Below are 89,467 nucleotides of genomic sequence, written 5' to 3' on the forward strand. Positions count from 1 at the left end.
TCCGGGTCGAGCCCGGCGAGCACCTCCTCGCGCAGGTAACCGGCCACGTCCGGCTGGTCGCCGCCGAACTGCTCGGCCCAGCGGGCCGGGTCCGGCTGCCCGCGCAGCGCCAGCGCGGCGAAGCGGAGCGCCGCCGGCCAGCCGCCGGTGCGTTCCCGCAGCCGGCGCACCCCGGCCGCCGGCAGCGCCACCCCGTGCGCGGTCAGCAGGTCGGCGACCTCGTCGCCGCTGAAGGCCAGTTCGTCGGGACCGACCTCGGTCAGCTCGCCGGCCAGCCGCAGCCGGTGCACGGCCAGCGGCATCCCGGCGCGGGCGCCGACCACCAGCCGCAGCCGCTGCTCGGCGTGGCGGAGCAGGAACTCCAGTCCGGCCAGCGCCTCCGGGTCGGTGATCCGGTGCAGGTCGTCCAGGACCAGCAGCACCGGCCGTTCCCGGGCGGCGAGGGCCGCGGCCAGCACCTCCAACTGGTCGGGGCGGGGCGGCCGGTCGGGCACGGGCGGGGACGCGACGTCGTCGCCGGGGTCCGTGGCCGCGCGCAGCGCCGCCGCGAGGTAGGACCAGAGCCGGTCCCCGTCGTCGCCGGCCTCCACGGAGACCCAGGCCGCCCGGGGCCGGTCGGGTTCCGCCGGTACGCCCGCCGCCGCGCCGAAGTCGCCGGGCGCGGCGCCGGCCGGCCCGTCGTCCCGGGGCCCCCCGGCGGCGGCGGTCACCGGCCCCTCCCCCACCCTGCCCCGGTGCGCGCCGGCCTCCCCGGCGGCCCGGAACCAGGAGGCGAGCAGCGTCGTCTTGCCCCACCCCGCCGGGGCGCGGACCAGGGTGACCGGCCCGGCGGTCCCCTCGTCCAGCGCCCGCAGCAGCCGGGGCCGCAGCACCAGCGGCTCCGGCGGCGGGGCGGGGCACAGCCGCGACGCCAGCAGCGGCGTGCCGGCCCGCCCGGGCGCGACCGCGACGACTCCCGTGTCCCGTACGTCCTCCGGCATCCGGCCCCTGCCCTCCACCGATGCGTCCACTCCCCCGGGTCCCGCGGGCGGCGGTTACCCGGCGCGGGCCCGTTCACCCCTTCGGGGGGACCCGGCTTCACCCCGCCCCGGGCGACCCTGGTCGTACGCGGGCGACCGGCCGCGCGCGCCGGTGCGCGTCCGGCGTGGGAGGGGAACGGGAGGCGGGGCCGAGGTGAAGCGGAGAGGGCTGGCGGGCGCGACCGGGGCGGCGCTCGCCGTCGCGGCGGCGGGCCGGGCGCTGGGCGTACGGCGGCGCGGGCCGGCCTGGCCCCGCGCGGCCGGCGCCGATCCGCAGCCCGGGCGCTGGCAGGTGGTGACCGTCGACCGCGCGCCCGGCGAGGTGCTGCCCGGCGGCCGCTGGCCGGAGCCGCTGCGCCGGCTCGGCGGCGCGGTGCAGGTGGAGCTGCGTCCGGCCCCCGGCTGCCGGGGCACGGAGCTGGCGGCCCGGCCGGTGCCCGGCGCGGCGGCCCCGGCGGGGCTCGCCGCCCACCTGGTCGGCGACGATCCCGGCCTGCTGGTCCGCCGGGCGCTGCGGGAGGCCAAGCAGCTCGCCGAGACCGGCGAGGTGCTCCGCGCGGACCGCCGGCCGGCCGACCGTCCGGCGGGACCGCCGCGATGAGGGCGCTGTGCTGGGTGGGCGCGGGCGAGCTGGCGGTACGGCAGGTGCCCGACCCGGAGCTGCGCAACGGCCACGACGTCGTCGCCCGGGTCCGGCAGAGCGCCACCTGCGGCGGGGACCTGCCGCTGCTGGCCGGGCGGGTGCCGTTCCTCTCCGTCGGCGACGTGCTCGGGCACGAGTTCCTCGGCGAGGTGGTCGAGGTCGGCCCCGAGGTACGCCGGCACCGGGTCGGCGACCGGGTGGTGGTCTGCTCGTCGGTGGCCTGCGGCAGCTGCTGGTACTGCCGGCGCGACCTGCCCTCCTGCTGCGACAACGGCAGCGCCGACCCGGCCGTCACCGAGGCGGCCTGGGGTCACCCCACCGGCGGCGCGTTCGGCCAGCCCCGGGCGATGGGCGGCTTCGCCGGCAGCCACGCCGAGTACGTCCGGGTGCCGTACGCGGACGTGGGCGCGTTCACCGTGCCGGAGCCGGTCAGCGACGACCGCGCGCTGTTCGCCTCCGACGCCGCGCCGGCCGGCTGGATGGGCGCGGACCTCGGCCAGGTGCGCCCCGGCGACGTGGTGGCGGTCTGGGGCGCGGGCGCGGTCGGGCAGCTCGCGGCCCGGGCGGCGTGGCTGCTCGGCGCGGAGCGGGTCATCGTCGTCGACGCCGAGGACGAGCGGCTGCGGATGGCCGAACGGCACGCCGGCGCGGAGACGATCGACCACCGGCTCGCCGACGTCACCGCCGAGCTGCGCGAGCGCACCGGCGGGCGGGGCCCGGACGTGTGCGTCGAGGCGGTCGGGGCGGCCTGGAACGGGCACGGCCCCCGGTCGCTGGCCGAGCGGTTCACCGGCGGCGCCGAGCGACCGGCCGCCGTCCGGGAGGCCGTGCACGCCTGCCGCAAGGGCGGTTCGGTCTTCCTGCTCGGCGAGTTCACCGGCTTCGTCGACACCTTCCCGCTCGGGGCGGTCACCAACAAGGGACTGACGGTGCGGGGCGCGCGGCAGCACGGGCAGCGCTACATCCCGATGCTGCTGGAGCGGATGGCCCGCGACGAGCTGCGTACCGAGCACCTGGCGACCCACCGGCTGCCGCTGGAGCGGGGCGCGGAGGGGTACGCGCTGTTCCGGGACCGGGCCGACGGCTGCGTCCGCGCCGTACTCAGCCCCGATCCTCCGGCCGCCGCCGGCTGAGGCGGAACGCTGCGGCCCGCCGGGCAGGGTGGCAGACTCGGCGGATGCGTGAGCAGCGGACGTACGACGTCGTCCTCTTCGGGGCCACCGGCTTCACCGGAGGGCTGACCGCCGAGTACCTGGCCCGCAACGCCCCGCCCGGGCTGCGCTGGGCGCTCGCGGGGCGCAACCCCGGCAAGCTGGCCGCCGTACGGGACCGGCTGGCCGCGATCGACCCGGCGCTGGCCGGGCTGCCGCTGCTCACCGCCGACGTCACCGACGCGGAGTCGCTGCGGGCGGTCGCCGGGAGCGCCCGGGTGGTGGCCACCACTGTCGGCCCGTACGTGCACCACGGGGAGCCGCTGGTCGCCGCCTGCGCCCGCGCCGGCACCGACTACCTCGACATCACCGGCGAGCCCGAGTTCGTCGACCTCATGTACGTGCGCCACCACGCCGAGGCGGAGCGCACCGGGGCGCGGCTCGTGCACGCCTGCGGGTTCGACTCGGTCCCCCACGACCTGGGCGTCTGGTTCACGCTCAAGCACCTCCCGGACGACGCGCCGATCACCGTCGACGGGTTCGTCCGGGCCGGCGGGCGGTTCTCCGCCGGCACGTACCACTCGGCGCTCACCGCCTTCTCCCGCACGGCGCAGGCGTCCCGGGCGGCCCGCGAGCGGCGGCAGGTCGAGCCGCGACCGACCGGGCGGCGGGTACGCGCGGTGCCCGGCCGGGTCGCCCGCTCGAAGGAGCTGGGCATGTGGATCGTGCCGCTGCCGACCATCGACCCGCAGGTGGTCCGCCGCTCGGCCGCCGCCCGCCCGGAGTACGGGCCGGACTTCCGCTACCGGCACTTCGCGGCCGTGAAGCGGCTGCCCACGGTGCTGGCCGGCGGGGTCGGGCTGGGCGGGCTCGTGGCCCTGGTGAAGCTGCCGCCGACCCGGCGCTGGCTGCTCGGCCGGCTCGCCTCCGGGCAGGGGCCGACGCCGCAGCAGCGGGCGAAGTCCTGGTTCCGGGTCCGGTTCGCCGGCACGGGCGGCGGGCGGCGGGTGCTGACCGAGGTGGCCGGCGGCGACCCCGGCTACGACGAGACGGCGAAGATGCTCGCCGAGTCGGCGCTCTGCCTGGCCGGCGACGACCTGCCGGCCACGGCGGGCCAGGTCACGCCGGTGACGGCGATGGGCGACGCGCTGCTGGACCGGCTGGTGCGGGCGGGGATGACCTTCCGGGTGCTGGACACGCCCCGCTGACCGGGTGCCCCGACCGTCGTGCCGCCCGGCCCGGCGCGGGTTGACCCTCGACCAGGTTGAGACGACAGGATCAGCGCCGTGGAGAGCGACCTGCGCAGCATCGGCGAGCTGGCCCGGGCCAGCGGGTTGACCGTGAGCGCCCTGCGGTTCTACGACTCGGCCGGGGTGCTGACCCCGGCCCTGGTCGACCCGGTGACCGGCTACCGCTGGTACACGGGCGAGCAGGTGGCGCCCGCCCGGCTGGTGGCCGGGCTGCGCCGGGTCGGCATGCCGGTCGCCGAGATCGCCGCCGCGCTGCGCGCCGAGCCGGCACAGGTCCACCGCCTGCTCGACGCGCACCTGCGCCGGTTGGAGGACGGTCTCGCCGACGCCCGCCGGGAGCTCACCCGGATCCGTACGCTGATCGGTCCCGGGGAGCCCGCCGCGACCACCCGTCTCGTCCTGTCCCGCGTCGACCTGGCCGCCGCCGTGGACGCGGTCCGCTTCGCCGTCGGCGCCGATCCCGCCCTGCCGGTGCTGGCCGGCGTGCTGTTCGAGTCCGACGCCGACGGCGTACGGCTGGTGGCGACCGACCGGCACCGGCTGGCCGTCGCGCGGGCGGACGCCCGGGTCGACGGGCCGGCGGTGCGGGTGCTCGCCCCGGTCGCCTTCGTCGACGAGGTGCGGGCCCTGCTCGACACCGGCGCGGGCGCCACCCCCGAGGCCCGGCTGACGGTCGACGCCGGCACGATCTCCGTCTGCGTCGCCGGCCGCACGGTCGACGCCGACGCCCTGCCGTACGACTTCCCGGACCACCGCAGGCTGCTCCGCCCGACGCCCGACGACGGGCCGGCGCACCGGCTGACGGTCGACGCCGACGCCCTGCGGGCGGCCCTGACCAGCGCCGACGCCCCCGTCGTCATCCGGCGGCACGACGGCGTCCCGCTCGCGGTGACCGTGCTCGGCCCGGACGGCCGGGGCGGGGTGCGGCTGCTCGGGGCGGACGAGCTGACCGAAGAGGTTGACGCGTTCCGCGTCGGGGTGAACGGCGGCTACCTGCTCGAGGCCCTCGACGCGGCCGGCCGGGGCCAGTTGCTGCTGGAGCTGGACGGGCCGATCACCCCGCTGGCCGTGCGCCGGCCGGACGACGTCGACGCGTTCTCCGTCCTGATGCCCATCCGGCTCTGACCGCCGCACCGGGCCGTCGAGACCGGGCCGGGGCGCGACCGGGCCGCGACGGTAGCATCGGTGGGTCCACCCGACGTCCGGACGGAGCGTACGGAGCAGCATGCTCGACATGGAGTTGATCCGGAAGGATCGCGAGGCGGTGGCGACCGCGCTGGCGAAGCGACTGGATCCCGCCGAGGTCAACCGGGCCCTGGACGAGATCCAGCGGCTCGACCAGGAACGCCGCGCCCTGATCAGTGGCATCGACGGCGAGCGGCAGCGCCGCAAGGCCGAGGCACGCGCCTACGCGGCGGCGAAGCGCGCCGGCACCGAGCCGGAGGTCTCCGCGCCGGAGGCGGGGCGCAAGCAGCTCGCCGAGCTGGAGTCCGAGCTGGACGAGGTGCAGGCGCGGCTGCGCACCGCGATGAGCGAGCTGCCCAACCTGCCCGCCGACGACGTGGTGCCGGGCGGCAAGGAGGCCAACCGGGTCGTCCGCGCCTTCGGCGAGCCGCCGGCCATCGAGAAGGTCCGCGACCACGTCGAGCTGAGCCGGATGCTGGGCCTGGTCGACCACGAGCGCGGGGTCAAGCTCGGCGGCTCCGGCTTCTGGATGTACACGGGCATGGGCGCCCGGCTGGAGTGGGCGCTGCTCAACTTCTTCGTCGACGAGCACATCGGCGCCGGCTACGAGTTCCTGCTCCCGCCGCACCTGCTGCTGGACACCGCCGGGTTCGCCGCCGGGCAGTTCCCGAAGTTCTACGACGACGTCTACCACCTGGACCGGGAGTCCGCCCCGCGCGGGCAGTTCCTGCTGCCCACCTCGGAGACGGCGATCCTCGGGGCGTACCAGGACGAGATCCTGGAGACGGCGAAGCTGCCGCTGAAGGCGTTCGCGTACACCCCCTGCTACCGCCGGGAGGCGGCCGGTTCGCACTCGGACGAGCGCGGCACCGTCCGGGGCCACCAGTTCAACAAGGTGGAGATCTTCCAGTTCTGCCTACCGGAGCAGGCCGACGCCGCGCTGGAGGAGATGCTCCTGCACGCGGAGAGCCTGGTCGAGAAGCTGGGCCTGCACTACCAGCGCACCCTGCTGTCGGCGGGCGACGCCAGCGCGTCGATGAAGAAGACCCTCGACATCGAGGTGTGGATGCCGAGCACCGGCAAGTACAAGGAGGTGTCGTCGGTCTCCTGGGCCGGCGACTACCAGGCGCGCCGGGCGGCCATCCGCTACCGCGAGCCGGGCGGCAAGCAGACCCGCTTCGTGCACACCCTCAACGGGTCGGCCCTGGCCACCAGCCGGCTCTTCCCGGCCATCCTGGAGCAGTTCCAGCAGCCCGACGGCTCGGTGCTGGTTCCCGAGGTCCTCCAGGCCCGCCTGGGCACCGACCGCCTGACCCCCCGCTGACCGCCGGCCTCACCCCCGCCTCCTCAGGGGGCGGGGGTGAGGCGCAGCGCGAGTTCGGGGCAGACCTTGACCGCCTTGCGCGCGCCCTCGCGCAGCCAGGTCGGCACGGGGGTGGGCGGGAAGGCGGGGTAGCCGTTCCCGTCGAGCCGGATGAAGTCCGGCACCACGTGCGCGCACAGCCCGTGCCCGTCGCAGCGGGACCAGTCCAGCGTGAGCCGCTGCGGGTTCGGGTCGGGGGCGCCCGGCAGGCCCAGCACCGCCCTGACCCGGCGGCCACAGCCCTCGCCGGTGGTGTGCAGCCGCAGGTCCTCGGCGAACACCTCCATCGCGGAGAGCGCGAAGCGGGCCGTACCGTCGGGGTGGCTGCACGCCCCGCGGCCCTTCACGTCGCCGGCGGCGGCGCGGACCACCTCCACCGGGGCGCTGCCGGAAACCGCCAGGTCGACGGCGCGGGCCAGGTCGGGCAGGCCCATCCGGCACGGACCGCACTGCCCCGCGGACTCGCCGGCCAGGTAGCGCACCACCTGGGCGGCCTCGCCGAGCGGGCAGGTGTCCGCGCCGAGCGGGACGAGGATGCCCGCGCCGAGGGTGCCGCCCACGGCGGCCAGCCCCTTGCGGGAGATCTCCGCCCGGTCGGCGGACTCCCGGGTGATCCACCTGCCGTGGTACCCGCCCGTCAGGATGCCCGGCCCGTCCGGCACCTCGCACAGGTCGAGGATCTCGCGCAGCGGAGTGCCGGCCGCGCACTCCACCACCGCCGGGCGTCCGGCCGCGCCGGTGACGGTGAGCAGCACGGTGCCCGGCTCGTCGTCGGTGCCGAGCGCCGCGTACTCGTACGGGCCGAGCCGGGCGGCGACCGCGAGCTGGGCGTACGTCTCGGCGTTGGAGAGCAGGGTGGGCAGGCCGCCGACGCCTGCGTCGCTGGAGCGCCGCTTGGTGCCCGGCGGGATGTGCGGCAGGCCGTTGATGCCGTTGACCAGGGCCCCGCCCTCGCCGGAGATGAACCGGTGCGGCACGGTGACGACGCTGGTCGGCGCCGGCATCCGGCGTTCCTCCAGCGCGTCGGTCAGGGAGTCGCGGCCCACCCCGTCGTCGGCCACCCCGACGACGATCTCGTCGGCGTCCAGCGCGTACGCGGCCAGCGCGGCGCCGTCGAGGACCAGGTGCGGGGCCCGGGTGAGCAGCACCTTGTCCTTCCAGCTCGCCGGCTCCCCCTCGGTGGCGTTGACCACCACCACCGCCGGGAGGTCCCGCCGCTCGCAGGACTCCAGCACCGCGCAGAGCTTCTTGGCGAACAGGAAGCCCGCCCCGCCCCTGCCCTTGAGTTGGACGCCCTCGGCGAGCCGGAGCAGGGTGGCCGGTTCCATCGGCCCGACCGGCCCGTGCACCTCCTCGTGGGCGAGCAGGTCGAGCCGGCCGTACTCGGCGAAGCCGGCGGTGAGCCGGGGCTCGCCGACGCAGGCCACCGGCGGCACGGTCGTCCGCGTCACTTCGCCTCACCCCGCAGCCCGGCCCAGTACGCCCCGTCGACGGCGTCGGCGTTGACCCGGCGGCGGCGGGCCGACCGGCTCTCACCGGCGGCCCGGCGCGCCCGCCGGGACGCGAGGTCGACCAGGGTCGGGGTGTCGTCGGCCGGCAGCGGTACCTCCTCGGGGACGTACCGGACCGGGGGCCGCCAGTAGTCCGGTTCGAGGTCCCGGTCGTCCTCGACGCTGTGCCGACCGCCGCCGCTGCGCGGCGCCGCGGTGACCGGGTCGACGGAGACCGGCCCGACCGGGACAGGGTCCGCCGAGACCGGGTCGCTGGGCTGCCAGCGGCGGGGGCTGTCCCAGGGTTCCTCGGGCTCCTCCCGGCGGAGGCGCGGCGCGGCGTAGCGCCGCTCCGCGTCCCGCTCGGCACGGTCGCGGCGGGCGGGTTCCTCGGCGTACCGGCGACCGGCCGGCGCGGGAGCCTCCTCGCGGCGCCGGGCGGCCGGAGCGAGTTCCTCTTCGCGCCGGCGGCGGGGGCGTGCCGGGTCGCGGAGCGTGCCGGGCTCGGGCACTACCGGCACGGTGAACCGCTCCGGGTCGCGACGCCGCGCGGCGGGGGCGGGCCAGGTGCCGGTGAGCGTGGTGCCGGCGACCGTCGTGGCCGCCCAGGTCCCCGCGTGCCCCGCCGGCTTCGGCTCCCGGTTGGCGCGTCGGGTCAGGCCCCGCAGCAGCGACCGGCGTGGGGCGTCCTCGGCCGGCCGCCCGGCCAGGGCCTGGTTCATCGCGGCGGCTTGGTGCTGCTCCCGACGGCGCCGGCCGAGGCTGACGGAGAGGCGGACCAGCAGCGCCAGCACGACCAGCAGGACGCAGGCGAGGTAACCGAGCATCACCCAGGGCTTCGCGGGCCGCCCGGCGTTGAGCCCGTGCACGATGGCGAACGGCCAGGAGAGGTACGCGGCCGAGTGCAGCGTGCGCCAGAGCCACCTCGGACCGACCCCGGCGAAGCGGGCGCGGACGACGCCGGTCCAGAGCACGCTCACCATCAGCAGGGCGGCCACCGTGCCGAGGCCGACGTAGAGGCCACGCCCACCGACGAAGGGGACCACCGCGTCGGTGCTCGCCGCCCGGCCGGTGGCGATCTTCGTGAGCACGTGGAAGACCAGCCCGGCGACGCCGAGGATGCCGGTGGCCCGGTGCGCGGACTGGAGCAGCACCCGGTGCCGGATCAGCAGCACCAGCCGGTCGGTGGCGAGCAGCCCCATCATCACGGTGAGGCTCAACGCCACGAGGGCGACGACCCCGGCGAAGAACTCGGTGAAGAAGAAGCCGTACGCGTACGCGGCCGAGCCGACGCCGGTCAGCATGGTGGCGGCCCACAGCGCGGCGAGCGCCGAGAGGGTCAGCAGGGCCACCGCGGACCGGGACCGGGTGCGGGCCCCCCGGCTGGTGCTGGTGGTCCGGACGGTGGGCGGCTTCTGGTTCCGTTGTGCCCGGGCCATCTGCTCCTCGATCGTCTCGCGGCGGCGCACCACCGGCCGGCCCTGTTCCCCATCGAGTACGGACCGACGCGGCGGGCGGATCACCGGCGCGCGGAAATTCCCCGCACGGTCGTCGAACCGCCCGGCCCTCCGGCGCGTGGGCGGCCCGATCGCCCGACGCGGAACACCCCGGAAGGCATCCACGCATGCACATGCATTGACAGTGCTTGCAATGCGCTTGTAACCTTTCGGAAATTTTCAAGCCGTACTGCAAGATCCCGGCACCACCGGGGCCTCCCGGCCTCGCCACCACCCCGTCCCCACACCCCGTCAGGAGTCCTCCCATGCAGAGACGTCGACGGTTGTCGGCGATCGTCGCCCTCGGCGTGATCGCCGGCCTGATCGTCCCCACCGCCGCGACCGCGCCCCCGGCCGGCGCGGCCCCGGCGGGCGGCAAGAAGGTCATCGCCAACCTCTTCGAGTGGAACTGGTCCTCGGTGGCCACCGAGTGCCGCACCACCCTCGGCCCGAAGGGCTACGGCTGGGTGCAGGTCTCGCCGCCGCAGGAGCACGTCCGGGGCTCGCAGTGGTGGCTGGCGTACCAGCCGGTCAGCTACCGGATCGAGTCCCGCAAGGGCACCCGCGCCCAGTTCAAGTCAATGGTCGACACCTGCCACGCCGCCGGCGTCAAGGTGGTCGTCGACGCGGTCGTCAACCACATGTCCGGGCAGGACAACGGCGGCACCGGCTGGGCCGGCTCGCCGTACGGGCACTACGACTACCCGGGGATCTACCAGACGCAGGACTTCCACCACTGCGGTCGCAACGGCGGCGACGACATCGCCAACTACAACGACCGCTGGGAGGTGCAGAACTGCGAGCTGGTCAACCTCGCCGACCTGAAGACCGAGTCGGACTACGTCCGGACGAGGATCGCGGGCTACCTCAACGACCTGCTCTCGCTGGGCGTCGACGGCTTCCGGATGGACGCCAGCAAGCACATGCCGGCCGCCGACATCGCCGCCATCAAGGGCAAGCTGTCCCGCTCGGCGTACCTCGTGCAGGAGGTGATCCACGGCGCCGGCGAGCCGATCCAGCCGGGCGAGTACACCGGCAACGGCGACGTGCACGAGTTCCGCTACGGCAAGGACCTCGCCCGGGTCTTCCGCTCCGAGAAGCTCGCCTACCTGCGCAACTTCGGCGAGGGGTGGGGGCACCTGCCCAGCGGCTCGGCCGGCGTCTTCGTGGACAACCACGACACCCAGCGCGACGTCGGCGGGGTGCTGACCTACCGCGACCGGGGCATCTACGCGCTGGCCAACGCGTTCATGCTCGCCTGGCCGTACGGCTCCCCGACGGTGATGTCGAGCTACACGTTCAGCCAGCGCGACCAGGGCCCACCCTCGGACAGCTCCGGCAGGACGCTCAACGCCACCTGCTACTCCGGCTGGGAGTGCGAGCACCGCTGGCCGGTCATCGCCAACATGGTCGGTTTCCGCAACGCCACCGAGGGCGCCGGCGTCGTCAACTGGTACGACAACGGCAACAACCACATCGCCTTCGGCCGCTCCGGCAAGGGCTACGTCACGATCAACGACGAGGACTCCGCGGTCACCGGCCGGTCGTACCAGACCGGGCTGCCGGGAGGCCGCTACTGCGACGTCATCCACGGCACCTTCACCAACGGCACGTGCAGCGGACCGGTGATCACCGTGGACGGCGGCGGCTGGTTCGCCGCGAACGTGCCGGCCCACGACGCGATCGCCATCCACGTGGGCGCGCGGCTGAGCTGAGGCCCCCGCCGCTGCGGACCCCGTCCCGACCGACATTCGGCCGGGGCGGGGTTTCGCCGTCCTTCACCCGTTATAGTCGGTTTGTGCGTTTTGACCGAATGAACCGCCGACGTGTCCGCACCCTGACCGCCGCCGTCGGCGTACCCCTGCTCCTGCTGGCCGGCGGGGCCACCGGCTGGATCCTGACCCCCGCGGCCGCGCCCACCGCGCCGCCGGTCGTCGCCGGGCCGCCCGCGCCGACCAGCGCGGCCCCGACCAGCGCGGCCCCGGAGCGGGTGCCCGTCGCCGCGCCCGCCCCGGACGACCTGCCGGTGGTCGACTACGGCCCGGCGCCCACCGGCTTCCCGGCCGACCCGGACACCCTGGACACCACGCCGCTGGCCGAGGGCCTGCACCCGACCCGCCGGATCGCCGCCTACACCGCCCCCGGCGGCCGGCCGCTGGCCTTCCTCGACCCCACCCTCAGCGGCGTCGAGCTGACCATGCCCATCGCCCGGCGACAGGCCGGCTGGACGGCGGTGCTGCTCCCGTCGGCCAACCGCACGCTCGCCTGGCTGCCGCCCGGCGGCCACACCACCGTGGCGCTGCCCGACCAGATCGTGGTGGAGCGCAAGCACCACCGGCTGACCTGGTACCGCGCCGGCCGGGCCGTCCGCAGCTGGGAGGTCAGCCTCGGTCAGCGCGGCCAGGAGACCCCGCTGGGCCGGACCTTCATCCTCGGCCGCACCCCGCCGCCGGAGAGCGTGTACGGCGGCGTCGACATCTACGCCCTCGGCTCGGTGCCCGACGACCCCGACTCGGTGCCGCCGGGCCTGCGCGGCGCGCACATCGGCATCCACAGCTGGTACCACGACGGCGAGTTGGGCGAGAACACCACCAACGGCTGCATCCGGCTGACGAAGAGCGGGCAGCGGGAACTGCTCGCCGAGGTCCGCCCCGGCACCGAGGTGGTCGTGGTCGACAAGCTGCCCGCCCCGCCCCCGACCGCCTGATCAGAACTGCTCGACCCAGTACGGGGAGAGGTCCAGCCGGCCGTTGGCGGCGCGCCGTGCCTCCGGCCGCTGCTGGCGGTGCTCACGGTGTACCAGGCGTCCACGAAGTCCGGCTCGTCGGTGTACCGTGCGCCGCGCCGGCATGGGCGCGGCCATCGTGGGTAGTACCCGGAACATGAGGGCGAGTTTCCGGCTCGGCCGGATAGCGGGCGTACCGGTCGGGGTCAACTGGAGCGTCCTGGTCATCTTCGCGCTGATCGCCTGGGGGCTGTCGGCCAACCAGTTCCCCCGGGCCTACCCGGACCGGCCCGTCGCCGCGTACGTCCTGGCGGGGCTCGCGGCGGCGGTGGTCTTCTTCCTCGGCCTGCTCGCCCACGAGATCTCGCACGCGATCGTCGCGAAGCGCAACGGGCTGGAGGTCGGCGGGATCACCCTCTGGCTCTTCGGCGGGGTGGCCGAGCTGCGCGGCGAGGCGCGCGACCCGGGCGCGGAGCTGCGCATCGCCGGCGTCGGCCCGCTGGTGAGCCTGCTGATCGGGCTCTTCTTCGGCGCGATCGCGGTGGTGCTCACCGTGGCCGGGGTGGAAGGGCTGCTGCTCGGCTCGCTGGCCTGGCTGGCCGGCATCAACGTGCTGCTGGCGGTCTTCAACGCCCTGCCGGCCGCTCCGCTGGACGGCGGGCGGCTGCTGCGCGCGGCGGTCTGGAAGGCGACCGGCGACCGGACGAAGGCGTCGGTCGTCGCCGCCCGGGCCGGCTGGGTGCTCGGCGCGGTGCTGATCGGCCTCGGGCTGTGGCAGTTCCTGGCGGGCGTCGGCTTCGGCGGGCTGTGGCTGGCCCTGATCGGCTGGTTCCTGATCGGCGCCGCCGGCATGGAGGAGCGGCAGGCCCGGATGGGCAGCGCGCTGGAGGGCGTCCGGGTGGCCGACGTGATGACGCCGCAGCCGCAGACCGCGTCGGGGCAGATGACGGTGGGCGACTTCGTGGACCACTACCTCTTCGCGTACCGGCACACCGCGCTGCCGCTGACCGAGGACGACCGGCCCGTCGGCCTGGTCACCCTCGACCGGGTGCGCGGCATCCCGGCGGACCGCCGGGCCGGCACCACGCTGGCCGAGGTGGCCTGCCGCGCCGACGAGCTGGTGCTCGCCCGGCCGGACGAGCCGCTCAACGAGCTGCTCCCCCGGCTCAGCGAGTGCGCCGACGGGCGGGCGCTGGTGGTGACCGACGGCCGGCTGGTCGGGATCGTCTCGCCGAGCGACATCAGCCGGGCGGTGCAGCGCGGCAGCCTCCGCGAACAGATGGCCGGCGACCGGCGCTGACACCGGCCGCCTGCCTCACCGCGATCCGGTCAGCAGCCCGCGCAGCCACGCGCGGGTCCAGGCGGCGATCGTGAACGAGTCGGTGATCGTCCCGTCGCGGATCAGCTCGCCGACCCGCTCCGGCGGATGGGCCCGGGGCGCCCGGATGCCCTCCGCCGCACCGACCGGCCCCAGCTCGGCGATCTCGGCGAGATAGAGGCGGACCGCGTCGGTCGCGGTGCCGGTGTCCGGGTGCACCTCGCCGAGATCGACCAGGCGGGTCGGTGCCACACCGAGCTCCTCGCGCAGCTCCCGGACGGCCTGCTCGTCGGCGGCCACCCCGGCCTCGCCGAACCCCCGGGGCGCCTCCAGATGCCAACGCCTGGTGGCGTGCCGGAAGTGCTCGACCAGCACGACGGCGCCGTCGAGCACCGGCAGCAGCACGACCCCGTCGGCGCCGCCCGTGGGGAGCTTCCGGACGTACGTCCCGACGGTCCCGCCCGGGAGGCGGACCGGGTCGCGCACCAGCGTCACGTACTCGTCCCGGTAGACCACCCCCGTCCGGCTCCACTCGGCCGGCAGGCCACGCGCCCGCAACGCCGCCGCCTTGGCGCGTTCCGCCGCCGCCACCTGTTCGGCCCCGTCGAGGATCTCGACCGCCGCGTCCGGCGGGTTGGTGAAGTACTCGGGCCGCCGCCTGCGCAGCTCGGCGTACTCGCCCCGCTCGTCAGTCACCGTCGTCCCCCTCCGGCCGGTCGATGTTGGCCTCGTTGCCCTCCTCGTCGCCGTCGGACACCGGGAAGCCCATCTCCCGCAGCCGGCCCACGAGTTCCCGCCAATCCTCCCCGGCCCGCTGGAGGCGTACCCGCATGACGTCGATACCGGTGCCCAGCTCGCGCCCCGCCCGCCGCTGGTCGCGCCCCACCACGGCGAACCGGACGACGGCCGTCGCCCCGCGCGCGGCCACCTCGGTGGCCACCTCCCCGACCAGTTCCACCCGCGGGTCGCCGTCGAACACGATCGAGACGGTGCTCCCCATCACCTCGACGGTCACCCGGATCACCGGCTCCCAGCCGTTGACCCGGTCCAGCCGTCGCTCGCCCACGATGTCCGTGAGCCGCCGCGCCAGGGCGACGTAGCGGTCGTACACCTGCTGGGAGCGGGTGACGAAATCGAGCGGCTCGTCCAGCAGGGCCCGCAGGCTCTCCACGTACCCCCGCCACTCGTCGGTCCCCCGGGCCTGGTGCACGTGGTGCAGTTCGAGCCCGGTCAGGTCGATCCGCAGCGGGAGCTGCACCAGGTCGAAGGCGTACGGCCGCAGCGTCCGCAGCAGGCCGAGCAGGTCGTCCATGTCGCGCTCCGGGGGCCGCTCCCGCCGGTACTCCTGCATCGCCGTGCGGCGCAGCGAGTCCGCCGGGATGAGCGCGAAGCCGTCGACGGCGTCCGGCAGGGCCGTGTTGTAGCGCAGGTCGACGAGCTGCTTGAGCTCGGCGACCAGGGGCGCGGCGCGGAACATCCCGTCGGCCGGGTTGGTGTCGGGCTCCATCAGGAACTCCCGGTAGAAGCCCTCCCGGTCGGCCTGCTCCGCGTTGAGCGCCCACATCGCGACCTCCTGCAACCGGCGCTTGAGCAGCGGCAGGCTGTCGTCGTCCAGCCGGAGGTCCCGCTGGAGCTCCGCCAGGTTGAACGCCGGCAGCTGGAGCAGGAAGCGGCGGAACTCGGCGATGATGCAGCGCTCGGTGAGCAGCCGGTTCTGCGCGTCGTCCCAGGACAGGCGCAGGCACCGCACGGTGTCGACCTCGTCGAGCACGCGTACCCACCCCGACCAGCCCGCCGAGTCGACGCCGAACCGCGGCTCCGCCACCGGGGTGCGCTCGGACAGCAGGAACGGCACGAGCACGCTCTCGTCGAGCAACGCGCGGAAGGCGTCCCGCTGCGGACCCTGGGTGGTGAAGTCCTGGTGGACGACCGGGTTGTTGAAGAGGTACGCCCGGTTCACCACGACCTGCTCCGCGTTGAGGATCGAGCGGAGGTACTCGGCGCGGGCGTCCCGCCGGCGCGAACGCTCGACGTCCCGGTACGACAACCGCCGGCTCAGCATCCGTTCGAGCAGGTCCTGGGTGACCCACTGGTTGTCCAGGCACTGGGCCACGACGGTGATGGGGGCGAGGTCGCGGTTGTCGATCGGCGTCAACCGGTCGCCGGCGCCGGCCAGATCCGGGGACATGTCTCTCCTCTGTGGACGCAGATGGGTCGTCCGAGGCAACCACGGGAACCCGGTTGTCGGAAAGCCGTCGGAGGCGTCGAGGCAAACATCCGACACTTGACCCGGCCGCTCCCCCGGCGTCCGCCCGTCAGGACCGCGGGAGGTAGCGGTCGAGCAGGTCGGTGCGGAACGTGCCGGCCGGGTCGAGCCGGCACGCCAGGTCGACGAAGTCGGCGTACCGGGGCAGGGCCGCGGCGACCGCCGCCGGGGCGAGACCGAACACCTTCCCCCAGTGCGGGCGCGGCGCGAACGGCGCGAGCCGCTCCTCCACCGCCGCCACCACCGGCAGCACCGCCGCCGCGTCGGCGGTCCAGGTGAAGTGGATGGCGAGGCTGTCCCGCCCGTGGTTCGGGCTGAGCCACAGCCCGTCGGCGGCCACCGCCCGCAGCTCGCAGACCTGGAGCACCGGCGCGATCAGGTGTGCCACCGGGTCCAGCGCGGCCAGCGCCGCCGACGCCGAGGCGCGCGGCACGTGGTACTCGGACTGCAACTCCGCCCCGCTGCTGGGGGTGAACCCCAGCCGGAAGTGCGGCAGCCGTTCGTGCCACGGGCCCGGTTCGCCGAGCTGTGGGGTGCAGTTCTGGGCGGGCATGCCCGGCACCGGGTGCCGTGGCGTGTCGGCCGCCGTCGTGCCGAGCCAGTCCGCCGGGAGCGGCCCCGTGTCCGCGCGCTGCTTGACCCACACCTCCCGCAGCAGCGGCGACCGCCAGTCGGTGAAGACGCTGACGCTGTACGCCGAGGCGAACGCGTCGTCCAGCGCCGCGCGGGACAGGCCGAGGCGGACGTGCTGGCGGATCTCGAAGGTCGGCACCACGTCCAGGGTGACCCGGGTGACGACGCCCAGCGCGCCCAGCGAGACGACCATCCCGGCGAAGGTGTCCCCGTCGGCCGCCCGGTCGACGGTCAGCAGGTCGCCGCCGGCGGTGACCAGTTCCAGCCCGGCGACCGCGCTGGCCAGGTTGCCGATCGTCTCCCCCGAGCCGTGGGTGCCGGTGGCGACCGCCCCGGCGACCGAGATGTGCGGCAGCGAGGCGAGGTTGGCCAGGGCGTACCCGCGCGCGTGCAGCCAGGCCGCGAGGTCCCCGTACCGCGTGGCGGCCGGCACCGTGACGGCCCGGCGCTCCGGGTCGAGCGCGACGGCCGCGGGCAGCCCGGCCAGCGAGACCAGGTCGCCGGTGGTGTCGCCGAGGCGGTTGAACGAGTGCCCGGTGCCCACCACCCGCAGGCGGTCGCTGCCTGCCACCAGCCGGCGCAGCTCGTCGAGGGAGGAGGGGCGGTGGTGGCGGCGGGCGGCGTAGCGGACGTTGCCCGCCCAGTTGCGCCGCGGCCCGGCCTCGGCGGTGGTCACGGCGTGCGGTGGTGGTCGGCGGAGCGGTCGGCGGCCGGGGCCCCGCCGAGCGCGTCGACGAAACGGTCCCCGGCGTGCCGGGTCAGCGCCGCCGCCACCTCGGCGGGCCTCTCCCGGACCCGCGCCAGGTCCAGCAGCTCCACCGCGGCCCGGCCGTCGACCGGGTGGCGCGCGTCGGCCGGCAGGTCGGCCAGCGCGCCCGGGGCGGGGACCAGCAGCAGTCGCGGCGTCGACGGCAGCCCCTCCCGGGCGGGCGGCCGGGCCAGCGCCAGCGCCGCGACCTCCGCCCACGCGATCGTGCGGCGCAGCCCGGGGCGGCGGACGCTCAGGCCGTCGGCGCCGATGACGAACCGGAACGGGCGCAGCAGGCCGACCAGCACGCCCCCGCCCAGCAGCACTGCGCCGACGGCGACCAGCCGGCGCAGCAGCGCGTGCTCCCCCGGCAGCCCCAGCAGCACCCCGCCACCGATCACGCAGGCCAGGGGCAGCACCAACGCCCCCCGGTTGCGGTGCAGTTCCATGTCGTACCCCCGTTCGACACCGTGGTCGTCGGGACGCATCATCCGACGGCCACCGGCGGGACGGAAACCGGTCGATCGGGCACGGTTACCGTGCCGTCGTCGGGGAACCCTACGCCGATGAGCAGCTACCGCGATCCCGCCCCGCGGGGCGACGTGTTCCCCTCCGAGGAGGAGATCGACCCGACCGGCACCGGTCCGGTGCCGTCGGGCGTGCCGCCGGTCGGGGCGTATCCGGCGGGCACCACGCCCGGCCCCAAGCCCGCGCCGCCGCCCACGCCCCCGCCGCGCCCGGTGCCCCATCCGGGGCCGGCGCCCCGGGCGGTCGCCGCCGGCGGCCGCGCCTGACCTCCGGTGCGACGGGTCCGCCGCCCCGCCGGGCGGCGGACATCCCGCCGGCTCAGAGCTGGGGCTTCACCTCGGCGGCGACCAGCTCCAGGTGGTCGAGGTCGGCCAGGTCGAGCACCTGGAGGTAGAGCCGCTCGCTGCCGATCTCGGCGTACCGGCCGATCTTGTCGACCACCTCGGCGGGCGTGCCCGCGAGGCCGTTCTCGCGCAGTTCGTCCGGTTCCCGGCCGATCGCGGCGGCCCGCCGGGCCACCTCGGCGTCGTCCCGCCCGCAGCAGAGCACCAGGGCGTTCGACAAGCGCAGCTCGCCCGGGTCCCGGCCGGTCTCGGCACAGGCGGCCCGGACCCGGTCGAACTGGGCGACGGAGTCCTCGACCGAGGCGAACGGCAGGTTGAACTCGTCGGCGTAGCGGGCGGCCAGGCGGGGCGTGCGCTTCGGGCCCATGCCGCCGAGCAGGATCGGCGGGCGCGGGTCCTGCACCGGCTTCGGCAGCGCCGGCGAGTCGCTGACCGGGTAGTACGTCCCGGCGAAGTCGAAGGTTCCGCCGGGCGGCGTCGCCCAGAGGCCCGTGACGACGGCGAGCTGCTCCTCCAGCCGGTCGAAGCGCTCCCCCAGCGACGGGAAGGGGATGCCGTACGCGGTGTGCTCCTCGGCGTACCAGCCGGTGCCGATGCCCAGCTCGATCCGGCCGCCGCTCATCTGGTCGACCTGCGCGACGGTGATGGCCAGCGGGCCGGGCAGCCGGAAGGTGGCGGCGGTCATCAGCGTGCCCAGCCGGATCCGGCGGGTGTCCCGGGCCAGGCCGGCGAGGGTCGTCCACGCGTCCGTCGGTCCGGGGTCGCCGCTCACCGCGCCCATCTTCAGGTAGTGGTCGGAACGGAAGAAGGCGCCGTAGCCGGCCTCCTCCGCGCAGCGGGCCACGGCGAGCAGGTCGTCGTACGTCGCGCCCTGCTGGGGTTCGGTGAAGATCCGCAGTTCCATGCTCCGAGCATAGGGAGCGGGCCGGGCCGGCGCGCCGATCCGGCCCTTCCCCGGGCGGCGACGCCGGGCGGGTGCCCGCCGGGCGAAGTGGCGGGCATCCGATAGCGGCGTCCCTGGCCCCCGGGTCGCCCGCCGGTCCAGAGTGGAGCCGAGCGACGAGGCGAGGAGGAACCCATGGAGGACCAGCACCGGGACGGGCTGACGGGGGCGGTGGACGCGCTGCTCCCGGAGGTGTCCCGCCGGGGCGAGGAGATCGAGGCGGCCCGGGCGCTGCCCGCCGATCTGCTCGACTCGCTGCGGGCGGCCGGCTGCTTCCGGATGTTCGTCCCCCGCAGCCACGGCGGGTACGAGGCGGACCTGCGCACCGGCTTGCGGGTGCTGGAGGCGCTGGCCCGGGCCGACGGCTCCACCGGGTGGACCGTGATGATCGGCGCCGAGACGCCGCACCTGGTGGCGATGCTCTCCCGCGACCGGTTCGACAAGGTCTACGCCGACGGGCCGGACGTGGTCGTCGGGGGTGGGTTCGCCCCGCAGGGGCGCGCCGAGCCGGTCGACGGCGGCTTCCGGGTCACCGGCCGGTGGGCGTTCGCGAGCGGCGCCCGGCACGCCGACTGGATCTTCGGCAACTGCCTGCTGACCGGGGACGGCGAGCCGCTGCCCGGGCCGGCGGGGGCGCCGCCGGCGGTGCGCTCCATGCTCTTCCCGGCCTCCCGGGTCACCGTGCACGACACCTGGCACGTGCTCGGCCTGCGCGGCACCGGCAGCCACGACATCGAGGTGGCGGACGCCTTCTGCCCCACCGAGGAGAGCTTCGACCTGTTCACCGGCGTGCCCTGCGTACCGGGTCCGGGCTTCGTGGCCCCGCTGGTCCACTTCGTCCTGCACCTCGGCGCGGTGGCGGTCGGCATCGCGCAGGGCGCGCTGGACGACATGGTCGCGCTGCTCGAGGGCGGCCGGCAGCGGCTCTACGCCCGGCAGTCGCTCGCCGACTCGCCGGCCTTCCGCCTCCAGCTCGGCCGCGCCGATCTGGACGTACGGGCGGCCCGCGCGCTGCTGCGGGACCTGGCCGACGAACTCTGGGCGGCCTGCGCCACCGACCCGGCGGCGATCCCCGCGCTGCACCCACGGATCTCCGCCGCGCTGCCCTGGGTGACGGAGCGGGCCGCCGCCGCGGTCGACACCTGCTACCGGGCGGCCGGCGGCGGGGCGGCCCGGGACTCGTCGCCGCTCCAGCGACGGTTCCGCGACATCCACACGTTCAGTCAGCACGCGGCGGCGGCCGAGGGCTGGCTCGCCAACAACGGCGCGCGGGTGCTCGGCCGGCCGGTGGAGCTGGCCTACTGACGGCGGGGAGAGGCAACGCGCGGACGCCGGACGGGTGTCCCGGAGCCGGGGCACCCGTCCGCCGCCGATCGACGGGTCAGCAGCGCTGCCGCTGCCCCGTGTGGTGCACGCCGACCTTGCCCACCACGGTCAGGTCGGTCAGGGCGGTGTTCGCACCGCGGTGCACGTAGCACGAGTAGCGGTGCTGGTTGATCACTTCGAGGTGGATGTGCGCCCCGCTGTCACCGTTGACCTGGTAGCAGCTGGACCAGCGGAAACGCCCCGTCTCGCCGAGCTTGGTCCACGGACCGACCGAGGCGCCGACGACGATGCCGCCGGGCTTGTTGTTCACGTGCATCACGTCCGCCCGGCCGAGGATCTGCCCGGTCGTGGTGTCCCGGGCTTCGAGCCCGATGCGGTAGCCGCCGTCGGCGAGATTGCGGGTCGCGCAGCCCGCCTGGACGGTGACCACCTTGACGGCGACCGGGTGCCCGGAGGCGGTCTTGGTGCCGAACGGCGAGACGATCGTCGCGCCCGGGCTGCGGTAGATGTCGACGGCCCAGTCGTTGGGGTATCCCCAGTGGCCGAAGACGATGTGGTGTGCGGTCGGCCCGGACAGACCGAACCGGTCCCAGGTGGACGAGCCCTGGATCGGCGGATAGACGTTGACCGTGTCCGCTGCCGGATGCGCCTGTGCGGCGCCGGCCGGGGCGACCACGGCGCCGACCACGAGCGCGAGAGCGGCCACCGCAGGGGCGAGACGACTGAACTTCACATGATCTCCATGGCTGTCCTGGCGCAGCGTGACTCGGCGGACATCGCACCGGGTGGCGCACGAGCGGGCCTGCGCGCGATCCGGCGGATCCTATACCACCATCGATGGATATCATGATCGAAGTCTGTCCGTCCACCGCCCGGCCCCCGCGGTCTCCCTGGATCTCCGGGCGACCACTCAGACGTACGGGCGGGTGGCGTACGCCGCCCTCAGCGCGGCCAGCCCCGTCGACTTCGGCGACAGGGTGCCCCAGCCCGAGTTGAAGTAGTTGGTCCGCGCGATCCGGGGTCCCCGCTCGGCGTTGAGCTGGGCGATGGCGGCCGGCACGGTGGCGATCCAGGCCGCCTGGTCCGGCACCTCCGCCACCCGTACGCCCCACTCGGCGATGATCACCGGGCGGGAGAGGGCGACGGGGCCGAGATCGGCCACCGCCCAGTCCTTCGCCCGGCGGAACCGGGCCAGCGCCGTGTGGGTGGGGCTGGTGGCGTAGGCGTTCCACTGGAGGAAGTCGAGCTTGTCCATCAGCGCCTCCGGGTGGGTGCGCTGGAAGCAGGCCCGGTCGAAGCCGCCCACCCCCACCGAGAACGTCGTGCCGGCGGGCAGTTGGCGGGCCTTGAACCAGTTCACGATGTACGTCATCGCCTGCACCGCGCGGGCGTCCGACTGCGCCCACGGGTAGGTGACGCCGGACTCGGTGGTGCCGAACTCGTGATCGGTGTCCAGCTCGGAGGCGAGCTGGATGTTCACCCCGAAGCCCAGGGCCCGGTACTGGGACAGGGCGCGGGCGAACAGCCCGTCGCAGTGCCCGGCCAGTACCTGGCTGTAGCCGTACGCCCGGGGCCAGGTCGTCCCCGGGCGTTGCTGGATGGTCATCGCGGGCGCCGGGACGGTGTAGGTCACGCCGTCCACGGTGAAGGTCTGCGGCCCGGCGTTGGGGGCGCCGTAGTGCTTCAGCTCCAGCACCATGTTCATCTGCACCCCGGCCCGGCCGAGCGTGACGAGCCACGGCCGTTGGTAGCCGGGGAAGGTGTAGCCGTCGGCGAAGCTGCGGTACTGGGTCAGCGAGCGGAAGTTCCCGCCGGCCATGTCGGCCGTCGGGTCGGCGCCGCCGGAGAGGTAGTAGCCACCCAGCACGGGCGGCGCGATCGTGTAGTCGGCGGTGGCGGTGGCGGTGCGCCCGCCGTTGTCGCGCACCGTGACGGTGACCCGGGGCATCACGCCACCGCCCGGTAGACGGCGACGGACCCGTTGTCCGACGCCCTGGTCCAGGTGCGGCCGGAGTCGTCGGTGACGGTGAGGGTGAGCGGGTCGATGACGGCGGTGACCTTGACCGGCGCACTGCTGTTGCCCTGCGCGTCGGTCACCACGATCGTGACGGTCACCGGTTTGGTGTCGGCGTCGCCGTAGGTGACCGTAAGGACCATCTGGTCGCCGGGTGAGTAGGTGGAGGCGTTCAGGGAGGCGGTGGCGGTGGGAGCGGCCATTGCCGGCTCCTCTCGTACTCGGTGACCGGACCGACCGGCCTGTGGCCACGGTCGGTTCCGGCTGGGAACGGTGGATCGGGGCACGACCGGGTCGCCGGGCACGCGACGACGTGGGCCCGGGACGGGACGTGGGTACGGCTCGCCGGCCGCGCTCGTCTCGGGGTTGCCGCGCGGCTCCGGTGGCTGCCGGGGTGGGGACGTCGGTGGCGGTGGGGGCGGCTTCCGCCCGGGCACCCGGGACGGTGGCTGCCGGAGCGCGACCTCGTGGTGCGTGGGCGGCCGGCGCTGCGCTACGCCGGGGCCGTCGCGGGGTCGGGCTCGGTGACGGCGGTGTCGGCGGGGACGGTGCTGTCCCCGCCGGGCCCTAGGAATGGGTTGTGGCCCGCCATCCGCACGCCTCTGACCTGCTACAACAGTGCGCCGCGAAGGCGTCTGGCGTCCTGTCCGTTATCGGACGGCCCATCCTCGCCCGCATTACTTGCGGAATCTCGGGCGGCATGCCGTATGAGTGTCATTCACTCCCGTTCGCCCGCCTCGGTGCCGGCCGGTACACGGGGCGGCGGAAATGCCGGAGTCGGCCGTACAGTGTGCCGACCGTTCTAACGAGGAGGGGTTCCGTGACCCAGCCACCACCGGTGCCGGGCTCCCCGGGTTCCGGCGAGGCGCCCGGAAGCACCGACGGTGACGATCCCGGGAGCGCGACGCCCTACCTGCTCGTCATGCCGTCCACCGAGGGCGCGCCGCCGCCGATGGTGTGGCCCGGGGCGGAGGGCGCCCCCGCCTGGGCGATCCCCGTCAGCATTCCGGCCGGGACGCGCGGGTACGCGGTGTTCATCCCGCTGGTGCCGGCCGCCCCCACGGCGGCTCCGGTCGCCGCCGACCCGCCGGCCCCGGCACCGGCCGTTCCCGCCGCCGGGCCGGCCGAGGCAAGCGCCACGAGCATCCCGACGGTCGTCGTCGAGTCGGCGAAGAGCATCCCGACGCAGACCGCCAGGGTGGCGGCGGCGGACGCCGCGGCACCGGCTGCCGCGCCGCCACCTGACGCCGTCAGCCCGCCGCCGGAGGGCACCGACGCCGCACCGACCGCCCCCGCTCCCGCCGCGTCCACCACGAACGGGCCCACCAGCGAGGCGACGCCCGCCACCGGGACGCCCGCGACCGCCACGCCCGCCGCCGCGGGAGCCCCGGCCGCCACGGCGGCCCCCGTGGGAGCCCCGGCCGCCACGGCGGCGGGCACCGGCGCATCCGCCGCCGGGCGGCCGGGGACCGCCGTCCAGCAGCCCGCCGACGCGCCGCTGCCGGCGCCGTACCGGATCGGGGTGCCGTCCGGCGCGCCGACGCCGTACCGCGGCTACCAGCCGATCCCGCGCCCGCCGTCGTTCCTCGACACGCGCTGGCCGGGGCCGGCGCCCGCCCGGGACCGGGCCGTACCGGCCGCGATCCTCGCCGGAGCGTTGGGACTGGCGTTCTTCGTACCGCTCACCCGCACCGGCATCGGCTGGTTCCTCGGCTGGCTCGCCGTGACCGTCGCGGTGGTCCTCGCGGTCCGCCGGACGGGCGCGGAACTGTCGCGCGCCGACCGGCGGATCCGCGCCGGCTGGGCGGTGGCGGCCCTGGCGCTGCTGTCGGTCCTGGCCTTCCGCAACGCCTGGTGGCTGGTGACGTTCTGCGTGCTCGGCGCGCTCGCCTGCGCGACCCTCGCGATCGTGGGCGGCCGGCTCGTCCGCTCGATCCTGTTCAGCCTGGTGGCGGCGCCGTTCGCGGCGTTGCGCGGCCTGCCGTGGGTGCGTGGGCACCTGCACGCCCCGGCGAACCCGGGCCTGGTCCGTCGCGTCGTCGGGTCGGCCGCGGCCACCCTGGCCGCGCTGATCGTCTTCGGCGCGCTGCTGTCCTCGGCCGACGGCGCCTTCTCCGTGGTGCTCGGCGAGATGATTCCCGAGGTCAACGTCGGCACGGTGTTCCGCTGGGTCTTCCTCGCCGCCGTGGGCGGGCTCTGCGCCGTCGCCGCCGTCTACACGTTGGCCGCGCCGCCCGACCTGTCGACGGTGGACCGGCCCGGTACGCGCCGCTTCGGCCTCGTGGAGTGGGCTCCCGTGATCAGCGCCCTGACCCTGCTGTTCGGCGGCTTCGTGGCGGTGCAGTTCACCGTCCTGTTCGGCGGGCAGCGACACGTGCTGCGCACCGCCGGCCTCAGCTACGCCGAGTACGCGCGCAGCGGGTTCTGGCAGCTCGTCGTCGTCACCCTGCTGACGCTGGCGGTGCTCGGCGGCGTGGCCCGCTGGGCGCGACGGGACCGCGCTGTCGAGCGTCACCTGCTGCGGGTCCTGCTGGGCCTGCTCAGCGTGCTCAGCTTCGTCATCGTGGTGTCGGCGCTGTCGCGGATGTACACGTACCAGAAGGCCTACAGCTTCACCGGCGAGCGGCTCTTCGTGATGGCTTTCGAACTGCTGCTCGGCACCGTGTTCCTGATGATCCTGGTGGCCGGGCTCCGCTGGCGCGGGGCCTGGATCCCCGGCACGACGGTGGCGCTCGCCGTGGTGATGCTGCTGGGCCTGGCCGTGCTCAACCCGGAGGACTACGCCGCCCGCCGCAACATCGCCCGGTACGAGCAGACGGGGAAGATCGACGCCTGGTACCTGCGGGCGCTCTCGGCCGACGCGACGCCCGCCCTGGCCGGCCTGCCCGACCCGGTGCGCCGCTGCACGCTGAGCTGGATCGCCGACGACCTCGACGAGCCGGACCCCTGGTACGCCTGGAACCTCGGCCGGGTCCGGGCGCGCGCGGCGCTCGACCGCGCCGGGCCGGGTGCCGTCGGAGGCCCGCGTGACTGCAGGGCCGCCGACCAGTTCGACCTGCCCAAGCGCCGCCGCTGACGGGCCCGCCGTCCCCGGGTCGACCGGGGACGGCGGGGTCGGTCAGTCGAGGTGGTCGGCCGGCGTGGCCCGGAGCAGCCAGGCCAGCGGCATCCTGGCCCGCTCCTCGTACGCGCCCCGCCCGCCCAACCGGTGCAGGGTGACAATCTGCCCGATGCTCACGCCGGCGCCGTGCCCCGGACGGCCCAGGCCCGGGCGGTGAGCCGGACCGACCCGTCCGGCGCCACGGGCAGCCGGGCCGACAGCAGGTCGCGCAGGCGGGCGCGGTCCGGCGCCGTGAGGGAGGCGACGTACGTCGGGGCGGGGCCCTGGCCGCCGAGGAACGGGTTCCAGTAGTCGTCGACGTCCGCGAACACCGTGGGCACGTCGACGGGCCGGACCGCCACCGCCGTCAGCCCCGCGTCGGTCCACATCCCGCGCAGGGAGTCCGGGTCGCACACCGCGAACCGGCGGCCCTCGTCCCGTTCGGCCACGGCCGGGTCGAGCAGGGCGGCGGCGTCCCAGAAGTGACGCAGTAGCGCCATGCCCCCGGCGTAGTCCCAGACGTAGGCGGCGGCCACCCCGCCCGGCCGGGTGACCCGGGCGAACTCGGCGACGGCGCGCGCCGGCTCGGGCACGAAGTTGACCGCCAGGCCGCTGACGACGACGTCGACGCAGCGGTCGGGCAGCGGCAGCGCCCGGGCGTCGCCGACCTGGAATCCCGCCCGCGCGTCGCGGACCGCCGCGCGGGCGTACGCCACGAAGCCCGGCGAGCTGTCGACGGCCGCGACGTGCGTCGGGTCGGCCAGCGCCAGCACGGTCGACGTGAGCGCGCCCGTGCCGCAGCCCACGTCCAGCCAGCGCCGGCCCGGCGGCACGGCCAGCCAGCGCAGGAACTCCCTCGCCACGGGGCGGCTCCACCGGCCCACGTACGCCTCGTAGGCCTTGCCGTCCGCCCAGACCGGGTGCGCCATGCGGAAACGATACGACGCACGCGGCGTGACCGGCCGGCGGCAGACCAGGGCCGGTACGCAGCGGTTCGACTCGATCAGCCAGACTCGGTCGTACCCCTGCCGGCCCCGACAGCTCCCGAGCGCACCCCCGTACCCCTCGTCCGATGGTTGGAGCGCATGTCCCACACCCTCCTCGTCTGGTTGGTCGGCGGCGTCCTGCTGGTGGGCGCGGGCTTCGCGACGACCCTGCTACCCCGGTGGCGGGCGCGGGGGCGCGAGCAGCGGACCGCCTGGTCCACCGCCCGCGCGGCCATCGACAGCGCGGCCGTCAGCCGGGACGCGGCGCCGACCCGGGTGCCGGAGGCCGAGCGGTTGCTGGCCCGCGCCGAGGCGATCGCCGCCGGGGGCGGCGGGGCGTCCGCCGCCCGGGCGGCGGCGGAACACGCGCGGGAGGCCGACCGGTTGTGGCGGACGCACCAGTGACACCCCGTCGACACCATGGCCGCGAGCTGCTGCGCTGGGCGCTCCTCGGCGTCGCCGTCGTCATCCTGGTGGTCTTCCTGCTCGCCCAGCGGCAGAGTGTCGACGTCAGCTACGGCCGGTCGCCGGCCGCCACGGCGAAGATCGACGAGGGCTCGGCGGGTGAGCTGAGCGACGCGGGCGTGCCCTCGGTTGACGAGATGACCGCGCTGGTGGCCGCCGAGCCGGTGGTGCGGCTGCCCGGCTCGACCGCGCGCTGGAACGAGCAGCGGATCCGCGAGGCCGCCGGCGACCAACCGGTCCGCATCCTGGTCGCGCCGCCGGGGCTCGACGAGGACGAACGCAAACGGGTGCGGGACGTGAAGAACGCGACCGTCCGGGTGATCGGCACCGAGGTCAGCGGCGGCATCTACCAGGCCGTGCCCGACACCCTGCCCGGTTGGCGCGCCCAGTTCGCCACCGCCGACGTGACAGGCCTGCTGGTGGGGCTGATCGCCGCGCTGCGGGACGCGCCCGACCCGCCCGAGCACGACGAGCTGCGGTGGCGTGACCCGACCGAGCGGGAGCTGGCCGCCGTCGCCGCCGACCTGCGGGCCACCGGCCTGCACCTCGGCGCCGGCGCCACGCTGACCGGCGTCCCCGGCGACGCCGCACGCGACGCCTTCCCGGACGGCGCCCGGTACGTGGCGCTGCCCGCGCAGCCGTTCGGCGAGCCGGTGCCCCGGTACGGGCCGGCGCTGGCCGAGCTGTTCCCGGGCACGCCGATCGTCGTGATGTACGGGCTCTGGGTCGAGTACCACGGGCCGGCGGCCGACGACTTCGCGGAGCTGGCCGGGGCGAGTTTCTACGGCCAGTTCGGCGGCCGGCTGAGCCGCTACGACTATCCCCAGGGCAACGTGCTGACGGCATACCTGAACCGGGTCACCGACCTGCGCTACTCGGGGCTGTTCGACCGTCCGCTGCCGTACCGGCCGATCGACCCGCTGCGGGTGGCGCTGCCCGCCCTGCCGTGGCTCTTCGCGGGCTGCGTGGCGACGTTCCTGGTCCTCTCGGTCCGGTCGCTGCGCCGGCCCGACGGCCTGCGAATCCGGCGGGGCGACCCCGGGCAGGGTGGCACGCCCGCCCGGTTGGCCGGTCTCACCGCGCTCGCCGTGGAGATGTCCCTGCTCACCGACGCCCGCAGCGATCCGGCGCTGACCCGGGGCATCGTCAAGCTCCAGGCCGCCCGCGCCGCGCTGGACGAGGAACTGCCGGACCACCACGCGCGTACGTTGCTCGGCGAGGCGTCCGAGGAGCTGGACGACGCCGCCCGGACGCTGGGGATCGCCAGCTACCGCCCGGCCCTCTACCTCCGGGGCAGGCTGTCGTGAACCCGTCCGTACGACGTCGGCTCGGTGACCTGTTCGGCACGCCCTTCGGCATCGCCGTGCTGGCCTGCCTGGCGCTGGCCGGCTGGGCGTTGTGGACCGGCGGGGCGCTGGACGGTCCGGTCGCCCGGCAGGTGCGCGCCTCGTCCGTGTACGTCGCACCGGGCGTCGAACTGGACCGGGCGGCGGCCGAACGGGTCATCGGCAACCGCCGGCTGGTCGTGCTGATGCTGGAGCCGGGCGCCGACCTCAGGCAGGGCTGCCGCCAGGTCGAGCGCGCCGCCGACGGGACCGTCGTGCTGGTGATGAGCCGCGACGGCGACGAGTACGACACCTACGGCTGCGCGCTGCTGCCCGGGCGCGACGACGGGAACTTCGGCCGGGCCTTCGTGGCGGAGATGACCATCAGCCGGGGCGTCGACACCTTCGCCGACCGCCCCCTGGAGGCGCTGAAAGTCGTCACCGTCAACTACGACCTGCTGGTGAAGGCCGGCACCGTCCCCGACGGCGCGCGGACGATCAGCCCGTCGCTGCCCCGCTTCCTGCTCGCCGGTGCCGCGATCGTGGCCGTCGTCGCCGGGGCGACGGTGCTCTACGTCGGTGGCCGCCGCGCGGGCCGGCTCGCGGACGCCCGTCGCCGCCGCCGCGACGAGAACGCCGACGCCCGCGGCGCGCTCGGCGCCGCCGCGGCCGTGCTGGCCCAGCAGATCATCGACCTCGACCAGCGGTACGCCCGCGCGCAGCGCCAGGCCCACGTCAGCGGCGCCGAGGAGTCGTTCGGCAGGAGGTACCTGGCGCTGACGTCGGACTACGCCGCGCTGCTCGAGCGCGTCGCGGCCGTGGACGCGGACGACGAGGACGCCGTACGCCGACTCGTCGAGCGCGTCGACGCGTTGGGCGGGCGCGCGTCGGCGCTCACCGGGTCGGTGGCCGGGAACGGGCCACCTCCGAAGGCCGCCCGCAGCGGCAGCGCACCGCCGTCCGGCGACTGACCGACGGGTCGGCACCGGGACACGGCAGGGGCGCGGGGTTCCGTGCCCCTGCCGTCGCGCGCCGGATCCTGCTGAAAGCCGACACCCGACCGGACTTCCTGTCAGAGTGACAGTAAGTCTATGGTGGGATCCATGTCGGACGATCGCTGGGTTCCGCCCACCGTCCTCCTCGCGGTGGACCTCGTCATCCTCACCCTGCGCGAGTCCCGGCTCCAGGTGCTGCTCGTGGAGCGCGGCGTGGAGCCGTACCAGGGCGACCTGGCCCTTCCCGGCGGCTTCCTGAACCACGTGGAGGAGGACCTGCCGGCAGCGGCCCACCGGGAGCTGGCCGAGGAGGCCGGCCTGTCGGCGGACCAGTTGCACCTCGAACAGTTGGGCGTCTACGGCACGCCGGGGCGCGACCCCCGGGGCCGCGTCGTCTCCGTGGCCTACCTGGCCATCGCGCCCCGGCTACCCGAGCCGACCGCCGGCACCGACGCCTCCGACGCGTACTGGACCTCCACCGACCGGGCCCTGTCGGCCGGAGCCCGACTCGCCTTCGACCACCGCCGGATCGTCGCGGACGGCGTCGAGCGCGCCCGCACCAAGCTGGAGCACTCGGCGCTGGCGACCGCGTTCTGCGGTCCGACGTTCACCATCTCCGAGTTGCAGGACGTCTACGAGGCGGTCTGGGGCGTCAGCCTCGATCCCCGGAACTTCTACCGCAAGGTCCAAAGCGTCGACGGCTTCATCGTGCCCGCCGGCACGACGAGGAGGACGGACACCGGACGCCCCGCACGGCTGTTCCGGCCAGGCCCGCGCGAGGCGCTGCATCCCCCCATGACCCGACCGACGGGTCCGGCAGACAAGGAGACGGCGAAGGCATGAACAGCAGTCTCGTCGTGATTCTCACGGCCCTGAACCTGGAGTACGACGCGGTCCGGAGCAGGCTGACCGACCCGCGGGTGCACCGGCATCCCGCCGGCACCCGCTTCGAGGTCGGCCGGCTCGGTGGCAACGGCTGCCGGGTGGCGCTGGGCCTGGTGGGCAAGGGCAACCACCCCGCGGCGGTGCTGGCCGAGCGCGCCATGGCCGAGTTCTCCCCCGCCGCGGTGATCTTCGTCGGCGTCGCCGGTGCCCTCTGGCCGAGCATCCGGCTGGGCGACGTGGTGGTGGCCTCCCAGGTCTACGCCTACCACGGCGGCACGAGTGAGGACGACGGCCTCAAGGCCCGGCCGAAGGCGTGGGAGATTCCGCACGGCGCGGGCCAGATCGCGCAACACCTGGCACGCGGCGGCGAGTGGTTCCGGGGCCGGCCCGGAGACGCCGTGCCCCGGGTCCACTTCGCTCCGATCGCGGCGGGCGAGATCGTGCAGGACTCGGCGGTCTCCGACCAGGCCCGCTGGGTGCGGCAGCACTACAACGACGCCGTGGCCATCGAGATGGAGGCCGCCGGCGTCGCACAGGCGGGTCACCTCAACCGTGCGCTACCCGTGGTCGTGGTGCGGGGCATCAGCGACCGGGCCGACGGCACCAAGACGGCCACGGACGGGGAGAACTGGCAGCCACGGGCGGTGGCCCACGCGGCCGCGTTCGCGACGGCACTGGCGCAGGAACTGGTCGCCGACGGGGCGGCCAGCCAACGGGAGACGGCGCAGAGGGACAGGCAGACGCAGATGGGCATGACCAACAGGAACGTCGCCAGCGGCAACGCCCGGGTGGGCGTCCAGGCCGGGCAGATCCACGGCAACGTGACCGTGGGCCGGGAGCCGGAGCCGCCGGCCGACCTCGCGACGGCCATCGGCGACCTTCGCGGCCTGCTCCGACAGGCCCACCGGGACGGCCAGCTGGACGAGGCCACCTACGCGGCGGCGGAGACGGAGCTGGACACGGCCGGTGACTGCCTCAAGGACGAGACACCGCAGGGCCGCAGCGCCCTGGTGGTGTCGCTGCGGAGGATGCGCGGCCTGGTGGCCGACGTGACCGAGCTGGCCGCCAGGGTGGCCGCGATCATAGCCGTGGCGAAGGGGTTGTCGTGACGACGCCGGCCACGACCAACGTCGCGCAGGGCGACGCCCACGTCGGGGTCCAGGCCCAGGCGATCCACGGCGACGTCTACTACCAACTGCCCCCGGACGCCTCGCCGAAGGAGAGGTTCCGTATCGGCGTGAAGTACCTCGACGCCCGGATGCCGGGCAGGGCCCGCGAGCTCATCGAGGAGGCCGTCGCGCGCGGGTACGAGACCGACGAGGTGCGCTTCCACTGGCTGCTCGCCCTACTGAGCGGACGCACCCTGCGACAACTGGGCAACGAGGACCTCACCACGCTCTCCGCCATCTGCGGCCGCATCACCCGGGTGCACGGCCGGGGCGAGTGGACGGCCGGCCTGCGGTCGGTCCTGCGGCTGCTCAACTCGCTGAACACCGCCGACACCGAGTTGATCGTGAAGGAGCTCGACGAGCTCGGGCCGCGCCAACGCGACAAGATCCTCGACCACCTCGGGGTGCTGCTCGAAGGCCCGGTCGAGGACCAGCTGTGGCACCGCTCGGTCGAGCGGGCCAGGGCCGGGCAGAAGGCCGGCGACAGGAAGAACCGGGTCCGGCTGTTCTTCCACCCCTCCCCCGCGCCGCCGAGGGTCCGTCCCGTCCAGCCGGCCGTGACACCGGTGGGCGAATGGCTGCGTGCCCTAGCCGCCACGGCGGCCTTCGCCCTCGCCGCGGGCAACATCGCACGGCTGCTGCTGCAACGCGGCGAGCTGCCGCCGGTGCTCGCCTGTCTCGTGTCCGCGGCGGGGGTCGCCGCCTTCGTGGTCGGTGGGGCGGACCGGCACTTCCGGCGGGAGCGGCTGCGACTGAAGGAGGCGGAGTTCACCCCGCCGACACAGCGGCGGGCGAAGCCGCCGGCCGGCGGCTTCGCCCGCAAGGTGGACCGGCTCTTCGACACCTACTTCGGGCGCTACGTGCCCAGGGACACGGGCCGCTCCCACTGGCTGGCCCAGACCGCGGGGATCCGCAGACACCTGCGGGACGAACTCGTCGAGATCTACCGCGAACAGCGGGTCGACGCGGGCGAGATCGCCTGGCTGGTCCGTCATCTGGTCGGCGACGTACGACAGCGGTGGAAGAACGACACCCTGACGGCCTACCGGAGCGGGCTTCGCACCCCGTGGCAGAGCACGGCCCTGTACGTGGTCGGGCTGGCCGCCGTCGTCGCCGGGGCCCTCTGGGTGGCGCCCGCCGCCGCGCTGACAGCGCCGCTGGCCGGCACGGCGTCGGTGCTGCTCGCCGTGGTGTCCGCCGTGATCGGGGCGCGGGCGTGGTTCCGCATCGTCGCCGAACGGCGACGCGTACCGGCCGACGAGGCGGAGCGGGCGCGGCAGTTGGCGGAGCGCGAGGCCGCGTACGAACGCTGGCAGAAGAAGCTGTCCCGCAAACCGTCGGACGCGGAAATGGCCTCCTGGCTGGAGTGCGACCGCAAGATCCTCGTCGACGAGGCGATGCGGCACTACCGGCTCCGGCCCAGTCAGGTGATCGCGCACGCCTTCATCGAGGCGCCCGCCGGGTCGTACAAGCGGGCCCGGGTGCCCCGGGGGCCGTGGCGCTACTCGAGGTACCGGCTGCTGCTCTTCCTGTTGACCGCCGACGGGGTGCGCCAGGTGAACATCGACCTCGACTTCGAGGAGGGGGTGTCGCGCGGGACGCAACGGCTCAACTACCGCTTCGACACCGTCGCCGCCGTACGCATCGACGGCGTGGCGACCCAACAGCAGACGTTCGAGCTGACCCTCGTCAACGGCGACCCGATCCGCGTCCGGGTGACCGAGTCGAGCACCGACGGAATCCAGCCGGGCGAGGATCCGGGGGCGCTGTCCCGGGTCGCGCTGGACGCGTCGGGCCTGCTACACACCCTCAACGTTCTGGAGGGGATCGCGGCCGAGGGGAAGCAGTGGATCAGGCACCAGCGTCGACGGGCCGACGAACGACTCTCGGAGGTCACGGCGACCGTCACCGGCCTGATCGGCTGAGACAGTGCCGTTCACTGTGTCACCGACCGTACGGCGGCACCGGGTTTCTCCTGGCCGTGGAAGCGACGGCGGTGCTCGGCCGGGGTGACGCCGGCGACCCGCAGGAAGGCGCGGCGCATCGTCTCGGCCGAGCCGAAGCCGCAGGCGCGGGCGATGGACGCGACGCCGGCGTTTCCCGTCTCGAGCAGCGCGCGTGCCGCGTGCACCCGCATCCGTTCGACGTACCGGGCCGGAGTGGTGCCGATGTCGCGACGGAACAGCCGGGTCAGGTGGCGCTCGCTGACCGAGGCGCGGGCCGCCATCGCGGCGAGGCTGTGATCGGCCGACGGTTCCGCCACGACCGCGTCGAGCACCCGGCGCAGGACCGGTTCACGCGGCGCGGGCCCCGCCCCCGGGGCGTCGAACCAGGTCTGGCCACCGGGCCGCTGGAGGAACACGACCAGCTGCTTGGCGACGGTCCGCGCCCGGTCGACGCCGAGGTCCTCAGCGACGAGGGCGAGCGCGAGGTCGATGCCTGCGGTCACCCCGGCCGAGGTGGCGACCGGGCCGTCCCGGACACAGATGGCGTCGGGTCGCACCGCCACGCGTGGAAACCGTGCCGCCAGCTCGGCGCAGGCCGCCCAGTGGGTGGTGGCCCGCCGTCCCTCCAGCAGGCCCGCCTCGGCCAGCACCAGCGCCCCGGTGCAGACCGAGGCGACCCGCCGGGCCGCCAGGCCGATCCGCCGCACCTGCTCGACGACGGCGACGGGTGGGCGGTGGCCGGCCTTCGTGCCGTAGCCCGCGACCATCAGCGTGTCGACGGGGGTACGGACCTCCGGCAGCGCCAGGTCGGCCCCCAACGGCACGCCGACGTCGGTGTGCACCGGTCTCCCGTCGGGCGACGCGAGCCGTGTCCGGTAGCCGCCGGAGCCGTTCAGGACCTGGACCGGTCCCGCCACGTCCAGGAGGACCGCGCCGTCCCACACCACGAGGACGATCTCGCGCCCGTTCGCTGCTGTCACACTCTGTAGGTCCGTCGTAACGGCCTGCTGGTTCCCACGGGCGTCCCCTTCGGCACGTACGGAGCGGGATGCGGCACCCGGGCCCGCCGATACGGACCGGGGTCCCTCGCATCCGGACCTGCCTCGCTGCCTGCGGAACCCTGACGGCGAGGTGACCGACCACCGGGACATGCGGAAGCTCAGCTCGACCGACAGGAGGCGATCGATGTTCAGCATGGACGTGGACCGGCGGACGGTGTTGCGGGCGGCGGTGGCCGGCGGGGCCGGCGTCGGCCTGGCCGCCACCGGCCTGGGCGACCCGGCCCGGGCGGGGCAGCCCACCGACCCGGACGGCCCCGCCCGGGGACCCCGCATCGCGATCCTGCTCTTCGACGGGATCGCCCCGATCGACGCGATCGGCCCGTACGAGGTGCTGTCCCGGATTCCGGGTGCCTCCGTGGTGACCGTCGGCAAGCGGACCGGCCCGGTCCGGACGGACAACGGCGTGCTCACCCTCGGGGTGGACCGCACGCTCAGCCAGGTACGTCGGGCCGACGTGCTGCTGGTGCCCGGAGGCAACATCCGCGGCGTCCAGACCGATCCCGACACGATCCGCTGGATCCAACGCATCCACCGGCACACGACGTGGACCGTCTCGGTCTGCACCGGCGCCCTGATCCTGGGCACGGCCGGCCTGCTGCGCGGACTGCCGGCGACGACGTACTGGAGCCTGAGGGACCATCTCGCCCAGTACGGCGCGACGTTCGTCCCGGGCCGCTACGTCGAGGCGGGCCGGATCATGACCGCCGCCGGCATGTCCGCCGGGATCGACATGTCCCTGCACCTCGCCGCGAGGATCGCCGGCGAACGGATCGCGCAGGCGCTCCAACTGGTCGTCGAATACGACCCCGACCCGCCGTTCGACACGGGCAGCCCCGAGAAGGCCGGCCCGGAACTGGTGCGCCTGGCGCTGGAACTGCTGGGGCAGCCCGCTCCCCGCTGACGGCAGCGCGAGCGCGACCCGTACCCGTCGACCCAGGGCGTTGATGAGCGAACCCCTCGGATCCGGCTCCGTGGACGGCCGAAAACCTCGCGCCCCGCCAGCGTGAGATCAGGAAACGCGGGCGCTCGCGTCCGGCGGCCCGGTGTCGCCGCCCCGGCAGGATCGACGGCGCGGTGCCGACGGTGACGTCCCGGTTGGTGCCGACCGACGTGTAGCGGCCCCGGCTCTCCTTCGGAGTGCGGGGGCCGTTTCGTGCTGTAGTTGATGCACGTCAATTGTTCTGGCAAGCTCGGCATCCGGATCAAACAGAGTGGAGCCCGCATGTTCGCACTTCGTCGGATCGTCGCAGCCACAGCGTTGGTCGGGGCGGTGTCCGCGTCCGTCCTGCTCTCCGGGCCTGCGGTCGCCGCCGAAACCAAGACCTTTTACGGCAACGGAATGAGTAACAACTACTTCACAGCGCTGTACAACGCCAACAACGCTGCGCGCTCCCTTGCCAGCGCCGACGGCTTCGACCCGGACACGCAATGCAGCCACGGTGGAAGCTTCACGACGCAGCCGTGGCCGGGCCTCTACTCGGTGCTGGCGCAGATCAACTGCACCCGCTGACGAGACGGCCACGACCGTGACCTGAAAGGTGGACCGCCGTCGCACCCGGCGGCGGGCTCGCGGCGTCCTTCATGCGGACGGTCGGGTGGCTCCCATCCTGCGAGCCCACTGACCCGGCGGCCCCGTTCACCCTCGGGTGGGCGGGGCCGCTTCGTCGTCTCCGGGGGCTACCAGGAGCCGACCCTCTGCCGCGGCACGTACGGTGGCTGTCTCACGACCTCCGGACAGGATCTCAACCTGCTGCTGACTGACCGGCACGGCCCGGCTCGTCCGCCCGCATCTACTACGAACGCGCGCACGCCGACTACTGGGGTAGGCCCCCGAACCGTCGATGGCACCGACCGCGCCGGCCGTCTTCCTGCAGGACGACATCATTCCCCTACGACACATCGCGAGAAATTCCGGCCCGTCGGTGAGTGGAAAGCGGCCCGCGATGCGGCTTGCTTCGTCACTGAGCAGGCCGGACATGCGGCCCGCAGATTACCGCCCGGTTCGGCCGGTTCAGATCCCTCATGCGGTACGTCCGGGCCGGCGGCCGCATGGCTAGGGTGTTCTGGTGGTGGGGCGGGCGGGACTCGAACCCGCGACCGAGGGATTATGAGTCCCCTGCTCTAACCGGCTGAGCTACCGCCCCAATACCGCGCCGGATCCTATCCCGCCCGGTGGATCACCGGCCAGCACGAAACGGCGCCGTCGCTCATCGGCGTCGCCGGCGTAGCAGCACGATGGGCAACGCGAGGATAACAGTGAGCAGCCACCCCACCGCGATGACGCCCCACAGCCAGCCCTCGTCGCTCTCGGCGGTCTCGGTGATGAACATGCCGAGGGTCAGCAGGAAGGTTCCCCCGCCGATCGTCAGCGCGGCGAGGCCGCTGACGACCATCAGCGGGATCTCCCACCAGGAGCGCTTCACCGGCTCCCGCCGTGCGGAACCGGAACCGGAGCCGGAGCCGGCTGCCGCTCCCTGCGGCTGCGGGATGCGTGCCGGGTCGCGGGCCGGCATGACCACCTGCCGGTCGGCCGGCACCTGGGAGTCGATCACCCGGATCGCGCCGGGGTGCAGGTCGAACATGGTGGGTTCGATCCGCATCGAGATGGCGTCCTCGCCGATGAGCTGCCGGGCGCCGTCGGGCCAGGCGAGCAGGAGGGCGCATTCGGCGTACCTCACGGTGAGCGGGCCGCCGTGGCCGAGCCAGCTCACGCCGTCCACGCCGACGTGCAGCTCGCCGTCGCCGTCCTTCTCCTGGTAGGGGGTGCCGGCGACCGTGTCGGCCGAGCGGGTGGGCGCCGCGGCGAAGCCGGCCCAGTCGGCCCGGTGCCCCTCGGGCACCATCAGCAGCGCCCCGTCCAGCGCCTCGCGGGCCACCTCGTGCACGTCGTCGGTGCTGACGGCCTTCAGCTCGGCCCGGTGCTCGTCGACCGTGAGGTTGCGCTCCCCGGTGAGCACGTTGAAGGCGTACGACGGCAGCCGCGCCGCGTCCACCTCGGCGGTGCCGAGGAAGTCCTCCCGCTTCGCCACGACGGCGTCGACGTCGGCCTGTTCGATCCGGCCGACCCGGAGCTTGGCGAGTGTGTCGACGAAGCCGCCGAGCACGGCGTCCTGCTTCTCCGGCAGCGCGTCGGCCAGCGCCCGCAGCGTCGCGTGGCCGTCGCCGCGCGGCTCGTAGCCCGCCGTCGTCTGGTAGGAGAGCCCGCCGTCCTGGCGCAGCGCCCGGTACAGCTCGCGCTCCAGCACCCCGGCGAAGACGCTCGCGGCGGTCCGGCGCCGCACGACGGCGTCGAGCACCACCGCCCGCGACCCACCGACGAAGTACGCGGGGGTCTGCGGCAGCGCCGACGACGCCGCCGGCACCGGCTGCCGTACGCCCGAAGGCAGCGTCAGGCGCAGCCCGGCGGGGACGGCCTTCCCGGCGATCCAGAGCACCGCGTTCTCGCGGGTGAACCAGCGGGCGGCCCACTGCCGCAGGTCGTCGGCGGTGAGCGCGGAGAGCCCCCACTCCGGGTAGCTGGTGATGCCGAAGTCGCGGGCGCCGTGCCGCCACAGCGGGATGTCGTCGACGGCGGCCGCGCCCCGGCTGCTGTGCTCGGTGCGCAGGATCTCCTTCTCCACGTCCAGCCGGCCGGTCGGCAGCTCGGTCAGGTTGGCGCAGACCGAGGTGAGGAAGGTGGCGATGTCCTGTGCGGAGCCCTGCATGTGGAAGGTGGTGAACACCGGCGCGGTGGCGCCGTTGACGTGGTAGTCGGCCAGCCCGAGGGGGGCCAGCGCGAGGTGTTCCAGCAGGTGGGTGATGCCGCTGCGGGCGAGCGTCTCGTCGGCGGTGCCGACCCGGAAGGTCAGCCCGGCGCGCATCGGCCCGCCGGTGGGGGCGAGCAGCGTGGGCACCCCGTCCACGTCCAGTTCCTGGATCATGACTGCCCGCCCTTCGCGTACGCCTTGTCGCGGAACCGCTGGAACTGCTTGGTCGCGTCGCCGTCGATGTAGCCGAACATCGCCTCGTCGCCGAGCGGCCCCATGGCCGCGAACTGCTGGGCCGCCGCCGGGTATTCGTCCATCAGGCAGAAGGCCATCGCGAAGACGCTGCGCACCCAGACCCAGCCCCAGCCGTGGCGGAACTCGGGGTGCCAGACCGACCGCTGCGCCGCCTGGTGGATCTCGCGCTGCACGTGCCCGCCGCGCAGGTGGGCGCTCGCCTCGCGGAGGTCGTCGTGGTCGAGCGCCTCCTCCAGGTGGGCCTCGACCACCAGCACCGCGTTCGGGGCGCCGGGCGGGGCGGCGTCGGCGCACTCCCGGGCGAAGCCGTGTGCCCGCTCCCAGGTGCCGCTCCACTTGGGACAGAACTGTTGCAGCAGCGAGGCCTGGGCCGGCAGGTGGTGCGGGTGGTGCTTGGCGAGCTGGTCGTAGCGGCGGCGGGCCTCCGCCTGGCCGAGTTCCAGTCCGCGCGCGTTGGTGATCCGCTGCGTCCACGCCGCCGCGTCGTCCGGGTGCCGGGCGGTGACGTCGATGAGCACCTGCTCGGCGCGCCGCAGATGAGCGTGGAACTCGGCGAACTGCTGCCGGCTGACGTGCTGGGCGCGGTAGGACGAACGGATCCGCCAGCCGGCCCGGATCAGGTGGGACTCGAGCAGGGCACCGGCGAGCGCGTCGTCGGGCCGCTGGGCCAGCACGCCCCGGAGGAACTCCTCGATGTCTGCGGTCTCGCCGGCGTCGCCGACGAGGAAGGTCCGGCCGTGCGGGTCCTGCCCGTCGACGAGCGCGCGCAGGGCCGGCCAGTCGCGCGCCGCGAGGGCCGCGCGCACCTGACCGACCTGGGGGTACGCCGCCGCGGCGTCGAGGTTGGGCGGCGGAAGGGGTGCGGGCATGGCGAGGAGCATAAGTGATCATCAACGGGGCGTGACCCTCCGTTCAGCCGGTACGCAGCTCCGACAGGACGGCCCCGGCGGCCCGCCAGCCGCTGGCGAGGGCGCCCTGGATGGAAGGGCTGTCCCGGTGGTCCCCGGCCACGAACAGGCCCTCCCCGAGCGCCACCGGCTTGCGCAACCGCCCCTGCGGCGGGGGCGCGGCGGGCAGCGCGTCGGGAACGGACACCGTCGTCAGGTGGGTCCAGTCCGCCGTGGACCGGCCGTAGAGGCGGGTGAGTTCCGCCCGCACCGTCGGTTCGGGCGGGGCCGACGGGCCGACCACGGAGGTGGCGATCAGGTGCCGACCGTCCGGCGCGTACGTGGGCGCGGCCCCGCTGACCACCACCGTGTTGGCGACGATCTCCCGCCGGTCCCCGTCGACGAGCAGGATCGGCTCATCCAGCGGCGGCTCCTGCGTGCTGTGGTAGTAGGTCGTGTAGCTGTGGGTGCGTACCGCCGGCAGGCCCGGCAGCAGCATGGCCGCCGCCGGTGGGTCCACGGCGACCACGACGGCGCGGCAGCGCAGGTCGCCGGCCTGGGTGCGGACCCGGCCGGGCGCGACCTCGGCGACCGGGGTGTCCAGGTCGATCAGCTCCGCCGGGAGCGGGTCGGCGACGGCACGGGGCAGCGCGGCCATCCCCTCGGCGGGCAGGCCGATCCGGCCCCGGGCGAAGGAGCGCAGCACCATCGACAGCACGTGGCTGGAGGTCTCCAGCTCCCGGTCGATGAGGACCCCGGACAGGAACGGCCGCAGCAGTTCCTCGATGATCGCGTCGGAGAGCCCGGCGCGGCGCAGCGCGGCCTCGGTGGTGGTCTCCGGGGCGGCGAGCAGCCGTTGCTTCGGCAGGGTGGCGCAGCCCGTGGCGAGCGCGGCGAACCGCAGCCGGTCGAGCAGGGAGCCCACGCCGGCCAGCGCGGTGCCGGGCGCGCCGGTGGGTTCGCGCAGCGGGTTCACCAGGCGGGCCAGCCGGTCGCCCCTGCGCACCAGCACCCCGGACGTGAAGTGTCCGAGGCGCAGCCGGTCGACGTCGAGCAGGGCACCGAGCCGGGGGTACGCGGTGTTGAGCACCTGGAAGCCCCGGTCCAGCAGGTAGCCGTCGACCGCGTCGGTGGCCACCCGGCCGCCGAGCCGGTCGCCGGCCTCCAGCAGCCGCCACGGCACGCCCGCGCGGTGCAGCCGCCGGGCCGCGGCGAGCCCGGCCAGGCCGCCGCCGACCACGATGACGTCGGTCTCCGCGAGCATCTCGCACCTCCCGCTCTCTGTCGGCCGGGACAGCGGGCCCGGCCACCCACCCCCATGAATCGACGCACCAATCGACGCAGCGGGAGTCTAGGTCGACATCGACCATCCTGCCGGGCGAGCGGCCCGGGGGTGGGCGAAACAGGTCGTCCCGCACCCGCCGGGCACGACCACCGCCACGACGGACACGGGCGACCGGCGGGCGAGCGGCGGACACGACGGCACGGAAGCAGCAGCGACGCCCACCGGCGGCGATGACGACGATGGCCAGGGCGGTGGTGGCGGCGGGAACGGCGAACGCCCGCCGGAGTGGCCGACGGGCGTTCGGTGTGTGAAGCTCCCCCGTTTGGACTCGAACCAAAAACCTGCCGGTTAACAGCCGGCTGCTCTGCCAATTGAGCTACGGGGGACCGTTGCGTCGTCCGGCGCCGATCTCGCTGCGCCGTGCGACGGGGACAAGAGTACAGGATTCCGGGGGGTGTTGGTCCAGGGGGTTGCCCCATGGATCGGCACCCGGACGAGACAACAATAAACCCGGACAAATCGTCATCCCGGCACAAGGAGGTATGAGCGGAGAGCAGGATGGGTAGTTAGCTGCAGACAGAGAAGGCAGGCGCGATTTGGTCGCCTCCGGCGGGGTAACCGTCGGTCGACGGCGCGTCAGGTACGGAAGGAGCCGCCATGCGCGGAAAGATGATGTTCCTTGGCGGGCTGGCTGCGGGATTCGTCCTGGGCGCCCGTGCCGGTCGGGAGAAGTACGAGGAGCTGGTGATCCGGGGCCGCAAGGTGCTCGACCACCCGACCGTCCAGGAGGCGGCCGGTGTCGCGCAGGCCCAGGCGACCCGCCTCTACAGCGAGGGCAAGGACAAGCTCGGCCAGTCGAAGCTGGGCGAGAAGCTGAGCACCAACGGCCACAAGCAGGAGCTGACCGCCGCCGACGACGCGTTCGCCGGCACGCCGGCCACGGCCGGCGCGAAGAGCTCCACCGGGTCGTCGAGCACGACCTCGGCCCCCGGGTCGACGTCGACCACCGCCACGCCCCGTAGCAAGCCGTCCAGCTCGGGCACCAACGGCAGCACCCTCTGATCGCACCTTCGAACGGGCCGGTCGCCTTCGGGCGACCGGCCCGTTCGTGTGCGGACTCCCGACGCCGGCCCGCTGGGATGCGACCCGGGCCGGTCAGTCCTTGCTGGTGAACGCGGCGTCGAAGGCCGCCGCCGGGGCGTCGAAGGCGAGCCGGCGGACGAACTGCAACGCCTCCGGGGCGCCGACGAGGCGGTCCATCCCGGCGTCCTCCCACTCGATCGAGATCGGGCCGGCGTAGCCGATCGCGTTCAGCGCCCGGAAGCAGTCCTCCCAGGGCACGTCGCCGTGGCCGGTGGAGACGAAGTCCCAGCCGCGCCGCATGTCCGCCCACGGCAGGTGCGAGGCGAGCCGGCCCCGCCGCCCGTCCCCGGTACGCACCTTCGCGTCCTTGCAGTCGACGTGGTAGATCCGGTCGGCGAAGTCGAAGATGAAGTTCACCGGGTCCAGCTCCTGCCAGACGAAGTGCGACGGGTCCCAGTTCAGCCCGAACGCGGGCCGGTGCCCGACCGCCTCCAGCGTCCGCTTCGTCGTCCAGTAGTCGTACGCGATCTCGCTCGGGTGCACCTCGTGGGCGAACCGCACCCCGACCTCGTCGAAGACGTCCAGGATCGGGTTCCACCGGTCGGCGAAGTCCTGGTAGCCCCGCTCGATCATCGACGGCGGCACCGGCGGGAACATCGCCAGGGTGTGCCAGATCGACGAACCGGTGAAGCCGACGACCGTGTCCACCCCCAGCTTCGCCGCCGCCCGGGCGGTGTCCTTGATCTCCTCGGCGGCCCGACGGCGTACCCCCTCGGGCTCGCCGTCGCCCCAGATCCGGGCGGGCAGGATGCCCTGGTGCCGCTCGTCGATCGGGTGGTCGCAGACGGCCTGGCCGACCAGGTGGTTGGAGATCGCGAAGACCTTCAGGTTGTGCTTCGCCAGCGTCTCGCGCTTCCGCTCGACGTACGACTCGTCCGCGAGCGCCTTGTCGACCTCGAAGTGGTCGCCCCAGCAGGCGATCTCCAGCCCGTCGTAGCCCCACTCGGAGGCGAGGCGGCAGACCTCGTCGAACGGAAGATCGGCCCACTGGCCGGTGAAGAGCGTGATGGGTCGCGCCATGGTGCTTCTCCCCTGTGCTGATGGGGGATTCCGTGGGTGCGTGACCGGGGCGAGGTGACCGGCCGGGCCGGTGCGGCGGCGGGCCACGGCGGAACACCGGTGGGTGCGCGTGCGCACCTGGACCCGGCCGGGTTGCGCCTCCCGCCGGTCACCGGCAACCGCCACGGTCGCCGCCACCACTCTAGAACCGCCGGGCCCACCACGAAAGCCCTCGCCCCTCCCCGCGATCCTGCGTCGTCCGCACGGTCCGCGGCCTTGCTGCGGACACCGGGCACGCAAGGCCCGCAGCGCGAGCTGGTCGACGGCGACCAGGAGGACCGCGCCGAGACTGCGGGATCGCGGGGAGGAGTGGGAGGGGTCAGCGGATCAGGGCAGGGTCCACTTCTGGTTGGCGCCGGTGTGGCAGCTCCACAGGTGCACGGCCTGACCGTCGGCCGGGTTATTGCCCGAGACGTCCAGGCACTTGCCGGTCTGCGGGTTCTTCAGGGTGCCGTCCGCCTGCGCCGACCAGTTCTGCGCGCCCGTGCCGTTGCACGTCCACAACTGGATCTTCGTGCCGTCCGCCGAGGCGCCGCCGGAGATGTCCAGGCACTTGCCCAGCGCCTTCACCGTCGAGTTCGGCGTCACCGTCCACGTCTGCGCCGCGGAGCCGTTGCAGGTCTGGATCTGGATCTGGGTGCCGTCGGCCGTGGCGCCGTTGCGCACGTCCAGGCACTTGCCGCCCAGGCCCCGGATCGGGCCGACGCCGCCGCTGCCACCGGACCTGACCAGGGTGAAGTCGTCCACGTCGAAGAGCCCCGTGCCCGACCCGGTGAAGGTGAGGTAGAGGTCCCGGGTGCCGGACGGCACCCCGGAGAGGGTGGTCGTGACGTCGGCGAAGGTGCTCCAGCCCCCCGTGTTCGGCACCGCGACCGAGCCGAGCACGGTGCCGGTCGTGGAGCCGGTGCGCACCTGGATGGTGCCGCCCGGCCCGCCGGAGACCACCCGCGCCCGCAGGGACGTCACGCCGGTCAGGTCGGCCCCGGCGTACGCGGCCCAGTCGCCCGGGTCGATGTGGCCGAGGGTCTGTCCGCCGTTGGCGCCGGCCTTGGCGAACGGGGCGACCCCGCCGGCCGAGCTGAACGCCTCCGCCTGGACGGTGGTGTTCCCGCCCGGCGGGTTGACGCCGAGTTCCTTGATCCGGATGTTGCGGAACGAGGCGTCGTCGCCGGTGCCGTGGTTCTGCAGCCCGATGTGGCCGGCGAGCGAGCGGACCGGGTCGGTGTTGGTGAAATCGTTGATCTTCACCCCGTTCAGGAAGACCTGGAGGCGCTCGCCCTCGACGAGCAGCTCGTAGGTGTTCCACTCCCCCGGCGGGTTCAGCGCCGCGTCCCGGGCGGCGATGTCGGCGGACTTGAAGGTGTAGACCGCCCCGGTGGTGCGGTCGGCCGCGTCGGTGGCGTCGATCTGGATCTCGTAGCCGTTGTTCACGGCCGACCAGGGGTCGCTGGAGGCCGGGAACCCGATGAAGACGCCGGAGTTGTCGTCGCCGGCGAGCCGCCAGTCCAGCTTGAGCGAGTAGTTGGTGAACTGCTTCGCGCTGTACCAGTAGAGGCCCATCCCGCCGACCGAGGTCAGGGTGGCGTCGGTGTTGCTGAAGCTGCCCGGCCCGGCCTGGGACCAGCCGGTGGTCGCGCCGTTGTAGAGCGCGGTGTAGCCGGTCTCGGCCCGGCAGTCGGCCTTGGCCCGGCCGGCCGCGTACCGGATGCCGCCGAGCAGGTGGGCGCGGAACGCCGGCTCGGCGTACGACGCCTGGGTGTGCCCTCCGCCGGTGTAGAAGGACCGGCCGCCGCTGTAGGTCTTGCACCAGGAGTGCGGGTGGTCGGCGCCCATCGAGCCGCCCGTGTATGACGACTCGTCGAGCGTGGCCAGCACCCGGGCGGTGGAGCGGGCGTTGGTCTGGTAGTTGTACCACTCGTCGGTGCGGGTCCAGGTCTGCGGCAGGTGCGCGGTCGCCGGGTGCGCCCGGTTCTCCGCCTTGACGCCCGCCTGCTGGATGTGCGGGTGCGAGGCGAAGTACGCCCCGACCAGGTTGCCGTAGAAGGACCAGCCGTACTCGGTGTCGGCGGCGGCGTGCACGCCGACGTACCCGCCGCCGGCGCCGATGTACGACTCGAAGGCGCTCTGCTGCGCGCCGTCGAGCACGTCGCCGGTGGTGTTCAGGAAGACCACGGCCTCGTACCGGGACAGGTTGGCGGTGGTGAACTGGGCGGCGTCCTCGGTGGCGGTGACGGTGAAGTTGTTGGCCGCGCCGAGGTCGCGGATCGCCTGGGTGCCGACCGCGATGGAGTCGTGCCGGAAGCCGGCGGTCTTCGAGAAGACCAGCACGTCGTACGGGGCGTCGGCGGCGCTGGCCGGCGTGGCCGGGGTGGTGCAGGCGAGGACGGCGAGGACGGCGGTGGCCGCGCCGAGGAGGGGTCGGAGGAGTCTGCGCATGTCGCTCTCCAATGCCGGGGGTGTTCGGGGCCTGCCGGAGCGGGGAGGGGCGCGACGCCCCTCCCCGCCTCAGCTCAGGGCAGGGTCCACTTCTGGTTGGCGCCGGTGTGGCACGTCCACAGGTGCACGGCCTGACCGTCGGCCGGGTTGTTGCCCGAGACGTCCAGGCACTTGCCGGTCTGCGGGTTCTTCAGGGTGCCGTCCGCCTGCGCCGACCAGTTCTGCGCGCCGGTGCCGTTGCAGCCGTACAGCTGGATCTTCGTCCCGTCGGCCGAGGCGCCGCCGGAGATGTCCAGGCACTTGCCCAGCGCCTGCACGGTCGAGTTCGGCGTCACCGTCCACGTCTGCGCGGCGGAGCCGTTGCAGCCGTAGATCTGGATCTGGGTGCCGTCGGCGGTGGCCGCGTTGCGTACGTCCAGGCACTTGCCGCCGAGCCCGACGACCGGGCCGGTGCGGACCGCCGAGCCGGTGGTGAAGGCGAACGTGTCCACGTCGTAGAGCGCGCCGGTGCCCGTGCCGGCGAACGTGAGGTAGAGCGTGCCGGTGCTGGCCGGCGCCCCGGAGATGCTGCCGCTGACCGTGGTGAACGTGTCCCAGGCGCCGGTGACCGGGACGGTCGCGGAGCCGAGCACGGTGCCCGTGGGCGAGCCGACCCGCACCTGGAGGGTGCCGCCGGCGCCGGCCGAGGAGACCCGGGCGCTGAACGAGGTCGCGTTGTCGATCCGGTACGGCTCGAACGCGATCCAGTCGCCGTTGTTGATGTCGCCGACGGTCCTGCCGCCCTCGGCGGTGCCCTTGTCGAAGGTGCCGACGCCGGAGGAGGTCTTGAAGTGCTCCGCCTGGCGCTTGCGCGGCTGGAGGGTGTGCTGCTTGTGCGTGGTCAGCCCGCCCGCGTCGGTGTACTCGGCGTCGAAGATGGCGAAGATGTTCGCCGCGTCGTCGTGTTCACCGTCCACGGGGATGGTGATCGAGCCCGAGCAGCCGTTCTTCGAGGTGATCTGGTGGCCGTGGTTGTCGTGGCCCAGCACGTACGTCATCTTGACCTTGGTGCAGTCGATGGCGGCGTCCTCGGGGTCGGTCACGGTGATGCTGAACGGCACGGTGTCGCCGTAGCTGAACAGCTTGCCGTTGGCCGGGCTGTTGATGGTGACCGTGGGGGCGGTGTTGCCGACGCCGATCTGCACGTTCGCCGTGCCGGTGGCGCCCTGCGGGTCGCGTACGGTCAGCGTGACCTGGTAGGTGCCGTTGGCGGTGTACGTCTTGCTGGGGTTGGCCGCCGTCGAGGTGGTGCCGTCGCCGAACGCCCAGGAGTACGTGAGCGCCCCGCCGTCGGGGTCGCTGGAGCCGGCCGAGGAGAAGTTCACGGTCAGCGGGGCCGCGCCGGAGGTCTTGTCGGCCGCGGCGACGGCGGTCGGCGCCCGGTTGCCGCCGGCGATGTAGTCGTAGCGGTAGAGCGCCGAGTTGGCGTCGCCGTTGAAGTACCCGGTGCCGTAGTCGAGGATGTAGAGCGCGCCCTCGGGCCCGAACGCCATGTCCATGATCTGCTTGCCGTTCCACGGGAACGTGTCGATGGTTCCCGGGCTGCCGTCGGCGTTGAGGTGGATCGGCTTGACCCAGCCCCGGCCGAGTTCGCCGGCGAAGAACTGCCCGTCGAAGGACTGCGGGAACTTGGTGGTGGAGTTCAGCGCGGCGTTGTACCGGTAGACGGGGCCGCCCATCGGCGACTCGGAGCCGCCGCCGAACTCGGGCGGGGTGCCGGCGTCGCCGGCGTACCGGATCCAGGCCGGCTTCGCCCCGGGCAGGGTGGGCAGGCCGGTGTTGCGGAAGGAGTTGTTGGTGGGCCCGCCGGTGCAGTTGTACTTCGCCCCGCCGGTCCCGGCGGCGAAGTCCCACTCGGCGTACGTCTCGGTGGCGGTGTTGGTGCCGGTGCAGTACGGCCAGCCGTAGTTGCCGGGCCCGGTGACCCGGTTGAACTCCACCTGGCCGCTCGGCCCCCGGGCGCTGGTGGTGCCGGCGTCCGGGCCGTAGTCGCCCACGTAGACGATGCCGGTGGCCCGGTCGACGCTCATTCGGAACGGGTTGCGGAAGCCCATCGCGTAGATCTCGGGACGGGTCCTCGCGTCCGAGTCGACGAACATGTTGCCCGCCGGGATCGAGTACGTGCCGTTGGCGTTCACCTTGATCCGCAGGATCTTGCCGCGCAGGTCGTTGGTGTTGGCCGCGCTGCGCTGCGCGTCGTACGCGGGGTTGCGGTTGGTGCGCTCGTCGATGGGCGCGTACCCGGCCGAGTCGAACGGGTTGGTGTCGTCGCCGGTGGAGAGGTAGAGGTTGCCGGCGGCGTCGAAGTCGATGTCGCCGCCGACGTGGCAGCACATGCCCCGGTCGGCGGGCACGTCGAGGATGTCGACCTTGCTGGCGGTGTTGATCGTGAAGTCGGCGTTGAGGGTGAACCGGGAGAGGCGGTTGACGCCCTGCCAGGCCGAGAAGTCGCTGCCGGTCGCCGGCGCGTCGCCGGCCGGGGTGGACAGCGGCGGCGCGTAGTAGAGGTAGATGTGCCGGTTGCTGGCGAAGTTCGGGTCGGCCCCGACGCCCTGCAACCCCTCCTCGTCGTGGGTGTAGACCGGCAGTGTGCCGATCACGGAGGTGGTGCCGGCGGAGTCCGTACGCCGGACGGTGCCGTTGCGGGCGGTGTGCAGGACCGACCGGTCCGGCAGCACCGCGATCGTCATGGGCTCGCCCACCTCGGCGACGCCCTTGGCGAGGGTGACCTGCTGGAAATCGGTGCCGACGATGGGGTGGGCCTGGGCCGGGGTGGGGCCGCCCAGCGTGGCCGGGCCGGCGCCGAGGGCGACCGAGCCGGCGGTGGCGACCAGCAGCAGCGCCGAGCCGGCGGAGAACCGCCGTCGGAGCCGTTGGGTGGGGGCGTCCTGGGTGGACATGGGTGTGCCGTCCCTTCCTGACGAGTGACTGCCAGGGCGGGCGCGCGCCGTCGCGCCGGATGCCGTAGCGGGGGATGCGGTCGGCCCGCCGGGGTGCCGTGCCCGGCCGGCCGCGACCTGCGAGGGATGGAGTGGACCCCATCGATCGGAGGTCACCAGTCGATGGGTTCCCGCGCCGCCGGTTCACCTCGACGAAACAGATTCGTGATGGCCCGACATTAAATGGCAGACATCGATGTGTCTATACCTTCCGCCGATTCGGCACCAACTTTCGTCGATCTCGTCAAAAGTCGCCGGCCTGGAACGCCCCGCTCGACCGCTGAACCTCGCCGTCGAGGAGCGGCGGGTGACCTCGTCGGCTCCGGCAGCGGACGGGGCGGTGGCCGTTCAGCGGGGACGGTCGACGGCCTGGGCGGCGAGGGCCGTCAGGGCGGCCCGGGCCTCGGCGGTCACCGGGGTGGACCCCAGGGCCGCCAGGGCGGCCTCCGCGCGTACGCGGATCATCCCCTCGATCCGCTCACGGGCCCCGGTGCCCTCGATGATCTTCCGCAGCTCGGCGGCACCGTCGCCGTCGAGCGCCGGGTTGCCGAACAGCTCCCGCAGCCGCGCGGCCTGCGCCCGGTCGGCGGCGCCACGGGCCAGCGCCATCATCACCGTCGGCTTGCCCTCCCGCAGGTCGTCCAGGACCGACTTCCCGGTGACCGTCGGGTCGCCGAAGACCCCCAGCACGTCGTCGCGTAGCTGGAACGCGTCGCCGAGCGGGTCGCCGAACTCGGCCAGCGCGGCGACCAGCTCCGGTCCGGCCCCGGCCAGCGTCGCCCCGATCTGCAACGGCCGGGTGACCGTGTAGCGGGCCGCCTTCATCCGGACGACGGTCAGCGCGCTGGCCACCGACCCGTCGCCGACCCCGGAGACGAGGTCCAGGTACTCCCCCGCGATCACCTCGGTGCGCATCAGCGCGTAGACCGCGTACCCCCGGTGCACCCGGCCCGCGTCCAGGCCGCACTCGTGGAACATCTGGTCGGACCAGGCGGCGCAGAGGTCGCCGCAGAGCAGGGCGGTGTTGCGCCCGTACGCCTCGGGGTCGCCGCGCCAGGACGAGCGGGCGTGCAGGTCGGCGAAGAGCCGGTGCACCGACGGCCCGCCCCGCCGGCGGTCGCTGCCGTCCAGGATGTCGTCGTGGATCAGCGCGAACGCGTGGAACAGCTCCAACGCGGCGGCGGCCACCACGATCGGGGCGCCGTCGACGCCGCCCGCGCCCCGCCATCCCCAGTAGCAGAAGAGCGGGCGCAGCCGCTTGCCGCCGGCCAGCACGAACCGGTGTAGCGCGGTGAAGACGCCCCGGGGCGCCCCGTCCGGCCAGTCCCGGCCCTGCCGGTCGAGGAAGGCGGCGAGCGCGGCGTCGAACCGGTCCCGCAGCCCGCTCGTGTCGGTCGGGGCGACGACGGCGGTCACGGCGCCTCCCCGGGCCGCCCCGCCGACGTCGGAGTCGACGGCGCGGCGCGACGCGGCGGCGGAACCGCGTCGGCGGCCGGCGGGACGACCGCGTCGGCGGCCGGCGGCACGACGGTGTCGGGGGCCGGCGGCGGTGCCAGCCCCGTCAGCTCCAGCAGGAGTGCCTTGACCTCGGTCGCGGCGACCCGGTCCCGGGCGGCGGACGGGTCGGAGCAGAGCAGCACCGGCCCGTCGGCCGGGTCGGCCGGAAGCCGGCCGTGCGACCCGCGCACCGCCCGGGCGCCGGCGTCCAGCCCCACCACGCTCATCAGGTAGCGCATCCCGAGCTTCTTGCGGGCCAGCGCCACGGCGGCCCGCCGCTTCGCCGCACCCGGCGCGGCCGGGTCGAAGAACAGCTCGGCGGGGTCGTACCCCGGCTTCCGGTGGATCTCCACCAGCCGGGCGAAGTCGGGCGCGCGGTCGTCGTCGAGCCAGTAGTAGTAGGTGAACCAGGCGTCCGGCTCGGCGACGAGGACCAGCTCCCCGGCGCGCGGGTGGTCCAGCCCGTACGCGGCCCGGCCGTCGGCGTCGAGCACCTCGGCCACCCCGGGCAGCCCGGCGCAGAGCGCCGCCACCGCCGGCACGTCGGCCGGATCGCGGACGTAGACGTGCGCCACCTGATGGTCGGCCACCGCGAAGGCCCGCGACGTCCACGGGTCGAGGTACTCCATGCCGGCCTGGGTGTGCACCCGCAGCAGCCCCTCGGCGCGCAGCAGCCGGTTGACGTCGACCGGCCGGGAGACGTCGGTGATGCCGTACTCGGAGAGCACCACCACGGTGGCGTCGCGGGCGCGGGCGGCGTCCAGCAGCGGCCCGAGCACCCCGTCCAGTTCGGCCGCCGCCGCGGCGGCCCGGGGCGACGAGGGGCCGTGGCGTTGCAGGTCGTAGTCGAGGTGCGGGACGTAGACCAGGGTCAGGTCCGGGGACTGCTCGGCGAGGATCCGCTCGGCGGCCCGGCAGATCCAGGTTGACGACGCCAGCCCGGCCCCCGGCCCCCAGTAGCTGAACAGCGGGAAGGTGCCGAGCCGGTCGGTGAGGTCGTCGTGCAGCTCCGGCGGGTCGGTGTAGCAGTCCGGCTCCTTGCGCCCGTCCGCGCGGTAGACGGGGCGCGGGGTGACCGTCCAGTCCACGTCGGCGCCCATGGCGTACCACCAGCAGACGTTGGCGACCGTGAAGCCCGGCTGCGCCCGGCGGGCGGCCTGCCACAGCTTCTCCCCGCCGACCAGGGCGTGGTGCTGCCGCCAGAGCAGCACCTCGCCGAGGTCCCGGAAGTACCACCCGTTGCCGACGATCCCGTGCCCGGTCGGGAGCGCCCCGGTGAGGAACGTCGACTGCACCGGGCAGGTCAGCGCGGGCAGCACGGTGCCCAGCTCGGCGCGGAAGCCGGCGTCGGCGACCGCGCGCAGCCGGGGCATGTGCGCCAGCAGGCGCGGGGTCAGCCCGACCACGTCCAGCACCACCAGCCGCCGGCTCATGTCGTCACCTCGCTCCGCTCGGCGCCACCCTGAGCCACCCCGGCCCTGTGTCGCTGACGCTCGCTCATGCCATCACCCCGCTGCGTCCGGCCTCGCCGGGAGACACCCCGGCGCGGTCCCGGTGATCGGTTGGCGTCAGGCCCAGGGCGACCAGCTCGGCGCGGGCGAAGGACAGCTCCGCGGCGATGCCGGCGGCCAGCTCCGCGTCGGTGCGCGGGCGCCGCGCGGCCGGCAGCACCCCCCAGGTGTACGTCTCGACGTCGAGGTGGTCGCAGCCCGCCTCGGGCCCGGCGTAGAGCGCGGCCAGCGCGGCGCGCAGCACCGGCAGGGTGGAGCCCAGCGGCGGCTCCGGCGGGGCGTGCAGCGGCACGTGGTAGTGCACCCGCCACGGCCCGGGCAGCCGCGCGTCCAGGGCGGCGTCGAGATCGTCGGCGGCGTGGACGGGGTCGGCCGGGTCCGCCGCGCCCGCGCAGCCGGCGGCGCGGGTCTGGTGCAGGAAGCGCGGCTCCACCCAGCGGCGCAGCGCCGCCGTCGCCTCGGCGGGCGCCTCGATGGCGGCCGAGACCTGCACCTTCACCACCGGCAGGCCGGCCGCGCGCAGCCGGCGCAGCGCGTCGGCCGGCTCCTCCCAGGCGCAGGCGAGGTGAGCGAGGTCCAGGCAGACGCCGAGCCGGTCGGGGTCCAGGCCGGACAGGGCCGCGACCGCCTGGCCGCTGCTCTCCACCACGCAGCCCGGCTCCGGCTCGAAGCCGACCCGCACCGGCCGGCCGGTCTCCCGCTCGACGGCCGCGAGACCGGCCGCGAGCCGGTCGAGCCGGCGGCGGGCGGCGTCGCCCCGGGTGGCGTCCCAGGGCCGCCGCCAGGCCAGCGGCAGGGTGGAGACGGAGCCCCGGGCCGCGTCGTCGGGCAGCAGGTCGGCGAGCACCCGGGCAAGGTCCAGGGTGTACGCGAGCCGCGCCGGCGTGGTCCAGTCCGGGTGGTAGACGTCGCCCTTGACCACGGGTGCCTGGAAGGCCGCGTACGGGAAGCCGTTGAGGGTGACCACCTCCAGCCCCCGTACGGTCAGCTCGGCGCGCAGCCGGCGTCGGGCGGCCGGGTCGGCGGCCAGCGCGGCGGCGACCGGGGCGGCCAGCCACAGCCCGAGGCCGAGCAGGTCGGCGCCGAGCGCCTCGCGTACGGGCACGGCGTAGGTGTCCAGCTGGCGGAGGATGCCGGCGAGGTCCTCGGCGGGGTGCACGTTGGTGCAGTAGCCGAGGTGGACGGTGTCGCCGCCGGCGTGCCGCAGCCGCATCAGCTGCCGCCGCGCAGGATCGAGTTGCCGGCCCAGGTGCCGGTCGTCGCGTCGGCGGCGTGCTCCAGGTCCGTCAGGTCGAGCCGCCCGGACTGGCCGTAGAACTCGACCGGGTTGCGCCACAGCACCCGGTCCACGTCGTCGTCGGTGAAGCCGGCCAGCAGCATCGCCTCCCCGGTGGCCCGGGTGAGCAGCGGGTCCGAGCGCCCCCAGTCGGCCGCCGAGTTGACCAGCACCCGCTCGGTCCCGTACGCCCGCAGCAGCTCGACCATGCGCGGCGGGGACATCTTGGTGTCGGGGTAGATGGAGAAGCCCAGCCAGCAGCCGGTGTCCCGGACCAGCCCCACCGTCACCTCGTTGAGGTGGTCGAGCACCACCCGGCCCGGCTCGACCCCGGACTCGGCGACCACGGCGAGGCTGCGTTCGACGCCCCGGGCCTTGTCCCGGTGCGGGGTGTGCACCAGGGCCGGCAGGTCGTGGGCCACGGCCAGGGCGAGCTGGGCGGCGAACGCCTCGTCCTCCTCCGGCGTCATCGAGTCGTAGCCGATCTCGCCGACCGCCACCACGGCGTCCTTGTCGAGGTAGCGCGGCAGCAGGTCGAGCACCGGGCGGCAGCGCGGGTCGTTGGCCTCCTTCGGGTTCAGCGCCACCGTGGCGTGGTGGCGGATCCCGAACTGCCCGGCCCGGAACGGCTCCCAGCCGACCAGGGAGTCGAAGTAGTCGGCGAAGGAGGCGGGGCTGGTGCGGGGCTGGCCGAGCCAGAACGCCGGCTCCACCACGGCGCGTACGCCGACGGCGGCCATCCGCTCGTAGTCGTCCGTGGTCCGCGAGGTCATGTGGATGTGCGGGTCGAAGATGCGCATCAGGCCTCCTGGATTTCGCGCAGCCGGGCGAGCAGGTCGGTCGCGTCCGCCGGCATGGCCCGCCCGGCGGCCTGCCGCTCGGCGGCCAGCCCCGCGAGCATCGCGGCGAGTTCGCCGTCGGCGCGGGCGTCGAGGTCGTGCACCACGGCCAGCGGCACGCCGGTGAACACGCACTTGAGCACCGCCTGCCGCCAGGCGGCCGGGTCGAGGTGCCGGGCGTACGGGCCGAGGGCGGCGGCCAGCAGCCGGGCGTCGTTGGTGCGGATCGCGTCGTGCAGCAGCGGCGCCCCGGCCGCACCGATCGGCAGCAGCGGCAGGGCCTTGAGCACGGCCCGCTTCTCGGCGGCGTCGCCCTGCCGGTAGCGGGCCTGGACGTGCGCGGCGTGGTCGCCCGGCAGCGCGGTCAGCAGCAGGGCCCGGGCCGCCTCGTCGGCGCTCCAGCCGGGTGCCCCGGCCAGCGGTGCCCGGCCGCAGTGCCGCCCGGCGGCCGGGAAGAACCGGTCGATGGCCGCCGGTTCGGCCGCCACCCGCCGCAGCGCCGCGTCGAGCCAGTCGGGATCGGGTACGCCCCGCAGCGCGGCCCGCAGTGAATCCGGTGTCATCCCGTCTCCTCTCTCGTGCTGCCGACGTGGCCCCGTCACCGTTCCGGTCGCGCCGCCTCCTTCCCGTCGGCACCCGGTCCCGGTCGCGCCGCCTCCTTCGCGGCGGCGCGCAGGAAATCGAGCGAGCGGGCCGCGACGGCGGGGGCGGCGTGCGAGTGGCGGGGCAGCTCCACGGCGACCAGTCCCCGGTAGCCGGCGTCGCCCAGGGCGCGCAGCACGGGCGGGAAGTCGATCTCGCCGGTGCCGAACTCCAGGTGCTCGTGCACGCCCCGGCGCATGTCGTCGATCTGCACGTTGACCAGGTGCGCGGCCACCTCGCGTACGCACTCGGGGACCGGCCGCGGCTCCAGGCAGCGGCAGTGACCGATGTCGAGGGTGATGCCGAAGCGGGCCGGATCGCCGAGCGCGCCGCGCAGCCGGCGCCAGCCGGCGATGTCCTCGACCAGCATGCCCGGCTCCGGCTCGAAGCCGAGGGTCGTCCCGACCGTCTCGGCGGCGTCGAGGACCGTGGCGCAGCCGGCGACCAGCCGGTCCCAGGCGGTCGCCGGTTCGACGTTCTCCGGTCGGACGCCCGCCCAGAAAGAGACGGCCTCCGCACCCAGGTCGGCGCCGATCCGCACGGCCCGGCGCAGGAACTCGACGCGCCGCGCCGGGTCGTCGTGCAGCAGCGTCGGGGCGTGCTTGTGCCACGGGTCGAGCAGGTAGCGGGCGCCGGTCTCGACGACCACGGCGAGGTCGAGCGCCGCGAGCCGGCGGGCGACCGCGGCCACCCGGCGGGCCAGCGCGGGCGCGAACGGGTCGAGGTGGTCGTGGTCCAGGGTGAGCGCCACGCCCTGGTAGCCCAGGTCGGCGACGACGGCGAGCGCGTCGGTCAGCCGGTGGTTGGCGAACCCGTTGGTCCCGTAGCCGAAGCGCGGGCCGTCGCCGCCCCGGTCGCCCGCGCCGGCCGCCGCCCCGCCCCGGTGGGCGGTCACGTCGGGGAGACCTTCCGGGCCAGCCGGCCGCCGAGCGGCGCGGCCGCCGCCACCGCCAGCCCCAGCAGCCCGGCTCCGGCGCGTGCGGCGAGGGCGCCCTGCAACGCGGGCAGCCCGGTGATCCCGGCTCCCACCGCCGCCCGCACCCGGCCGGCGCAGGGGTCGGCCGCCGCCCGGGCCTGGGCCGCGCCGTAGCGGACCGCGTACCAGCCGGCCAGCAGCGCCGGCAGCGCGGCGGCGACGCCGGGCTCGGGCCGCGGGGCGCGATCGGGCACGCCGGTGGGCGTGGCGCGGGTCGCGGCCCGGGGGCGGCGGCCCGGCCGGGCCCGGTCGGGGCGCGGCCGGACGGCGGCGCTCGCGGCGACCAGGGCGGTTCCGGCGAGGGTGCGCAGCGGCAGCGCGGCGTCGGCGCCGGTGACCTCCCGGCGGGAGAGCGCGGTGACCGTCCACGTGTGCGCGGCCACGGTGACCGCCGCCGGCACCGCCCGCAGCGCCCGTCCGCCCGTCGCACCGAGCAGCACGTCCAGCCCTCGGCAGGCGGCCATCACGGCCGGCCCGGCGGGCGTGTCCTTCGCCGCCAGGTCGTACCCCCAGACGGCGGCGGCGAGGCCGACGGCGACCGTCGCGGCGCGCCGGCCCCCGGCGGCGGTGGCCAGCGCGACCCCGGCGGCGGTGAGGCCGGCGGCGAGGCCGAGCGCGGCCCCCGGGGCCACCCGGCCGCTGGGGATGGGCCGCTCGGGGCGTTCGACGGCGTCGAGCCGGCGGTCGGCCCAGTCGTTGGCGGCCATCCCCGCCCAGTAGAGCAGGACGGACGCGGCGGCCAGCGCGGGCGTACGCCGCCCGAGCGTGCCGGCGGCCGCCGCCCCGGCGACGACGTCCCCGGGCACCGACAGCGCGGCCGGCGCCCGGACCAGTTCGGCGAGGTCAGCGACGCGCGGCATCGGCGCCTCCCGCGTGCAGCCGCTGGGCGAAGCCGCACAGCCGGGTCCACTGGTCGGCCAGCGAGTGGGTGGGCGTGCCGAACGGGTCCTTGAAGAAGAAGGCGAGGTCGGTCAGGGGGCCGGCGTGGCCGGCGGCGTGCGCGGCGGCGGTGAGTCGGGCCAGGTCGAGCACGAGGGGCGCGGCCAGGGCGGAGTCGCAGCCGTGCCAGGTGAACTCCATCCGCATCCCCGTACCGAGGAACCCGTCGAACGTGATCAGGTCCCAGGCGGTCTTGAAGTCGCCCAGCGCCTCGACGTACTCGATCCGGGTGCCGCCCTGCGGCAGGTGGCCGAGGGTCTCGCCGAGCACCCGCTGCTTGCTCTCCGCCTTGGCCGCGTTGGCCGCCGGGTCCGTGAGGGTGGCGCCGTCGCCGCCGCCGAGCAGGTTGATCCCGGACCAGGAGCGCACCGCCAGGTGCCGCATCGCGAACATCGGCGCGAGCACGGACTTGACCAGGGTCTCCCCCGTCTTGCCGTCGTGCCCGGCGTACGGGATCCCGCCCTCGGCTGCCAGCGCCACCAGGGCCGGCAGCCGCAGCCCGGTGGACGGGGTGAAGTCGACGTACGGGCAGCCCGCCCGCACCGCCGCGTACGCGTAGAGGGAGCTGGGCGGCAGCACCTCGTCGCCACCGGCGAGCGCGGCCCGCAGCGCGTCCGGGTCGGCGTGCCCCGGGTGCGGGCGGGCGGCGGGTTCGGTGGCCGAGACGTTGACCACCACCACCCGGTCCAGCCCGTGCCGGCGGCGGAAGTCGGTGAGGTCGCGTACGGTCGCGGCGGCCCGGTCCGCCTGGGTGCCGGCGGCAGGGGCCGGGCGCAGCTCGCGTTCGACGGTGGCCAGCTCGTCGGGGAGGGCGGCGACCAGCCGACCGGGCAGCACGCCGGCGGCGGCCAGCGCCTCGGCCCGCTTCGCCAGCGGGGTGGTCACGACGTCGTGCCCGCCGAAGACCAGGTCGGTGAAGGCCGGCAGGGCGGGGCCCCGCAGGTCGGGCAGCTCGGTGACGCAGCCGGTCGGGCCGGTGAGCCCGGACCGCAGGGCGAGCGCCCCCACGATGCTGGTGGTCGCGACCGAGCCGCGCGCTCCCACCAGCCAGACACCCGTACGCATGGTGCTCCTTCCCGATCAGGAGGAACCAGCCGTGCATTGAGTTACATAGATATCAGAAGTTTGTTCAGAAAGATACGGATCTATGCGGATGGGCCCCGTCCGCCGGCCCGCCCCGGGAGGTGCCCACCGGTCCGGTGTCGACGTCGGCGGCGACGACCCCGGCCCGGTTCCCGGCGCGGGCACGGACGGACGGGGCTGGCAGGCAGGGCCGGTCGGCGTCTCGTCCCTGCCTCCCCCGCATCCGCCGGTCGGGACGACGGCACGCGCCGACCGGACGTCGTGGGGTGACACGCCCGGCGGGGTCGCCGGGTGGTGACGGTCCTCCGGTGCGACCGGGGAATCCCGGTCCGGCCGCACCGGACGACCGTTCTGCTCGTGCGTCACCGGGCCACGCCGGCCCGGCCGCACGCCCTCCGGTGCCGACCTCGTCCCGGCCGCGGGGCGCAACCGCGGCCGGTCCCTCGCCGGTCGGCGCCGGAGTCGGCTCAGGCGGCGACCGTGGCCAGGGCCGGCTCCACCTCGGTCCACGAGGAGCCGAGCTCCGCCGACCGGGTCACCGCGTCCAGCACGAGCTGGACCTGCAACCCGTCGACGAAGGACGGGGCCGGATCGACGCCGGTGGCGACGGCCTCGACGAAGTCCCGCATCTGGTGGGTGAAGGAGTGCTCGTAGCCGATGAGGTGGCCGGGCGGCCACCAGGCGGACATGTACGGGTGCTCCCCCTCGGTCACCAGGATGCGGCTGAACCCCTGCTCGGCGGCGGGCCGCGTCGCGTCGTAGAACTCCAGCTCGTTGAGGCGCTCCAGGTCGAAGGCCACCGTGCCCAGCGAGCCGTTGATCTCCACCCGGAGGGCGTTCTTGCGTCCGGTGGCGAACCGGCTCGCCTCGTACGTCGCCAGCACGCCGCCGTCGAGCCGGGCCACGAAGACCGCCGCGTCGTCGACGGTGACCGCCCCGGTGGCCGGGCGGTGGCCGTCGGCACCGAGGCCGTCGACCGCCGCCCCGTCCACCGTCGCCACCAGCCCGCTCGACCCGGCCGGCAGCGGCCGTTCCCTGACGAACGTCTCGGTGACCGCGCTGACCCCGGTGATGCGCCGGCCGGTGACGTACTGGGTCAGGTCGATGATGTGCGCCCCGATGTCGCCGAGCGCGCCGGAGCCGGCCCTGTCCCGCTGCAACCGCCAGACCAGGGGGAACTGCGGGTCCACGATCCAGTCCTGCAGGTACGTCGCCCGGACGTGCCGGATCACCCCGAGCCGCCCGTCGGCGACGAGCTGGCGCATCATCGCGACCGCGGGCACCCGTCGGTAGTTGAACCCGCACATCGACCGCACCCCGGCGGCCTGCGCGGTGACCGCCGCGGCGGCCATCGCCCGGGCCTCGGAGACCGTGTTGGCCAGCGGCTTCTCGCACAGCACGTGCTTGCCGGCGGCCAGCGCGGCGAGAGCGATCTCGGCGTGGCTGTCGCCCGGCGTGCAGACGTCGACCACGTCGATGTCGTCCCGGGCGATCAGCTCGCGCCAGTCGGTCGTGGACGCGTCCCAGCCGAGCCGGTCGGCGGCGTCGGCCACCTTCCCGGCGTCCCGGCCGCAGATCAGCGACATCCGGGCCCGCGCCGGCAGGTCGAACACCCGGTTCACGGTGCGCCACGCCTGCGAGTGCGCGGCGCCCATGAACGCGTAGCCGACCATGCCGACCCGCAGTTCTCTGTCTGTCGTGGACAAGGTGGGTCTCCCCCCGTGTATCAGAACCCGAGCTTGAGGTAGTTGCCCGCGTTCTCCTTGGTGATCGTCTCGGAGGCGAGGATGATCTCCTTGGGCACCTGGAGTTCCACCAGGTCGGACATGCCCTTGCCCTGGCCGATCAGGCGGGCCAGGGAGACGGCCGAGGAGGCCATCGAGGGGCTGTAGGTCACCGTCGCCTTGAGCACCGTGTTGTCGGCCTGGATGTCCTCCATCGCCTTCTTCGAGCCGGCGCCGCCGACCATGAAGAACTCCTTGCGGCCGCTCTGGCTGACCGCGGCCAGTACGCCGATGCCCTGGTCGTCGTCGTGGTTCCAGAGCGCGTCGATCTTCGGCAGGGCCTGGAGCAGCTGCGCCGCCTCCTGCTGCCCGGAGTCGGCCGTGAACCGGGCCGCCCGGCGGTTGGCGACCTTGAAGCCGCTCGCCGTCAAGGTGTCGACGAAGCCCTTCGACCGTTCCTGGGTCAGCTCCAGCTCGTCCATGCCGGCGATCTCGCCGATCACCGGGTTGCTGATGCCCTTGGCCTTGAACTGCTCGATCATGTAGGTGGCGGCGGCCACGCCCATGCCGTAGTTGTCGCCCTTGATCTGGAGCCGGTAGGCCCGCGCGTCGGGGAAGGCCCGGTCCAGGTTGACCACCGGGACGCCGGCCTTCATCGCCTCCAGGCCGAACGCGTTGAGCTCCTTGCCGTCGTGCGGCAGCAGCACGATCACGTCGGGCTTCTGCGAGATCAGCGTGGACAGCGCCGCCCGCTGGGCCGCCGCGTCCGCGCCGGCCTCGACCGACTTGAACTCCACGTCGGAGTACGCCCCGGCCTGCGCCTTGGCGTTGTTGGTGATGGCGGCGATCCAGCCGTGGTCCGCGGCCGGGGCGGAGAAGCCGATGACGACCCGCTTGCCGGGCTCGCTGTTGCCGCCCGGGGCGGCCGCCGCCTTGGTCTGCGCCTCGGTCGGCTGGGCTTCGTTGCTGGTGCAGCCGGCGAGCAGCACGCCGGCGCCGACGGCGGCCCCGCCGAAGAGCAGCCGGCGGCGCGACATGTCGCGACTGTGCTGGGTCATGACGACCTCCTGGGTTGACGGTGGTGGAGGAAATCTCGCGGTGCGGGACGGGAAAGAGCGTGCGGGGCCCGGCCACCGTCACTCGGGTGGCCCGGATGCCGCACGGTCGGTGCGGTGCGGATCAGGTGGTGAGCCGGTTGCGGCCCAGGAACTGGGTGAGGCTGCGGAACTGGACCTGCTGGACCAGGACGGCGGCCACGATGATGCCGCCCTTGACCATGTTCTGGGCCTCCGTGGAGAGGCCGTTGATGGCGAAGAGGTTGGTGATGGTGGCGAAGATGACCACCCCGAGCAGGGAACCGATGATGGTGCCCCGCCCGCCGCTGAGCAGCGTGCCGCCGATGATCGCGGCGGCGATCGCGTCCAGCTCGTAGAGGTTCGCCATCGCCGCCTGCGCCGAGTTCGCCTGGGCGGTGAGCATGATGGCGGCGATCCCGCAACAGAGGCCGGAGAGCGCGTAGAGCAGCACGGTGTGCCGCCGGACGTTGATCCCGGCGAGCCGGGCCGCCTCCGGGTTGCCGCCGACGGCGACCGTACGCCGACCGAAGGTGGTGCGGTTGAGCAGCACCCAGCCGGCGGCGACCACGGCGGCGAGGATGTAGACCAGCAGCGGGATGCCCAGCAGGCTGTTGCTGGCGAGGCCGTTGATGAAGCCGTTGTCCGACACCTGGGTCTGCTTGTCGGAGATCTCGGCGGCCAGCCCCCGGGCCGCCACCAGCATGGCGAGGGTGGCGATGAACGGCACCAGCCGGCCGTACGAGATGAGCAGCCCGTTGACCAGCCCGACCGCCAGCCCGACGGTGAGCGCGCTGAAGATCATGCCGCCGGCGCCGTAGCTCTGGGTGGCCACCGTGGTGCACCAGACGCCGGCCAGCGCCACGATCGCGCCGACGGAGAGGTCGATGCCGCCGCCGATGATCACGAAGGTCATGCCGACGGTGACCACGCCGACCACGGCCGCCAGCTTGAGGATGCTCAGGACGTTGTCCCACACCCAGTCGGGGTTGGAGTAGAGGTCGGAGCGGGTGAGGGCGCCGATCACGACGAGCACGGCCAGCACCCCGATCAGGCCGAGGTTGCGGCGGACGCCCTCGCCGCCGTCCCCCCGCCACCAGGAGATCCGGCCCGGTGCCGCGACCTTGTCGACGGCCGCCGCGGTCTGCGCCGGGTCCACCGGCGGCGACTGCGCCGGCAGTTGCGCCGCCCGCTGGGGCGCCACGGTGGGAGTAGGACCCTCGGTCATGCCGGTGCGCCTTCCATCAGGGACCCCGCCATGACGAGGTCGAGCACGGTGTTCTCGTCGAGTTCGCCGGCCGGGGCCTCGCGGACGACCCGCCCCTCCCGCATCACCAGCACCCGGTCGGCCAGGCCGAGCACCTCCGGGACCTCGCTGGAGACCAGCAGCACCCCGACGCCGCGCGCGGCCAGCCCCCGGATCACCTGGTAGAGCTCCGCCCGGGCGCCGACGTCGACGCCCCGGGTCGGCTCGTCGAGCAGCAGCAGCCGGGTGTCGCCGAGCAGCCAGCGGCCGACCACCACCTTCTGCTGGTTGCCGCCGGAGAGGGTGCGCACCGGCCGGCGTACGTCGCGGGGACGCAGCTCCAGGCTCTCGGCGATCCGGTCCGCCTCGGCCCGTTCCCGCCCGGCGTCGGTGAACCCGGCGCGGGCGTAGCGGGCGAAGGTCGCCAGGGTCACGTTGCGGTAGATCGGCTCGCCCAGCAGCAGCGCCTGGCTCTTGCGCTCCTCGGGGGCCATCCCCATGCCGGCCCGCACCGCCGCGCCGACGCTGCCGGGGCGCAGCGCCCGACCGGCCATCCGCACCGAGCCGGCCTCGGCACGACGCGCGCCGTAGATGGTCTCCAGCAGCTCGGAACGGCCCGAGCCGACCAGTCCGGCGATGCCGACGATCTCGCCGGCCCGGACCCTGAGCGAGACGTCGGCGAACTCGCCGGCCCGGGTCAGCCCCTCGACCGTGAGCAGCTCCGCGCCGTCGGCCGCGTCGGCCGGGCGGTCCGGGAAGACGTACTCGATGGTGCGGCCGGTCATCCGGCTGACCAGGTCTCGGGTCGGGGTGTCGCGGGCCGGCAGGTTCGCCGCCGTGGTCCGGCCGTCCTTGAGTACGGTGACCCGGTCGCCGATCTCGCGGATCTCCTCCAGCCGGTGCGAGATGTAGATGACGGCGATGCCCTGCGCCGTCAGCTCCCGGATGATCCGGAAGAGGTTGCCGACCTCGTCGTGGGCCAGTACGGCGCTCGGCTCGTCCATGATGATCAGCCGCGCCTCGTGGGAGAGCGCGCGGGCCATGCTGACGATCTGCTTGCCGGCGGCGGGCAGCGCGCGCACCATCCGTCCGGGCGGGATCTCGGCGTGGCCGAGCCGCCCGAGGATCTGCCGGGTGTGCCGGGCCATGGCGCCCCGCCGCACGAAGCCGAGCCGGCGCGGCTCGTGGCCGAGGAAGGCGTTCTCGCCGACCGAGAGGTCCTCGACCAGGTCGAGTTCCTGGTAGATGGTGGCGATGCCGGCGCGCATGGCGGCCTGCGGGTTGGCGAAGGCGACCGGTTCGCCCCGCCACTCGACCCGCCCCGAGTCGGGCCGGTGCACCCCGGCGAGCACCTTGATCAGGGTGGACTTGCCGGCGCCGTTCTGCCCGAGCAGGCAGTGCACCTCGCCGGCACGCACCTCCAACTGCACCCCGTCCAGGGCCCGTACGCCCGGGAAGGTCTTGACCACGTCGGTGAGGCGCAGCACCACCTCGCCCGCGACGGCGTCGGCGGGCGCCTCGACCAGCGGGGCGCCGGCGGGGACGGCATCCGCCGGCCCGGCGGCCGGCTCCTCGGATCGGGCCACGGTCTCCTCCTCGCGCTCGCTCACGATGCCGTCTCCGTTCGCGACTGCGGGGCTCGCAAACCCGGCTCACTCCTCGCGCTCACGATGCCTCCCCGAAGGCGACGTCGCTGGCGAGCACGGCCGCGCCGGCCACACCGGCGCGCGGGCCGAGTTCGGAGAGGACGACGGGAAGGTTGCCGGTGGCCAGCGGCAGCGACCGGCGGTAGACGACGCTGCGGATCTCGGCGAGGAGGATGTGCCCGAGCTGGGCGAGCCCGCCGCCGATCACGATCATCGACGGATTGGTGAAGCTGACCAACCCGGCCAGGACCCCACCCACCCGCCGACCCCCGTCGCGGATCAACTGGATGCAGGTCACGTCCCCCTCGACGGCGCCCCCGGCGACGTCCAGCGCGGTCACCGCGCCGCGCGCGGCGAGCCGTTCGGCCAGCGCGGGCGACACCCCGCTGCGCGCGGCGGCGGTCGCGTCCTTGGCCAGCGCGGCCCCGCTGAACAGCGCCTCCAGGCAGCCGACGTTGCCGCAGGAGCACATCGGGCCGTGCGCGTCGACCTGGATGTGGCCGATGTCGCCGGCGCAACCGTCGGTGCCCCGGTAGACCTCGCCGCTGAGGTAGATCCCGCACCCTATTCCGGTGCCGATCTTCACGAAGAGGAAGTCGTCCACGGAGTGGGCGACCCCGCCGTGCCGCTCCCCGATCGCCATGATGTTGACGTCGTTGTCGACCACCGCCGGGCAGCCGTGCTCGCGGGTGAGCAGTTCGCGCACCGGGAACCGGTCCCACCCCGGCATGATCGGCGGGGAGACCGGCACGCCGTCGCGGAAGCTGACCGGGCCGGGCACCCCGATGCCGACGGCGTCGAGCCGGTCGTAGGCACCGTCCACCCGGGCCTTGTGCAGCAACTCGTTGACCCGCTGGAGGATCACCTTCGGGCCGGTGCGGATGTCGGCCGCCTCGGCGTACGCGGCGACCGGCTCCAGCCGGCCGTTGACCACCTCGACGTCGATGGAGCTGGCGCCGAGGTCGACGGCGGCGAAGCGCAGGCGCGGGCTCAGCTCGACGAGGGTGGAGCGGCGACCGCCCCGGGAGGCGGCCAGCCCCGCCTCGGCGACGTAGCCGAGGGTGACGAGCCGTTCCAGCTCCGCCAGCAGTCGGGGGCGGGGCATCTGCAACCGGTCGCCCAGCTCGGCCCGGGACACCGCCCCCTCGTCACGGAGCAGCCGCAGCAGCCGTACGTGCAGGGGGTCGACCGTCCGCACCGGACTCACCTCTTCGCGGGCTCGTTCACATCGACGTGATGCCGAGATGTCGTGCCGACACAGTAGGAGTGTTCCGTGTCACGTGTCCAGAGCTTCGGCCGATCTGACGCGAACTTTCGTCCGTTCGAACAAAAGCCTTTGGCGGATCAGGAAAAGCTCGCCGCCCGACGCAGACCAACGCGACCTCGGACATTGCGACCGGGGCAGAGACCGCAGATCAGGACGAAAGGGCGGTCGACGGTGCGGGATCGCGAGGGAGCCGGAAAGGACCGGAGCCGCCCCGCCACCCTGGCGGGTGGCGGGGCGGCGGAACGGCGGGCGGAGATGGGGCTCAGCGCCGGTTGGCGGCGTTGCGCTTCTTCTTGAGCTTGCGGTCGTCGCGCAGCTCGACGTACGGCTCCTCGTCCGGGGAGTGGCCCGCCTCGATGGCGCGGCTGCGCTCCAGCTCGGCGTCGAACTCCGCGCCGAGGAGGATCGCGATGTTGCTCAGCCACAGCCAGATCAGGAAGATGATCACACCGGCGAGCGCCCCGTACGTCTTGTTGTACGAGCCGAAGTTGCTGACGTAGAGCGCGAACAGGCCCGAGATCACCAACCAGATGACCACGGCCAGTACGCCGCCCGGGCTGACCCAGCGGAAGCCGCCGTGCCGGGCGTTCGGCGACGCCCAGTAGAGGATCGCGAACATCAGGCTCACCAGGAGCAGCAGCACCGGCCACTTGGCGATGTTCCACACCGTCACCGCAGTGGAGCCCAGCCCGATCGCCTCCCCGACCTGCTCGGCGAGGCCGCCGGTGAAGACCACGATCACCGCGCTGGCCAGCAGCATCACGCCGACCACCGCGGTCACCCCGACGCGGATCGGCAGCGTCTTCCAGATCGGGCGCCCCTCCGGCACGTCGTAGATGGTGTTGGAGGCCCGCATGAACGCGGCGATGTAACCCGACGCCGACCAGAACGCGGCCAGCAGACCGAGGATGGCGGCAAAGCCGGCGAACCCGCCGCTCTGCTGCGCCTGGTCGATCGCCCCCTCGACGATCTGCCGGATCTCCCCCTGCGGGACCGCCTGGTTGACGGTGTCCTTGACGCCCTGCGTGGCGCCCGGGCCGAGCAGGCCGAGGATCGAGACCAGCACCAGCAGGCCGGGGAAGATGGAGAGCACCCCGTAGTACGTCAGGGCCGCCGCCCAGTCGGTCAGGCTGTCGTCCTGGAACTCCCGCACCGTGCGGCGCAGCGCGGCCTTCCAGCCGGCGCCCGGCAGCTCGGCCGGGCTGTCGGGCCCCTCGTCGGGCCCGACCGGGCCGCGACCCGGGCGGTGCCGCTCGGCACGAACGGGGTCGGATCGCCGGTCCGCGCGGCCCGTCCGGCGGTCGCCCACCCGGCCGGCGGGCACCGCCCCGGAATCGTCGCGGTCGCGCCCGCTGCGGGTGGAGGACTCGTCGGAGGCCATCGCCCCTCCTCGTGGTCGGCGTCAGTCTCCTCGACATGCCCAGGCAGCGGCCACCGTTAACCCCTAGCCGTAGAGCAACCTGCCCATCCGGCGCGAGGCGACCAGCAGCCCCAGGACCATCGCCGCGAGCAGGTAGAGCACGTCGAGCACCCATTCCCAGCCGGCCGCTCCCACCGAGACGCCACGGATGAGGTGCACCGCGCGGTAGAGCGGGGTCACCTCCACCGCCCAGCGCAGCGCGGCCGGGTAGGACTCGGCGGGGACGAACGTGCCGGAGAAGAGGAAGAGGGTGAACTGGGCCGCCGACATCAGATCGAAGTCGTGCCAGCTGCGCATGAAGGTGGTGATCGCCATCCCCAGCGCGCCGAAGGCGAAGCCGACCAGCACGGCCGCCGGGAAGGCGACCAGTGCCCGCACCGCGGTGGTCAGCTCCATCGCCACCATCACCACCAGGAAGGCGGCCGAGTAGGCGCTGCCGCGCAGCATCGCCCAGAGCAGCTCGCCCACCGCGATCTCGAACGGCTGCACGGGGGTGGCGATCACCCCGTCGTACAGCTTCATCTGCTTCATCTTCCCGAAGAAGTTGAAGGTCGTCTCCGACAGCGCGCCGGACATCGCCGACGACGCGAGCATGGCCGGCGCGACGAACGCCGCGTAGCTGACGACCCCGCCGCCGGCGAGCGTGAGGTCGCCGACCAGCGTGCCGACCCCGACACCGATGGAGAGCAGGTAGAGCAGCGGCTCCACGAAACCGGAGACGAGCAGCAGCCAGTAGACGGCCTTCAGGGCCGCGACGTTGCGCTCGGCCACGGAGACCGACCGGCGGGACGCGGCGGAGACGGCGACCAGCCGGGGCAGGACGAGACCGACCACTGCGACCCTCCTAGACGACCAGCCGGCGACGGAACGCGCGACGGGCCAGCAGCCAGCCGCCGACCGCCCAGGCCGCGAGGTAGAGCAGGTGGCCGGCGACCGACCACTGCGGGGCGACGCCGAGCGACGCCGCCCGGCACAGGTCGACGCCGTGCCAGAGCGGGGTCGCGTACGCCAGCCAGCGCAGCGCCAGGGGCAGCGACTCGACGGGGAAGAACACGCCGGCGAAGAGCGTCATCGGGATCACCGCGAAGCGGAGCAGCATCGCCAGCCAACTGTCGACCGAGACCACCGACGCGTACGCGAAGGTCGGCGCGGCGACGGCCAGCCCGAGCAGTGCCGTCACCGGCAGCGCGGCGAGTGCCCACGGCGACCGCAGCGCCCCGAACAGGGCCGTCACCAGCAGGAACGCCGCGACGGTGGTGACCACCCGGAACACCACGAAGGCCAGGTGCCCGCCGAGGATGTCGCCCACCCGCAGCGGCGCCGCGCTCTGCGCGAAGTAGGTCTTGACCCACTGGAAGTTGCCGAACACCGGCCACGTCGACTCGCTGACGGCCGTCTGCAACGCCGTCGACGCGATCAGGCCGGGCACGATCCAGTCCAGGTAGGACACGCCGCCGATGCCCTGGTCGATGTAGGAGCCGACGCCGAACCCGAACCCGACCACGGTCAGCACCGGCAGCAGGAACGACGAGAAGAGCCCCGCCCGCCAGGTGCGCCGGTAGCCGACGAGATGGTGCGCCAGCACCGCGAGCGCCGGCACCCGCGGCAGCGCCGGACGCGCCCGTTCCCGCGCCGACCGCGCCACGCTCACGCGACCACCCCCGTCTGGCTCCGCGCCCACCACGACCTTCCTACCTCGCGGGTACGACAGGCCGTAGCCACCCTACGGCGAACCGGCGCCGTCGTCCGTCAGCGTTGCCGGGCCGTACGGAGCAGCGCCAGCACCGCGTAGCCGAGCAGCAGCAGCCCGGCCCCCGTGCCGACGACGAGCCCCGCCGGCACCGCCGTGGCGAGCGCGGTGACCAGCCCGGCCAGGGCGACGACGCACATCGCCGCCCCGAGCGGTCGCAGCAGCGGGTCGCGCAGCACCGGCACGAGGGGGAAGAAGTGCAGTCCCACCACGGCGCAGACCAGCACCGGGATGTACTCCGACCACCCGACGAGGGCCAGCACGACGGCGCCGAGCCCGGCGGCGGCGACCTCGGCGAGGACGATCAGGAGGTAGCGACGGTCGGCGGCGCGGTCGTGGGCGACGGCGCCCCGGCTGCGGGCCACGACGACGGCGCCGACCACCGCCGTGACCAGGGCCGCGCCGCTCGCGACCACCAGCAGGGCGCGCAGCGGCTGCTCGGCGGCCGGCACGCTGAACCAGATCGTCGCGAAGACGCCCAGGTAGAGCGCGGCGAGCCCGGCCTGGCGGCGGGACTGGAACTCCAACCTCGACATGACACCCCCGTGTGCGTCGCCGGGCGGGAGACGTGCCGCCGGCCCGCCGATGCTACGTAACGACCGGCACCGCCGCACCCGCCGGCCACGACCCGCCTCCCGGCGGCACACCGGCCGCGGTCGGCGCGGGCGGCGCGCACGGCGCGGGCGACACGGACCGCGCGCACGGCGCGGGCGACACGGACCGCGCGCACGGCGCGGGCGACACGGACCGCGCGGGCGGCACGGATGGCGCTGACGGCGGGGACCGCCGCCGGTCCGGTCGGTTGGACGGCGGTGTCCGGCGCGGAGCCGGCCGTCCCGCCCGTCAGTCGACCAGGGTGCGGCCGGTGAGGTGGAGGAAGACGTCCTCCAGGCTGCTGCGCCGGACCAGCACGTTGGCGGGGTGCAGCCCCCGCTCGGCGACCTCGGTGACGGCCGCGTCGCCGTCGGGCACGTAGAGCAGGATCCGGTCGGGCAGCACCTCGACCCGCTCCCCCAGCCCGTCGAGTTTGCCGGCGAACGCCTCCTGCGACTCGGCGGCGAACCGCAGCTCCACCACCTCCCGGGTGGAGTGCCGGTCGATCAGCGCACGGGGCGAGCCCTCGGCGACGATCCGCCCGCCGTCCATCACCACCAGGCGGTCGCAGAGCTGCTCCGCCTCGTCCATGTAGTGGGTGGTGAGGACCAGCGTGACGCCCTGCTGCTTGAGCCGGAACAGCCGCTCCCACACCAGGTGCCGGGCCTGCGGGTCGAGACCGGTCGTCGGCTCGTCGAGCAGGACGATCTCGGGCTCGTTGACCAGTGCCCGGGCGATGGTCAGCCGCCGCTTCATGCCGCCGGAGAGCGGCTCGACCCTGCTGCCGGCCCGCTCGGTGAGCTGGACGAAGTCGAGCAGCTCGGCGGCCCGCGCCCGGGCCACCCGGCGGGAGATGCCGAAGTAGCGCGCGTAGGTGGTGAGGTTCTCCTGGACGGTCAGCTCGGGATCCAGGTTGTCGAGCTGGGGGCAGACGCCGAGGCGGGCCCGGATCGCCGGCCCGTCGCGGACCGGATCCATGCCGAGGATGCGCAGCTCGCCGCCGCTGGGCGGGGAGGTGCAGCCGACCATCCGCATGGTGGAGGACTTGCCGGCGCCGTTGGGCCCGAGGAAGCCGAACGCCTCGCCGGCACGCACCTCGACGTCGATGCCGTCGACGGCGGTGAAGTCGCCGAACCGCTTCACCAGCGCCCGCGCCTGGATGAGTGGTGGAGCCGTGGTCACCGCCCGACGATAACCTCCGCTGCCGACACCTCCGGCCGGATCGCGGCCGGGGCCGTCGCCGGGCGGTAGGGGTGGGCCCGACGGCAGGAGTGGGGGCCGGACGGTAGGGGTGCAGGCGCCCTGGTCAGGACCCTTCCGGCAACGGAGAGCGACGAAAACTACGCTGTGTGACGGCTTCGTGCGATACCGACGGCGCGGCGACCACCGCGCGGGGGTGAGCCGGAAACGCGCCGCTACCGGACCAGAGTGGACGCATCGGATACGGTCCGCTCCCGGCTTGCCGCATTCTTACCAATCAGCGCGCGCATCCTGCCGCATATCCGGGCTCAATAACAGTCTCTCTGCGTAATCGGAAGTCCCATTTAATTACTGGCTGCAATCATGATCAGCAATGTTCCGCCCGGTATCTTATTCGCGTATCGTGCCCCCTCGTGCCACCAGTGCGTTCATCCGGCGAACCCGCCCCGCAGCCGTCCACCGTGGGCCCCGAATCCACTCCCGACGGCGGTCCGGTCCCGTTGCCGCCCGAGACGGACCATCGGTCCGATCCGGACGGTGCCGCGCCCGATCCACGGGAACTCGCCGCGCAGTTCGAGGACGAAAAGCCCGGGCGGGATCTCTCCGGGCCGATCGGCGTGCTGGTCACCGGAACGACGTTGGCCATCGCGCTGCTCGCCCTCTGGCAGGTGTTCAGCCCGCTGCCCCAGGGGAGCAAGTTCTACCTGGTCATCTTCCTGGCCGGCATCCTGCCGATGGTCTTCCTGGCGTACCCGGCCGACCTGCGCCTGCCCCGGCGACTGCGCCGTCCGGGCGCGGACGCGCCGACCGACGCCGCGCCCACGGACCGCCCCGGGCGCCGGGGACCCACCCTGCCGGACTGGATCCTGGCCGGCGCGGCGCTGGTCAGCTGCCTCTACCCGGTGCTGCCCGTCGGCCTGGGCGACGGCGGCGGCGGGTACGACGCCTTCCTCGACCGGCAAGGCCTGCTGGTCGGCGTGGACGTGGCGATGGGCACCGTCGTGCTGCTCCTGCTGCTGGAGGCGTGCCGGCGCACCACCGGATGGATCCTGCCGGCGGTCTGCGTGGTCTTCCTCGGCTACGGCTACTACGGCGGGCTGCTGCCCCAGTCCTGGCCGGTGGCCCATGCGGGCCTCGACTTCGGCCAGATCGTCGACGGCCTCTACAACTCCGACAGCGGCTTCTACGGCACCCCGCTCGACGTCGCGGCGACGTACATCGTGCTGTTCACCATCTACGGCGCGGTGCTGGACCTCTCCGGGGCCGGCCGGTTCTTCGTGGAGCTCTCCGCCGCCGCCTTCCGGCGCTCGCGCACGGCCGCCGGGCGCACGGCAGTCGCCTCCGGGTTCCTGCTCGGCACCGTCTCCGGCTCCGGTGCGGCGACGACCGTCAGCATCGGCGCGGTCACCTGGCCCGTCCTGCGGCGCGCCGGCTATCCGCCGGAGCGGGCGGGCGGCATGCTCGCCGCGGCCGGCGTCGGGGCGATCCTCTCCCCGCCCACGCTCGGCGCGGCGGCCTTCATCATCGCCGAGTACCTCGGCGTGTCCTACCTCCAGGTGCTCGGCTGGGCGACCGTCCCGACGGTGCTCTACTACCTCGGCATCATCCTCGCGGTCGAGATCGACGCCCGACGCTCGGGCGTGCGACCGGTGGTGATCGAGACGGCCTCCGCCAGCCGGCTGCTGGCCCGCTTCGGCTACCACTTCCTCTCGCTCTTCGCGATCGTCGGGCTGTTGGCCGTCGGCTTCTCCGCGACGAAGGCCGTGGTGCTGGCCACCACCCTGGCCGCCGTGCTGTCCTTCCTCGACCGTCGGCACCGGCTCACCCCGGCCCGCCTGCTCGCCGCGCTGAGCGCCGGGGTGCGCGGCGTGCTCGCGGTGAGCGCGGTCTGCGCCGCCGCGGGCATCATCACCGCCACCACCACCAAGACCGGCCTCGGGCCCCAGGCGGCGGCACTGCTGGTCAGCGGGGCCCAGGCCGTCAGCTCCGAGCCGGCCGTGGTGCTGGCGCTCACCGCGCTGCTCGCCGCCGTCGCCCTCACCCTGCTCGGGCTGGCCGTGCCGGTCACCGCGTCGTTCGTGATCGGCTGGGTGATCATCGGCCCGGCCCTGCTGGACCTGGGCGTCAGCGCGCCCGCCGCGGCGATGTTCGTCTTCTACTTCGCGGTCCTGTCCGAGGCGTCCCCGCCGACCGCGCTCGCCGCGGTGGCCGCCGCCGCGGTGACCGGCGGCCGACTGGTGCCGACCATGTGGCAGACCCTGCGGTACGCCCTGCCGGCCTACCTCATCCCGCTCGCCTTCGTGGTCACCCCGACCGGCCTCGGGCTGCTCGGCATCGGGGGCCCGCAGCGGATAGCCGTCGCCGCGACGGTCGCCGCCCTCAGCGTCGCCGTGCTGGCGGTGGCGGCGGGCGGCTGGCTGCCCGGCGTGGGCCCGGCCGGCACGCCGGAGCGGATCGTCGGCGCGCTCGCCGGGCTGACGCTGCTCTGGCTCGAACCCGTGCCCGTCGCGATCGGCGCCGCCCTGGCCGCCGTCATGGTGGCGGGTGTGCTCGTCAGACGCGGATCCGCCGGTCGGACCGGCGGGCCGTCAGCAGTACCAACGGTGAACCATGGGGAGGAAAAACAGTGAGACGGATCAACGTGCGGCTCGCCGCGGGGGTTGGCGCGCTGGCCCTCGTCGCCGCGGGCACCGCCGGCTGCGGAGGCCGTCAGGACGGCGCGACCAAGGACGACGCCGCCAGCGAGATCACCTGCAAGGTCACCGACAGCACCCGCGTCGGCATCGCCACCGGCAACGCCACCGGCGTCTACTACGTGGTCGGCAACGCCCTGGCCGGTCAGCTCTCCGGGGCGACCGAGGGCAAGCTGACCGGCACCGCCGCCGAGACCGGCGCCTCGGTGCAGAACGTCGAGCAGCTCGTCGGCGGCCAGTACGACGTCGCCTTCTCCCTGTTCGACACGGCGGTCAACGCGGTGCAGGGCAAGGGCAGCTTCACGGCCCCGCAGCCGGTCGAGGCGCTCGCCCGGATCTACGACAACTACACGCAGGTCGTCGTCCGGGCCGACTCGGGGATCAACTCGGTCGCCGACATGAAGGGCAAGAAGATCTCCACCGGCTCCCCGAAGTCCGGCACCGAGGTCATCGCCAACCGGCTGCTGGAGGCCGCCGGCCTCGACCCGGCCAAGGACGTCCAGGCGCAGCGGCTCGACCTGACCAAGTCCGTCGAGGGCGTCAAGGACGGCAGCGTCGACGGGCTCTTCTGGTCGGGCGGGGTGCCCACGGGCGGGCTGACCGACCTGTTCACCACCGCCGGGGACAAGGTGAAGTTCATCGACATCACCCCGCTGTTGCCGAAGATGACCGAGCTCAACCCGGCGTACCAGGCCGGCACCATCGGCGCGGACGTCTACAAGACCGCCGCGGACACCCCGACCATCGTGGTGCCGAACGTGCTGCTGGTCCGCAAGGACCTCAACGCGAACGTGGCCTGCGCGATCACCCGGACGGTGTTCGACAGGAAGGACGCCCTGGCGCAGGCCAACCCGGCCGCCAAGGGCATCAGCCTGGACAACGCCCGCAAGACCGACCCCGTACCGCTGCACCGCGGCGCGGACAAGGCGTTGCAGGACCTCGGCGCACGCTGATCCCGGGTGCCGGGTCCGGGCCGCGCCCGGACCCGGCACCCCCGACCCCACACCCCCCGGAAGGCCCGAGTGTCGCTTCCCACCCCTGGCCGCGTACGCCGGCACCACCGGCCCGCCGACCACACCGACCGGCTGTGGTCGGTACGCACCCAGCTGCTCGCGCCCATCCTGGTGGCCACGATCGGTCTGGTCGTGCTGGGGTCCACCCAGACCGCCATGGCCATGGCCGCCACCGACGACGCGGACCGCGCCCGGGTGCTGGCCGGCACCGCGACGGCCACCGTACGCCTGGTGCACGAGCTGGAACGGGAACTCGGCGAGACGGCGGCCCTGCGCCAGCGGGGCGGCAGCAGCGGACGTCCCCTCGTCGACGCGCAGCGCCGACGGGTCGACGCGTCCGTCGAGCGGTACCGCGACTCCAGCCGGGACGCCCGCCGCGCCGCCCCCGACCTGCGCCAGGTGCTCGACGGCGCCGACGCGCAGCTCGGCCAGCTCGAAACGGCCCGCGGGTCCGCGCTGGGCGGCACCACCGCCGACCCGGCCTACCTCTCGCTGGTCGAGTCGCTGCTCGCCGTCGCCGACGCGCTGCCGGCCCAGCTGCGCGACCGGGAGCTGGCCAACGGGGCGCGCGAGGTCGCCGCCGTCGCCGCCCAGGAGCACCTCGCCGCCGTGGAGCGCGACCTGCTGCGCACCGTCTTCGTGCGGGGCGCGCTGGTGGACGGCGAACTGGTCCGCCTCGGCCAGTTGCGGGGTGCGCAGGAGCAGCGGCAGGCCGAGTTCTCCCGGATCGCCAGCCGGCCGGCGGCGGACGCGTACACCCGGCTGGTGGCCGGCACCGACGTCTCCACCGCCCGCCGGATGCGTGACAGCGCGCTCAACGTGGAGACCGAGCCCGCCGGGCTGAAGACCGACGGTGACGCCTGGTACGTGGCCCAGAGTGGCGCCATCCGGCGCTACAACCTGCTCGGCCGGGAACTCTCCGAGGAACTCGACCGCAACGCCGCCGGGCTGGCCCGGCAAGCCCAGCTACGGGCCCTGATCACCGGCGGCGCGACCACCGCCGTCGCGCTGGCGTCGTTGACCGCGGCCGTGCTGCTGGCCGTCCGCACCAGCCGCCGGCTGCGCCGGTTGCGGGTCGCGGCGCTCACCATGGCGAACCGGGAACTGCCCGAGCGGATCACCGCCATCGCGTCCGGCGACGGCGCGCCGACCGACGGCGCGGCCACCCGGCTGACCGCCGGCATCGGGCAGGGCCGCGACGAGATCGCCCAGGTCGCCCAGGCCTTCGACACGGTGAACCGGGCCGCCCTACGGCTGGCCGGCGAACAGGCCGAGGTGCGGATGGACGTGACCCGGATGGCCGAGGCCCTGGCCCGGCGCATCCGTACCCTGATCACCCGACAGTTGCGGCTGCTCGACGAGTTCGAACGCGAGGAGACCGACCCGGACGCGCTGGCCCGGCTCTTCGCGCTGGACCACCTCGCCGCCCGCATGCGACGCAACGGGGAGAACCTGCTGGTCCTCGCCGGCGGGGAGCCCGGCCGTACGCACGACGGCGCCCACCTGCTCGCCGACGTGGTGCGGGCGGCCGCCTCGGAGATCGAGGACTACCCGCGGGTGGAGGTCGACGTGCCGACCGCCGCGGTGCACGCCGCCGCGGTGGGCAACCTGGTCCACCTCCTCGCCGAGCTGCTGGAGAACGCCACCGTCTACTCCCCGCCGAACGCCCCGGTGCACGTCGACGGCCGGCGCACGATCGACGGCCTCACGCTGCGCGTGCACGACCAGGGCATCGGCATCAGCGACAGCCGCCTCGCCTCGATCAACGAGCGGCTGCTCGCCCCCGCGATGCTCTCCAGCGCCTCGGCCGGCAGCATGGGCCTGCACGTGGTGGCCCACCTGGCGGCCCGCCACGGCGTGCGGGTGCAGCTGCACAACAGCGGCGCGGGCACCGTCGCGCAGGTGGAGATCCCGGAGTCGGCGCTGACCCGCGTCGAGGACGTCGCCCCGCGCTCCGCCCCGGAGGGACGTGCCCCCGCACCGGCCGCCCCGCAGGTGCACGCGCCGGCGCCACCCGTCCGGGAGGTGCCCGCGCAGGCGCCACCGCCCGTGCGTACGCAGGCGCCGGTCGTCCCCGCCCAGACCGCCTGGTTCCGGCCCCGGACCGGGACCGGTAGTCCCGCCGCCGTGCCCGACCTGTCCAGCGTCCACCACGCGCCGACGATCGCCCTTCCGGTGCTCGGCGCGCGCCCGACCGGGTCGGGTGGCGTCGCCGCGGCGCCGTCGTCCCGCCCCGCGTCCGCTCCGCCTCAGCTCACCGGGGCCGGGCTGCCGCGCCGCACCCGGGGCGGCCAGCTGCCGGCCACATTGCACGAGGCCCCGCCGGCACGACCGGCGGGCGACCTGCTCGACCCCGAGGTCGTACGGTCCCGGCTCTCCTCGCTCGCCGAGGGAGTGGCCGCCGCGACCCGACGTACCCAGACGACACCCCCCAGGAGAACACCATGACCCCATCCGTGAGCGCCGGCCTGGACTGGCTCCTGGCCAACTTCGCCGAACAGGTGCCGGACGTGTCGCACGCCCTCGCGGTCTCCGGCGACGGGCTGCGGCTGGCGGCCTCGCCCCACCTCGCGCCCGACCAGGTGGACCAGCTCTCCGCCGTGATCAGCGGCCTGGCCAGCCTGACCGTCGGTGCCGCCCGGCTGATGTCGGCCGGCCGGGTACGCCAGCAGATCGTCGACATGGACGGCGGGGTGATGCTGGTGATGGCGGTCGGTGAGCGCGCGCTCGTCGGGGTGCTCGCCGCGCCCGGCTGCGACCTCGGCCAGATCGGCTACGAGACCGCCATGCTGGTCCAGCGGGTGGCGGAGGCCCTGGAGCCGGCGGTCCGGGCGTGATCGGACGCTCCTCCCGGTTGCTGGCGGCCCTGCTGGCGACCGTGCTCGCCGCCGGCTGCGGCACGGCCGAGACCGGGCCGCAGCCCTGGCACGGTGGCCGGATCTTCCTCGCCACCGGCAACACCACCGGCGTCTACTACCAGCTCGGCGGCGGCTACGCCGACGTGATCAGCCGCCACCTGCCCGGCTACGAGGCGCGGGCCGAGCCGACCGGCGCGTCGGTGGAGAACATCAACCGGCTGGCCAGCGGCGACATGGAGATCGCCTTCAGCCTCGCCGACACGGCGGCGGACGCCGTCGCGGGGCGCGGGGCCTTCGAGGGCCAGCCGCAGCCGGTGCGGGCGTTGGCCCGGGTCTACAGCAACTACACCCACGTCATCGTCCGCGCCGACGCGAAGATCACCAAGCTGTCGGGGCTGCGCGGGAAGCGGGTCTCCACCGGCTCGCCGAGGTCCGGCACGGACATCATCGCCGGGCGTCTGCTGACCGCCGCCGGCCTCGACCCGGACCGGGACGTCGTCCGGGCCACGCTCTCCCTGCCGGAGACCGTGAAGCGGATGCGGGCCGGCACGCTCGACGCGATGTTCTTCTCCGGCGGCCTGCCCACGCCGGGCATCGCCGACCTGCTGACCAGCGCGCCCGGCAGGTACGCGCTGCTGCCGATCGCCGACCTGATGGAGCCGCTCACCGCGCGCCACGGTTCTGTCTACACCACCGCGGAGCTGCCGAAGGAGGTCTACCGGACGAGGAGCGGCACGCCGACGGTCACGGTGGCGAACGTCATCCTGGTCAGCGCCGACATGCCCGACCAGCTGGCGTACGACCTGACCCGGCTGCTCTTCGCCTACCAGGCCGACCTGGTCAAGGTGCACCCGGAGGCCGGCAACTACACCCAGCAGAGCGCCTCGGGCACCGACCCGATCCCGCTGCACCCCGGGGCCGCGCGGTTCTACCAGCGCGGGTGACGCACGCCGGTCAGGCGTCCGCCGGGGCCGTGGCGGCGCGGGCCTCCGCCACGAGGCGGTCGGTCTCGGCGAGCACCTCGGGGTCGTCGGTCGGGGTGCCGGGGTCGAGGCGGACCGTCCACGTGAGGCCGTCCACCCCCGGCACCCGGCGCGCCGCGACCCGGCCGGCGCCGCCGGGCACCGGGTGGTGCTGCGTGTACGCCACCGACCGGGTGACCCGCTCCCGCACCTGGTGCGGCAGCTCCCCCGGATCGAGCAGCAGGTACGTCTCGGCCGGGCGGTCGGCCACCAGCAGGTAGCCGTCGCGCTCGGCGAGCCGCTCGGCCGGCGTCACCGTCAGTTCGCGGCCGGACCAGACCGCCTTGAGGACGTCGTGCCAGCCCAGCCGGTGCGCCCGGCCGGGCAGCCAGAGCCCCTGGTTGCTGGCGACCACCACCCCGTCGCCCTCGCCGTTGCCGGCGGCGGCCCAGGCGAGCACCCGCTCGTCGGCGTCCAGCGGCGGCCGGTCGGCCGGGGGCAGCTTCGGCTTGCGACGGAACAGTCCCATCTACAGTCCTCCCGCGGCCTGCTCGCGCAACGCCCGGGCGTGCTGCTCCAGCGACAGCAGCTCGCCGAAGGCGGCGAAGTACTCGTCCTTGTTGTTGACCGGGTTGATCCGCTGGATCCGGGACTTCAGGTCCCTGATCCGGCTGGTCACCGAGCCCCACTGCAACCGGGCCATGGTGACCGAGACGTAGCGCGGGTCGGGCTCGCCGTCGATGCGCAGCGGCTCCACGGCCAGCTCGCCGACGAGCGCCCGCGCGGCCAGGTCCTCGCAGGCGTCGCGGACCGACTCGATCCAGACCGCGCCGCCGGTCGCCGTGGCCGCCCCGCCGACCGCCGCGACGGCCGCCCGCACCGCGACGTGCACGGGGTGCCGGTACTCCGACGCCTCGACCGCGTCGAACATCGGCCCGGCCAGCACCGGCTCCTGGAGGGCGAGCTTCAGCGCCTCCCGCTCGACCATCGAGTGCGGGTTGTCGACGACCGGCTCCGGCCGGGCGGGCCGGGGGGCCGGCGCGGCCTCCCGGCCGGGGGTGGGTGACGCGGCGGCCAGCACGGCCCGCTGCACCGGCTCGATCTCCATGCCGAGGTCGCCGGCGAGCTTGCGGACGTACTCCGGACGCTTCTCCCGGTCCTTGAGCTTGGCGACCAGCGGCGCGGCCCGGCGCATCGCCTCCACCCGGCCGTCGACGGTGTCGAGGTCGTAGCGGTTGATGACGTGGCGCAGCGCGAAGTCGACCAGCGGCTCGCGGCGGGCGACCAGGTCGCGCACCGCCAGGTCGCCCTTGGCCAGGCGCAGGTCGCACGGGTCCATGTTGTCGGGGCTGACCGCGATGAACGTACGCCCGACGAAGCGCTGGTCGTCCTCGAAGGCGCGCAGCGCGGCCTTCTGGCCGGCGGCGTCCCCGTCGAAGGTGAAGATGATCTCGCCCGCCACGGCGTCGGTGTCCAGCAGCAGCCGGCGCAGCACCCCGATGTGGTCCCCGCCGAACGCCGTGCCGCAGGTCGCCACGGCCGTCGGCACCCCGGCCAGGTGGCAGGCCATCACGTCGGTGTAGCCCTCGACCACGACCACCTTGCCCTGCTTGGCGATCTCCCGCTTGGCCTGGTCGATGCCGTAGAGGACGTGCGACTTCTTGTAGATGGGCGTCTCGGGGGTGTTCAGGTACTTCGGGCCGTCGTCGTCGTCGAAGAGCTTGCGGGCACCGAAGCCGATCACGTCGCCGGCCAGGTCGCGGATGGGCCACATCAGCCGGCGGCGGAACCGGTCGATCAGCGTGCCGGAACGCGACGGCCGGGACAGCCCGGCGGTGACCAGCTCGTCGTGGCTGAAGCCCTGCTGGCGCAGGTGCTTGGTGAGCAGGTCCCACGCGTCGGGTGCGAAGCCGCAGCCGTAGCGCTCGGCGGCGGCCCGGTCGAAGCCGCGCCGGGCCAGGAACTCCCGGGCGGGACGCGCGCCGGCGGTGGTGAGCTGGCCGCGGTAGAACTCCACGGCGGCGGCGTGCGCGGCGACGAGGCGCTGCCGCTGCCCCTGCTGGGGACGCGGGCGCGGCGTGGCGGAGTCGTTCTCGACGTAGCGCAGCTGGATGCCGGCGCGGTCGGCGAGCCGCTCGACCGACTCGACGAAGCTGAGGTGCTCGGCGTCCATCAGGAACTTGATGGCGTCGCCGCCGGCGCCGCAGCCGAAGCAGTACCAGACGTTGCGGGCGGGCGAGACGTTGAACGACGGGCTCTTCTCGTCGTGGAACGGGCACAGCCCCTTGAGGTTGCCGCCGCCGGCCGACCTCAGGGTCACCGTCTCGGAGATGACGTCGGCGATCGAGCTGCGCTCCCGGACCAGCGCGATGTCCTCGTCCCGGATCCGCCCAGCCATGTCCGCCACCCCCTCGGCGTACATCCTGCCCTGCCGCGCCGACGCCGCGCCGCCGGGGGACGCCGCGTGTGGCGACCACCGCCGTCACCTCGGCACCCGCGCCCGCGCCGACCGGGTCACGGCCACCCGGCGCGGCGTCCGGACCGGCCGCGCCGGTCTAGCGCGGGCGCCGCAGGTAGCGCCGCACCGGCGGCGGGTCCTCCTCGTCGTACGACCGGGCGGCCCGCACGGCCGCGGCCAGGCCGGAACGGCGGACCCGCGGCGGCGGGTTGACCGCCGGGTCCCGGGCCATGTCCCGGACCAGCGCGACGGCCAGGCCGAGCATCACCACGACGAAGGGCAGGGCGACGAGGATGGTCGCCTGTTGCAGCGCGTCCAGCCCGCCCACCAGCAGCAGTACGGCGGCGACCGCGCCGATCAGCACGCCCCAGAGCACCACCAGCGCGCGGTGCGGGCGCAGCGCGCCCCGGGAGGTCAGCGAGCCGAGCACCAGCGACGCCGAATCGGCGCTGGTGACGAAGTAGAGCGCGATCAGCACCATGGCCAGCACGCTGGTCAGCGTCGCCAGCGGCAGTGCCCCCAACAGGCCGAAGAGGGCCTGCTCGGTGCCCGCCCCGACGTCGGCGACCAGGTCCCGGGCGCCGGTGGCCTGCGCCCGCAGCCCGCTCCCGCCCATCACCGCGAACCAGACCGCGCTGGCTCCGCTCGGCACCAGCAGCACCCCGACGACGAACTGCCGGATCGTACGGCCCCGGGAGATGCGGGCGATGAAGGTGCCCACGAAGGGCGCCCAGGAGATCCACCACGCCCAGTAGAAGATCGTCCAGGAGCCGAGCCAGGACGGATCGGAGAAGGCGCCGGTGCGGGTGGACATGAAGACCAGGTTGCTGAGGTAGTCGCCGACCGCGGCCGGCAGGACCTCCAGCGTGTAGATGGTCGGCCCTACCGCGAAGACGAAGAGCATCAGCAGCACCGCCAGCAGCACGTTGGTGGTGGAGAGCCACTTGATCCCCCGGTGCAGCCCGGAGAAGGCGGAGATGACGAACGCCAGGGTGAGCGCGCCGATCACCACCAGCTCCACCGTGGTCGTGTCCGGAATACCCGCCACCAGGTCGAGGCCGGCGGCGACCTGGAGCGCGCCGAGGCCGAGGCTGGTCGCCGAGCCGAACACGGTGGCGAAGACGGCCAGCAGGTCGATCGCCCGCCCGGCCGCGCCGTCGGCACGGTCCCCGAGCAGGGGGCGGAAGGCCGCCGAGATCCGGTTCTCCCGGCCCTTGCGGAAGGTCGAGTACGCCAGCGCGAGCGCCACCACCGCGTAGATCCCCCAGGGGTGCAGCGTCCAGTGGAAGAGGGTGTACTGCATCGCCGTGGCACCGGCCGCGCCGGTCTGCGGTGCGACGCCGGTGGCCGGCGGGGGCGCGGCGTAGTGCTGGATGGGCTCGGCGACGGCGAAGAAGACCAGGCCGATCCCCATCCCGGCGCTGAACATCATGGCCACCCAGGCCAGCGTGCTGAACTCCGGTTCGTCGTCGTCGGCGCCGAGCCGGATCCGGCCGAACCTCGTCGCCGCGATGATCACCGCGAGCACCAGGAAGGCGTCGGCGGCCACCACGAAGAACCAGCCGAAGGTGTCGATGACCCAGGCCAGGCCCGACTCGCCGAAGCCGGCGAGGGAGCCCCGGGCCAGCACGCCCCACGCCACCACGGCCAGTACGCCGCCGACGCTGAGCGCCAGCACCGTCCGGTCGATCCGGCCCACGGCCTGCGCCCGGTCCCGCACCTGCCCGCTCATGGCCACCCCCTGCCCATCCTGCTGGGCAGGGAGGCGGCACACGGCGATATCGGGCAGAACCCGCCCGGCCGGTCCGCGTGGACGGAAGCCGGCCGGGCCCGGCCGGTGGCCGGACGGCGGCGTCGGGTGCGGCGGTGGCCGGTCAGGCCGGGACGGCGGCGGCCTCCTCGGCCTCCACCTGCCGGTTCCAGTCGGGCTTGCTGGCGCGCCAGCCCTCGTCGTCCAGGCCACGGCGCCAGTAGCCGGAGATGGAGAGCCGCTCGCGGGGAACGCCGCGCTCGATGCGGAGCAGGCGGCGCAGCTCCTTGACGAAGGTGGCCTCGCCGTGCACGAAGGCCTGCACGTCACCGGGCGGGAACTCCAGGGCGCGGACGGCCGCGACCAGGGCCTCCCCGACCGGGCGGTCGCCCCGGTGCAGCCAGGTCAGGCGCACCGCGCCGGGGCTGGCCAGCGGCTGCTCCTCGGTCGGGTCGGCGATCTCGACGAAGACGGTGGCCGGGGCGCCGGCGGGCAGCCGCTCCAGGGCGGCGGCGATGGCCGGCAGCGCGCTCTCGTCGCCCACCAGCAGGTGCCAGTCGGCGTCGGGGCTGGGGGCGTAGTCGCCGCCGGGGCCGACGAAGGGCACCGGGTCGCCGGGGCGCAGCGCGGCCGCCCACGGCCCGCCCACCCCCACGTCGCCGTGGTGCACGATGTCGACGGTCAGCTCGCCGGCCGACGCGTCCCAGGCCCGCACGGTGTACGCGCGCAGCCGGGGCCACCGCTCCCGGGGCAGGTCGCGGCGCATCGCGTTGAGGTCCGACGGGATCGGATACTCCGTCCCCGGCGCCGGGAAGACGATCTTGATGTAGTGGTCGGTGAACTCGCCCACCGGCAGGCCGGCCAGCGCCTCACCCCCGAGCACCAGCCGGACCACGTGGGGGGTGGGCCGCTCGGTGCGCAGTACCCGGGCGGTGGTGACCTTGATGGGGCGCTCCGTCATGCCGGTTAGGTTAGCCTAAGTTTGCGCGGTAGCCCATCCCCCCGTCTCCGGTCGGCTGGTGCCCGCGCCCACCGCGCACCACCCGCGCGTGCCAGGCGACGGCCGCCGGGTCGGTCAGCGAGGCGACCTGGTCGATCACCACCCGGAGCCGGGCCGCGTCGTCCGGCGCGGCCGACCAGAGCGGGGCGAAGACGGGATCCAGCCCGTCCGGCGCCCGGTCGGCCAGGGCGTGCACCAGCTCGGCCAGCACCTCCCGCTGCCGCCGGTAGCGGTCCCCCGCGCCGGGGCGACGCATCACGTACCGCAGGGCGATGCCCTTGAGCAGCGCGCACCGCGCCCGGATCCGCCGGGGCACCACCAGGTCGGCGGCGTACCGGCGGTGCGGCCCGGGGCCGTACCGTTCCTGCGTGGCCGCCACCACCGTCGAGACGAAGCGGCCGGTCAGCACGCTGGTGGTCGCCTTCAGTGCCGCCTGCGCGCGGTGACTGCCGTCGTACCCCGCCAGGGGGGCGAGCACCGGGTCGTCGAGCAGTTCCAGCAGCACGTCGCCGAGGTCGGCCGGGGACTCGCCGGAGTAGGTGGCGGCGACGTCGGCGCAGAGCGCGGCCCGCTCCCCGGGGTCGCGCAGCAGCGTACGCAGCGCCACGTACCCGCCGTGGATGCCGTCCTCGACGTCGTGCACCGAGTACGCGACGTCGTCGGCCCAGTCCATCACCTGCGCCTCCAGGCAGCGCCGGTCGTCGCCCGGGCCGCCCGTGCGCAGCCAGGCGAAGAGCGGGAGGTCGTCGTCGTACACCCCGAACTTGCGCTGCTCCCGGCGGCGGGGCCACGGGTACTTGCTCACGGCGTCGAGCGAGGCGCGGGTCAGGTTGAGGCCGGCGGACCTCCCGTCCGGGGCGACCACCTTGGCCTCCAGCCGGGTCAGCACCCGCAGCGTCTGCGCGTTGCCCTCGAAGCCGCCGCACCCGGCCGCGAGGTCGTCCAGCGCGTCCTCGCCGTTGTGCCCGAACGGCGGGTGACCGAGGTCGTGGGCGAGCCCCGCCGTGTCGACCACGTCGGGGTCGCAGCCCAGCCGGGCCCCCATCTCCCGGGCGATCTGCGCGACCTCCAGCGAGTGGGTCAGCCGGGTACGCAGGAAGTCGTCCGTGCCGGCCGTGTGCACCTGGGTCTTCGCGGCCAGCCGCCGGAACGCCGCCGAGTGCAGCACCCGGGCGCGGTCCCGCTCGTACGCCGACCGTCCGTACCCGGTGTCCTTCGGCGGCTCGTCGACCCAGCGGGCGACGTCCGGATCGTCCGGCCCGGGAGGCTCAGTCCTCACGCTGCCGCAGCACGCAGAACTCGTTGCCCTCCGGATCGGCCAGCACGGTCCAGCCGCCGTCGCCCTGCCCCACGTCGACGTGCCGGGCCCCCATGTCGACCAGCCGCTCGACCTCGGCCTCCTGGTCATCGGGACGCAGGTCGATGTGCAGCCGGTTCTTGGTCGTCTTGTCGTCGGTCACCGGCACGAAGACGATGCCCGGCAGCCGGTCGGCGGACCGGCGGATCTCCACCTCGTCCGGCTGCTCGTTGACCACCTGGTAGCCCAGCGCCTCGGCCCACCAGCGGGCGAGCCGGGCGGGGTCCCGGGCGTCGACGGTCAGGCTCTCCCAGGCGCTGCTCATGCCGATCAGGTTACGCCCGCGCGCCGCGAACGGCGCGCCGCCGGCGCGCGCCCGACGGCTACGCAACCTCCTAACAGTCGAGAGTTGTCGGCCGATCGCCGACGGTTACGGGATCGCGGCCAGGCATGGCCGCCGGTAGCGTTCCCAGCGCGGAACGTGACCAGACTGAGGGCCCGACGGTGGGGAGACGCCCGTGAACGCGGACACGATGATGGGAACGGAACTGTCGGAACTGCGCCGGCGCCGCCCGGAGGTGGCGGGCACGGTGCTGGCCGGCACCGACGGCCTGCTGATCTCCAGCGACCTGCCGACGACGGCCGCCACCCACCTGGCGGCGCTCGCGGCGGCCAGCTTCGGCCTCGGCCACCGGGTGGCCGACACCGTGCGGCACGGCGAGTTCCGGGAATCGGTGGTCCGCACCTCGAACAGCGCCGTCGTCACCTATCCCGCCGGGCGCAACGCCCTGTTGACGCTGGTCGCCGACGCCGACGCCGACCTGGAGGAGCTGCACGCCGACGCGCGGGCGGTGGCCCGGCGCACCGGCTCGGTGCTGGACACCAACCGCCTGATCGGGGCGGCGACGGTGCCCGAGGCGCACGCCCGGCTCACGGCCCGCACCTCGGGCGGCAGGCTGCCCCGACGCGTCACCCCCCACACCTGGCGCCGCCCGCCGGTCTGAGCAACCCTCCGGGAGCCGGCCGCGACCGGCTCCCGTCCCACGGTGCGGCCGCGCCGGCACGGGCCGCCCGCACGGCAGCGGCGGCGGATCCGCTCCCCCGGGTCCGCCGCCGGCCTGTCGTACCCTCCGCGTCAGCGGCTGTCGGAGCCGTCCGTCTCCACCGCCGCACGGCCGGCCTCCAACCGGGCGACGGGCACCCGGAAGGGCGAGCAGGACACGTAGTCCAGGCCGACCTCGTGGAAGAAGTGCACCGACTCCGGGTCACCCCCGTGCTCGCCGCAGACGCCGAGCTTCAACTCCGGCCGGGCCGCCCGGCCCTCCTCCGCGGCGATGCGCACCAGCCGGCCCACGCCGTCACGGTCGATCGACTCGAACGGCGAGATGCCGAAGATGCCCAGCTCCAGGTAGCGCCAGAAGAACGCGCCCTCCACGTCGTCGCGGGAGAAGCCCCAGCCCATCTGGGTCAGGTCGTTGGTGCCGAAGGAGAAGAACTGCGCAGCCTCGGCGATCTGGCCGGCGGTCAACGCCGCCCGGGGCACCTCGATCATCGTGCCGATCAGCACCTCGACGCCGCTGTCCCCGACCACCTCGGCGATGATCTTCTCGGCCTCGGCGCGTACCGTCTCCAGCTCCTGCACCGCGCCCACCAGGGGGACCATGATCTCCGGCCTGGCCACCGCGCCGCTGCGGGTGACGGTGACCGCGGCCTCCGCGATCGCCCGGACCTGCATGGCGAACAGGCCGGGGATGACCAGGCCGAGGCGGACGCCACGCAGACCCAGCATCGGGTTCTCCTCGTGCATCCGCCGGACGGCGGCGAGCAGCGCCTCCTCCTGCGCCACGTCCTCGCCGCGCTCCTGGGCGACCGCCACGTTGACCGCGAGCTGCTCCAGCGGGGGCAGGAACTCGTGCAGCGGCGGGTCGATCAGCCGGACGGTGACGGGCATCCCGTCCATCTCCCGGAAGATCTCCTCGAAGTCGGCGCGCTGCAACGGCAGCAGCGCGGCCAGCGCGGCCTCCCGGTCCGCGTTGTCGCGGGCCAGGATCAGCCGCTCGACCAGCTCGCGCCGGTCGCCGAGGAACATGTGCTCGGTACGGCACAGCCCGATGCCCTCCGCGCCGAAGCGCCGGGCCCGGGCGGCGTCGGCGCCGGTGTCGGCGTTCGTGCGTACGGCCAGCCGCCGCCTGGCGTCGGCGTGCGACATGATCCGGTGTACGGCCCGGACCAGCGCGTTGTCGACGTGCGCGGGGTCGAGGCTGCCCTCGAAGTACTGCACCACCTCCGACGGCATGACCGGCACCTCGCCGAGGTAGACCTTGCCGGTGGTGCCGTCGATGGAGACGATGTCGCCCTCGACGACGGTCTGCCCGCCGACGACGAAGCGGCGCTGCGGGACGTTGACGTCGATCTCGTCGGCGCCGGAGACGCAGGTCTTGCCCATCCCCCGCGCCACCACGGCGGCGTGGCTGGTCTTGCCGCCGCGCGAGGTGAGGATGCCCTGGGCGGCGATCATGCCGTTCAGGTCGTCGGGGTTGGTCTCGCGCCGCACCAGGATCACCGACTCCCCCTCGGCGGCCAGTTCGACCGCGCGGGCGGAGGTGAAGACGACCTTGCCCGACGCCGCGCCCGGCGACGCCCCGATGCCCTTGGCCACCGGCTGGAACTCGTGGTCGAGCCGGAACCGCGGGAACATCAGCTGGGCGAGCTGCGCGCCGTTGACCCGGTGCAGCGCCTCGTCGAGGTCGATCAGGCCCTCGTCGACGAGCTGCCCGGCGATGACGAACGCCGCGGCGGCGGTGCGCTTGCCGACGCGGGTCTGGAGCATCCAGAGCTTGCCGCGCTCGATGGTGAACTCGATGTCGCAGAGGTCCTTGTAGTGGCCCTCCAGCCGGGCCATGATGCCGAGCAGCTCGTCGTAGGACTTCTTGTCCAGCCGCTCCAGCTCCTGCAACGGCACGGTGTTGCGGATGCCCGCGACCACGTCCTCGCCCTGGGCGTTGGCCAGGTAGTCGCCGTAGATGCCCTGGGCACCGCTGGCGGGGTCGCGGGTGAACGCGACGCCGGTGCCGGAGTCGGGGCCGAGGTTGCCGAAGACCATCGCCACCACGTTGACCGCCGTGCCCAGGTCGGCCGGGATCCGCTCCTGGCGGCGGTAGAGCACCGCGCGCTCGGCGTTCCACGACTCGAAGACCGCGCGGATGGCCAGGTCGAGCTGCTCGCGCGGCTCCTGCGGGAACTCCCGGCCGGTGTGCTTGAAGAAGATCTTCTTGTACGCGTCGACCAGCCCCCGCAGGTCGTCGGCGTCGAGGTCGAGGTCGTTCCCGGTGCCCTTGGCCCGCTTGGCGTCGTCGAGCGCGTGCTCGAACTCCTCGCCCGGCACCTCGCACACCGTCTTGCCGAACATCTGGATCAGGCGGCGGTAGGAATCCCAGGCGAACCGGTCCGCACCGCCGGTGGCCTCCTGGTCCACGCCGCCGGCCTGTCGGGCGAGCCCCTGGACGCTGTGGTCGTTGAGGCCGACGTTGAGGACGGTCTCCATCATGCCGGGCATGGAGAACTTGGCGCCGGAGCGGACGGACACCAGCAGCGGGTCCTCCGGGTCACCGAGGCGCTTGCCCATCGCCTGCTCCAGCGACGCGAGGTGCGCGGCGATCTGATCGGCCAGGCCGTCGGGCTCCTCCCCGGTGGCGAGGTACGCCTTGCAGGCCTCCGTGGTGATCGTGAAGCCCGGTGGGACCGGCAGGCCGAGATTGGTCATCTCGGCCAGGTTGGCCCCCTTGCCGCCGAGCAGTTCCTTGAGATCCTTGTTGCCCTCGGCGAAGGCGTAGACGTACTTGTGTTCCACCGTCTCCTGCTTTGCCACCAGAGCCCTCCCACGCGCGCCGGTCCGACACTTAACGAAGGTTCAGTTGCTCTCATACCCCGGGATGGACCACCGGCAATCCCGGTGCCAAGCCGGCCGGTGGGCGAAGGCTAAGCGAACTTCGCGTGGCCCGGGACCGTTCGGTGACAATAGGCACAGCTATCACGACTATCCGCGTTCGTACGGGTTTTTGGGAACGCTTCCACGCGCACGATCACGCATTTCCCGCTTCGCCTCGTATTCTTGGCCACACGCTTTTCGGTGAACCTCACCTTTGCCATAACCGCCGCAAATACACCCCTCGGAGCCGACGCCGTGCCAGCCGTTCCCACCGCCGCCCCGGAGCCGCTCGACCCGTCCCGCGCCGCCGGGGTGGACGAGCGGGCCCCCGCGCACCACGACCTGCCGATCCACGAACCGACCGCCGCCGAGCTGGCCCAGGCAGCGGCCCGGGCCGCCGACGATCTGCTCGCCCCGGCGACCGGGGCCGCCGACGACCCGGCCGCCCCGCCGGCCCGGGTCCGGCTGGGCGACGTCGTGCCCGCTCCGGAGCGGGTCGCGCCGGTCCCGGGCGCCGACTTCGTACTCACTGCCGACGCGGTGATCCGGGTGAGCCCCGACGAGGCCGCCCGCGCCGTCGCCGGGCAGCTCGCCGCCCTGCTCCGGCCGGCCACCGGCTATCCGCTGCCGGTGACCCACGGCGCCCGGCCGGAGCCGGCCGGCGACATCACGCTGGCGCTGGCCGCCTCCGACGACCTCGGCCCGGAGGGCTACCGGCTCGACGTGACGTCCGACGGCGTACGGATCGAGGCCACCGCCCCGGCCGGGCTCTTCCACGGCGCGCAGACACTGCGTCAGCTCCTGCCCGCCGCCATCGAGAGCCCGGTGCCGGTCGCCGAACGCTGGGCGCTGCCCGGCGGTTCGATCACCGACCGGCCCCGGTTCCCCTACCGGGGGGCGATGCTCGACGTCGCCCGGCACTTCTTCGGCGTACCGGACGTGCTGCGGGTGATCGACCACCTGGCCCGCTACAAGCTCAACCACCTGCACCTGCACCTCACCGACGATCAGGGCTGGCGGATCGCGGTCGACTCCTGGCCGCGGTTGACGGAGGTCGGCGGGGCGAGCGAGGTGGGCGGCGGTCCGGGCGGGCACTACAGCCGCGACGACTACCGGCGGATCGTGGCCTACGCCGCCGAGCGGCACGTCACCGTGGTGCCGGAGATCGACCTGCCGGGGCACACCAACGCCGCGCTGACCGCGTACGGCGAGCTGGCCCCGGACGGCGTCGCGCCACCGCCGCACACCGGCACCGACGTCGGTTTCAGCTACGTCGACCCCACGAACGAGCGGACGTACGAGTTCGTCGCCGACGTGCTGGGCGAGATCGCGGCGCTCACTCCCGGGCCGTGGCTGCACATCGGGGGCGACGAGGCGTTCAAGGTGCGTCCCGACGCGTACGCGGCCTTCGTCGAGCGGACCCAGCGCATCGTCGCCGGGACCGGCAAGACGGTGGTGGGCTGGCACCAGATCGCGCCCGTCGCGCACGCCGAGGGGCGGGTGCTCCAGTGGTGGGGCACCAAGGGCGAGGACCCGGTCACGGCGGACGCCGTCCAGCGGGGGGCGCGGCTCGTCCTCTCCCCCGGCAACCACGCCTATCTCGACATGAAGTACGCCCCGGACACCCCCATCGGGCACGACTGGGCCGGCCTGATCGACGTGCGACGGGCGTACGACTGGGATCCCGGCACCCACCTGGCCGGCGTACCGGCCGATGCGGTGCTCGGCGTGGAGGCGCCGCTGTGGACCGAGTCGGTCACCTCGCGGGCCGAGGTCGAGTTCATGCTCTTCCCGCGCCTGCCCGCGATCGCCGAGCTGGGCTGGTCGCCCCGCGCGACGCACGACTGGGCCGGATTCCGCGACCGGCTGGCCGGGCACGGCCCGCGCTGGACCGCGGCCGGCACGGCCTTCCACCGCTCGCCGGAGATCCCATGGCCCGCCGAGCGGCCGGCTCCCACCGCGCGACACACGGCGGTCCCCGCCCAGACCGGCCCCGAGGAGGCCCCCGCGCCCGCCCCGTCCGCCTGACGCCCGACCTCGCGCGCTGTCGAGCCGGTGTCGTAGACGTTCAGTGTCCCGGTGCCCAGAGCGTCCGGGGAAGGCGGGCCGACGGCGCGGGGAGGAGCCACCCGGGCCGGCTCCGACAGCTCGCCGCGGTGCCGCGCGGTTCGAAGCCGGCGCGGCAGCGTGAGTCGGTTACGACATCGCCCCGACAGCGTGCTCGCCACCCCATGCCCACCCGCCGACCGCTGACGGGGGGACTGCGACGCTATGGGGCGTTTGTCCGGTTCGGGATGTCCGGTTGCGTAGCCGGACGTGGCCGCCGTCCGGTGCGTCCCGTGGTCGGCGGCACCCGGGCGGCGGAATCGTGGGCCGGCGCGGGTCGTTGAACATGGCATACCCACGGCGCTCCCCCGCGCCACGGGTGGCGCCGACCGGCCGGCGGAATGGCTGGGCCGCCCGGGTCGTTGAGACATCCCGGACGCCCGAGCAGGCCCCCCGCCGCCGGAGCGATCCCGCTCTGACTTCCCCCTTCGCGGCACGCCGCTCCCCCGCGCGTCCGCGCACCCCCGATCGAAAGGTGTCATCACCATGCGTACCGACATGCTGCGTAAGACCGCCCTGACCGCTGCCGGGCTCGCCTTCACCGGCGGCGCCATCG

General features: G+C 74.4%; 71 protein-coding genes and 2 tRNA genes (1 of these 73 running past the window's edge). 27 read left to right on the forward strand and 46 right to left on the reverse strand.

All coding sequences use genetic code 11. The annotated features are described in order from the left end of the window. On the reverse strand, positions 1 to 980 hold the 5' end (the start) of the coding sequence (locus ACFHW0_RS02405) for a LuxR C-terminal-related transcriptional regulator (protein WP_416605131.1). 2,116 nt of this gene lie to the left of the window's left edge; only the first 980 of its 3,096 coding nucleotides appear in the window; its start codon is at positions 978 to 980; its stop codon lies off the left edge, out of view. Positions 981 to 1,173: 193 nt separating this feature from the next. Between ACFHW0_RS02405 and ACFHW0_RS02410 the strand changes: the two genes are divergently transcribed. The 5 genes from ACFHW0_RS02410 (at position 1,174) to serS (ending at position 6,572) form a co-directional block, all read left to right on the forward strand. Continuing rightward, positions 1,174 to 1,620, forward strand: coding sequence for a hypothetical protein (locus tag ACFHW0_RS02410; protein ID WP_416605133.1), 447 nt, complete (start codon positions 1,174 to 1,176; stop codon positions 1,618 to 1,620). Continuing rightward, positions 1,617 to 2,795, forward strand: a complete 1,179-nt coding sequence (locus tag ACFHW0_RS02415; protein ID WP_416605135.1) for a zinc-dependent alcohol dehydrogenase — start codon at positions 1,617 to 1,619, stop codon at positions 2,793 to 2,795. The genes ACFHW0_RS02410 and ACFHW0_RS02415 overlap by 4 nt, the downstream gene beginning before the upstream one ends. Positions 2,796 to 2,839: 44 nt before the next feature. After that, entirely contained in the window at positions 2,840 to 4,021 is a 1,182-nt protein-coding gene (locus tag ACFHW0_RS02420) for a saccharopine dehydrogenase family protein (protein WP_416605137.1), read from the forward strand. A gap of 90 nt (positions 4,022 to 4,111) precedes the next feature. Further along, positions 4,112 to 5,188, forward strand: coding sequence for a MerR family transcriptional regulator (locus ACFHW0_RS02425; protein WP_416605249.1), 1,077 nt, complete (start codon positions 4,112 to 4,114; stop codon positions 5,186 to 5,188). A gap of 100 nt (positions 5,189 to 5,288) precedes the next feature. Next, on the forward strand, positions 5,289 to 6,572 hold the full coding sequence (gene serS, locus ACFHW0_RS02430) for a serine--tRNA ligase (protein ID WP_416605138.1): 1,284 nt from the start codon (positions 5,289 to 5,291) through the stop codon (positions 6,570 to 6,572). Between the two features lie 23 nt (positions 6,573 to 6,595). Here the strand turns inward: serS and ACFHW0_RS02435 are convergent, their stop codons facing one another. Continuing rightward, complete coding sequence (locus ACFHW0_RS02435) at positions 6,596 to 8,062, reverse strand: NADH-ubiquinone oxidoreductase-F iron-sulfur binding region domain-containing protein (RefSeq protein ID WP_416605140.1); 1,467 nt, start codon at positions 8,060 to 8,062, stop codon at positions 6,596 to 6,598. Beyond that, entirely contained in the window at positions 8,059 to 9,573 is a 1,515-nt protein-coding gene (locus ACFHW0_RS02440; RefSeq protein WP_416605141.1) for a hypothetical protein, read from the reverse strand. The genes ACFHW0_RS02435 and ACFHW0_RS02440 overlap by 4 nt, the downstream gene beginning before the upstream one ends. Positions 9,574 to 9,863: 290 nt before the next feature. Between ACFHW0_RS02440 and ACFHW0_RS02445 the strand changes: the two genes are divergently transcribed. From ACFHW0_RS02445 to ACFHW0_RS02455, 3 genes are all read left to right on the forward strand, one after another. Further along, complete coding sequence (locus tag ACFHW0_RS02445) at positions 9,864 to 11,312, forward strand: alpha-amylase (protein ID WP_416605142.1); 1,449 nt, start codon at positions 9,864 to 9,866, stop codon at positions 11,310 to 11,312. 83 nt (positions 11,313 to 11,395) lie between these two features. Continuing rightward, on the forward strand, positions 11,396 to 12,304 hold the full coding sequence (locus ACFHW0_RS02450; protein ID WP_416605144.1) for a L,D-transpeptidase: 909 nt from the start codon (positions 11,396 to 11,398) through the stop codon (positions 12,302 to 12,304). A gap of 175 nt (positions 12,305 to 12,479) precedes the next feature. Beyond that, complete coding sequence (locus ACFHW0_RS02455; protein WP_416605145.1) at positions 12,480 to 13,622, forward strand: site-2 protease family protein; 1,143 nt, start codon at positions 12,480 to 12,482, stop codon at positions 13,620 to 13,622. A 15-nt stretch (positions 13,623 to 13,637) separates the two neighbouring features. Here ACFHW0_RS02455 and ACFHW0_RS02460 read toward each other — a convergent pair whose 3' ends face one another. The 4 genes from ACFHW0_RS02460 to ACFHW0_RS02475 all read right to left on the reverse strand — a co-directional run bounded on the left by ACFHW0_RS02460 (position 13,638) and on the right by ACFHW0_RS02475 (position 17,778). Beyond that, positions 13,638 to 14,336: an NUDIX hydrolase gene (locus tag ACFHW0_RS02460; protein ID WP_416605146.1), complete on the reverse strand. Its 699-nt coding sequence runs from the start codon at positions 14,334 to 14,336 to the stop codon at positions 13,638 to 13,640. Continuing rightward, the gene (locus ACFHW0_RS02465) at positions 14,329 to 15,828 is read right to left on the reverse strand and encodes a hypothetical protein (protein WP_416605147.1); all 1,500 of its coding nucleotides are present in this window, start codon (positions 15,826 to 15,828) and stop codon (positions 14,329 to 14,331) included. Before ACFHW0_RS02465 ends, ACFHW0_RS02460 begins: the two co-directional genes overlap by 8 nt. A 127-nt stretch (positions 15,829 to 15,955) precedes the next feature. Beyond that, positions 15,956 to 17,215: an FAD-binding protein gene (locus ACFHW0_RS02470; protein ID WP_416605148.1), complete on the reverse strand. Its 1,260-nt coding sequence runs from the start codon at positions 17,213 to 17,215 to the stop codon at positions 15,956 to 15,958. Continuing rightward, entirely contained in the window at positions 17,212 to 17,778 is a 567-nt protein-coding gene (locus ACFHW0_RS02475; protein ID WP_416605149.1) for a hypothetical protein, read from the reverse strand. The genes ACFHW0_RS02470 and ACFHW0_RS02475 overlap by 4 nt, the downstream gene beginning before the upstream one ends. 75 nt (positions 17,779 to 17,853) lie before the next feature. Between ACFHW0_RS02475 and ACFHW0_RS02480 the strand changes: the two genes are divergently transcribed. Next, the gene (locus ACFHW0_RS02480; protein WP_416605150.1) at positions 17,854 to 18,081 is read left to right on the forward strand and encodes a hypothetical protein; all 228 of its coding nucleotides are present in this window, start codon (positions 17,854 to 17,856) and stop codon (positions 18,079 to 18,081) included. A 52-nt stretch (positions 18,082 to 18,133) separates the two neighbouring features. Here the strand turns inward: ACFHW0_RS02480 and ACFHW0_RS02485 are convergent, their stop codons facing one another. Continuing rightward, complete coding sequence (locus ACFHW0_RS02485) at positions 18,134 to 19,063, reverse strand: LLM class F420-dependent oxidoreductase (protein WP_416605151.1); 930 nt, start codon at positions 19,061 to 19,063, stop codon at positions 18,134 to 18,136. A 174-nt stretch (positions 19,064 to 19,237) separates the two neighbouring features. Between ACFHW0_RS02485 and ACFHW0_RS02490 the strand changes: the two genes are divergently transcribed. Further along, positions 19,238 to 20,407 (forward strand): acyl-CoA dehydrogenase family protein, encoded by a 1,170-nt coding sequence (locus ACFHW0_RS02490; RefSeq protein WP_416605153.1) that lies wholly within the window; start codon positions 19,238 to 19,240, stop codon positions 20,405 to 20,407. A 76-nt stretch (positions 20,408 to 20,483) separates the two neighbouring features. On the opposite strand, the gene ACFHW0_RS02495 is transcribed toward ACFHW0_RS02490, so the two are convergent. The 3 genes from ACFHW0_RS02495 to ACFHW0_RS02505 all read right to left on the reverse strand — a co-directional run bounded on the left by ACFHW0_RS02495 (position 20,484) and on the right by ACFHW0_RS02505 (position 22,645). Continuing rightward, positions 20,484 to 21,161 carry a hypothetical protein gene (locus tag ACFHW0_RS02495; protein ID WP_416605154.1) on the reverse strand — a complete coding sequence of 226 codons (678 nt, stop codon included), beginning with the start codon at positions 21,159 to 21,161 and terminating at the stop codon, positions 20,484 to 20,486. Between the two features lie 177 nt (positions 21,162 to 21,338). Continuing rightward, positions 21,339 to 22,376: a hypothetical protein gene (locus ACFHW0_RS02500; protein ID WP_416605155.1), complete on the reverse strand. Its 1,038-nt coding sequence runs from the start codon at positions 22,374 to 22,376 to the stop codon at positions 21,339 to 21,341. After that, on the reverse strand, positions 22,376 to 22,645 hold the full coding sequence (locus tag ACFHW0_RS02505; RefSeq protein ID WP_416605156.1) for a hypothetical protein: 270 nt from the start codon (positions 22,643 to 22,645) through the stop codon (positions 22,376 to 22,378). Before ACFHW0_RS02505 ends, ACFHW0_RS02500 begins: the two co-directional genes overlap by 1 nt. Before the next feature lie 617 nt (positions 22,646 to 23,262). Here ACFHW0_RS02505 and ACFHW0_RS02510 point away from each other — a divergent pair. Then, positions 23,263 to 25,518, forward strand: a complete 2,256-nt coding sequence (locus tag ACFHW0_RS02510; protein ID WP_416605158.1) for a DUF4153 domain-containing protein — start codon at positions 23,263 to 23,265, stop codon at positions 25,516 to 25,518. Positions 25,519 to 25,676: 158 nt separating this feature from the next. On the opposite strand, the gene ACFHW0_RS02515 is transcribed toward ACFHW0_RS02510, so the two are convergent. Then, positions 25,677 to 26,471: a class I SAM-dependent methyltransferase gene (locus ACFHW0_RS02515; RefSeq protein ID WP_416605159.1), complete on the reverse strand. Its 795-nt coding sequence runs from the start codon at positions 26,469 to 26,471 to the stop codon at positions 25,677 to 25,679. Between the two features lie 156 nt (positions 26,472 to 26,627). On the opposite strand from ACFHW0_RS02515, the gene ACFHW0_RS02520 reads away from it, so the two are divergent. From ACFHW0_RS02520 to ACFHW0_RS02545, 6 genes are all read left to right on the forward strand, one after another. Further along, complete coding sequence (locus ACFHW0_RS02520; RefSeq protein ID WP_416605161.1) at positions 26,628 to 26,933, forward strand: DUF6403 family protein; 306 nt, start codon at positions 26,628 to 26,630, stop codon at positions 26,931 to 26,933. Further along, positions 26,930 to 28,300 carry a hypothetical protein gene (locus ACFHW0_RS02525; protein WP_416605162.1) on the forward strand — a complete coding sequence of 457 codons (1,371 nt, stop codon included), beginning with the start codon at positions 26,930 to 26,932 and terminating at the stop codon, positions 28,298 to 28,300. The genes ACFHW0_RS02520 and ACFHW0_RS02525 overlap by 4 nt, the downstream gene beginning before the upstream one ends. Continuing rightward, on the forward strand, positions 28,297 to 29,289 hold the full coding sequence (locus tag ACFHW0_RS02530) for a hypothetical protein (RefSeq protein WP_416605164.1): 993 nt from the start codon (positions 28,297 to 28,299) through the stop codon (positions 29,287 to 29,289). Before ACFHW0_RS02525 ends, ACFHW0_RS02530 begins: the two co-directional genes overlap by 4 nt. A gap of 132 nt (positions 29,290 to 29,421) precedes the next feature. After that, complete coding sequence (locus ACFHW0_RS02535; RefSeq protein WP_416605166.1) at positions 29,422 to 30,156, forward strand: NUDIX hydrolase; 735 nt, start codon at positions 29,422 to 29,424, stop codon at positions 30,154 to 30,156. Next, the gene (locus ACFHW0_RS02540; protein ID WP_416605168.1) at positions 30,153 to 31,307 is read left to right on the forward strand and encodes a purine phosphorylase; all 1,155 of its coding nucleotides are present in this window, start codon (positions 30,153 to 30,155) and stop codon (positions 31,305 to 31,307) included. The genes ACFHW0_RS02535 and ACFHW0_RS02540 overlap by 4 nt, the downstream gene beginning before the upstream one ends. Further along, complete coding sequence (locus tag ACFHW0_RS02545; protein WP_416605169.1) at positions 31,304 to 33,292, forward strand: hypothetical protein; 1,989 nt, start codon at positions 31,304 to 31,306, stop codon at positions 33,290 to 33,292. The genes ACFHW0_RS02540 and ACFHW0_RS02545 overlap by 4 nt, the downstream gene beginning before the upstream one ends. Before the next feature lie 11 nt (positions 33,293 to 33,303). On the opposite strand, the gene ACFHW0_RS02550 is transcribed toward ACFHW0_RS02545, so the two are convergent. Beyond that, on the reverse strand, positions 33,304 to 34,293 hold the full coding sequence (locus ACFHW0_RS02550; RefSeq protein ID WP_416605170.1) for a GlxA family transcriptional regulator: 990 nt from the start codon (positions 34,291 to 34,293) through the stop codon (positions 33,304 to 33,306). A 205-nt stretch (positions 34,294 to 34,498) separates the two neighbouring features. On the opposite strand from ACFHW0_RS02550, the gene ACFHW0_RS02555 reads away from it, so the two are divergent. Both ACFHW0_RS02555 and ACFHW0_RS02560 read left to right on the forward strand, forming a co-directional pair. After that, the gene (locus ACFHW0_RS02555; protein WP_416605172.1) at positions 34,499 to 35,275 is read left to right on the forward strand and encodes a DJ-1/PfpI family protein; all 777 of its coding nucleotides are present in this window, start codon (positions 34,499 to 34,501) and stop codon (positions 35,273 to 35,275) included. Between the two features lie 321 nt (positions 35,276 to 35,596). Beyond that, the gene (locus tag ACFHW0_RS02560; RefSeq protein ID WP_416605174.1) at positions 35,597 to 35,884 is read left to right on the forward strand and encodes a hypothetical protein; all 288 of its coding nucleotides are present in this window, start codon (positions 35,597 to 35,599) and stop codon (positions 35,882 to 35,884) included. A 557-nt stretch (positions 35,885 to 36,441) separates the two neighbouring features. Here the strand turns inward: ACFHW0_RS02560 and ACFHW0_RS02565 are convergent. The 5 genes from ACFHW0_RS02565 to ACFHW0_RS02585 all read right to left on the reverse strand — a co-directional run bounded on the left by ACFHW0_RS02565 (position 36,442) and on the right by ACFHW0_RS02585 (position 40,933). Beyond that, positions 36,442 to 36,518, reverse strand: a tRNA-Ile gene (locus tag ACFHW0_RS02565). Between the two features lie 63 nt (positions 36,519 to 36,581). Then, a complete protein-coding gene (locus tag ACFHW0_RS02570; RefSeq protein WP_416605175.1) occupies positions 36,582 to 38,294 on the reverse strand; it encodes a M16 family metallopeptidase in 1,713 nt (570 codons plus the stop codon). Next, complete coding sequence (locus ACFHW0_RS02575) at positions 38,291 to 39,244, reverse strand: hypothetical protein (RefSeq protein WP_416605177.1); 954 nt, start codon at positions 39,242 to 39,244, stop codon at positions 38,291 to 38,293. Before ACFHW0_RS02575 ends, ACFHW0_RS02570 begins: the two co-directional genes overlap by 4 nt. 43 nt (positions 39,245 to 39,287) lie before the next feature. Further along, positions 39,288 to 40,526 carry an NAD(P)/FAD-dependent oxidoreductase gene (locus tag ACFHW0_RS02580; protein WP_416605179.1) on the reverse strand — a complete coding sequence of 413 codons (1,239 nt, stop codon included), beginning with the start codon at positions 40,524 to 40,526 and terminating at the stop codon, positions 39,288 to 39,290. A gap of 334 nt (positions 40,527 to 40,860) precedes the next feature. Beyond that, positions 40,861 to 40,933, reverse strand: a tRNA-Asn gene (locus tag ACFHW0_RS02585). 271 nt (positions 40,934 to 41,204) lie between these two features. Between ACFHW0_RS02585 and ACFHW0_RS02590 the strand changes: the two genes are divergently transcribed. Next, entirely contained in the window at positions 41,205 to 41,609 is a 405-nt protein-coding gene (locus ACFHW0_RS02590; RefSeq protein ID WP_121400288.1) for a hypothetical protein, read from the forward strand. A gap of 93 nt (positions 41,610 to 41,702) precedes the next feature. On the opposite strand, the gene ACFHW0_RS02595 is transcribed toward ACFHW0_RS02590, so the two are convergent. The 21 genes from ACFHW0_RS02595 to ACFHW0_RS02695 all read right to left on the reverse strand — a co-directional run bounded on the left by ACFHW0_RS02595 (position 41,703) and on the right by ACFHW0_RS02695 (position 68,828). Continuing rightward, entirely contained in the window at positions 41,703 to 42,710 is a 1,008-nt protein-coding gene (locus tag ACFHW0_RS02595) for a sugar phosphate isomerase/epimerase family protein (protein WP_416605181.1), read from the reverse strand. Positions 42,711 to 43,076: 366 nt separating this feature from the next. Further along, on the reverse strand, positions 43,077 to 45,185 hold the full coding sequence (locus ACFHW0_RS02600; RefSeq protein ID WP_416605183.1) for a ThuA domain-containing protein: 2,109 nt from the start codon (positions 45,183 to 45,185) through the stop codon (positions 43,077 to 43,079). 74 nt (positions 45,186 to 45,259) lie between these two features. Beyond that, positions 45,260 to 48,124, reverse strand: coding sequence for a PQQ-dependent sugar dehydrogenase (locus ACFHW0_RS02605; protein ID WP_416605184.1), 2,865 nt, complete (start codon positions 48,122 to 48,124; stop codon positions 45,260 to 45,262). Between the two features lie 387 nt (positions 48,125 to 48,511). After that, positions 48,512 to 49,579: a polyprenyl synthetase family protein gene (locus tag ACFHW0_RS02610; RefSeq protein ID WP_416605186.1), complete on the reverse strand. Its 1,068-nt coding sequence runs from the start codon at positions 49,577 to 49,579 to the stop codon at positions 48,512 to 48,514. Then, positions 49,576 to 51,093 carry an alkaline phosphatase family protein gene (locus tag ACFHW0_RS02615; RefSeq protein ID WP_416605187.1) on the reverse strand — a complete coding sequence of 506 codons (1,518 nt, stop codon included), beginning with the start codon at positions 51,091 to 51,093 and terminating at the stop codon, positions 49,576 to 49,578. The genes ACFHW0_RS02610 and ACFHW0_RS02615 overlap by 4 nt, the downstream gene beginning before the upstream one ends. Positions 51,094 to 51,157: 64 nt before the next feature. Further along, the gene (eboE, locus tag ACFHW0_RS02620; protein ID WP_416605188.1) at positions 51,158 to 52,384 is read right to left on the reverse strand and encodes a metabolite traffic protein EboE; all 1,227 of its coding nucleotides are present in this window, start codon (positions 52,382 to 52,384) and stop codon (positions 51,158 to 51,160) included. Further along, a complete protein-coding gene (locus ACFHW0_RS02625) occupies positions 52,384 to 53,247 on the reverse strand; it encodes a TatD family hydrolase (protein ID WP_416605189.1) in 864 nt (287 codons plus the stop codon). The genes eboE and ACFHW0_RS02625 overlap by 1 nt, the downstream gene beginning before the upstream one ends. After that, a complete protein-coding gene (locus ACFHW0_RS02630) occupies positions 53,247 to 53,849 on the reverse strand; it encodes an EboA domain-containing protein (RefSeq protein ID WP_416605190.1) in 603 nt (200 codons plus the stop codon). Before ACFHW0_RS02630 ends, ACFHW0_RS02625 begins: the two co-directional genes overlap by 1 nt. A gap of 35 nt (positions 53,850 to 53,884) precedes the next feature. Next, positions 53,885 to 54,823 carry a sugar phosphate isomerase/epimerase family protein gene (locus tag ACFHW0_RS02635; RefSeq protein WP_416605192.1) on the reverse strand — a complete coding sequence of 313 codons (939 nt, stop codon included), beginning with the start codon at positions 54,821 to 54,823 and terminating at the stop codon, positions 53,885 to 53,887. Beyond that, positions 54,820 to 55,764, reverse strand: coding sequence for an SCO3242 family prenyltransferase (locus ACFHW0_RS02640; protein WP_416605194.1), 945 nt, complete (start codon positions 55,762 to 55,764; stop codon positions 54,820 to 54,822). The genes ACFHW0_RS02635 and ACFHW0_RS02640 overlap by 4 nt, the downstream gene beginning before the upstream one ends. Beyond that, entirely contained in the window at positions 55,748 to 56,908 is a 1,161-nt protein-coding gene (locus tag ACFHW0_RS02645) for an inositol-3-phosphate synthase (RefSeq protein WP_416605196.1), read from the reverse strand. Before ACFHW0_RS02645 ends, ACFHW0_RS02640 begins: the two co-directional genes overlap by 17 nt. Positions 56,909 to 57,393: 485 nt before the next feature. After that, positions 57,394 to 58,599 carry a Gfo/Idh/MocA family protein gene (locus ACFHW0_RS02650; protein ID WP_416605251.1) on the reverse strand — a complete coding sequence of 402 codons (1,206 nt, stop codon included), beginning with the start codon at positions 58,597 to 58,599 and terminating at the stop codon, positions 57,394 to 57,396. A 53-nt stretch (positions 58,600 to 58,652) separates the two neighbouring features. Continuing rightward, the gene (locus ACFHW0_RS02655) at positions 58,653 to 59,708 is read right to left on the reverse strand and encodes a substrate-binding domain-containing protein (protein WP_416605198.1); all 1,056 of its coding nucleotides are present in this window, start codon (positions 59,706 to 59,708) and stop codon (positions 58,653 to 58,655) included. 121 nt (positions 59,709 to 59,829) lie between these two features. Further along, positions 59,830 to 60,951: an ABC transporter permease gene (locus tag ACFHW0_RS02660; protein ID WP_416605200.1), complete on the reverse strand. Its 1,122-nt coding sequence runs from the start codon at positions 60,949 to 60,951 to the stop codon at positions 59,830 to 59,832. Further along, a complete protein-coding gene (locus tag ACFHW0_RS02665) occupies positions 60,948 to 62,459 on the reverse strand; it encodes a sugar ABC transporter ATP-binding protein (RefSeq protein WP_416605252.1) in 1,512 nt (503 codons plus the stop codon). The genes ACFHW0_RS02660 and ACFHW0_RS02665 overlap by 4 nt, the downstream gene beginning before the upstream one ends. Positions 62,460 to 62,634: 175 nt before the next feature. Next, positions 62,635 to 63,813 carry an ROK family protein gene (locus tag ACFHW0_RS02670; protein ID WP_416605202.1) on the reverse strand — a complete coding sequence of 393 codons (1,179 nt, stop codon included), beginning with the start codon at positions 63,811 to 63,813 and terminating at the stop codon, positions 62,635 to 62,637. Positions 63,814 to 64,144: 331 nt separating this feature from the next. Then, on the reverse strand, positions 64,145 to 65,263 hold the full coding sequence (locus ACFHW0_RS02675) for a YihY/virulence factor BrkB family protein (RefSeq protein ID WP_416605203.1): 1,119 nt from the start codon (positions 65,261 to 65,263) through the stop codon (positions 64,145 to 64,147). 63 nt (positions 65,264 to 65,326) lie between these two features. Beyond that, positions 65,327 to 66,136: an ABC transporter permease gene (locus tag ACFHW0_RS02680; protein ID WP_416605204.1), complete on the reverse strand. Its 810-nt coding sequence runs from the start codon at positions 66,134 to 66,136 to the stop codon at positions 65,327 to 65,329. A gap of 10 nt (positions 66,137 to 66,146) precedes the next feature. Further along, a complete protein-coding gene (locus ACFHW0_RS02685) occupies positions 66,147 to 66,947 on the reverse strand; it encodes an ABC transporter permease (protein WP_416605253.1) in 801 nt (266 codons plus the stop codon). A gap of 104 nt (positions 66,948 to 67,051) precedes the next feature. Further along, complete coding sequence (locus ACFHW0_RS02690; protein ID WP_416605205.1) at positions 67,052 to 67,588, reverse strand: hypothetical protein; 537 nt, start codon at positions 67,586 to 67,588, stop codon at positions 67,052 to 67,054. Positions 67,589 to 67,895: 307 nt separating this feature from the next. Beyond that, positions 67,896 to 68,828, reverse strand: coding sequence for an ABC transporter ATP-binding protein (locus ACFHW0_RS02695; RefSeq protein WP_416605206.1), 933 nt, complete (start codon positions 68,826 to 68,828; stop codon positions 67,896 to 67,898). A gap of 479 nt (positions 68,829 to 69,307) precedes the next feature. On the opposite strand from ACFHW0_RS02695, the gene ACFHW0_RS02700 reads away from it, so the two are divergent. The 5 genes from ACFHW0_RS02700 (at position 69,308) to ACFHW0_RS02720 (ending at position 76,354) form a co-directional block, all read left to right on the forward strand. Further along, the gene (locus tag ACFHW0_RS02700) at positions 69,308 to 71,476 is read left to right on the forward strand and encodes a TRAP transporter permease (RefSeq protein WP_416605208.1); all 2,169 of its coding nucleotides are present in this window, start codon (positions 69,308 to 69,310) and stop codon (positions 71,474 to 71,476) included. Continuing rightward, positions 71,473 to 72,492: a TAXI family TRAP transporter solute-binding subunit gene (locus ACFHW0_RS02705; protein WP_416605209.1), complete on the forward strand. Its 1,020-nt coding sequence runs from the start codon at positions 71,473 to 71,475 to the stop codon at positions 72,490 to 72,492. Before ACFHW0_RS02700 ends, ACFHW0_RS02705 begins: the two co-directional genes overlap by 4 nt. Positions 72,493 to 72,561: 69 nt before the next feature. Then, a complete protein-coding gene (locus ACFHW0_RS02710) occupies positions 72,562 to 75,000 on the forward strand; it encodes a nitrate- and nitrite sensing domain-containing protein (protein WP_416605210.1) in 2,439 nt (812 codons plus the stop codon). Next, on the forward strand, positions 74,997 to 75,389 hold the full coding sequence (locus ACFHW0_RS02715; protein ID WP_121400267.1) for a roadblock/LC7 domain-containing protein: 393 nt from the start codon (positions 74,997 to 74,999) through the stop codon (positions 75,387 to 75,389). Before ACFHW0_RS02710 ends, ACFHW0_RS02715 begins: the two co-directional genes overlap by 4 nt. Next, entirely contained in the window at positions 75,386 to 76,354 is a 969-nt protein-coding gene (locus tag ACFHW0_RS02720; RefSeq protein WP_416605211.1) for a TAXI family TRAP transporter solute-binding subunit, read from the forward strand. Before ACFHW0_RS02715 ends, ACFHW0_RS02720 begins: the two co-directional genes overlap by 4 nt. 10 nt (positions 76,355 to 76,364) lie before the next feature. Here ACFHW0_RS02720 and ACFHW0_RS02725 read toward each other — a convergent pair whose 3' ends face one another. From ACFHW0_RS02725 to ACFHW0_RS02750, 6 genes are all read right to left on the reverse strand, one after another. After that, positions 76,365 to 76,901: a hypothetical protein gene (locus ACFHW0_RS02725; RefSeq protein ID WP_416605212.1), complete on the reverse strand. Its 537-nt coding sequence runs from the start codon at positions 76,899 to 76,901 to the stop codon at positions 76,365 to 76,367. After that, complete coding sequence (dnaG, locus tag ACFHW0_RS02730; protein ID WP_416605214.1) at positions 76,902 to 78,794, reverse strand: DNA primase; 1,893 nt, start codon at positions 78,792 to 78,794, stop codon at positions 76,902 to 76,904. It abuts the gene before it with no gap. Between the two features lie 133 nt (positions 78,795 to 78,927). Beyond that, positions 78,928 to 80,562, reverse strand: a complete 1,635-nt coding sequence (locus ACFHW0_RS02735) for a BCCT family transporter (protein WP_416605217.1) — start codon at positions 80,560 to 80,562, stop codon at positions 78,928 to 78,930. A gap of 142 nt (positions 80,563 to 80,704) precedes the next feature. Further along, on the reverse strand, positions 80,705 to 81,541 hold the full coding sequence (locus ACFHW0_RS02740; RefSeq protein ID WP_416605218.1) for a siderophore-interacting protein: 837 nt from the start codon (positions 81,539 to 81,541) through the stop codon (positions 80,705 to 80,707). A gap of 10 nt (positions 81,542 to 81,551) precedes the next feature. Then, the gene (locus ACFHW0_RS02745) at positions 81,552 to 82,859 is read right to left on the reverse strand and encodes a deoxyguanosinetriphosphate triphosphohydrolase (protein ID WP_416605219.1); all 1,308 of its coding nucleotides are present in this window, start codon (positions 82,857 to 82,859) and stop codon (positions 81,552 to 81,554) included. After that, positions 82,849 to 83,202 carry a VOC family protein gene (locus ACFHW0_RS02750; RefSeq protein WP_366641762.1) on the reverse strand — a complete coding sequence of 118 codons (354 nt, stop codon included), beginning with the start codon at positions 83,200 to 83,202 and terminating at the stop codon, positions 82,849 to 82,851. The genes ACFHW0_RS02745 and ACFHW0_RS02750 overlap by 11 nt, the downstream gene beginning before the upstream one ends. Before the next feature lie 193 nt (positions 83,203 to 83,395). On the opposite strand from ACFHW0_RS02750, the gene ACFHW0_RS02755 reads away from it, so the two are divergent. Continuing rightward, complete coding sequence (locus tag ACFHW0_RS02755; protein ID WP_416605220.1) at positions 83,396 to 83,881, forward strand: roadblock/LC7 domain-containing protein; 486 nt, start codon at positions 83,396 to 83,398, stop codon at positions 83,879 to 83,881. Between the two features lie 131 nt (positions 83,882 to 84,012). Here ACFHW0_RS02755 and ppdK read toward each other — a convergent pair whose 3' ends face one another. Then, entirely contained in the window at positions 84,013 to 86,745 is a 2,733-nt protein-coding gene (gene ppdK, locus ACFHW0_RS02760; RefSeq protein WP_416605221.1) for a pyruvate, phosphate dikinase, read from the reverse strand. 279 nt (positions 86,746 to 87,024) lie between these two features. On the opposite strand from ppdK, the gene ACFHW0_RS02765 reads away from it, so the two are divergent. Further along, positions 87,025 to 88,833, forward strand: a complete 1,809-nt coding sequence (locus ACFHW0_RS02765; protein ID WP_416605254.1) for a beta-N-acetylhexosaminidase — start codon at positions 87,025 to 87,027, stop codon at positions 88,831 to 88,833. The last annotated feature ends 634 nt before the right edge of the window (positions 88,834 to 89,467 follow it).

Origin of the sequence: Micromonospora sp. LOL_025 (assembly GCF_048060285.1) — a bacterium.
GTDB lineage: Bacteria > Actinomycetota > Actinomycetes > Mycobacteriales > Micromonosporaceae > Micromonospora.

What these genes read in the sequence shown, in the direction of transcription:
- ACFHW0_RS02415 (WP_416605135.1), top strand. Translation starts at nt 1,617, where the DNA reads ATGAGGGCGCTGTGCTGGGTGGGCGCGGGCGAGCTGGCGGTACGGCAG.
- ACFHW0_RS02420 (WP_416605137.1), top strand. Translation starts at nt 2,840, where the DNA reads ATGCGTGAGCAGCGGACGTACGACGTCGTCCTCTTCGGGGCCACCGGC.
- serS (WP_416605138.1), top strand. Translation starts at nt 5,289, where the DNA reads ATGCTCGACATGGAGTTGATCCGGAAGGATCGCGAGGCGGTGGCGACC.
- ACFHW0_RS02445 (WP_416605142.1), top strand. Translation starts at nt 9,864, where the DNA reads ATGCAGAGACGTCGACGGTTGTCGGCGATCGTCGCCCTCGGCGTGATC.
- ACFHW0_RS02455 (WP_416605145.1), top strand. Translation starts at nt 12,480, where the DNA reads ATGAGGGCGAGTTTCCGGCTCGGCCGGATAGCGGGCGTACCGGTCGGG.
- ACFHW0_RS02465 (WP_416605147.1), bottom strand. Translation starts at nt 15,828, where the DNA reads ATGTCCCCGGATCTGGCCGGCGCCGGCGACCGGTTGACGCCGATCGAC.
- ACFHW0_RS02475 (WP_416605149.1), bottom strand. Translation starts at nt 17,778, where the DNA reads ATGATGCGTCCCGACGACCACGGTGTCGAACGGGGGTACGACATGGAA.
- ACFHW0_RS02480 (WP_416605150.1), top strand. Translation starts at nt 17,854, where the DNA reads ATGAGCAGCTACCGCGATCCCGCCCCGCGGGGCGACGTGTTCCCCTCC.
- ACFHW0_RS02485 (WP_416605151.1), bottom strand. Translation starts at nt 19,063, where the DNA reads ATGGAACTGCGGATCTTCACCGAACCCCAGCAGGGCGCGACGTACGAC.
- ACFHW0_RS02490 (WP_416605153.1), top strand. Translation starts at nt 19,238, where the DNA reads ATGGAGGACCAGCACCGGGACGGGCTGACGGGGGCGGTGGACGCGCTG.
- ACFHW0_RS02500 (WP_416605155.1), bottom strand. Translation starts at nt 22,376, where the DNA reads ATGCCCCGGGTCACCGTCACGGTGCGCGACAACGGCGGGCGCACCGCC.
- ACFHW0_RS02505 (WP_416605156.1), bottom strand. Translation starts at nt 22,645, where the DNA reads ATGGCCGCTCCCACCGCCACCGCCTCCCTGAACGCCTCCACCTACTCA.
- ACFHW0_RS02515 (WP_416605159.1), bottom strand. Translation starts at nt 26,471, where the DNA reads ATGGCGCACCCGGTCTGGGCGGACGGCAAGGCCTACGAGGCGTACGTG.
- ACFHW0_RS02520 (WP_416605161.1), top strand. Translation starts at nt 26,628, where the DNA reads ATGTCCCACACCCTCCTCGTCTGGTTGGTCGGCGGCGTCCTGCTGGTG.
- ACFHW0_RS02535 (WP_416605166.1), top strand. Translation starts at nt 29,422, where the DNA reads ATGTCGGACGATCGCTGGGTTCCGCCCACCGTCCTCCTCGCGGTGGAC.
- ACFHW0_RS02540 (WP_416605168.1), top strand. Translation starts at nt 30,153, where the DNA reads ATGAACAGCAGTCTCGTCGTGATTCTCACGGCCCTGAACCTGGAGTAC.
- ACFHW0_RS02555 (WP_416605172.1), top strand. Translation starts at nt 34,499, where the DNA reads ATGTTCAGCATGGACGTGGACCGGCGGACGGTGTTGCGGGCGGCGGTG.
- ACFHW0_RS02560 (WP_416605174.1), top strand. Translation starts at nt 35,597, where the DNA reads ATGTTCGCACTTCGTCGGATCGTCGCAGCCACAGCGTTGGTCGGGGCG.
- ACFHW0_RS02570 (WP_416605175.1), bottom strand. Translation starts at nt 38,294, where the DNA reads ATGATCCAGGAACTGGACGTGGACGGGGTGCCCACGCTGCTCGCCCCC.
- ACFHW0_RS02575 (WP_416605177.1), bottom strand. Translation starts at nt 39,244, where the DNA reads ATGCCCGCACCCCTTCCGCCGCCCAACCTCGACGCCGCGGCGGCGTAC.
- ACFHW0_RS02580 (WP_416605179.1), bottom strand. Translation starts at nt 40,526, where the DNA reads ATGCTCGCGGAGACCGACGTCATCGTGGTCGGCGGCGGCCTGGCCGGG.
- ACFHW0_RS02590 (WP_121400288.1), top strand. Translation starts at nt 41,205, where the DNA reads ATGCGCGGAAAGATGATGTTCCTTGGCGGGCTGGCTGCGGGATTCGTC.
- ACFHW0_RS02595 (WP_416605181.1), bottom strand. Translation starts at nt 42,710, where the DNA reads ATGGCGCGACCCATCACGCTCTTCACCGGCCAGTGGGCCGATCTTCCG.
- ACFHW0_RS02600 (WP_416605183.1), bottom strand. Translation starts at nt 45,185, where the DNA reads ATGCGCAGACTCCTCCGACCCCTCCTCGGCGCGGCCACCGCCGTCCTC.
- ACFHW0_RS02605 (WP_416605184.1), bottom strand. Translation starts at nt 48,124, where the DNA reads ATGTCCACCCAGGACGCCCCCACCCAACGGCTCCGACGGCGGTTCTCC.
- ACFHW0_RS02615 (WP_416605187.1), bottom strand. Translation starts at nt 51,093, where the DNA reads ATGAGCCGGCGGCTGGTGGTGCTGGACGTGGTCGGGCTGACCCCGCGC.
- eboE (WP_416605188.1), bottom strand. Translation starts at nt 52,384, where the DNA reads ATGCGGCTGCGGCACGCCGGCGGCGACACCGTCCACCTCGGCTACTGC.
- ACFHW0_RS02625 (WP_416605189.1), bottom strand. Translation starts at nt 53,247, where the DNA reads ATGCGCATCTTCGACCCGCACATCCACATGACCTCGCGGACCACGGAC.
- ACFHW0_RS02630 (WP_416605190.1), bottom strand. Translation starts at nt 53,849, where the DNA reads ATGACACCGGATTCACTGCGGGCCGCGCTGCGGGGCGTACCCGATCCC.
- ACFHW0_RS02640 (WP_416605194.1), bottom strand. Translation starts at nt 55,764, where the DNA reads ATGCCGCGCGTCGCTGACCTCGCCGAACTGGTCCGGGCGCCGGCCGCG.
- ACFHW0_RS02645 (WP_416605196.1), bottom strand. Translation starts at nt 56,908, where the DNA reads ATGCGTACGGGTGTCTGGCTGGTGGGAGCGCGCGGCTCGGTCGCGACC.
- ACFHW0_RS02650 (WP_416605251.1), bottom strand. Translation starts at nt 58,599, where the DNA reads ATGGTCGGCTACGCGTTCATGGGCGCCGCGCACTCGCAGGCGTGGCGC.
- ACFHW0_RS02655 (WP_416605198.1), bottom strand. Translation starts at nt 59,708, where the DNA reads ATGACCCAGCACAGTCGCGACATGTCGCGCCGCCGGCTGCTCTTCGGC.
- ACFHW0_RS02660 (WP_416605200.1), bottom strand. Translation starts at nt 60,951, where the DNA reads ATGACCGAGGGTCCTACTCCCACCGTGGCGCCCCAGCGGGCGGCGCAA.
- ACFHW0_RS02675 (WP_416605203.1), bottom strand. Translation starts at nt 65,263, where the DNA reads ATGGCCTCCGACGAGTCCTCCACCCGCAGCGGGCGCGACCGCGACGAT.
- ACFHW0_RS02690 (WP_416605205.1), bottom strand. Translation starts at nt 67,588, where the DNA reads ATGTCGAGGTTGGAGTTCCAGTCCCGCCGCCAGGCCGGGCTCGCCGCG.
- ACFHW0_RS02715 (WP_121400267.1), top strand. Translation starts at nt 74,997, where the DNA reads ATGACCCCATCCGTGAGCGCCGGCCTGGACTGGCTCCTGGCCAACTTC.
- ACFHW0_RS02725 (WP_416605212.1), bottom strand. Translation starts at nt 76,901, where the DNA reads ATGGGACTGTTCCGTCGCAAGCCGAAGCTGCCCCCGGCCGACCGGCCG.
- dnaG (WP_416605214.1), bottom strand. Translation starts at nt 78,794, where the DNA reads ATGTACGCCGAGGGGGTGGCGGACATGGCTGGGCGGATCCGGGACGAG.
- ACFHW0_RS02735 (WP_416605217.1), bottom strand. Translation starts at nt 80,562, where the DNA reads ATGAGCGGGCAGGTGCGGGACCGGGCGCAGGCCGTGGGCCGGATCGAC.
- ACFHW0_RS02740 (WP_416605218.1), bottom strand. Translation starts at nt 81,541, where the DNA reads ATGACGGAGCGCCCCATCAAGGTCACCACCGCCCGGGTACTGCGCACC.
- ACFHW0_RS02750 (WP_366641762.1), bottom strand. Translation starts at nt 83,202, where the DNA reads ATGAGCAGCGCCTGGGAGAGCCTGACCGTCGACGCCCGGGACCCCGCC.